The sequence below is a fragment of the Gallalistipes aquisgranensis genome (assembly GCF_014982715.1).
In the GTDB taxonomy this organism is placed as follows: Bacteria; Bacteroidota; Bacteroidia; order Bacteroidales; family Rikenellaceae; genus Gallalistipes; species Gallalistipes aquisgranensis.
The window spans coordinates 1,843,956-1,959,298 of the sequence record NZ_JADCJY010000001.1; the positions used below are offsets into that span (position 1 = coordinate 1,843,956).

A 115,343-nucleotide genomic window follows, 5' to 3' on the forward strand; every position below is an offset into this window, starting at 1 on the left:
CGTGCAGGATGCGCAGCTCCGTGGCCCCCACCATAACGGCATCGTCCACGAAATTCTGCACCGCCTCCAGCGCCTCGACGGCCCGCATGCCCCGCACGTCGATATTCTGCCTGAAATTGAGTTTGCGTTCCGACACCCCGGCGCTCACGGCGGCCATCGGCATCCGCTGCCGCTGCTGCTTCTTGTACTCGGCGTTCGACACGGCCACCAGCCGTTCCTTTTCCACCGTGGTCAGTATCTGTCCGAAAGCCACCGTCACCCGGCGCCCCTTCATGGCCACCACCTCGCCCAGCGTCTCCTGGTCGGCGATGCGCACCTTGCTGCCCACCCCGATCTCGCGCGGCTTCTGAGGCTGCGGCTCCTCCTCTCCGGCGACCTCCTCGCCCCGGCGCATCCGACGCTCGGCCCGCTGCTTCTGGCGTTGGAGCAGCTTTTCCATCTCCCGGTCGATACGGTCCTGCTGCGCCTTGTCCTCCTCGGGACGGGCAACGGATTCACGGAAAACCTCCAGCTCCCGGCGCACGAAACGGGTCTTCTCCTTGTCGGCCTGCGACTCGCGGATCGTGCGGATCGTATTCTCGATCTGCCGGTTCGCCTCTGCCGTGAGCCGTTCCGCCTCCTCGCGCGCCTGCTTCATGATCTGGGCCCGCTCCTGCTTGATCCGGATCAGTTGTTCGGCGTACTTCGCCTCCAGCTCCTCCACCTTGCGCTCGGCGATGCGGATACGGTCGCGCTTCTGCTCCCAGTACCGCTTGTCCCGGGCAATCTCCCTCAACTGCTTCTCGATGTTGACATGGTCGCTGCCCGCCTTCTCGGAGGCCGAACGGATGATCTCCTCCGGCAGTCCGATCTTGCGGGCGATCTCCACGGCGAACGAACTGCCCGGCTTGCCCATCTCGAGCCGGAACAGGGGCCGGATATTCTGCACGTCGAAGGTCATCGCCCCGTTGAGCACCCCGTCGGCCCCGCTGGCATAATATTTCAGATTGGAGTAGTGGGTCGTGATCACCCCGAAACAGCCCCGCGCCTCGAGCCTTTCGAGAATCGACTCGGCGATCGCCCCGCCGATGACCGGCTCCGTGCCGCCCCCGAACTCGTCGAAGAGCACCAGCGACCGGGAGTCGGCATGGGCCAGCACGTTCTTCATGTTGAGCAGATGCGAGGAGTAGGTACTCAGGTCGTTGTCGATGGACTGTTCGTCCCCGATATCAATGAACAGACTTCCGAACAGAGGGAGCTCCGAATTCTCGAGCACGGGAATCGGAAATCCGCACTGAAACATGTATTGCAACAGACCCACCGTCTTCAGACAGACGGACTTGCCGCCCGCGTTGGGCCCCGAAATGACCAGGATATGTTTTTCCCGCGTCAGCTGCAGGTCGAGCGGCACGACCTTCCCCCCCTCGCGGGCCAGCGCCTGGGCCAGCAGGGGATGGCGGGCCCCGCGCAGGTTGAGTTCGCCCTCTTCCGACAGAATCGGCTTCACACAGCCGTTCTCAAGCGCGAAACGGGCTTTGGCCCGGATCATGTCGATCGTCGTAAGATAGTCGCCCGACGCGCCGATGGCACCGATCTCCGGACGCAGCATCTCGGTGAAGGCCGTAAGGATGCGGATCACCTCGCGCCGCTCTTCATACTCCAGTTCGCGCAATTCGTTGGTGATCTCCACCACCTCGACCGGCTCGATGTAAAATGTCTTGCCCGTAGCCGACTCGTCGTGGATGAATCCCTTCAGTTTCTTCTTGTTGGCAGCCGAAACGGGAATCACGGGGCGCCCGTCGCGGATCGACACCGCAGCGTCGGCCTCCACCACACCCGCGCTCTGGGCCTGGGCCAGAATCTGCTGCAATCGCTTGGAAGCCTGCCCCTCCCGTTCCCGGATGGCCCGGCGCACGGCGAACAATTCAGGTGAGGCGCTGTCCTTCACCTTGCCGAAACGGTCGATCAGCGAATCAATATGGTTGATAATCTCAGGAAAACCGCTCACCCCCGCAGAAAAAGCCTTCAGCCGCGGATACTGTTCCTCACTCCGGTTGTCGAAAAACTGCACCAAATCGCGCACGGCCACCAGCGCACGGCGCAGGGCCACGATCTCCTCCACCTCGAGGAAAGCCCCCGCGATCTCCACCTTGTGCAGCAGCGAATCGGTATCGACATACTCCCCGCCGGGGAAGTCGCTCTCCATCATCAGCGCCGTACGCAACTCGTCGCACAGGGCCAGCCTTTCGGCCACCACCCCGGGCTGTGAGGAGAAGCCCTCTTCCGCCAGTTTGCGCACGGCCGCACGGGTCGTGCACAGGGCACCGATCTGCTCCCTTATCCGGTCGAACCCGATCTTCGATTCGTAATTGGCAGGGTAAATCACCGGTCTATTTCTCCTTTTTGCCGCCGAACACCGATATGTGTATATACCGTCCCGGATGAGCCTTCAGGTCCTCCAGCAGGCGGGCCAGATTGCCGCTCGCCGCGGTGAGCGAATCGTACAGGGCCGGATCGTTGACCAGCCGGCCCAGCGTGCCGTCGCCCTCGTTCACCTTCTTCAGCGTCTCGTCGAGCCGGGCCAGCGAACCGTTCAGGTTCTCCACCGCCGAGGGGATGTCCGACCGGCTGAGCGAATCGGTAAAGCCGTCCACGTTAGCGATGATGTGCTCGATTCTCGACGAATTGTTCTTCAGGCTTTCGGAAAGCGCGTTCATATTGGAAATGATCCCCCGCAAACTCTTGCTTTCGGAGCCGATCACCCCGTTGAGCGAACCGGAAATCTCCGCCAGATTGGCCATCGTGGCATTCACGTTGGCCGAATTCTCCGCCAGCAGGGTATTCAACGTACGGAGCGTGGCCGTGATCTCGTTCACCAGTTCGTTGGCCCTCTGCTTCAGGAACTCGAATTCGGAACCGGCCACCTCCAGAAAGTCCTTGTCCACGGCCGAACGGATCGTATCGCCGCTGCGCAGATAGTCCGCGGCGTTCCCCATCTCGATCTCGATGGCCTTGCCCCCCATGATCCCGTCGCTGTACACGCGGGCCTCGGAATTGACCGGAATTCTGTATTTCGATTTGATGGTCAGCTCCAGCACGATCTTGCTCGAACGGGCCGGATCGTAGGTGATCTTGCTCACAGCACCTACCTTAAACCCCTTGATCTTGATGGCCGAAGAGTTCTGTATGCCGTTCACCTGGTCGTAGGTGGCGTAATAAGTGCTGTTCATGTTGAACAGGTCGCGCCCCTTCAGAAAATTGACTCCCCAGTAGAGGCACACCAGCATCAGCACCGCGAACAGCCCGATCTTCACCTCACGTTTCATATTCAGTTTCATGCACAACAAATTTTATCCTATCCTGGTTTCACTGGCCGGCAAGCCGGCGGGCTTCGGCCATCGCAATGGGCTTCCCGTCCCGGAAGGCCACCATGAAAGCGTCCTTGACCGTCCGGCGCACCCGCTGCTGCGTGGCGGACACGTCGCGGTACGACCCGCTCTCCCCCACGAAATACTTGTAGTATTTTCCTATCTTCTTTTCAATAACCTTGCCCCGGAAAGGCCCGAACACCCGGTCGTTCGGGTCGAGCCGTTCGTAGGATATCTTCACCTGCACGGCGAAGGTGATCTTTCCCGACCCGTCCGCCGCGGAGGAAGATCCGGTTCCGGTCCGTTCCTGCATCCGTTCCGTCACGCTCTCCGTATTGCGCTCGGTCACCGTATCGTCCTGCTCGCCGCCCAACTGCACGGTTTTCGTCCGGCCTTCCACCCGGCTCTTGTACTCGCTGAAGGCATTGAACAGCGAACGGGCCACCTTGCGCTGCCCCGCCTCCGAAAGCAGGAAAGCCCGGTCGCGGGCATTGGAAAGAAAACCCAATTCGGTCAGCACGCTGGGCATAGCCGTCTTCCAGAGCACGAGGAACGGAGCCTGCCGCGCCCCGCGGTCCGTCGCCGTCTGGTTCCGGCGGTAATGCTTCTGCACGATCTCGGCGAAGGTCATGCTCTGGTCAATATAAGCGTGCTGCATCAGCGAAAAGATGATGAAACTCTCGGTCGAGCCGGGCTCGTACCCCTCGTATTTCACCCGGTAGTCCTCCTCGAAACTGACCACGTCGTTCTCCCGCATGGCCACGTCCAGGTTGGCCTTCACCTTGCTCATGCTCATCACGAAAGTCGAACAGCCCGCCGCGGAAGGCGACGTCGCCGCATCGACATGGATCGAAAGGAAAAGGTCCGCCCCCGCCTTGTTGGCGATGTCGCCCCGGCGGGCCAGCTCCACGTACACGTCCGTCTTGCGGGTATAGACCACCTTCACGTCCGGCAGATTCTTCTCGATCATCCCCCCCAGCAGCAGGGCTACCTTCAGGGTGATGTCCTTCTCCCGGTACTGCCGGTAGGTGGTGCCGGGGTCCTTCCCGCCATGACCCGCATCGAGCACGATCGTCCGCACGCTCGCCCGGTCTTTCGCAGGGGCCTGCGCAGAGGCTTCCGCCGCAGGCTGCGCAAGGAACAAAAGCGACAGGGCCGCCAAAAATCCGTTTGCCGAAACTTTCATGTGCGAAAAGTTAAGTATCTGCGTTTTTTTACCTATTTTTGTCCCCGTAAAACGGCGCGGATATGCGGTCGAGAGCCACTTCCGAGGGGTTTTTGCCGACTTTGTCGGCAAAGGTAGTAAAACTTCTCCAAAAGTCAACTTTCCCCGCGCGGCCATATACTTTTATTTTTTGTCCCTGCGTTATTTTTGCACATTGTCGCCGGGTCGGATAAACGGGAGAACTTGAACAAACGGGTAAAAAAATATCTCTTTACCACGCTGATTCTCGCCTTGTGCGGGCAGATGGTCTTCAGCGGTTCGCTGCGCGAAGTGCAGCGGCCGGAGCGACGGAAGGCGGCACGGGCCGCCCGTGCCGCGGCCGAACAGCAGCGGAAGGACACGCTCCGCACCGACTCCCTCCGCCTGAGCGCCGATTCGCTCCTTCTCTCGGCCGATTCCCTGCACGGGGCGGATTCGCTGGCCCACGATTCGCTGGCCCGGGACACCGCCGCATCGAAGCCCTTTCTGGATGACGTCATCAGCGGAAAGAACACCGACTCGCTGGTCTACGACCTGAAGAACAAGACCGTCTACATCTACAACGAGGGCGACGTGACCTACCAGGACATGAACCTGAAGGCGGACTTCATGCGGATCAACATGGACACCAAGCAGATCTACGCCTACGGCAAACCCGACTCCACGGGCAAGGGCACCCGTCCCGAATTCGTGCAGGGAGGGGCCAGCTACACCATGGACACGATCCGCTACAACATCGACTCCAAGAAGGCGAAGATCCGCAACGTGGCCACCCAGGAGGGCGAGGGCTACCTGATCGGGCAGAACATCAAGAAAATGCCCGACAACACGATCAACATCGCCAACGGCAAATACACCACCTGCGACAACGTGGAGCATCCACACTTCTACATGGCCCTGACCAAGGCGAAGGCCATTCCGGGCAAGAAGGTGATCGTGGGCCCCTCGTACTTCGTCATGGAAGACGTTCCGATCTACTTTCTCGGCGTTCCGTTCGGCTTTTTTCCGCTCTCGAGCGGCCGCCATTCGGGATTCATCATGCCGGAGTACGGCGAGGAGTACGTGAAGGGCTTTTTCCTGCGCAACGGAGGATACTATTTCGCCTTCAACGACTACATCGACGTGGCCGCCACGGGAGGTTTCTACACGCTGGGATCGTGGGAGGCGGCGCTGGCCTCGAACTACGTGAAGCGGTACAAGTACCGGGGCGCCTTCAACATGCGCTTCTCGAAAGACATCATCGGGGAGAAGGGAGCGGCCGACTACGTGAACCAGAACAACTTCAACGTGACATGGACCCACACGCAGGACCCCAAATTCCGTCCCAACTCGACCTTTTCGGCCAGCGTGAACTTCTCCACCAGCGGTTATTCGAAATACGGATCGACCAACCTGAACGACTACCTCAACACCCAGACCAACTCCTCGATCGCCTACTCCAAAACGTGGGCGGGCAAACCATTCTCCTTCTCGACCAACTTCCAGCACTCGCAGAACTCGGCCGACACCACCATCTCGCTCAGTTTTCCCAACATCGTCTTCAACATTTCGCGCATCTATCCCTTCCGCCGCAAGGAGGCCATCGGCAAACAGCGCTGGTACGAGAAGATATCCATGCAGTACACGGGAACCCTGGCCAACAACGTGACGGTCAAGGAGCGCGACCTGTTCACCGAAAAGATGTTCAAGGAGATGAAGAACGGCGTGCAGCACACCATTCCCATCCAGACTTCGATCAACCTGTTCAACTACATCAATATCAGTCCCAGCGCCAACTACACCGAACGGTGGTATTTCAAGAAGATCGACAAGGCCTGGGACCCCGAACAGAACCGGATTGTCAACGCCGACACGACCTACGGTTTCTACCGGCTCTACGACTACCGCTTCTCGGTGTCGGCCTCGACCAAGGTGTACGGAATGTTCACCTTCGGCAAGAAATCCCCCGTGCAGGCCATCCGGCACGTAATGACGCCCAGCATCAGTTTCTCCTACACGCCCGACTTCGGTGACCCGAAATACGGCTACTACAAACCGATCCAGAGCGACTCCACGGGTACCATATCCTACTATTCGCCCTTCGAGGGCGGCATGTACGGACTGCCCGGACGCTCCCGGTCGGCCTCCATCTCGTTCAGCCTGCAAAACACGCTGGAAATGAAGGTCAAGAGCAAAAAAGACACCTCGGGCGTCAAGAAGATCAAGCTGATCGACAACTTCAGCATCAGCAGTTCCTACAACCTGCTGGCCGATTCGCTCAACCTCTCGCCCTTCTCGCTGAACCTGCGCACCACCATCTACGGCAACTTCGGACTGAACCTCTCGGCCACGCTCGACCCCTACGAAGTGGACGAAAAGGGGCGGCGGATCAACCGCTTCATGATCAAGCGGGGCAAACTGGGCCGTATCACCAACACGGGCTGGTCGTTCGGCTACACGTTCAACTCGAAGAAGTCGAACCAGCCGGCCGCCAACGACATCAACAGCCAGGGTACCCTTCCGCCCGACGACCCCGAATTCTTCACCAACCCGGAGGTCCAGGAACTCGACCCCAACACGCGCCGGGCCCTGATGACCTCCCAGTACTACGATTTCAGCATCCCGTGGAACCTCGGGTTCAACTACTCGCTCAGCTACACCAACAACGGCATCCGGAAAAACGTCATCCAGACCCTCGGCTTCAACGGCAGCATCAACCTGACGCCCAAGTGGGGCATCACGTTCAACGGCGGTTACGACTTCGAATCGCGCCAGATCACCCCGGGCGTCATCACCATCGCCCGCGACCTGCACTGCTGGCAGATGAACTTCTCCTGGGTGCCGGTCGGCTTCCGCAAAAGCTGGAACTTCAACATCGCCGTCAAATCGGCCATGCTCAAAGACCTCAAATACGAAAAACAGAACAGTTTCTACGATAACCTCTACGACTAACCTTCACGCTGCGGCACCGTTCATGCAGCGGCTAACCCGGTATTCCACTATGAAACGAATTCTTTTCACGACCATGGTACTTTCGTCCCTCCTCGCCGGCTGCGGCGCCCCTTCCGGGGAAAATCCCCTGCTCACCGAGTACGACACGCCGTTCGGCACCCCTCCCTTCGACCGCATCCGGCCGGAACACTATCTGCCGGCCTTCGAGGCGGCCATCGCCGAAGCCCGGGCCGAAACGGACTCGATCCGCAACAACCCGGCCGCCCCCACCTTCGAGAATACGGTCGAAGCACTGGAGCGCAAGGGCGAACGGCTCGGCAACGTCTCCTCGATCTTCTTCAACCTGCTCGAAGCGGAGACTTCGGAACAGATGCAGGCGATCGCGGAGCAGGTGAAACCCATGCTTACGGAGTTCTCGAACGACCTGTCGCTCGACCCCGTCCTGTTCGAGCGGGTAAGGACGGTGTGGGAGAGCCGCGACAGCCTGTCGCTCGACCCCGACCAGCAGGTGCTGCTCGAAGACACCTATAAGTCGTTCACGCGTCGGGGAGCCGGGCTCAGCGACACAGACAAGGCCCGTTTCCGGGAGATCACCACGGAACTCTCGGGCCTTTCGCTCCGCTTCAGCCAGAACGTGCTGAAAGCCACGAACGGTTTCGTGCTCCACCTCACCGATCCCGAAGCCGTGGCCCCGATGCCCGATTTCGTGAAAGAGGGCATGGCCCAGGAGGCCCGCGACCGGGGACTGGAGGGGTGGTGCGTCACTCTGCAGGCCCCCAGCTACATGCCGTTCCTCACCTACTCGCCGTTCCGCGAACTGAAGGAACGGGTCTGGATGAAGTACAACACGCGCGGACTGGACGCCGATTCGACCGACAACCGCGAAATCGTGCGCAGGATCGCCTCCCTGCGGCTGGAAATGGCCAATCTGTTGGGCTACCCCACTTACGCCGATTACGTGCTGGAGGAGAAGATGGCCGGCAGCCGCGCCAACGTGGACGCCTTCCTGCACGACCTGCTCGACAAAAGCCTGCCCTACGCCCGCAAGGACTACGAAACGATCCGGAATTACGCGAAAGCATCGGGCATGTACTCCGATTTCGAACTGATGCCCTGGGACTGGGCCTATTTCGACGAAAAATACAAAAACGAACACTATGCCCTGAGCGACGAACAAATCAAACCCTACCTGCAGTTGGACAAGGTCCGCGAGGGAATCTTCCTGCTGGCGAACAAGCTCTACGGGCTCACTTTCAGGGAGAACCGTGACATTCCGGTTTTCCATCCCGACGTGACGGCCTACGAGGTGCACGACGAGAAGGGCCGGTTCATGGCCGTCCTTTACCTCGACTTCTTCCCCCGGGCCAGCAAGCGGGGAGGGGCCTGGATGACCTCGTTCCGGGAAACGTACGTCGACCGCGAAGGCCGCGAAGTGCGTCCGCTCGTCTCGGTCACCTGCAATTTCACCAAACCGACCGACAGCATTCCCTCGCTGCTCACGTTCGACGAATTCACCACCTTCCTGCACGAATTCGGACATGCCCTCCACGGCATGTTGGCCGAGGGACGCTACGCGTCGCTCACGGGCACCAACGTCCGCCACGACTTCGTGGAACTTCCCTCGCAGATCATGGAGAACTGGGCTACGGAGAAGGAGTTCCTCGACCTGTGGGCCGTCCACTACAAGACGGGGGAGAAGATTCCCGCAGAACTGATCGACAAGATCGTGGCCGCCCGCACCTACAACGCAGCCTATTTCAATGTCCGGCAGCTCTCCTACGGACTGAACGACATGGCATGGCACAGCATCACGGCCCCCGTCACCGGTTCCGTCGTGGATTTCGAACGGCGGGCCATGACCCCGGCACAACTTTTGCCCGTCATTCCCGAAACCGGCATGTCCACCGCCTTCAGCCATATCTTCTCGGGAGGATACGCGGCAGGCTACTACGGCTATAAATGGGCCGAAGTGCTCGAAGCCGACGCCTTCTCGCTCTTCAAGGAGAAAGGTATCTTCAACCGCGAAGTAGCCGACTCGTTCCGCCGCAACATCCTCTCGAAAGGAGGGTCGGAACATCCGATGACCCTCTACGAGCGGTTCCGCGGCCGCAAGCCCGACAACCGGGCCATGCTGGAGCGGATGGGGATCGGGAAATAAACGGACACCACCTCCCGGGCCGGATGCATACGAACCGAATGGCAACGGGCTCCGGCCCCCACGCACGACACCATGAAATATCTGTTCCTCCTCCTGTTTCTCTTCGCCTCCTGCCGCAGTGAGCAGGGCGCCCGCGGAGAGTTCCTCTCCGGCATGTTCGCCCGCCACGACGGCGGGGCCGTCCTCACCGACTGCGCCACGGGAGTGACGGTTCCCGTCAGCGACGGAAGCGCCTACCCCTCGCTGGAAGCGAAATATCTCCGTACCGCATCCGATCCCGGAGAAGCGGTCTATGTCGAACTGCAGGGACGTATAGGCTCCCGTCCCCGCCCCGAAGGCGAGGGAACGGAAAGTGTGGTGATCGTCGATTCGCTCGTCACCCTCGACCGCACCCGGCGCTGCGACCCGCAGCGCCTTCTGGCGGGCGTCTATGAAGCGAGAACGAATACCGGACGGCGACTGCTGCGGCTGAAACCCGACTACACGTTCAGCGAAACGCGGTTCACGGAGAGCGGGGAGGAGACCTCCGCCGGCCGCTGGTGGCGCAGCGCGGAACTCGAACTGGTGCTGGAAGAGACTTCGCCCGGCACTTCGGAACAATCCTTCCAGCTGATTCCCCCGCAGGAAGCGCTCACCCGCAACAGCGGAGGCGGGCCGCTGGTCTATAAAAAAGTCTATCTGTAACCCTGCCGGAACCGAGAAGGGCCCTCCGGCAAACCTTCGAAAAACTCATCTCCTGCCGCGGAGCAATCCGCCGCATCTCCGGAACACGGTCTCCGGCACGGCAACCGGGAGGGATTTCCGTCCGGGGGAAATCCCGCTACACATTATACAGGTAACGCTTGATACTCCGCTTGGGCGTCTTCTCGAATTCGTTGGGATAGAGCACGATGCCCGACACCCGTTCGTAGGGAGCCACCAGCGTGTTGAGCGTCTTCAGGTTCTCCTCCATCACTTCGGGGAGTTTGGCGTGCGAAATGCCGTCGGCATCGGCCTGCTCGTAGTCGGGACACACCAGTGCCACCAGTTTCCCTTCGCGCTCCACCACGAGCGATTCCATCACGCAATACAGGTTGTTGAGTTTGGCCTCGATCTCCTCGGGATAGATGTTCTGCCCGCTCGGCCCGAGAATCATCGTCTTGTTCCGTCCGCGGATATAGAGCGTACCGTCTTCGTCGAGCGTTCCCACGTCGCCCGTCCGCATCCACCCGTCGGACTCCATCACGTCGGAAGTGGCCTTCTCGTTCTTGTAATACCCGGCCATCACATGCTCTCCCCGCACCAGAATCTCTCCGGGCACATTCCGGGGGTCTTCCGACTCGATCCGTGCCTCCATCAGCCCCGGAAGCACCTTGCCGCAGGAAGTGGACTTATACTCCGTCCAATGGGTGTAGCTGACAAGCGGACCGCATTCGGTCATTCCGTACCCCACGGTGAACGGGAAGCGAATCCGCAACAGGAACTCCTCGACCTCGTGGTTGAACGGTGCACCGCCCACGATGATCTGTTCGAACTCGCCGCCGAAAGCGTCCATCAACTTCCGGCGGATACGGTTGTAGACCTTCTGGTCAAGCAGGGGAATCCGGAGCGCCATCTTCAGAATGCCGTTGCCCAGAATCGGGAGTATCTGCTTCTTATAGACCTTCTCCAGGATCAGCGGCACGCAACAGATCAGGTGAGGTTTCACCTCGCTCATCGCCTCCACGAGGATTTTCGGCGAGGGTATCCTTCCCAGCAGGGTGATATGGGTTCCCTGGGCCAGCGGCACCAGCAGGTCGAAGGCACACCCGTAGGCATGGGCCAGCGGCAGGAACGAAAGCACGCGGCTGCGGCGGAAATGGAGTTTCTGGCCGATGCCGAACACCACGTTGCCCGTGATATTGTTCACCGTGAGCATCACCCCTTTGCTGAAACCGGTGGTCCCCGACGTGTAGTTCAGCACGCAGAGCCTGTCGTTCGGTATCTCGGGATAGGCGATGTCCTCCGGGCGGAACCCGTTCCGGTAACGCTTGCGGTAATGTTTGACGATATTGCTCTGGAAGCGGGCGATCGACTGTCCCCGCCGTTCGAACAGGCAATGGTAGTCCGTGAGCGAGAAGACAGCCTTCACCTCCTCGATCTGACCGGTCTCGATCATGTCCCAGTAGACATCCCCCACGAACAGGAGCTGGCTGCCCGAATGATTGATGATGTGGTGTACGTCGTTGGCATTGAAATCCTGCAGGATGGGCACGATGACCGCCCCATAGGTGATCGTGGCGATATAGGCGATCACCCAGCGGGGATTGTTGCGTCCGATCAGGGCGATCCGGTCACCCTTTCTGATCCGGCACTCGGCGAACAGCAGGTGCAGTTTGGCGATCTCCTTGGCCATTTCGTAGTAGGAGAAGGTCTCCTTCTTGAAATAGTCCGTCAGGGCGGGAAGCTCCCGGTTCTCCCGGAAACTGTTCTCGTAAATCTTGATGACGTTCTCCTGTAACATGGTTGAAAGGAATTAGGCCCGGAACTCCGGGGCGGTACGGTTCGGAGAGGGAACCTGCAAAAACCGCCGCTTTATTTGCGGGGCCGCGGTTTCCACAGATAGATTTTCGATTCGGTGCCGGCAGCCAGGCGCCGGATATTCTTCCGATGCGTGAAGATCAGCAGCACGGCGATCACGCAGCCGAAGAGGATCAGCGGCAGATAGGTCTCGCGGAAAACCAGCACGATATAGACGGGAAACATCACCCCGGCGGTCATCGAACTGAGCGACACGTAGTGCGAAACCATCAGCACCACCAGAAAAGTCGCCACGCACAGCAGCACGGCCGGAGGATAGACTCCCAGCACGGCTCCCGCCAGCGTGGCCACACCCTTGCCGCCGCGGAATCCGGCGAAGACGGGGAAAATGTGACCGAGCACGGCTGCCGCGACCAGAGCGATCTTCAGATTGAACGTCTGGTCACTCCCGTGGGGATAGCCTGCCAGATGGGCCAGCGTCACGGCCACGAACCCCTTGAACACGTCGAGCGCGAAGACGGGCAGCGCCGCCCGGCGGCCCAGCACACGGAGCGTATTGGTCGCCCCGGCGTTCCTGCTGCCGTGTTCCCGCACATCCACGCCGTAATATTTCTTTCCGATCCACACCGCACTGGGAATCGACCCGAGCAGATAGGCGGCCACGACAAGCAAAATATCTACGAAGACCATCTCTTCATTCCGTTGGTTTATGCCCCAAAGGTACAAAAGAGTTCCCAAAAAGAAAAACCGGACGTTTCCCGGCCTCGGCAGCCTGTCCTCATACGGGCAGGGAAGCGCCGGAACAAAAAGAAATTTCGGGATTTACAGCCCCTGTCCGATGATTTTTTCACAAAATAAACTACTTTTGTTATTTATTCGGATGCCGTTATGAATGCATATAGTCTGAAAGAACAGCTCTTTTCCGCCAGCTGGTGGAAGTCGTGGCTGAATGTACTGATCGGTTGCACGATCCTCGCTTCGGGATTCGTCTTCTTCGTCAACCCCTACAAAATCGTACCGGGAGGTGTCTACGGTATGGGAATCGTACTGCACCAGCTGATCCCCCAGATCCAGGTGGGTACGTTCGGTCTGATGTTCGACATTCCGCTGCTGCTGATCGGCATCCGGGTCTTCGGAGGAATGTTCGGGGCACGCACCGTCGTGGCCGCCATCCTCACCCCGCTCATCATGAACGCGCTCACCTACCTCGTGGGCGAAAATCCGGCCACGATGCTCGGGGGCAAGATCGACCTTTCGAACGACATCATCATCTCCTGCATCTTCGGCGGCGTACTGATCGGCACGGGCACCGGACTGGTGGTCAAAACCCGGGCCACCACGGGAGGCACCGACATCGTGGCCATGCTGCTCAACCGGTTCGCCCACATGAGTTTTTCGCGCGGCATCCTGCTGGCCGACGCGACGGTCGTGGTGCTGGGTATCATCGTGTTGGGCGACTGGCGGCTTCCGCTCTACTCGCTGGTGACGATCTTCGTCTCCTCACGCGTGATCGACTACGTGATCGACGGCGCCAGCTATGACAAGCTGCTGTTCATCATCTCGAAAAAGAACGCGGAACTCACCCGGTTCATCCTCGACGAAATGGGACGCGGAGCCACCTACATCAAATCGTCCGGCACCTACACCCGGGAGGAACGCGACATGCTTTTCCTCGTGGTCAGCCGCCGGGAAATCTCCTCGGTGCAGAACAAGATCAAGGAGATCGACCCCGAGTCGTTCGTGGTGGTCGTCAATGCCTACGAGACGTTCGGCGACGGCTTCAAGGAGCTGCGCGACAGCAAATAGAGGAGATTGCGGCGACGTTTCCGCAACGGACTTTCCGGCCGGCCACAGCAGCAGCGATCTTTCCGATTTTTTTCGTACTTTTGCAGACCGGACGGAGGTAGGGTTCCGTCCGCCGAAAACAGACTCAGACATGGAACCGAACAACCTGCGCCCGCTCGTCGGAGGCGGCAAGAAACTCTATATCGAAACCTACGGCTGCCAGATGAACGTGGGCGACAGCGAGATCGTGGTCGCCCTGCTCCAGAAGGAAGGGTATTTCTACACGCAGCGGATCGAAGAAGCCGACGTGATCCTGGTCAACACCTGTTCGATCCGGGACAACGCCGAACAACGCATTCGGGGCCGGCTGAAGGAGTTCCGCCGCTACAAACGACTGAAACCGGGGCTCATGGTCGGCATCATCGGCTGCATGGCCGAACGGCTGAAAGACAAACTGCTGGAACAGGAGCGGATCGTGGACATCGTGGCCGGACCCGACGCCTACCGCGACCTGCCCCGCCTGTTGCAGGAGGCCGCGCACGGCGGACGCGGGGTGAACGTCCTGCTCTCGCGCGAGGAGACCTATGCCGACGTCTCGCCCGTGCGGCTCGACCCGAACGGCGTGAGTGCATTCATCGCCATCATGCGCGGCTGCAACAACATGTGCGCCTACTGCGTGGTACCCTACACCCGCGGCGCCGAACGCAGCCGCGACCCGGAGACGATCCTGCGCGAGGCACGCGAACTGCTCGCCGCCGGCTACAAGGAGATCACGCTGCTGGGCCAGAACGTCAACTCCTACCGTTGGGAAACACCGGCCGCAGAGGGCGGCGTCCCCGCTGTCACCGACTTTCCGGAACTGCTCGCCCGGGTGGCCGACCTCGACCCGTCGCTGCGGGTGCGTTTCGCCACCTCCCATCCCAAGGACATCAGCGACAAGCTGCTGGAGACGATCGCCTCCCGGCCCAACCTCTGCCGGGCGATCCATCTGCCCGCCCAGTCGGGCAGCACGCGGATGCTGGGCCTGATGAACCGCAAATACACCCGTGAATGGTACCTCGACCGGATCGCCGCCATCCGGCGCATCCTGCCCGAATGTGCCGTCTCGACCGACCTGATCGCAGGGTTCTGCACCGAAACCGAAGAGGACCACGCCCAGACCCTTTCGCTCATGCGCGAAGTGGGCTATGCCTCCGCCTTCATGTTCAAATATTCGGAACGGCCCGGCACCAAAGCGGCCCGCACGATGGAGGACGACGTGCCCGACGATGTGAAGACCGCCCGGCTGAACGAGATCATCGCCCTTCAGAACCGGCTGTCGCTGGAGAGTAACCGCCGCGATGTAGGCAAGCGCTTCGAAGTGCTCATCGAAGGCGAAAGCAAACGCAGCGGCGACCAGTTGTTCGGCCGCACCTCGCAGAACAAGGCGGTCATCTTCGACCGGGGCGGCTACCGGACCGGTGACTACGTGACGGTCGAGATCACCGGCTGTACCTCCGCCACGCTGATGGGTGTCCCCGTAGAGAAATAGGCGGCCGTCCCGTGTTCCCTCCCCCGTGCACGAGGAAAAAGGAACGAAACGTGATGTCCCCGCATAATTCCGACGGAATAAACCTCAATAAACACGGTAAATCCGGCGCCCCGACATGCCTCTGAAAGGAGACAAACGATTTTTCCATCCCCCACATATACGCCCTCCCCACGGCAGGGGAACGGCAGCACCGCCGGAAGGCAGAAGACCGGAGCGGAATCCTCAGCGGCACCCCGCCGCGCCGAAGCACGAAAAAGGATTGCGACCGAATCGCAATCCCTTTTTCCTCTGTCGGCGAACCGTCTACTTCTTGGGCTTGGGCGCGAGCATGATGCTCATACGCTTACCCTCCAGCTTCGGCATCATCTCTACCTTGGCCAGTTCTTCCAGATCGGTCGCAAAGCGCAACAACAGAATCTCTCCCTGCTCCTTGAATACGATCGAACGGCCCCGGAAAAAGACGTACGCCTTCACTTTGGCCCCCTCCTTGAGGAAGTTCTCCGCATGACGGAGCTTGAAATTGTAGTCGTGGTCGTCGGTCTGGGGCCCGAAACGGATCTCCTTCACCACCACCTTCACGGCCTTGGCCTTGATCTCCTTGGCCTTTTTCTTCTGCTGGTACAGGAATTTCTGGTAGTCCACGATCCGGCAGACGGGGGGATCGGCCTTCGGGGAAATTTCGACCAGATCGAGTTCCATCTCGTCGGCCAGCTTGATGGCCTCCCGGATAGGCAGTACGACCGGAGCTTCGATATTCTCACCCACGACCCGAACCTGCGGGGCGGTGATTTCTCCGTTGATACGGTGAGGATTCTCCTTTTCAACCCGGCGGCCCCTCATCGGACCCCTGGAGTTGCCGTTCGTCCTCGGCGGAAATGGTTTTGTTGTGTTTATAGCTTTGTCCTCCTATTTTGGTTAAACAATCTTCTTCCTAACGGATCGCCCTGGCAGCGTCGAGCTCCTGCTGCACCAGACCCTTCACGTAATCGGCGAACGCCTCCCGGGTCATGCTGCCCTTGTCGCCCTCGCCCTGCACGCGCAATGAAACCTGGTCCGCGGCCTCCTCCTTCTCGCCCACGATGAGCAGGAAGGGGATACGCTTGAGTTCGTTGTCACGTATCTTTCTGCCGATCTTCTCGTTGCGGTCGTCGACCTGCGCACGAATATCGTGATTATTCAGGAATTTTGAAACTTTTTCCGCATAATCGTTGAATTTTTCGCTGATCGGCAGCACGACCGCCTGGTCGGGAGCCAGCCACAACGGGAATTTCCCGCCCGTATGCTCCAGCAGCACGGCCACAAAACGCTCCAGCGAACCGAACGGCGCGCGGTGGATCATGATGGGCCGGTGCTCCTTGTCGTCGTTGCCCTTGTAGGTCAGGTCGAACCGCTCCGGCAGGTTGTAGTCCACCTGAATGGTACCCAACTGCCACTTGCGGCCGATGGCATCCTTCACCATAAAGTCCAACTTCGGCCCGTAGAAAGCGGCCTCGCCGTACTCTACCACGGTCTTGAGCCCCTTCTCCTCGGCGGCCTTGATGATCGCGCTTTCGGCCTTCTCCCAGTTCTCGTCCGAACCGATGTACTTCTCCCTGTTATTGGGGTCGCGCAGCGACACCTGGGCGGTATAGTTGTCGAACTTGAGCGTCTTGAAAATGTAAAGAACGATGTCGATCACCTTCTCGAACTCCTCGAGCAGCTGGTCGGGCCGCACGAAGAGGTGGGCGTCGTCCTGCGTGAACCCCCGCACGCGGGTCAGTCCGTGCAGCTCGCCGCTCTGCTCGTAGCGGTACACCGTGCCGAACTCGGCGAAACGCAGCGGCAGGTCGCGGTACGAACGCGGTTTGCTGCGGTAGATTTCGCAGTGGTGCGGGCAGTTCATCGGCTTGAGCAGGAACTCCTCGTTCGGGTCGGGCGTGTGGATCGGCTGGAACGAATCCTGGCCGTATTTGGCATAATGGCCCGAAGTAACATAGAGGTCCTTCATGCCGATGTGCGGCGTGATGACCTGCTGATAGCCGTAGTCCTTCTGCACGTCCTGCAGGAAACGCTGCAACCGTTCGCGGAGCGCGGCTCCCTTGGGCAGCCACAGCGGCAGCCCCTGCCCCACTCTCGGCGAGAAGGTGAACAGTTCAAGTTCCTTGCCAAGTTTGCGGTGGTCCCGCTTTTTGGCCTCCTCCATCATCGCCAGATATTCGTCGAGCATCGACTTCTTGGGGAAGGTGATACCGTAGATACGGGTCAGCATCTTGTTCTTCTCGTTGCCGCGCCAGTAGGCACCGGCCACCGACGTCAACTTGATCGCCTTGATGAGTCCCGTGTTGGGCAGGTGCGGCCCGCGGCACAGGTCGGTGAAGGAACCGTTCGTGTAGAAGGAGATCGTCCCGTCCTCCAGATCGGTGATGAGTTCCACCTTATATTGGTCTCCCTTTTCGGTAAAGGTCTTCAGGGCCTCGGCCTTGGGTACCTCGCGGCGCACCAGAGGCTCCTTGTTGCGGGCCAGTTCGAGCATCTTCTGCTCGATGCGGGGCAGGTCGGCCTCGGTGATGGCCGTGGGAGAGTCTACGTCGTAGTAAAATCCGTTCTCGATGCTGGGGCCGATACCGAACTTGATGCCCGGATAGAGCGACTCGAGCGCTTCGGCCAGCAGGTGCGACGAAGTGTGCCAGAATGTGCGCTTGCCCTCGTCGTCGTCCCATTTGAAAAGTTTGATTTCGGCATCCGTGTCGATCGGCAGGTTCAGGTCCTGCACCTTGCCGTTCACGCCTACCGCCAGCACCTCCTGTGCCAGCCGGGGACTGATGCTCTCGGCGATCTGCATCCCCGTCGTTCCCCCGGCATACTCACGAACGCTGCCGTCGGGAAATGTGATTCTAATCATATCGTTTTGTTTTTATCGTTTTGCTCCCGGGCTTCCACAATTACGAGACGGAATACCCCGGAGACTCGGTTGCATCTAATCGGCCTCCTCGGTCTGCGGCAGGTCGCTCACCGAGACGTCCCGCCCGCCCTTCTCGCGTTCGTAGCGACGCAGCGGGTTCTTCGTAATCCGGGCATAGAGCTGCCGGCTGCGGAAAATGTCCTGCGCCAGATAGATCGCCTCCCGCATCGAGGCGGGATCGGCCGTCCCCTGCCCCGCGATGTCGTACGCCACCCCGTGATCGGGGCTCGTGCGCACGAACGGCAGCGAAGCCGTGAAATTCACTCCCTGCGGCGTGAGCGCCTTGAACGGAGCAAGCCCCTGGTCGTGGTACATGGCCAGCACGGCGTCGTACCGGCGGAACGCACCCGAAGCGAAGAGACCGTCGGCCGCAAAGGGCCCGAAAGCCAGTACGCCCCGGCGGGCCGCCTCCCGGATGGCCGGCCGGATAACGGCCTCCTCCTCGCCGCCCAGCAGACCGCCGTCCCCGGCATGGGGATTGAGCGCCAGCACGGCGATACGCGGTTCGTTGAGCGAGAAATCGGCGATCAGCGAACGCCGCAGCTGCTCCAGCCGGGCCACGATCTTCTCCCCGGTCACTCCTGCACTCACCTCGCTCACGGGGACATGGATGGTCACCAGCCCCACCTTGAGCAGGTCGCTGCACATCATCATGAGCGGTTCGCCGCCCCATGCGGCGGCGAGGAACTCGGTGTGGCCCGTATGGTGGAAATCGTCCCCCTGTACGTTCTCCTTGTTGATCGGTGCCGTCACCAGCACGTCCACCGCACCCTCCTTCACGTCGGCAGCGGCAGCCCGGAGAGCGGCCACGGCAGCCCGTCCGGCTCCGGGTGAGGAAACGCCCGGTTCGATCTTCAGCTCCGGATCGCCGCACTCCACCAGATTCACCCGGCGGGGACGCGTCTCGCGGGCCGAGGAGACCACGGCATAGGCGAAATTCTCCGCCCCTTCGATTCCCTTCCGGTAGTAGGAGAGCGCCTTCGCAGGTCCGTACAGCACGGGGGTGCACATTTCGCACATCAGGGGATTCGACAACGCCTTGATCACGACTTCCGGCCCCACGCCGTTCACGTCGCCCAGCGTAATGCCCACTCTTATTTTCTGTTCGCTCATACTCGTTTCTTCACGTTACAATTTACAAAGATAGCAAAAGATTTCGTTTTACCGCCCGAGCCGACCCGTCTTCCCGGAAAAATATCCCGCAGTGCATCCCGTCCCGCCGTTTTTTGGATACTTCGCGCCGATTCGCTATGTTTGCGGAAAGATCGTCCGCCGCACATGAAACTCTCCAACCTCCGGCCCCAGCGGGGCGTGCTGACCACGGGATTCGTCCTGCTGGCCGCTTTCGGCGTAGCCATCTTCCTGGTGGGACGGACGATCAACCGCATCGCCCTGAAGATGAACCGCACGATCGTGCGCGAGGTGTGCGACAACCATTACGCGGCCCTGCGGGCCGAATTCGAGAAAAGCGCCCGGCCGACCGACATCGTGGCCGGATTTCTCTCCGCCCACCCGCAGTTCACCCGCGAGGAGGCGGCCATCCTGGCCGACGCCCTCCGCCAGTCCGACCCCAAGATCAGCCGTATCTGGCTGCAGGAACTCCCCTCCGGCCGCACCGAAACCTTCGCCCGGGACGAAACCGCCCCGGAGACGGACACCCTTCTCCCCCGGAGCGGAAACGACCTCCGCGACGCTCCGGCCGGGAGCATTTACCGCAGCCGGCCGATTCCGCACCTCTCGTTCGTCCGCACGTTCCGCACGGAAGACGGACGCGCCTACCGATGCGGCACGGACATCGCCCTGTGCGACCTCTACGCCTACCTGACGGTCGAGAGCCTCGCCACCAAAAGTTACGCCGTCGTCTACGAGACCGGCGGCCGGATCGTCTCGCACCCCGACAGCCTGCTGATCGGGACTCCCGCCTCCGGAGAGGCCCTCGGCTTCATCGCCCGGGTGAAGGAGACCCGGGCCGCAGTACGTACCGCGGCCGTCTCCGGCTATCTCGGAATACCCGTGCAGCGGGTCTACTTTCCGCTGGAGATCGAGGGTGAACGGTGGGTCGTGGCGGTGAGCGTTCCCGAAATCAGCGTCAGCGGGGAGATCGACGAATTCCACCGCTACACGGCGGTACTCTCCCTGCTCGCCGTCCTGCTGTTCAGCATCCTGCTCACCCTCTACCAGCGGCGCTGGAAACGGGAGTACGAACTGCGCCGACAGGCGGAAAAAGAGTCGGCCCAGCTTCACCTGCAACAGGTGATCGAACAGATCAACCCCCACTTCCTGTTCAACTCGCTCACCTCGCTCTACGCCCTGATCGCCGACGACGCCCGGCTGGCCCGGGAATTCGTGCTCAAACTCTCGGGCGTGTACCGCTACGTGCTCGAAAAGGGCAGGTCCACCCTCTCGCGCGTGGGCGACGAGCTGGACTTCACCCTCCAGTACTATTTCCTGCAGAAGATACGTTTCGAAAACCAGATCGAGATGACGATCGGGACGGACACCGCCTCCGACGACCTGCTGATCCCCTCGATGAGCCTCCAGACGCTGGTGGAAAATGCCATCAAACACAACAAGATCACTCCGGACAACCCGCTCCGCATCCGGATATACACCCGGGACGACCGGCTGGTGATCGAGAACAACTACACTCCGCGGCGCGACAGCGACCGCAGTTCGCTGGGAATCGGGCTGGAGCGCATCCGCACCATCTACCGTTTCTACTCCGACCAGGAGATCACGGTCAGCACCGAAGGCTCCGTCTTCCGCTGTACGCTCCCCCTCCTCCCCCCGGAAAAGGAGCACAGAAAGTCCGATTCATCCTTCGAATAGAGGCATTCACTCCTTTTCTTTTCGGAAAGAACTTCCGTCCGGCTATTATTGCATTTTGAGAGATAATAGGCTCGAAAAAGATGAAAAGAGGCAATATCATAATCCTGCTGGCGACCGCACTCCTTTTCGGACCGTTCCGGTCGGAGGCCCAGCTGCTGCGACGGACGAAAAAACAGGCGGAAACCTCCGCCGCGGATACCGCGAAGAAAAAGAAAGACGCTTACGCCGACCTGCTCGAAGGGGCGGCGACCGACCGGGGCATGTTCGACGTGCACCGCAAGGGCAACGATTTCTATTTCGAGATTCCCGATTCACTGATGGGCCGCGACATCCTGCTCGTCAACAAGATATCGGGCGTTCCCTACGCCCTGAACGACGCCGGGCTGAACAAAGGCATGGAATATTCCGACAGGATCATCCGTTTCCGCAAGGACACCACTTATAAAAAGGTATGGGTGCTCACGTTCGACCCGCGCATCACCTCGCCCGCCGGCGACTCGATCACCCGTTCGGTACGCGACAACTACCGGGAGTCGGTCATCGAATACTTCCCGATCGAAGCCTACGGGCCCGATTCGGCCTCGGTGGTGGTGAAGGTGAACAAGATCTTCGACGGAAGCGAAAAGAGTTTCAACGACTTCTTCGGGCTGGTGCTCCGCAGCTCCACCCGCAAGGAACTTTCGAAAATCGAATCCATCAGGTCCTTCCCGGCCAACATCATGGTCAAGGCGCTCTACACCACGCTCCACACCGAGGAAGGAGGCAGCATTCCCCTTTCGGTGGACGTGACGACCAACCTCGTCCTGCTGGACAAGGAGCCCATGAAGCCCCGCTTCGCCGACGAACGGGTGGGATTCTTCACCGTGGGACACCTCTATTACAACGACCGCCAGCAGAAAGCCGAGGAACGCGAACTGGTCACCCGCTGGCGGCTCGAACCGCGCCCGGAGGACGTGGAACGCTACAAACGCGGGGAACTGGTCGAACCGGCCAAACCGATCGTGTTCTACATCGACCCGGCCACGCCCCCTGTCTGGGTAGACTACATCAAAAAAGGCGTAGAGGAGTGGCAGGAGGCATTCGAGGCGGCCGGCTTCAGAAACGCCATCGTCGCCCGTGAGGTCGATCCCGAGAGGGACCGGGAGTTCGACATCGACGACATACGCTATTCGGTCATCACCTACGCCGCTTCGGAACTGGCCAACGCCATGGGCCCCTCGGTGGTGGACCCGCGCAGCGGCGAGATCATCGAGGCAGACATCATCTGGTGGCACAACGTGATGAGCGTGCTCCACTCCTGGATTCGGGTGCAGACCGGAGCGGTCGATCCCGACGCCCGGGGCAACGTACTCCCTACGGAACTGATGGGCAACGCCGTCCGTTTCGTCTCGTCCCACGAACTAGGCCACAGCCTCGGCATGAAGCACAACATGGGGGCATCGTACTGCGTGCCCGTCGATTCGCTGCGGTCGAAAAGCTACACCGACACGCACGGCACGGCCAGTTCGATCATGGACTACGCCCGTTTCAACTACGTGGCCCAGCCCGGCGACGGCGTCACCCAGCTGACACCCCGGATCGGAGCCTACGACCGCCACGCCATCCGCTGGGCCTACCGCTGGCTCGACACGGCCACCCCGCACGAGGAACTGCCCACGCTGAACGCATGGCTGCGCGAAGCGGAAGGCGATCCGGAACGGTGGTATGGCGAGCAGTCGCGCGAGGGTATCGACCCCCGCTCCCAGAGCGAGGACCTGAGCGACGACGCCGTGCGGGCCAGCCTGTACGGCATCGCCAACCTCAAGCGGATCGTGCCCCATATCGCGGACTGGACAGCGGAAGAGGGTCGCCTGCATTTCGATGCGGGACGCCTGCTGATGGCCACCGTCTTCCAATGGAGGATGTACGCCGACCATGTCATGACCAATGTGGGCGGCTTCCATATCAACAACGTGGAGACGGAGGACAGCACGGACCGTTACGTACCCGTTCCGGCCGGCTACCAGCAGCGGTGCGTCCGTTATCTGATCGACGAGGTCTTCACCCTGCCCGGATGGCTTTTCAGCGCGAAGATATGGGACAAGAGTTATCCCTACCGCAACTCCCCGCTGGGGCTGATCGAACAGGCTCCCTACAACTTCGCCCGGGAACTCCAGTACGGCGTCTACTACGAGCTGCTGCGCGACGAACGTTTCGTGAGAATGTACGAGGTGGAGGCACGCCGGGGACGCAAAGAGAGCTACACGCCCGAACAGATGCTGTCGGAGATCACCCGCTCCGTATTCGGCAAGCCGGGAACGCTGACCCTTTACGAGCGGATGAGCCAGAAGAACTATGTGGATGCCCTGATCGTCAGCTCGAATATCACGATGGTCAAGACGACCAAGATGGGCAGTACGCTGACCGGAGACGAAAGCGTCTGCGGGCTGATGCACGAATTCCCCGAGATCGGGCCGGAGAGAATGCCGAGACCCGAAGACCTCGCCCTGCCCGTGCCGGAAGAACGGGGCGTGCGCACCTCCCGCTACTACGACGCCATGCTCCGCACCACGGAGACCGCCTCGGCCAAGCGGGGAGAGATGCGGACGCTGCTCGAAACCGTCCGCAGCCGCCTCGGCAGCGGCGACCGGGCCACGCAGAACCACTACAAAGACCTGGAACTGCGATTGAAAGAAGCGCTCAGAATGCTGTAAGAAAACAAGATACCCCGAAGCCGTCGTCCGAAAAAGCGACGGCTTCGCTGCCCCGGAGGGGGCCCTCCGAAAGGTTTCGAATCATAACCGAAACATTATTTTCGACGACGATGCAAAACATATTGAAGTAAAATAGTAATAAATCGACAAAAGAGACATTTCACTAACTAATTACAACGACAATGAGAAGAATACTAACCATTTTGGTTCTGCTCTGCCCGTTGCTGGTTCTCGGCCAGGCCAAAACCCGGGAGCTGACGGGGCAGATTCTCGACAGAACGGACGGCACGCCGCTGGTCGGCGCCACGGTCTTCATCGCCCCGAGCGAAACGCAGGCCCGCGACTACAATCCGCAGGGTACGATCTCGGGAACCGACGGACGGTTCACCTTCACGCTGCCCGAAAGCGTCAGATTCGTCATGGTCAGCTTCATCGGCTATGAAAGCCTGAAGGTGGAGATTACCGGGCAGAAAACGATTACCGTGCGTCTGGCTCCGGAAGAGACCAACATCGACGCCGTGGTGGTGACAGGATACCAGAAAATAGAGAAACGGAAACTCACCTCGTCCATCTCCACGGTGGACATGAGCCAAGTGAAGCAGATCGGCGTCGCCAGCGTGGACCAGCTGCTGGAGGGACAGCTGGCGGGCGTCTTCTCCGCCCCGACTACGGGAGCTCCCGGAGCGGGCAGCGCGGTGAAAATCCGCAGCACCGTCACCCTGAACGGCACCACCGCCCCCCTGTGGGTGCTGGACGGCATGCCGCTGGAAGGGAACGAAATCCCGTCGGACTGGAGTGCGAAGGAGAACATCGACAATCTCTACAACATGTCGATCGCCGGGCTGAACCCCGACGACATCAAGGACATCACCGTGCTGAAAGACGCCGCCGCCACCGCCATCTACGGGGCACGGGCCGCCAACGGCGTCATCATCATCACCACCAAAAAGGGCGAGAAGGGCCAGCGGCTGCGTGTCAACGCCTCGGCCGCCGTATTCGTCTCCACCAAGCCCAACCTCGACAAGCTGGAACTGATGAACGCCTCGGAGAAGGTCGATTTCGAACTGCAACTGGCGACCAACGGCCGGCTCAACTACCGCAAGGCATACGGCGGCGTATCGCGCATCCTCGATGCGACGAAAGGCGAACGCGAAGCACTCGTATCGGGCGGATTCGGCGCGCTGAAACCCGAGACGCAGGCCGCGATCAACGCCCTGCGGGCCGACGGGGCCAACTGGGCGGACGAAATCTACCGGCCGGCCGTGAACCAGCAGTACAGCCTCAACGTGTCGGGCGGAGGAGAGAAGGCCACCTACTATTTCTCCACCGGCTACTACAACGAACAGGGCACCACACGCGGCACGGGCTTCGAACGGTTCAACCTGACCATGAAGACCGACTACGACCTGCTCAAGAACCTTCGTTTCGGCGCCTCGCTCTTCTACGGACAGAACCGCAACAGCTCCTACGTGACCGACGCCGACGCCTTCATCAACCCGGCCCGCTACACCCGGAAAGTGAACCCCTATCTGAACATCTACAATGCGGACGGCACCTACCTCTACGACCCCGACATGACGCTCAGCCAGGGAGACACGGACGACCGGCTCAACTTCAACTACCTGGAGGAGATGGCCAACACCGCCTACGAAATGAAGGTGAAATCGTTCAAATCGGTCTTCGACCTGGAATACAAACCGATCGAAGGGCTGAAGCTCTACACCCAGCTGGGGCTCCAGATCGAAGATTCGGGAACCGAGAAAAGCGCCGACAAGAACTCCTACTACGTGCGCAAATACGCCCAGAACTCCGTGATCGACCATGTGGTTTACCTGCCCGAGGGCGGCGTGATCCAGAACTGGGACACCGACCTGAACCAGTATAACTGGAAGCTCCAGGCCGAGTATTCGAAAACCTTCGCCCGGAAACACGAAATGGACCTGATGGCCGGTCTCGAGATGCGCGGCACGAAAAACACCGCCGTGCACACCAAAGGCTTCGGCTACGATTCCCGTACGCTGGTCACCACCCCGATCGTCTTCCCCGATACGGATGCGGGAAAGGACAAGGCCGAAAACGCCCTGTTCCGCCCCTACCAGAAAACGTTCTACGAGAACCGCTACCTCTCCTATTTCGTGACCGGATCGTACACCTACGACAACCGCTACACCTTCTTCGGAAGCATGCGCTACGACGGCACGAACCTCTTCGGCGTCGATCCCAAGTACAAGTTCAACCCGATGTGGTCGGTGTCCGGCGCATGGAACATGCACAGGGAGTCCTTCATGCGGGGCGTGAAATGGATCGACAACCTCCGTCTGAGGGCCTCCTACGGAGCGCAGGGCAACATCGACCGCACCACGTCGCCCTATATCATCGGCACGTGGAATACGGGTTCGATCCTCGGCACCACCGAAGACCGCATCAACGTCACCGCGCCCCCCAACCAATACCTGCGCTGGGAGACCACCTACTCGTGGAACGCCGCCCTCGATCTGGGCGTGCTGGGCAACCGGCTGAACATGACCTTCGAGGTGTACGGCCGCCGGAGCAAGGACCTCATCACCACCCGGGCCATTCCGCACGAGACGGGCTTCACCACCACCTCCAGCAACTTCGGGGAGATATCGAGCCGGGGCGTGGAGTTCTCGCTCAACAGCGTCAACATCACCAACAAGAATTTCCGCTGGGAGACCCAGCTCAACCTCGCCCACAACACGGACAAGGTGGAGAAGGTATTCTACGACAACCAGAGCTGGACACCCTCCCTGCAGGGACATTCGTCGAGCGCGATTTTCGGGTTCAAAACCGCCGGTCTCGACGAAAACGGCATTCCCATGTTCTGGAAAAACGGACAGAAAGTGAGCCTGCAGGAGTTCGTCGGATTCAAGGTCGATGCCACGGCCGACGTATTCGGAGACGTCTCCTACAACCCCTCCATGAACAATACGCAGGCCGACGTCATATCGGCCCTGAGCTATCTGGGCAACCGGAATCCGAAAATCACGGGCGGTTTCAACAACAAATTCTACTACAAGAATTTCGACCTGTCCGTCTCCTGCAACTTCGTCATCAAGCAGATGGTGACCGAAACCCCCTTCTACGACCCGACCCAGACCAGCCCCGGAGAGAACTATCCCCGAAAGGTGAATCAGATATGGTCGGCCTCGAACCCATCGGGCATCTATCCGGCGCTGACCGGTTCGCTGATGGCCGACGGAAGCAGTTGGAGCAGTTGGGAGAATTACGACGACTACCGGGCCATGTACTACATTCTGGACAACTACCCGATCGCCTTCTTCAGCAACCTCGACATCTGGAACCGGGAGATCAGCTACCTGCGGGTGAACAGCATCCGTCTGGGGTACACGCTGCCCGAATCCGCAGCGAAAAAACTGCATCTCGCCTCGGTGCGTTTCAGCTTCGAAGCCCGCAATCCGCTGGTGATCGCCTCGAACTACTCGGGCTATTTCGATCCGGAGACCTACGGCAACATCTACGCACAGCCGATTCCCCGCATCTACTCGTTCGGAATCAACATTTCGTTCTAACATGCAAACAGAGAGAAACATGAAAAAGACCGTATATACATTGCTGGCGGCCCTTGCGCTGAGCTCCTGCAACTATCTGGACATCGAGCCCGTGGGACAGGTCATTCCCGGCTCGGTGAGCGAATACCGCGCCCTGCTGACCGAAGCCTACGGCACGGCCTATCCCGCCGCCAACTCCCATTCGTACACCTGCCTGCTTTCGGACGAAGTAGGCTCGCTGGACCGCAACTCCTACACGGGTTTCATCACTCCGAGCGACGGAGAGGAAGCCAGTTACAACTTCCGATGGGAATACAGCTCGGGCAACATGCGGGAATATCCGTGGCTCTACTATTACCGCACCATTTTCCTGGCCAACGCCGTGATCGAAGGCATCGGGGATGCGGCCCAGGATACGAACAGCGAGAACAAGGACCAACTGCTCGGCGAGGCCTACGCCCTTCGGGCCTACTGTCATTTCGAGTTGGTCAACCTCTACGGGAAATGGTACGACCCGGCCACGGCCGACACCGACCGGGGCGTTCCCCTCGCCCTGTACAACGACATCGAACAGAGTTACAAACCCGTCTCCGTGGCCCGGGTCTACCGGCAGATTCTGGACGACCTGGAAACGGCCGCAGACCATATGCAAGTCGAAGTGCAGCCCTCCACCGACTACTCCTACCGTTTCTCGAAGAAGGTGCTCACCGCTTTCGAGGCCCGCGTAAGGCTCTACATGGGCCAGTGGCAGGAGGCCTACGACAAGGCCACTTCGCTGCTCGCCTCCTGCCCCCTGCAGGACATGAACGAAACGGAAGCGCAGGAATATGCCGAAGACGAGCGCCTGCCGTGGCTGCCCACCTCGCCCGAAAACATCCTGGCCCTCGACCGTCCTTTCGGCGGGTTCGGCGGAGACATCACCTACGGAGCCGTACTCTCCGACCCGATCCTGGAGAAGTTCGACCGGGACAACGACCGCCGGTGGAAATTCATTTCGGAGAGCTTCGATCTGGAGACTTTCCTGACCGTCTACAAAATCAAACGAAGCATGAATACCCGCACCTCGATCCGTTCGGCCGAAATGTATCTGATTGCCGCCGAGGCGGCCGCCCATCTCGACGGGAAGCTGGACGAAGCCAAAGGCTATCTCTCCTCGCTGCAGGCCAAACGGTTCACGCCGGACGGCGCCGCAGCCAAAGCGGCCGAGGTGGAGGGTCTCGACCAGACCCGCCTGCTGGCCGAGATCGCCGACGAGCGGGCCCGGGAATTCCTGATGGAAGGACACCGCTGGCTCGACCTGCGCCGCACCACCCGTCCGCAGATCACCAAAGAGTACGAGGGGCAGACCTATGTACTGCAAGCCAACGATCCGCGATACACGCTGCCCTACCCGCAGTCGGCCATCGAGAACAATCCCGACCTGAACAACTGATCCCCGGCCGGACAAATCCTGCGGCCACGTTTTTCACCCTTGCACGAATGATTCCGTGCAAGGGTGATTTCATTTCCGCGAACCCGCACGACAGTCCCTCCGCCACTTTTTCCCCACAGGGAAAGCCTGCCGGAGGCTCCGCTCCCCTTTGCAGCAAAACCTCTTACGGGCACCCCGACACCGCTCCCTGCCTTCTCCGCCCGCCCTCTGCCGGAGGGGGGCCGGAATGGCTTGTTTTTCCGGAACGGGAACCGTCCGAACGATTTTTTTCTTACCTTGCGAAGACTAAAGCGGACACAGCATGAAAGCCATCATCGTCGAAGACGAACGACTCTCGATCATCGAACTGCGCAATGCGCTGGCAGAGGTCACGCCCCGCATCGAAGTGGCGGCGGTGGCCCGCAGCGTGGACGAGGCGGCGACCGTGATCCGGGAGACGCCCCACGACCTGATCTTCATGGACGTGCATCTGGGCGACGGCAACAGTTTCGACTTGTTCAAAACCATCGAGATCGACGTGCCGGTCATCTTCATCACGGCCTACGACGACTATGCCCTGAAAGCGTTCCGCAACAAGGGAATCGACTACCTGCTCAAGCCTTTCTGCCGGGAAGACCTCCAGCGGGCGGTGGACAAACTGGGCCTGCTGGCCCCGATTCCCAGCCCGGCACCGGAACCGCCCGCCTACCGGGAACGGTTCATGGTCAGCATCGGATCGAAAATCCGTTCGGTCTCCGTGGGCGAGATCGCCTATTTCATGGCCGACGGCAAATATGTCCACCTGCGGACGACGGACGGCGGCGACTACATCGTGGACCAGACCCTCTCCGCACTGGCCGGAAGCCTCTCCCCCGTCCGGTTTTTCCAGATCAACCGCAAATTCATCGTCAATTTCGACGCCATCCGCGAAATGGTGCGCTACTCCAACAACCGCATCAAAGTGACCCTCTCGCCCGCCCCGCCCGAGGAGGGAGAGTCGATCGTGAGCGCCGACCGCGTACAGGAGTTCCGCCGGTGGCTCAACCGGTGACCCTCCCCTTGCGGACCCGGAGGAATTTCCGTATCTTCGCGGCCTGAAACGACACGTATGGAAAAAGATTACCGCTGGCTCTTCTTCGACCTGGACGGCACGCTGACCGATCCGGGCGAGGGCATCACCCGCTCCGTACAGTACGCCCTGCGCAGTTTCGGCATCGAAGTCGAAGACCGCACCGCGCTCTACCCCTTCATCGGGCCGCCGCTGGCCGATTCGTTCCGGGAATTCTACGGGTTCGGCCGGGAGGATTCGCTGCGGGCCGTGGAGAAATACCACGAATATTTCCGCCGGCAGGGCATCTTCGAAAACAGACTCTACCCCGGCATGGACCGCCTGCTGGAAAACGTATCGGCCCGGGGATACGGAATCGCCATGGCCACTTCGAAACCTGCCGTATTCGCCCGGCGCATCGCGGAACATTTCGGCATCGCCCGCCATTTCGATTTCATCTCCGGAAGCGGACTGGACGGCACCCGCACCCGGAAGGCGGAGGTGATCGGGGAGGCCCTGCGCCGCCTGAAGATCGACGATCCGGCCCGGGCGCTGATGATCGGCGACCGCCGCTTCGACATGGAGGGGGCCGCCGCCCTGGGGCTCGATTCGGCGGCCGTGCTCTACGGCTACGGTACCCCGGAAGAGATCGCCGCCGCACACCCCACCTACACGGCAGGAAGCGTCGCGGAACTGGAACGCCTTCTGTTGGAATGACCCCGCCCTATGCGGGAGAACGGCTCCGGATTACATCCTCCGCCGGAATTCGGAACAGACTATGGCCGTAGCGACCGCCACGTTGAGCGATTCGCTCGAAGGACGTCCGGGCGGATAGGGCGGGATATAGAGCCGCCGGGTCACGGCGGCCGCCACGCCGGGCGTGATGCCGTTGCCCTCGTTGCCCATCGCCACGATTCCGGAAGGGCCCAGACCGGCCCCGTAGATATTCTCCCCGTCGAGGAACGTGCCGTACACCGGTACGCCGGCGCCGGAGAGCACCCGGGGCAGATCGCAGTAGTGCACCCGCACGCGCAGGATGGCCCCCATTGTGGCCTGCACCACCTTCGGATTGAAACAGTCGGCCGTCTGGGGCGAACAAAGCACGTCCCGGATGCCGAACCAGTCGGCCAGCCGCAGAATCGTCCCCAGATTGCCGGGGTCCTGCACGCCGTCCAGCGCCAGCGTCAGCTCCCGCCCCGGAGCATCGGGAAGCCTCCGGCGGGGAATCTCCACCAGCGCCAGCGCCCCCTGGGGCGTTTTCAAATGGCTGATCCGCTCCATTTCGCGGGCCGTCACCCGTTCCGCCTCCACGCCGAACCCTCCGGCCACGGCGGAATCATCCCGCACCAGCAGCCGCCGCACCCGGAAACCCGAACCCGGCAGCTCCGACACCAACTTCTCGCCCTCGGCCACGAACAGGCCCAGTTCCGTCCGCGCCCGCTTGTCGCCCAGCGAGCGAATCATCGCCGCATCCGCTTTCGTTATCATAGTCGTCTTCCGTTTCGGCCCGCGCTCCGCCCCCCCCTCCTGCCGCCGGCCCGGGGCCCGGGGAAATGTTCCCCGGCGGGAGGCATCCGCAGCCCTCTTTATCCGCCGCAAAAATAACATTTTATCTCAAATTCGGGCCGGGGCAGTTGTAAAATCGGAGAGTTATCCGTAACTTTGCAACTCAGATAATCTTCTGAATAATGCCTGACAAAAAAACAGCTGCGCTCATCCTCGAAGATGGGACAACATTCCACGGCTTTTCGTTCGGGGCATCCACATCCGTTTCCGGTGAAGTAGTGTTCAACACTTCGATGATGGGGTATCCCGAAAGCCTGACCGACCCCTCGTACAGCGGTCAAATCCTGGTTCTCACATTTCCCCTGATCGGCAATTACGGCGTCCCCGGCGACCAGATGCAGGACGGGCTGCTCCGGTTTTTCGAGTCGGACCGCATCCACATCAAGGCGCTGGTCGTGTCGGACTATTCGTTCGAATACAGCCATTGGAACGCGGTCAAAAGCCTCGCCCAATGGCTCAAGGAGAACGACATTCCGGGAATTTTCGGCGTGGACACCCGGCAGATCACAAAAATCATCCGTGAAAAGGGCGTCATGCTCGGCAAAGTCGCCGTGGAGGGCACTCCCGTTCCCGAACGGTTCGAAGACCCCAACAAGGAGAACCTCGTGGCCAAAGTGAGCTGCAGGGAGGTGACCACCTACGGAAACGGCAAACGCCGGATCGTGCTGGTGGACTGCGGCTGCAAATACAACATCATCCGCAGCCTGCTCGTCCGCGACGCCACGGTGATCCGCGTACCCTGGGACTACGACTTCACTACGATCGACTACGACGGGGTGATGCTCAGCAACGGTCCCGGCGACCCGCAGATGTGCGGGGCCACGATCGCCAACATCAAAAAGGCGATGAAGATCGGCAAGCCCATCTTCGGCATCTGCCTGGGCAACCAGCTGCTTTCGATCGCGGCGGGAGCCTCGACGTTCAAACTGAAATACGGCCACCGCAGCCATAACCAGCCGGCCCTGATGGTCGGCACGGACAAGGCGGTCATCACCTCCCAGAACCACGGTTTCGCCGTCGACACCGCGAAACTCGACGAGGGCTGGGAACCCTACTTCATCAACCTGAACGACGGCACGAGCGAGGGCATCCGCCACCGGAGCGCGCCGTTCTTCTCGGTCCAGTTCCACCCCGAGGCCACGAGCGGCCCGGTGGACACCTCGTTCCTTTTCGATTACTTCATCCAAAACATCGACGACGCATGCAAAGCGCAGAAAAAATAGAGAAAGTCATCCTGCTGGGCTCCGGAGCCCTCAAGATCGGCGAGGCGGGCGAGTTCGACTACTCGGGCTCCCAGGCCCTCAAAGCCCTCAAGGAGGAGGGTATCTATACGGTGCTGATCAATCCCAATATCGCCACGATCCAGACCTCTGAAAACATCGCCGACCGGGTCTATTTCCTGCCCGTGACGCCCGAATACGTCGAGGAGGTGATCGTCAAGGAGCGTCCGCAGGGCATCCTGCTCGCATTCGGAGGCCAGACGGCCCTCAACTGCGGCGTGAAGCTCTACCGCAGCGGCGTGCTGGAGAAATACGGTGTCCGCGTGCTGGGTACGCCCGTGCAGGCGATCATCGACACGGAAGACCGGGAAAAATTCGTCGAGAAACTCGACCAGATCCATGTCAAGACCATCCAGAGCCACGCCGTGACCACGGTGGAAGACGCCCGCAAAACGGCCAACGAACTGGGTTATCCGGTGATCCTCCGCGCAGCCTACACGCTGGGCGGCCTGGGTTCCGGTTTCTGCGACAACGACCAGGAGCTGGAAGCACTCGCTTCGAAAGCATTCACCTACTCCCCCCAGATATTGGTAGAGAAATCGCTCAAGGGCTGGAAAGAGATCGAATTCGAGGTGATGCGCGACCGGTACGACAACTGCATCACGGTCTGCAACATGGAGAATTTCGATCCGCTGGGCATCCACACGGGCGAGAGCATCGTGGTGGCTCCCTCCCAGACGCTGACCAATGCAGAATACCACAAGCTGCGCCACCTGGCCATCACGATCATCCGCCACATCGGCATCGTGGGCGAGTGCAACGTGCAGTATGCCCTCGACCCCTACTCGGAGGACTACCGCGTGATCGAGGTGAACGCCCGCCTGAGCCGCTCCTCGGCCCTCGCGTCCAAAGCCACCGGGTACCCGCTGGCCTTCGTGGCCGCCAAACTGGGACTGGGATACGGCCTGCACGAGCTGAAAAACTCCGTGACGAAATCGACCACCGCCTGCTTCGAACCGGCCATCGACTACATCGTCTGCAAGATTCCGCGCTGGGACCTCGGCAAATTCAAGGGCGTAAGCCGCGAGTTGGGTTCGAGCATGAAGTCCGTGGGCGAGGTGATGGCCATCGGCCGCAACTTCGAGGAGGCGATCCAGAAGGGCCTGCGCATGATCGGACAGGGCATGCACGGTTTCGTGGCCAACAAGGAGCTGGCCGTGGAAAATATCGACGAGGCGCTCAGCCACCCCACCGACAAACGTATCTTCGTGATCGCGGACGCCCTGAAACACGGCTACACGGTGGACCGCATCTACGAGCTGACGCGCATCGACAAATGGTTCCTCTACAAACTGGAGAACATCATCCGGCTGGAACACGAAATCGAACAGTACCACACGATCGACAGCGTACCCGACGCCCTCCTGCTGGAGGCCAAGAAGAGGGGATTTTCCGACTTCCAGCTGGCCCGCACCGTCACCAAGTGCGCCCCGGCCGAGATCGAGCAGAAGATCATCGAGGTGCGCAACCGGCGCAAGAGCCGCGGAATAACGCCCTATATCAAACAGATCGACACGCTGGCCGCCGAATATCCGGCACAGACCAACTACCTGTACGTCACCTACGACGCTTCGGCCCACGACATCGACTTCCCGCAGGACGGCAAATCGGTGATCGTGCTCGGTTCGGGAGCCTACCGCATCGGCAGTTCCGTGGAGTTCGACTGGTGTTCGGTGAATGCCGCCGACACGATCCGCAAGAGCGGTCTGCGTTCGGTCATGATCAACTACAATCCGGAGACCGTCTCCACGGACTACGACATGTGCGACCGGCTCTATTTCGACGAGCTGACGCTGGAGAGGGTGCTGGACATCGCCGACCTGGAGGCCCCGAAAGGGGTGATCGTCTCGGTGGGCGGCCAGATTCCCAACAACCTGGCCCTGCGGCTTAAGGACCAGCACGTGCCGATCCTGGGCACCTCGGCCGACGACATCGACCGGGCCGAAGACCGCCACAAGTTTTCGCAGATGTGCGACGAAATGGGGATCGACCAGCCCCGCTGGCGGGAGCTGACCACGATCGACGACATCTACCGTTTCGCCGACGAAGTGGGCTTTCCCCTGCTGATACGCCCCTCCTACGTGCTGTCGGGTGCCGCGATGAACGTGGTCTCCAACAAGCGCGAGCTGGAACATTTCCTCACGCTGGCCACCAACGTGTCGAAACAGCATCCGGTGGTGGTGACCGAATTCATCGAGAACGCCAAGGAGATCGAGATCGACGCCGTGGCCAAGGACGGCGAGGTGCTGATCTACGCCATTTCCGAGCACGTGGAGTTCGCCGGCGTCCACTCGGGCGACGCCACGATGGTCTTCCCGCCCCAGAAAATGTACGTGGAGACCATGCGCCGTATCAAGAAGATATCGAAACTGGTGGCCCAGGGACTGCACATCACCGGTCCGTTCAACATGCAGGTGATGGCCAAGAACAACGAGATCAAGGTGATCGAGTGCAACCTGCGTGCTTCGCGCAGTTTCCCCTTCGTATCGAAGGTACTGAAGGTGAACTTCATCGAGATCGCCACCAAAGTGATGCTGGGTCTGCCCGTCGAGATTCCCCACAAATCGGCTTTCGATCTGGACTACGTGGGTATCAAGGCCCCGCAGTTCTCCTTCTCCCGTCTGCAGAAGGCCGACCCCGTGCTGGGCGTCGAGATGGCCTCCACGGGCGAAGTGGGGTGTATCGGCGAGGATTTCCACGAAGCCATCCTCAAGGCGATGATCTCGGTGGGCTACTACATCCCGCAGAAAAACATCCTGCTCTCCACGGGCGACGCCCGCTCCAAGACCGACATGCTGAGCGCCGCCCAGGCTCTCCAGCAGAAGGGGTACAATCTCTACGCCACGCAGGGCACGGCCGACTATCTGGCCCAGAACGGCGTGCGTGCCGAAGTGCTCCACTGGCCCGATTCGGAGCTGAAGCCCAACACGCTGGACTACATCAAGGAAAAGAAGATCGACCTGGTGGTCAACATCCCGAAAAACCTGTCGGAGACGGAACTCAACAACGACTACACCATCCGTCGCAGCGCCATCGACTTCAATATCCCGCTGATCACCAACGCCCGGCTGGCCAGCGCCTTCATCCAGGCCTTCTGCCGGCTCGACAAAAAGGACATCAAGATCAAGAGCTGGAACGAATACTAACGGAAACTTTCCCCGGAGAAGAGGCGATTTTCCATATATGGAAAATCGCCTCTTCTTTTGTCTCAGCAATTCTTCCGGTGCAATCCGGGAAGTATTTCACCGCACGGACAGGGTCCGTTGTCGCAAACCGCTTTCCCCCGTTTTCCTATTATCCGGCAAGAGGCTGGACAGCCCCGCAAAAATGAAAATCCCCTCTGCCGATATGACTTCGGCAGAGGTGAAACCGTAACTCCTTGTCCGAGGGCTTCCCGTTCCTTGTCCGACACTACTCGCCGGCAATCAGCAGCATGGCATCGGCCACGACCCGTCCCGCCGAAGGATCGCCCGACACCTCCACATAGGATTCCGTACCCGGTGCAAGACGGAAGGTCCCCAGCGGAATCCACTCCCCGTGCGTCTGTCCTTCGATCACGACATCTGCCCTGTCAACCGACACGGCATGCGGCTCCTTTCCGTCGAATACGACATATTCCGTCACGGGAACCGTCCCGTCCGTCAGTTGATAATAAGTATAGAGCCGATACTCCCCCTCCTCGGGCACCGAAAGAGGAAAACGGATACTCTTCCCGCCCTCGTTGCACACGTAAAAGGTCGGCCCGTATCCGCCGTTCCGGCGCAGCTGTTCCCAGCCCCCATCCGGAACGACCGCCTCGGAATCGTCCGCCAGCACGTCGGGCAGCGATCCGTCGAGCAGCGGATTCTCCCGCAGCAGGGTCTGCACCCGGGCCACGTCCACCTTGTGCACGTCACCCGTCTCCAATGCCAGACAGGCCGCCACGGCCGCCGACTGCGCCAGCACCATGAAGACCGGTTCCATGCGGATGGAGCCGTAGGCGATATGGCTGGCCGACATGCAGACCGGAACCAGAAGGTTGTCGCACTCACCCCTTCGCGGAATGATCGAACGGTAGGAAATCGGATAGGGCCGTCCTCCGCCGATCTCCACGTTTCCTTCGTTCTTCACCATCTTCACCCCGTCCTTTTCGACCACGATCCGCTGGCAGTTGTGCGAATCCATCGTATAGGCCGCCATGCCGATCCCGTCTTCGACCACCTCCCGGTTCTCGCAGTTGGCCTGCGTCATCACGTACTCGCCCACCATGCGGCGCACCTCGCGCACGTAGAGCTGGGGCGTCCAGTGGCCGTATTCCTCGTACTCGTCTTTAGGATACCCCCACCGGAGCATCTGACGGCGCAGCGTATCCGGCACCCGGGAATCGTGACCGTAGAAATAGAGCAGCCCCTGCGTATACTCCCTGTGGTTGCGGATGATCCGCTCCCGCTCCTCGTAACCGGCCTCGGGATAGTTGTGGTTCATTCCGATCGCATCGGTCGAAAAGCCGCCCCGGTTGTTGACATCGGTCTTACGGTTGGGCATCCTGCTCCAGATGAAATAATCGTTCAGCCGCCTCTTGTCGGGCTGGGCCTCAAAGAGACGCAAGAGCAGTTCGTAGCGCGTGGAATCGTAGTTGTCGGGACGGGTGATCGGGATCATGTTGTCGGGATCGTCCGTAAGGCATATCCGGTAGTTGTAGGCCTGCACCAGCGTATCCCCGCTGCCGTCGGGCAGCAGTTCGGCGTCGCTGATCCCCCAGAGCAGTCCGCTGGTGGAGTCGCCCGGCACCACATAGGGATCGACCCCGTCCGGAAACTGGTGCCGCGTCATCAGCTGCACGCCGTTGTAGGTTTCGTCATAGAGGCTGTTCGGCTCGCGGCCCACCCCATAGGTCACGCCGCTGTGGGCCATCAGGTCGCCTTCATAGGAGCAGTCGATGAACATGGATGCCGTCACCGTCCGGGCCTCTCCCTCTCCGTCCGAAGGTTCCACCCGGATGGAGACGATCTTTCCCCCGCCGACTTCCGCTCCGACGATCCGGCGTTTTTTCCATACCTTCACACCGGCCGAGGAGACATAATCCTCGAAAATGCCTTCAGCCACGCCCGGCTCGAAAATCCACTGCTCCAGTTTTCCGTAATGCCGGCCCAGACGACGGTAGAAATCTTTGGAAAGCCCGGTCACCACCTGCTTGTTGCCGATATCGGTGTAACCCAGGCCGCCGGAGGTGAGCCCGCCCAGCCGGCCGCCGGGCTCGATCAGCAGCACCTTTTTGTCCATCATCCGGGCCGAATAGGCCGCAATCACGCCGGCCGACGTTCCGCCGTACACACAGATATCGTACTCCGGACCCCGCTTCGAACACGAAACGGCCAGCAATGCCGCTACGCAGCATGCGATCAGAATCTTTTTCATAAGGTTTTCATCGGGTTTCAATCATTCGGGAATCCCCGCGCTGCCGCCGTTCCGGTCCGTCTCCGGCACCGCAACGGCCCGCCGGCCGCAACACCGCGGCCGCGGAGATTCCCCTGCGTCCAAAGATAGGACTTTTTCACGATTTTCCATGCCGGGTGCCGGACGGGGTGCGACATTTCCCGGATTTTCCCGCCAGACGGCTACAACAGCAGGTCCCGCTCCCCGTTCCGGATACGTTCCAGCAGGCGGCCGACCTCCTCCCGGCGGCCGGGATCGAGTTCGGCCGTCCTGCGGCCGATCAGCTCGCGCCCCCGGACCCGCAGTCCCTCCGGAGCGTAATCCTCCAGCCACTCGGCAAAGGTGAGCAGGGCGTTGGGCGTGCAGAAACTCTTGATGAACCCTTTGGTCGAGAACTCCATGAAGTGCTCGCCCGTGCGCCCTTTCCGGTAACAGGCCGTGCAGAACGAGGGAATCTGCCCCGCCTCGACCAACTGTCCGATCGTCTCCGCCAGCGAACGGGTGTCCATCAGCTCGAACTGTTCCCGGTGCAGGTTCTGTTCCCCGGACTCTCCGGCCTTTTCCGCCGCACGGAGCTGCGCCAGCCGCCGGGCATGCTCCGTGTAACCGCCGATTTCGAGCTGGGTGCCGGCGTCGATCTGCGACACGCCGAAACCGATCAGCCGGTCGCGCAGGTTCCGGGGCTCGCGGGCCGTGAGGATCAGCCCCGTATAGGGTACCGCCAGCCGCAACACGGCCACCAGGCGGATGAAATCGTCGTCCGCCACCGGGCTGAGCGCCGTGCGGTCGAGGTTCGAGGCGTTCTGGATACGCGGGAAGGAGATCGTGTGCGGCCCCACCCCGAAGCATGCCTCCAGATGATTCACGTGACGCACCAGAGCCAGCACCTCGAAGCGCCAGTCGCCCAACCCGAAGAGCACGCCCAGCCCCACGTCGTCGATTCCCGCCTCCATGGCCCGGTCCATCGCCGTGAGACGCCACTCGTAGTCGGCCTTACGCCCCCCGAGGTGAAAGCGTTTGTAGGTCCCGGGATGGTAGGTCTCCTGGAAAATCTGGTAGGTGCCGATCCCGGCTTCCTTCACCGTACGGAACCCCTCGATGTCGAAAGGCGCCGCGTTGATATTGACCCTGTTGATCCGGCCGTTGTCCTGCCGCACGCCGTAGACCACCCTCGCCGTGCGGGCGATGTACTCCGCACTGTAATCCGGGTGTTCGCCGTAGACCAGGATCAGCCGCTTCTGCCCGGCCTCCTCCAGCCCCCTCACCTCCGATTCGATCTCCGCATCGGTAAGCGTGCGGCGCAGGGCGTCGCGGTTGCCCGCACGGAACCCGCAGTAGGCACAGTTGTTGATACAGCGGTTGCCGATATAGAGCGGAGCGAAGAGGACGATCCGGTCGCCGTACACCCTGCGTTTGAGCGTGCGGGCTCCCTCGAGGATGATCCGCTCGGCCTCCTCCCCGCGGGCGTTGAGCAGCACGGCCGTCTCCTCCATCGAGAGGCGGGCGAGCCCCAGCGAACGGTCCACGACGGCCTGCACACGCTCCGGCGAGGGATTCCGCGTGTTACGAAGTATCGCTTCTATCTCCTCCACGCTTATAAACGGGCGGAATTTTTCGTCTTTCAGATTACAGATTTGCGGATTGAACAACATGTCGAAAAAATTTCGGGCAAAGTTAACGCTAAAAATATAATTTTGTCCCCGTACAAACAGGCAGTCTATGAGAAAAAGAGGTACGTTCGCCAGCGGATTCGGCACGGTGGCCGCCGTGGGCGGTTCAGTGATCGGGCTGGGCAACATCTGGCGTTTCCCGTATATCGCGGGCGAAAACGGCGGAGCCGCATTCATCCTGGTCTACGTACTGGTCAGCCTGCTGCTCTCCGTCCCGCTGATGCTCTCCGAATTCTCGATCGGCCGCCACAGCCGCCGCAACGCCATGCGGGCCTTCCGCAAGGTGGCGCCCGGACGTCCCGCCTGGCAGGGCGTGGGCCTGCTGGGCATCGCCACGGCCCTGCTGATCCTCGGATTCTATTCGGTCATCGCGGGCTGGGCGCTCGAATTCCTCCGGGAGGCCGCCGCAGGAAGTTTCCGGGCCCAGACTCCGGCCGGACTGAAGGAGAACTTCGATACGTTCGTCGACAGCGGTTGGCGTCCCGTGCTGTGGACGCTCCTGTTCGTGGCCATGAACGGCGTGATCGTCTCGCGCGGCATCCAGAAGGGAATCGAGAAGTTCAACAAGGTGGTCACTCCGCTCATGTTCCTCATCCTCTTGGGTATGGCCGTCAACTCCTTCACCCTCGGCGGACTGCGCGAGGCGGTGGATTTCGTCTTCCGGCCCGATTTCAGCAAAATATCCGGAGCGGTCGTCATGCAGGCCGTGGGACAGTCCTTCTTCTCGATGAGCCTGGGCATGGGCATCATGATCACCTACGGCTCCTACCTGCGGCCGGGCGACAGCATGTTCCGCGTGGCGGGCACCGTGGCCGTGTCGGACGTCTGCATCGCCATCCTCTCCGGGCTGGCCATCTTCCCGGCCGTCTTCACCTTCGGGATCAGCCCCACGTCCGGACCCGAACTGGTCTTTCTCACCCTGCCCAACATCTTCGCCCAGATGACGGGCGGCTACCTGATCGGCATCCTCTTCTTCTTCCTGCTTTTCGCCGCCGCCATCACCTCCTCCGTATCGCTCACGGAAGTGGTCGTGGCCTACGTGTCGGAAGAGTTCCGCCTCTCGCGCCGGAAAGCCTCCCTGCTCACGGTACTGGCAGTGGGCGTGCTGGCCACCCTGTGCGCCCTTTCCCAGATGAGCGGTTCGCCCCTCACAGTGGCCGGGAAAGACCTGTTCGACCTCTTCGACAGCCTCACCTCCACCTATATGATGCCCGTAGGCGGGCTCCTGATCGTGATTTTCGCCGGATGGGTGATGAAGAAAGAACTGCTCCGCCGCGAAATCACGAGCGACGGACGCTACGGTACGGGAATCTATCCTTTCGTGCGGGCCCTCATCCGGTTCTTCGTTCCGGCCGTGATCGCCCTGCTTTTTCTCACCCAGCTCGGCCTTCTGAAATAGGAGTCATTTTACGATGATCTGACGGACGACCGGCACCCCCACGGCCCGGTTCACGGCCTCCGTGAGTTGGGCCCGCCGCATGAACACCTCGTGGCGCACCACCGACGAGGAGAGATGGACATACATGGTTCCCCGTTCGAAACGGATCGACGTGGTGTAGGAGGCCACCGTCCCGCCCACCAGCTGCGGCCACACGTCCGGCACCTTGGCCTCGGCCAGTTTCCTGGCGATATTGGGACACGAGCGTATCCAGTCGCCCATGATGTCGCCCAGTCGCATCGGCACGGTCCGTCTCATCGCCCTTCCTCCCCGTTTTCCGGGGAAACCTCCCCGGGTTTCCGCCCTCCGGCCTCCGCCGGACAGGGCTCACCCCCTTCCACCCGCATCAGCGTGTAGGGTTCGCCGCTGCGTTCGAGAATGGACTCCAGACGCACCTTGTTGCAGTCGGTGATGAATATCTGCCCGAACTCGGGGCCCGACACCAGGCGGATCAGCTGCTCCACCCGCTGCATGTCGAGCTTGTCGAACAGGTCGTCGAGCAGGAGGATCGGCTTTTCGCCCGCAGCGGCGGCGGCCAACCGGTACTGCGCCAGTTTGAGCGCCACGAGGAACGACTTCTGCTGCCCCTGCGAACCGTACTTTTTCAAGGGATATCCCCCGATCCGCATCCGCAGGTCGTCTCGGTGCACGCCCGTGGTCGAGAACTGGCTGATCCGGTCCTTTTCCCGGGCCGCCGCCAGCAGCTCCGCGAAGGGCCTGTCGTTGAGTTCCGAATGATACGACAGTTCGATCCGCTCCCGGTCGTCCGAAAGGATGCGGTAATATTCGGCCACCTGCGGCGCCAGCCGTTCCACCAGCTCCCGCCGTTTGCGGCTCACCGTCTCGCCCCAGTGCACCAGCTGCTGGTCCAGCACGTCGAGCAGCTCCTCCCCGCCCGGCCAGTCGGGCCGCTTGAGCAACCGGTTCCGCTCGCCGAGCACATGGTTGTACTTCACGATGGCGGTCAGATAGTCGCGGTCGAGCTGCGAAAGAAAGGCGTTCAGATACCGGCGCCGCTCGTCGGCCGCATCGCTTACCAGAAAGGCGTCGGCCGGGGAGACGATCACCACGGGAACCAGTCCGATATGGTCGGCCAGTTTTTCGTACTCCTTGCCGTTGCGCTTCACGGTCTTGCCTCCGGAGCGGCGGAATCCGCACACCACGCGTTCGATCTTTCCCCCGTCCGAGAGGTATTCGCCCTCCAGCAGGAAGGCGTCGCAGCCGTGCCGCACGCTCTGCCCGTCGGTCATCGTGAGCGAGCTCTTGCACATGGAGAGATAGTGGACGGCGTCCACCAGGTTGGTCTTCCCTGCGCCATTGTCGCCCACGAAACAGTTCACCCGCGAGGAAAATTCGAGATTCGCCCCGGGAATGTTCTTGAAATTGATGACGGAGAGCCTTTTAAGAAACATGACCGCACGTGATTGCGTCTCAAAGGTAGGGAAAAAGCGCAAAAAAATAAAATAATCGCCTCCCTCTATACCTTTTTCTCCAAAAAGATGTATTTTTGTGCTTTGATAATTCCAAAACCAACGAAATTTATGGCAGCAAAGAACACCCAGACGGAGAAAGACCCCGAAGTAGTCATCGAATCGGCCCTCAACCGCACGGAAGAGTTCTTCCAGAAGAACGGAGGAAACCTCATCATCGCGCTGGTGGTCGTGCTGGTGGTGGTCGGAGGATATTTCGGTTACAAATACCTCTACGCGGCTCCCCGCGCCGAAAAGGCTTCCGACATGATGTTCGTGGCCCAGCAGCAGTTCGCGGTGGACTCCTTCAAGCTGGCGCTGGAGGGCGACGGCAACAACGCGGGTTTTCTGGATGTGATCGAGAAATACGGCGCCACCCCTGCCGGGAATCTGGCGCGGCACTACGCAGGCATCTGCTACCTGCGCACCGGCGACCTGACGCAGGCCATGGAGCAACTCCGTTCCTACAAGGCCACCAAAGGGGCTCCCAACACGCTCGTCAATGCCCAGAATTACGGGCTGCAGGGCGACATCCTCGTGCAGGAAGGCAAATTCCAGGAGGCTGTGGACCCCTATAAAAAGGCGGTGGAAGCCGGAGACAACAGCCTCACCGCTCCCTGTTATCTGAAAAAACTGGGTCTGGTCTATGAGAAGATCGGCGACTATGCTGCCGCCAAAGCCGCCTTCGAGCGCATCGGCGACGAATTTCCCGCCAGCCTCGAGGCCCGCGATATCGAAAAGTACATCGGCCGCGTAGACCAGCAGTAAACATCGTAACCGGATAAAAGGTCGCCCGGAACGGCGGCCTTTTTTATCGCCCGACTAAATCTGTTACGGAATCTTCACCCGCAAAAAACAAACGACAATGGCAACGAAACATAAGAATCTCTCCGTATTCGAATCCAAGCTCCCCTCCGCAGAGGACATGCGGTTCGGCATCGTCGTATCCGAATGGAACAGCGAAGTGACCGAAGCCCTGCTGCAGGGTGCCGTACGGACGCTGCGCAGTTGCGGCTGCGCCGAACACAACATCCTGATAAAATACGTCCCCGGTACGTTCGAACTCGCGCTGGGCGCCCAGTATTTCGCCGAGTACACCGACGTGGACGGCGTGATCGCGCTGGGATGCGTCATTCAGGGCGAAACCCGCCACTTCGACTTCGTATGCCAGGGCGTCACGCAAGGCATCACCCAACTGATGATCAACTGGAACATGCCCATCGCCTTCGGCGTGCTGACCACCGAAAACATGCAGCAGGCCATCGACCGGGCCGGCGGCAAGTACGGCAACAAGGGCGACGAGGCGGCCGCCGCCGCGGTCAAGATGGTGAAGCTCCAGATCGACATGGAGGCAGCCAGCGAACCCAAGCCTTCGGAAGTGAACTGATCCCGGCCTCTCTCCGGAAGGCCGCTACGCAGGTATCCCCGCCGCCGTTCCACACATTCCCCGAAGAGACATGACAAGCAAATGGATTTCGGCCACCCGCCCCTGGTCCTTACCGGCTTCGGTAATGCCGGCGGTCACGGCCCTCGCATACATTTTCCTCCGGCAGGACCGTTTTCCGGAAACGGACTGGTTCGCGGGAGTCGTCGCACTGGCCGGAGCGGCCGTTTTCCACCTGGCCGGCAACCTGATCAGCGACTATTTCGATTTCCGGCACGGGGTCGATTCCCGGGACAATATCGGCCGGACGAACCTCACGATCGTGGACGGTATCCTGAAACCGGAGACCGTGCTGGCCTACGGGTTCGGACTGCTCGCCCTCGGATGTGCGATCGGTCTGCTGCTCGCGGTGCGGTGCGGCCTTCCCATCCTCTACATCGGTCTGGCAGGCGTACCGCTCACGGTGTTCTATTTCCGGATGAAATTCTCCGCCCTCGGCGACGCGGACATCTTCGTCACGTTCGGGCTGCTGATCGCGCTGGGCGTGGTCTACGCCGCCACCGGCGTCGTTTATCCCGGCATATTCGCGGTCAGCGCGGCCGTCGGGCTGCTGATCGTGGCCATTCTGCATGCCAACAACACCCGGGACAGGGTCAACGACGCCCGGGCCGGTATCACGACACTGGCGATGAAAATAGGCCTGAAACGATCCAAATTCTTCTATATTTTCCTCGTGGCCGGGGCCTACCTGCTGGTCCTGGCGGACATCTGTCTGGGCATCCTGCCACCGGCTTCGGCCCTCGTACTGCTCTCCGCACCCGCGGCCCGCGCCAACATACGGGCCATGCTCGGCGCCCGGAGCATGGAAGAGATCGCCGCCCTCGACGGACTCACCGCCCGGCTCGTGCTGCTCTTCTCCCTGCTGCTGACGCTCTCCTGCCTCGTCCCGCCCCTGCTCAAGTCTCTCGCATGAAACGCACGATACTCTCCCTTTCCGTTGCAGCCCTTCTGTGGTTCGTGATGTTTTCGCCGTGGACGGCACCGCACATCGACTTCTGGGCGACGATGTCCTTCTCGGCCGCCGTCCTCTGCATCCTCTCGTTCCGCTTCGGGAATGTCGGACACAGGTTCCGCGGAGCCGCTCCTCAGGACCTCCTGACGGGAATCGTCTCGGCCGCCGTTCTGTGGGGCATCTTCTGGATCGGAAACTACCTATCCACGCGGTGGTTCGGATTCGCCCAGGCACAGGTCGGGGCGATCTATTCGATGAAAGAGGGGCACGATCCGGCACTCGTCGCCCTGCTCCTGCTGGTCCTGATCGGACCGGCCGAAGAGATATTCTGGCGGGGATATATCCAGAACCGGATGCGGGACTTCGTACGGTCGCACCGGCCCGGGCTCGGTTCCACCGCCGTCACGCTGACGTCGGTAGCCCTGACGGCGGCGATCTACTCCCTCGTGCACGTATGGTCGTTCAATTTCATGCTGGTGATGGCCTCCCTCGTCTGCGGGGTCTTCTGGGGCCTTCTGTATGCATTCGGACGGAGCCTTCCCGCAACGGTCCTGTCGCACGCCCTGTGGGATGCGGCCGTATTCATCGTCTTTCCCATCCATTAGCCGGCCGGGCAGCAATCCCCTCTTCCGGGTCACTCCGCATCCGGCAAATCCTTCCGGACCGCCGGAAGGCCCAGTATCTCCAGTGCCAGCGCCGACAGCACGGCCACGCCGTAACAGAGCGCCTTCTCGTCCGGATTGAACGCAGACGTATGGAGTCGGCCGGCCGAATGGCCGTCGGCATACCCCACACCCAGACGGAAAAAGAGCGAGGGATAGCGCTGCGTATAGTAGCCGAAATCCTCGGCCGTAGGTCTCAGTCCCAGTTTCACGACGGCCTCCCGACCCAACAGTCCGGTGCACACGCTGCGCCCAAGCGCCACCAAGGAGGCGTCGTTCACTACGCAGGGATAGCCCACCGAAATATCCACCCCGGCCTCCACGCCATAGGCGGCTGCCGTACCGGCGGCGATCGCCCGGATGCGGTCGCAGGCATCGGAACGCCAACGCTCCTCGAACGTACGGAGCGTTCCCTCCATCTCCACCGTGTCGGGAATCACGTTGGTCGCCCCGTCCGCGATCACCCGCCCGATGGAAAAGACCGTCGGGACCCGCGGGTCGGCATTGCGCCCGGCGATCTGCTGGAAAGCGGAAATCATGGCGGCGGCGGCCACCACAGGGTCCTTCAGTCTGTGCGGCAGGGCGGCGTGTCCGCCCTGTCCCCGCACCGTGATGCGCACCTCGTCGCTCGAAGCCATGTATTTTCCGGCCCGGAAACCCACCGTTCCCGTGGGCAGCTCCGGCTCGACATGCTCCCCGATCACGGCAGCAACGTCGAACTCCGCGAAAGGCTCCTCCTTCAGCACCAGCGAAGCCCCTCCCGGATTGACCTCCTCTCCGGGTTGGAACAATCCCAGCACGGTCCCCTCGAAACGATCCCTTCGGTCACGCAGCAACAACAGAGCCCCCAGCAGGGCCGCCGCATGCATGTCGTGTCCGCAGGCGTGCATCACCCCCTCGTTGACCGACGCGAACGGAAGCCCGGTCCGCTCGGAGACGGGCAGCGCGTCGATGTCGGCCCGCAACACCACCGTGCGTTTCGAAGAGGTGTAGCCGTCGATCCGGGCCAGAATTCCCGTCCCGGCTATCCGGCTGAAACGGATGCCCTCGCGCTCCAGCACCCGGGCGATATAGTCCGCCGTCTCCCGCTCCCCGAAGGAAAGTTCCGCATGGGAGTGGAGGTAGCGGCGATACTCCAGCACCGTACCGAACAGGTCCAGCGCCGCCCCGAGTATCATCTTCCTTTCCATATCTACAATGCCTCCCGAATGATTTTCACGACGTTGTCCGTCTTGCCCATCGTGTAGAAGTGCACCACCGGAATCCCCGCCTCCCGCAGCTCCCTCACCTGGCGGACCGCCCAGCGGACACCCACCTCGCGCACGGCGGCATTGTCGGGACAGCCACTCGCCTCGGCCACCAGCTCCTGCGGCAGATCGACGTGGAATACCTGCGGAAGCACCGTAAGATGCGCCTTGGTCGAAAGGGGTTTGATACCCGGAATTACGGGCACCGTGATTCCCGCTTCGCGGCAGCGGCGGATGAAATCGAAAATGCGGGCATTGTCGAAACTCATCTGCGTGACGATATACGACGCCCCCGCATCGACCTTCCTTTTCAGGTAAAGCATGTCCGACTCGGGATTCGGCGACTCGGCATGTTTCTCCGGATAGCCCGCCACCCCGATACAGAACCGCGAATGGTGGCAGGGCTGCACCTCCCCGTCCACGAAAATGCCCGCATTCATATCGGCGATCTGGGCCACCAGGTCGCAGGCATGGGCATGTCCCTGCGGGTGAGGTGCAAAGGAGTGCTCCCCCCGCAGGTTGTCTCCCCTCAGGGCCAGCACGTTGTTCACCCCGAGAAAGTCGAGGTCGATCAGCGCGTCCTCGATGTCGTAGCGCGAAAGGCCGCCGCAGATCAGGTGAGGCACCGCCTCCACGCCGTAGCGCTTCATGATGGCGGCCGAGATACCCACCGTACCGGGCCGGCGGCGGACGATCCGCTTTTCGAGCAGACCGTTCCCGCGCTCCACGTACTTGACGTCTTCGCGGTGGTAGGTCACGTTGATATAGGCCGGTCCGAACTCCATCAGCGGGTCGATGGCCGAGAAGACGCCCGCCGTACCGTCCCCCTTGAGCGGAGGCAGCAGTTCGAAAGCGAAACGCGTGCGGCCCTCCCGGCGGGCCTGTTCGATAATTTCCGTTATCTGCATATTCGTTCGTTTCGGGCCTCTGAGGCCCCTTCATTCAAAAATTTCCCCGTCCGGAAGTCCCCGCCTCCGGAATCGGGTCAGAGATTCTGCGGAATGATCCGCCTCAACTCCTCCTCGTTCAACCCCCGCCGGGCCGCATAGTCGGCCGTCTGTTCGCCGTCGATCTGTCCCACCGCGAAATAGCGGGCCTCCTCGTCCGCGAAGATCAGCCCGCACAAGGCCTCGCCGGGCGAGATCATCCAGTTTTCGGTGAGGGTCATCGGCACCGACTCCTCCACCCTCAGCAGGGAGAACACCTCCCGCTTGAGCGAATGGTCCGGGCAGGCAGGATAGCCGAAGGCCGTGCGGATACCCCGGTATTCCCCGCGGATCACCGCCTCGGGCGGAAGCTCCGGCCCCGTCTCGTACCTCCACAGGGTGCGCCGCACGAAAGCATGCACCGCTTCGGCGAACGCCTCGGTGAGCCGGTCGGCCAGCAGCTTGCTCATGATGGCGTTATAGTCGTCGCCCGCCTCGCGGAAAGAGGCCGCCAGACGGTCGAGCCCCACACCGCCCGTGACGGCGAAAACCCCGGCGTAGTCGGTCGCACCCGCCGCACCGTCCACGGCATAATCGGCCAGCGAAAGGTTGCACGGTTCGTCCCGCTGCTGGGAACGCAGCTGGGCCATGCGCACTTCCCTGCCGTCCCCGGCCGTAAAGACGAGGTCGTCGCCCTCGCTCCGCACGGGGAAGATGCCCGCCACACCGTGCAGGCCGAGCAGCCCCTCGTCCCGGATGCGCCCGAGAAGCTGCCGGGCATCGGCCAGCAGGCGCCGCGCCTCCTCCCCCTTTTCGGGCGAAGAGAGCAGGTCCGGATAGCGGCCCTTCAATCCCCATGCAGGGAAAAAGAAGTTCCAGTCGATATAACGTTCCGCCTCGGAAATCGGGAAATCGCGGAAGACCACGCGCCCCGTCTGCCGGGGCACGACGATCCGGTCGGCCGGCTTCACGTACCGGCGGGCACGCGCCTCGCCCAACGGCAGCAGCTCCTTCTCCCGCTGCCGGCGTTCGAACCGCTCCCGCAACTGCCGCTGTTCCTCCTTCACCCCGGCGATGTAGGTCTCACGGTCGGGGCCGAACAGCCGGGAGAGAATCCGCACGTTGTCCGAAGCGTCGCCGCTGTGGACCACCACTCCGCCGTAATGCGGGGCGATCTTCACCGCCGTGTGCACTTTCGAAGTGGTCGCCCCGCCGATGATTACCGGCACGGTCATCCCCCTGCGCTCCAGCTCCTTCACCACACGGATCATCTCCTCCAGCGAGGGAGTGATGAGCCCGCTCAGACCGATGGCCTGCGCACCCCACCGTTCGGCCTCGTCCACGATCCTGCCGCACTCGACCATCACCCCCAGGTCGAGGATTTCGTATCCGTTGCAGGTCATCACGACCGACACGATATTCTTGCCGATGTCATGCACGTCGCCCTTGACCGTGGCGATCAGGACACGTCCCGCCGAAGCGCCCGCCACCGGATCGCCCGCCCCGATATAAGGAGTGAGCACCTCCACGGCCTTCTTCATCACCCGGGCGCTCTTGACCACCTGGGGAAGAAACATCTTGCCCGCCCCGAACAACTCGCCCACCCGGCCCATAGCCGGCATCAGCAGGCGGTCGATCACCGCCAGCGGCGACCCTTCGGCCCGGAAAGCCTCCATCGCATCCTCGGCGATGTGGTCGGCGATTCCCTTCACCATCGCATGCGCGATCCGCCCGGGCAGGGGCAGCTCCCGCCAACTTTCCACGACGGCGGTACCCGACGGGGCCGTCTCGTCCACCGTCTCGGCATACCGCATCAGCCGCTCCGTAGCGTCGGGACGCCGGTTGAGCACCACGTCCTCGGCCAGCTCCAGCAGCTGCGGGGGAATCTCCTCGTAGACCTGCAGCATGGCCGGATTCACGATGCCCATGTCCATACCCGCGGCCACCGCATGATACAGGAAGACGGAGTGCATCGCCTCGCGGATCGTGTTGTGTCCCCGGAACGAAAACGACAGGTTGCTCACCCCGCCGCTCACTTTCACCCCGGGCAGGTTCGCCTTGATCCAGCGTACCGCCTCGATGAAATCCACGCCGTAGTTGTCGTGTTCCGCGATCCCCGTGGCCACGGCCAGTACGTTGGGATCGAATATGATATTCTCCGCCGGGAAACCGGCTCCGGTCAGCAGGCCGTACGCCCGCCGGGCCACCTCGATCTTGCGGGCGCAGGTGTCGGCCTGGCCCCGTTCGTCGAAGAGCATCACCACGGCTGCCGCCCCGTAGCGGCGCACCAGTTCCGCCCGTCTCAGGAACTCCGCCTCGCCCTCCTTGAGCGAAATGGAGTTGACCACGCTCTTCCCCTGCGTACACTTGAGACCGGCTTCGAGCACTTCCCACTTCGAGGAGTCGATCATGAAGGGCACCCGCGCGATCTCGGGCTCCGACATGGCCAGGTTCAGGAACCGGGTCATGGCCGCCGCCCCGTCGATCAGCCCGTCGTCCATGCAGACATCCACCACCTGCGCACCGGCCTCCACCTGCGAACGGGCCACGGCCACGGCCTCCTCCCAGCGCTCCTCGCGGATCATCTTCCTGAACTTCGCCGAACCGGCCACATTGGTGCGTTCGCCCACGTTCACGAAATTGGCCTCGGGAACGATCCGCAACGGCTCCAGTCCGCTGAGCACCGTCTCCCTGCGGGGTTCGGGCAGGGGACGGGGCGCATACCGGGCAGCAGCCCGGGCCACGGCGGCGATATGCGCGGGCGTGGTGCCGCAGCACCCTCCCACGATGTTCACCAGCCCCTCCCGCATATATCGCTCCACCTCGTCGGCGAACATCTGCGGCGTCTCGTCGTAACCGCCCATCACGTTGGGCAGTCCGGCGTTGGGGTGGGCCGAAATGCGGCACTCGGCCACCCGGGACAGACGCTCCACGTAGGGCATCAGCTGCCGGGCGCCGAAGGCGCAGTTGAGCCCGATTGAGAAAGGACGGGCATGGGCCAGCGAAATCCAGAACGCCTCCACCGTCTGTCCCGACAGGGTGCGCCCGCTGGCATCGGTCAGCGTACCGGAGAGCATCAACGGCCGCTGCACGCCCCGTTCGCGGCACACCTGTTCGACGGCGAACACGGCGGCCTTGGCGTTGAGCACGTCGAAAATCGTCTCCACGAGGAAGATATCCACCCCGCCGTCCAGCAGGCCGCGCACCTGCTCGGCATAGGCGGCCGCAAGGTCGTCGAAGGTGACTTCGCGCGCCGCCGGATTGTTCACGTCGGCCGACATCGAGGCCGTCCGGTTGGTCGGTCCGATCGAACCCGCCACGAAACGGGGTTTCGACGGATTCTCCAGCGTAAAGCGGTCGGCCGTCCGCCGGGCCAGGGCAGCCGCCTCGCGGTTGAGCCGGCGCACCTCGCCTTCCAGCCCGTAGTCGGCCAGCGACACGGCGTTGGCATTGAACGTATCGGTCGAAATAATGTCGGCACCCGCCGCCAGGTAGGCTTCATGAATCCGCCCGATCACCTGCGGCGCCGTCACCGGCAGCACGTCGTTGCATCCCTTCAGGGGCACCGCCCAGTCGCGGAACGCCTCGCCCCGGTAATCCTCTTCGCCCAGGCCGAAACTCTGCACCATCGTACCGAGCCCCCCGTCGAGCACCAGAATCCGGCGCCCGGCTTCGTCGTATATCGAAAATTTCATCATAAATCGTCGTTTACCGCCCGACCGGTTCGATCTCGAACAGTTTGCTCCATCTCTTCCCGGTCACGAAAATCCGGCCCGTCTCCCGGTCCCACGCGATGCCGTTGAGCACGTCCGTCTCCGGCGTACGGTCGGCTTCGGGCAACAGGCCCGTCAGGTCGATCACACCCGTCACCTCGCCCGTGGCGGGGTCGATCCGCACGATCAAATCGGTCATGTAGACATTGGCCCACAGTTCGCCACCGATCCACTCCAGTTCGTTCAGATATTCCTGCGCCCGGCCCTCGGCGGTCACGAAAATCTCCCGTTTCACGCTGAAATCGCGCGGGTCGAGCACCCGGATGCGGGAGGTTCCGTCGCTGGCGTAGAGCACGGAACCGTCCGTGGTCAGCCCCCATCCCTCGCCGGGATAGCGGAACTCGCCGATGCGCCGGAAGGTGGTGGCATCGTAAAGCAGCGCCCGGCCTTCCTGCCACGTCAACTGGTAGATGGTGTCTCCCAGCCGGGCAATCCCCTCGCCGAAAAGTTCGGCCGGCAGGGATTCCCTCCGGAGCACCTTTCCCGTCGCAGGGTCGGTCTCCAGCAGAGCCGACTCGCCGTAGAGCCCCGTACCCTCGTAGAGGCGGCCCCGGTCCCAGTAGAGCCCCTGCGTGTAGGACGAGGGATCGTGGGGATGGACGGCGGCGATCCGGTAGCTGTACCGCTCGGGCACGCGCACCGAAGCCTGCCTGGGGCGCTCCGCCGTGAGGCTTTTCCCTCCTCCCCGGCCCAGACAGGCGCCCAGGCCGAGACAGCAGAGGATCGTGACGAGGATGTATTTCATAATTTTCGGGTATGATACGGGGCAAAAGTACAAAAAAAACAGTACCTTTGCGAATCGTAAGAAGCAACAAGGACAAATTAACGAATTCAGAACAGGATGTTAACGCTAAAACAGATCCGGGACGACGAAGCCCATGCCATCGAGCGTCTGGCCGTCAAGGGCGTGGATGCGGCCCCGGTGATCCGGCGCATCGTCGCGCTGGACGACCGCCGCAAGGAGATACAGAAGGAACTCGACACCAAACTGGCCGAACAGAACACCATAGCCAAGGAGATCGGCCGGCTTTTCGCGCAGGGCAAGCGCGAGGAAGCCGACGCGGCCAAAGAGAAGACCGCCCAGCTCAAGGCCGACACGAAAGTGCTGGACGAGGAGCTGAAGAAGACCGAAGAGGAACTCCGCACCCAGATCGTCACCCTGCCCAACTTCCCGGCCCGAATCGTGCCGGAAGGGAAAACGGCCGCCGACAACCTCGTGGTGAAGATCGTGGAGGAGATTCCCAAGCTGCCCGAAGGCGCCCTGCCCCACTGGGAGCTGGCCAAGAAATACGACATCATCGACTTCGAACTGGGCGTGAAGCTCACCGGGGCCGGATTCCCCGTCTACAAGGGACAGGGAGCCGCCCTGCAGCGGGCGCTGATCACCTTTTTCCTCGACCGCAACACGGCGGCCGGCTACACGGAGGTGATGCCCCCGATCATGGTCAACGAGGCATCGGGGTTCGGCACAGGCCAGCTGCCCGACAAGGAGGGCCAGATGTACCACGCCGAGGTGGACAACTTCTACATGATCCCCACGGCCGAGGTGCCCGTTACCAACATCTACCGCGACGTGATCGTCAACGAGAGCGACTTCCCGATCAAACTGACCGCCTACACCCCCTGTTTCCGCCGCGAGGCCGGAAGCTACGGCAAGGACGTGCGCGGCCTGAACCGCCTGCACCAGTTCGACAAGGTGGAGATCGTGCGCATCGAGCACCCCGACCGTTCCTACCAGGCGCTGGACGAGATGGTGGCTCACGTGGAGAGTCTCGTGAAGGATCTGGGGCTGCCCTACCGCATCCTGCGGCTGTGCGGCGGGGACATGAGTTTCACGTCGGCCCTCACCTACGACTTCGAGGTCTATTCCGAAGCGCAGGGACGGTGGCTGGAGGTGTCGTCCGTCTCCAACTTCGAGTCGTTCCAGGCCAACCGGCTGAAGCTGCGCTACCGCGGCGCCGACAAGAAGACGCACCTGGCCCACACCCTCAACGGCAGTTCGCTGGCCCTGCCCCGCATCGTGGCCGCCCTGCTGGAGAACAACCAGACGCCGGAAGGCATCCGCATCCCCGAAGTGCTGGTTCCCTACACACGGTTCGATATGATCAAATAGCAACTTTTAGGTAATTTTTATTGAAAATTACAAAAAGTAGTGATATATTTGCCCCGAATAATCATTCACTACCATTTTAAAAACGACGAATCATGGCTTACAAGATCAAAGCAGATACCTGCACCGCCTGCGGTACTTGTATCGACGAGTGCCCCGTAGAGGCTATCTCCGCTGGTGACGTTTACGTAATCGACCCCTCGGTCTGCACCGAGTGCGGAACCTGCGCCGGCGTTTGCCCCGTAGAGGCTATCGAACTGGAATAAGACATCGCGGCATCCGCCGCGCGAAGAGCGGCCGGTCCCATGAGGACCGGCCGCTCTTGTTTTGCGTTTCTATTCATTCCGCACAGAGAGACCCGCACCGGCACCTCCGCCTGGCATCGCCCGACAACCGCTGCCTCCCCGTCGCCGGCGAACAAGATGCCCGCCCGGCAAAAAGCCATGCGATCCGACAGGCCATCCCCGACCGGACCGATCGCCCCGCGCATATAACACTACGAAAACACGGGCCATTCCTGCCGTGCGGCTCCGTACCGCCACGCGGCAGGTCATCACTCCTTGTCCGTCATGATTTCGAGCACCAGACGGTCAGTCTCCTGCATCCCGCGCGAACCGATCAGCGTCAGATTGCGGATACAGCGGTCGACATCCTCGTCGATGATTCCCTCGGCCGGAGTGACGCACTTGCCTTCGATCGCCAGCATGGCCGACAGCACCGCGGTCGAAACCCCGCTGGTGAGTTTCAGCGCACAGCTGGGCTTGGCCCCGTCGCAGATCATACCCGTGAGGTTGGCGATCATGTTCTTTACCGCCCGCACCACTTCGGGATAACCGCCACCCATCAGATAGGTGATTCCGCAACTGGAACCGGTGGCGGCCACCACACAGCCGCACAGGGCCGAAAGCCTGCCCAGGCTCTGCTTGATGTAGATCACCGTGAGATGGCTCAGCACCAGTGCCCGGATCAGTTCCTCTTCCGCGGCCCCGCACTCGCGGGCATAGACCACCACGGGCACGGTGGCCGCAATCCCCTGGTTGCCGCTGCCCGAATTGCTCATCACGGGAATCGGCGCTCCGGCCATCCGCGCATCGCAGGCGGCGGACGTGTAGGAGAGGATATGCGAAAAGATGCTCTCGCCCATCACCCTCTCCTCCACCCGGCTGCGGAGGACCCGTCCCAGCTCATGGCCGTAATGCCCCTCGAACGAACGCTCGGCCGCGGCCATGTTGAGGCGGCCGCTCTCCAGGATGAACCGTATCTCGTCCAGCGGGGCAGAGAGGGCGAAGTCGTACACCCGGCGCAGGTCGAGTTCAGGCGCCTGTGCGTCCTCTTCCCCGCCGGTTCCCGTCTCCAGATCGAGCAACACCTTCTCCCCGCAGGAGAGGTGGACGAACCGGGTATGCCCGCCGGCAATCACCGCCCGGGACTGCCCGTCCCTTCCCGTACAGAGCACCTCCACGTAGAGTTTCTCCGCGATCCCCTCCTTGAGGGCGATCCGGATCGCCCGGGCGTCGATCATCTCCCGCGCCCGCTCCACGGCCTGCGGCGTGGTATCCTTCAGCACCTCCAGCCCGTAGCCGGACTTTCCGACCAGCGCCCCGAGAGCGACGGCCACCGGCAGCCCGATCATCCCCGTTCCGGGAATCCCCACCCCCATGGCATTTTTAAGCATGTTGGCACTCAGCAACACTTCGATCCGCGAAGGCACCTCCCCCAACACCTCCCTCGCCCGTGCCACGCACAGGGCCACGGCGGCGGGCTCGGTACATCCTATCGCAGGAACCACTTCGCGCTTCATCAGGGCCACGATCCCGGCCCGCTCCCGGGCTGTCATATCCGATCCATTCATATTCAGGCGGTAAAGTAACGGAAAATTGGAAAATATATACTTCTTTTTTAAACAAACATCGTTTATTTTGTTATTTTCACTGGAAATCGGTTTCGGCCCCTCTGCAAATCGTCACCCCGGCACGACGATCCGGTGAAAATCCGTAAGCAAAATACCTACAATCGGTTAAATTTCAAAACAACGTCCCCAAAACAAGGTAAATGCGGTTGGAAAGATAGAAATTAGTCTATATAATTGCAAAATAAAATTTTTTCGATTAACGCCAAAAGGCAGTGCGGAGAAAACGGATAAACGGATCGGGAAGAAGGCGTTACCGAACAAATGTCCCTCTTCTCTGCAGTCGAAACCAAACGAACACTAATACAAACAGACGTATGAGGAGAATCTTTACCAAAATCATCTCTTTGTCTCTGGCCCTGGTCGCATGTACCCTCTGGGATGCAGGTGCACAGAACAAAACGACGGTCTCCATTTCCGGTTCCGTCGTGACGAAAGAGTCGGGGAAGACGAAGACCCCGATACCCTATGCGGTCGTTTCGCTGCCCGAGATCGGCGTGGCCACCACGACCAACCTGCAGGGCGAATTCGAAATCAAGTCGCTCGCCCCCGGCACCTATAAGATTGAAATATCCTCGCTGGGATACGAAAAGATCAGCACGACGGTCGATGCCAAGGCAACCGTGACCAATCTGTCGTACGCCATGGTAGAAACCTCGTTCCGGCTGGACAACATCGTGGTATCGGCCCAGGAAAGCAAGGCGGGGGCCGCCACGGCCACCAAAATCTCGCGGGCGGCGATGGACCACCTGATGACCACGTCGCTGGCCGACATCATGTCGCTGCTGCCGGGCGAGGCCGTCACGAGGCCCGACCTGACCTACAACCAAGCCACCGGCATCCGGGGCGGACAGAGTTTCGGCACGGCGATCATCATGGACGGTTCGCCGCTCTCGAACAACGCCAACCTGCAGGTGCTGACCATGACCACGGGTTCCCAGCAGAACACGGCCCTCCCGGGAAGCACCGAGGACGAATACGGAACCACCGTCTACCGGCAGAATACGCCCACTTCGGGATTCGACCTGCGGAACATCACCACGGACAACATCGAATCGGTCGAGGTGATCCGGGGCATCGCCTCCGTGGAATACGGCGACATCACCTCGGGCGCCGTGATCGTCAACACCAAAGCGGGCCATTCGCCGCTGGCCATCAAGTTCAACACCAATCCGAACGTCTACATGTTCTCGGCCACGCAGGGCTTCAACCTTTCGCCCAAAGCGGGAGGGGGCAGCATCAACTACGGAGCCGACTACACCTATAACGTGGCCGACCCCACCCAGGGGTACGACTTCTACCAGCGGGTGACGGGCCGCGTGGGCTACACCAACACGCTGTTCGACGGCAAGTTCTACACCAATTCGGTGGTGAACTTCATCTACTCCAAGGACAAGGGCGAGCCCAACCCGGACGACGCCGACGATCTGGAGACCTTCAACGAACGCGACCTGGGCATCCGCTTCAACACGAACGGAACGCTGAACTTCAACAAGGGTTGGTTCAAGAACATCAAATACAACGCCTCGGTCAGCTACACCAACAAGAGGACCTACTACGAGGACGAACTCACCAACGCCGACTATCCCTACTCCACGGCCATGACGGACGGAGCCACGATCTCCAGCATCCCCGGCCGGCACATCTACGACGAAGACGGTTCGGAGGTGACGAACTTCACGGATGCGGAAGCCGGCAAGAAGGCATGGGTTCTGCCCGGAAGCTACAAATCGCAGTACAACGTCTACGGCAAGGAGCTCAATACCTACGCCAAACTGCTGGCCACCTTCGCCGGCAAACTCGGCCCCACGAACCACCGCATCCTCATCGGCGGCGATTTCCGCAACTCGGGCAACCTGGGACAGGGACGGGTTTTCGATCCCGAATACCCGCCCTACCGCAACGTATCGTACCAGTTCGCCGGACACCGCGAACGCTCCTACAAGGACATTCCGTTCCTGAACCATCTGGGCGCCTTCGCGGAGGAGAGCTTCCGCTGGACGTTCGCCCGCCGGGAACTGAACATCGTGGCCGGCGTACGGTACGACCACGTAGTCGATTTCAAGGGGGGATGGTCTCCGCGTCTGAACGCATCGCTGGACATTCTGCCCGAACAGCACCTGAGCGTCCGGGGCGGTTACGGCATCACGATGAAGGCACCCTCGGTGGCCCTTCTCTCGCCCGACAATGCCTATTTCGACATGCTGAACTTCGACAACAGCAGCAGCTACTACGCCGAAGAGGCCCAGATGTACCAGCTCGTCACCACCCGCGTGTTCAACACCCACAATCCCGACCTGCAGATGGCGAAAGCCAAGAAATGGGAAGTGGGCCTCGACTTCCGGATCGGACAGGTGCGGGGCTATCTGACCTGGTACCGCGACAAGTGCCTGAACGGCTACACGTTCGGCAGCACGCCGTCGAGTTTCAGGAGCGTGAAGTACGTGCAGTACGAAGAGGGCGACGTACCCGATGACGGGACGACGCTGCCCCAGCCGGTGCTGGAGGCCAGCAACGACATCCTCGTGGAATACACCATGCCGACCAACAACTACGCCTACCAGACCGAGGGCATCGAGGCGGAGATCGACTTCGGCCGGATCGACGCCATCCGCACCTCCTTCTCGCTCAACGGAGCCTGGACACGCCATAAATCGTGGACGAACAACTATACGTTCTGGAACCGCACGACCGGCACCGACTACGCCACCTATCCCCACATGGGCGTCTTCGAACCGGGCAACGACGTGTCGCACCACGAGTCGATCATCACCAACCTGCGCATCACGCACAACATTCCGAAGATCGGCTTCATCGTCACCCTGACCGCCAACGTGATCTGGAAGGACAACCTGTGGCACACCTACGGAAACGACTCGATTCCAGTCAAATACATCTCCAAATACGACGGACAGATGTATGACCTCGATCCTTCGAAACTGGGAGGGGCCGATCCCGAATTCAACGGGCTCGACCGGTACAACTACCTCAACGAACGCCGCCATCTGCGCGAACGGAACCGGCCGCCCCTGCTCTGCATGAACATCAACCTGACCAAGGAGATCGGGCAGTACCTGCGCGTGTCGTTCTTCGCCAACAACATGTTCCGCAACATGCCCTACTTCAAAAGCAACGTGGACATCGGCACCCGCGTACGGCGCAACCGGGACAAATTCTTCTTCGGCGTCGAACTGTCCGCATTAATCAAGTAAATCGCAGAAACCTATGAAAAAAGCATATATCGCATTGCTCAGTCTCGCGCTTCCCGTTTCGGGTCTGGTGTCCTGTTCCGAAATGATGACCGAAGCCGGCGACGCGGAAATCGTGGAACCCATCACCGTCTCCTACAAAGTGAATGCCGTGACCGGATTCGTGGACGCGGACGGCAAGGGCGAACCCGACCCGAACTTCCCGACCGAAGGGCTGAAAGCCACCTTCGTCAACTACGAGGAGAGCAGTTTCACCTCCGCCACGGTGGATGCCGACGGAATCGCCACGGCGACGCTCACCCCGGGCGTCTACACGATCAACGTGGCCGGTTCCGTGGAGAATGAAGGGGAAACCTATTACCTGAACGGGGCCGCCCAGAACATCTCGCTGACGAAAAACGTCTCGCGGGAAGAGGCCGCCGCCGGATCGACACTCAACCTGCGTCCGGCCAAAGTAGGCCCCCTCTGCATCAAGGAGGTCTACTACTGCGGCATTTCCCCCTACTACTTCCGCGACCAGACCTACGAAATCTACAACAACGGAGACGAAGTCTATTACCTCGACCACCTCTGTTTCACGCAGCTCTATCCCGATCAGGCGACGGCCGTACTGCCGGCCTGGCCCGCATCGGAGGGAAAGGACAATTTCGTGTACGGCATCACGCTGTGGCAGTTCCCGGGCAACGGAACCGACTATCCGCTGGCGCCGGGCGAATCGGTGATCATCGTACAGGAATCCCGCGACCACAGGGAAAACAATCCCAACTCGTTCGACAACTCGATGGCCGAATGGGAGATGTGGGCCGGAGGAAAACCCGAACGGGACAATCCCAACGTACCCAACCTGCAATACGTATTCTGGGGAGGCTACATCAACACGTGGCAGTGGCTGACCTCCGTATCCGGAGCCGCATTCTGCCTCTACCAGCCCGGGCAGGCGCTGACGTTCGGGGACACCAACTACTGGAAGCTCGGGGAGACCACCCAGAAAGAGGTGAACGGCACTTACGAATGGGCCAAGATTCCGGCCGAAACGGTCATGGACGGCGTGGAGTTCCTTCCCTCGATGTCCGACCTGAACATGAAGCGCATTCCCGGATTCGTGGATGCGGGCGGTTTCTCCGTGGGTGAGATCTACGTCGGGAAATCCGTCAGCCGGAAAAAGATCGGAGAGCGGCCCGACGGCACCCCCCTGTATCAGGACACGAACAACTCCACCGACGATTTCCAGATCAACGACCGGCCGGCCATCCGCCGCAACGGCGAGAAAGTTCCGAGCTGGAGTCCCAGCAATCACTAATCCCATTCAAGTTTGAACATTATGACAAAACATATAAACCTCATGATCATCAGCTGCCTGCTGCTCGTATCGGGCGCGGTTCCGGCACGGGCGCAGGAGACGGGCAGAACCCCCAACACAGCCGCTTCGATCGAACGGATCAAGACCCAGAACCTGTGGCTGTCCCACACCGGCAACGCCGCGGGAGCCTACATCGACGATGCCGCCTACTACGCCGATGCAGACCTCTACTTCACCCGCACGGACGGAACGTTCAAGCGGCCCCAGAGCGGCAAAATGAACACCGGATTCGGATTCAGCACCGACGGAGGGGGATTTCTCGGAAAGGACAAACGGTTCTACGCCTGGGGAGAATTCAACTACTCCCGCGACAAAATCCGAAACGCACAGTACAACGCCTCGCTGATCGACCCGTTCCGCGGAACGCCCTACTATATTGCGGACAAGGGGCTCAGCAACTGGATCAACCAGAGTTTCGACATGAAGGTGAAAGCGGCGACCCCTCTCTACTGCGACGTGCTGTACCTCGGCTTCGAAGGGTCGTATGCCGTGGCCGACGGTGCCAAGCAGAAAGACCCCCGGCCCGAAATAGAAATGTCGCGGGTGGAGGTGAAACCGAGCCTGCTGCTGAAAATGAACCGCCACTCGATCGGCGCCGACTTCGATTATTACAGCCGCCGGGAATACGGATACGCACGGACGGTAAACTCCCGTGTCAGCCAGACGATCTGGGTGATGGTGGCGCCCGGTTTCTTCCGTGAAATGGTGACCGGACTGGGTTCCAACGCCCTGACCATGCGCGACTACAACGCCAACAACCTGGGCGGAGGCCTTCAGTACGGATTCTCGGGCCGCCAGGTGAAAATCGTCGTTTCGGGCAACTACGCCTACGAGGTGGAAGACGCGAAGACGGCCGAAAGCGCGGAGAGCAGCGACGAACGGCCGAAACTGATCGGCACCACCCGCCAGGACCGGTGGGATGCACAGGTCAACGCCCGGTTCGACAACGGCACGGGCCGCGACTCGTGGTACCTGAACCTGTCGTGGAGCCGGCAGGATATGGACGGCATCGAATACCTCACCGAATTCGACAACAACCCCGACATCATGGATTACGTGGTGACGTTCAAGAACGTGCGGTCGAACTTCAAAGTCACCGACCTGAAAGGCGAACTGTCCTTCATGCGCAACGAAGAGGGCAACAGTTACAGTTGGACGGTGGGAGCCGGCGCCGCCTACCGGAAAATAGCCAATATCTACTACCTGCCGCGCAGCACGCAGGACGTGGAGAGCCTGACGCTGGAGGCCTATGCCCGGAAAAATTTCCGGACCGGGCAGAAAAGCCGGCTGCTGGCCGACCTGCACGGAGGGGCGAGCAAGAACCTCTCCTCGAAAATGGACTACAACGGCTACCAGGCCGACAACGAATGTTACAAGGATTTCACGCTGAAAGATTTCCGTTACCTGAGCACCAGCTACCTCAACGGCGGGGTGGCGGTGACCTACTCGCACACGGGTATCCTGAAAAACACGGCCTGCTACGCCGGGGCCGCATTCGACCTGTACCGGGCACACGGCAACCGAAGTCTGTTCAACAACCGGAGCTACCTTACCTTCAGGCTGGGCATGGCATTCTGACGCCCTCCGGGAGCGAACACCGGACAATCCCACAGGAAACAGTGAGAGACGAACCCATCGTCTCTCACTTTCCGCTTGTTAAGGAACATACTTCGCAACTATTTGTATGTTAAATATTTAACCAAACATATCTAAAAACAGACACATGAGACTACCGAATCATTGCAAAGCCGCCGCCTCGCTGCTGGTCCTCCTGTCGATAGGGGGAACAGGCCGTGCACAGACGGTCGTGCCTCCCGCCCAAAAGGGGAATACCTCTTTCGTGGTGGTGATCGACAGCGCCTCCTACGTGCACTGCACTCCGCAGGTGGAGAGCTATAAGGCCACACTCGAAGCGGAAGGCCTGCCCACGTTCGTGGCCTACAAGAACTGGCGTTCGCCCGAAGAGGTGAAGCAGTTGCTGGAGAAGCTCTACCGACAGGAAAAACTGGAAGGAGCCGTCTTCATCGGCGAAATTCCCGTTCCGATGATCACCAAGGCACAACACCTCACGTCGGCTTTCAAAATGGACGAACGGAGCTATCCGCTGCGCGACGTGTCGGTACCCTCCGACCGTTTCTACGAGGATTTCGACCTGAAATTCACTCCGCTGGCCGACTCCACGCAGGGGATGCTCTTCTTCTACCGCATGGCGCCCGATTCGCCCCAGGCCATCACCTGCGACATATACAGCGGCCGCATCCGTCCCCAGGCTTCGAACGGCGACCCCTACCGGCAGATTGCAGCCTATCTGGAAAAAGCGGTCAGAGCCCACAGGGAACGGAACGAGTTCGACCGGTTCGTCTCCTACACGGGGCACGGTTCGTACTCCAACTCGCTGGTGGCCTGGCGGTCCGAACAGCAACTGATGAACGAACAGTTTCCCGGCATCTTCACCCGCCAACGGGGCATGAAGCTGATGCGCTACTCGATGGCCCCCTACATGAAAGACAACGTCATCAAGGAGCTGCGGCGCCCGGACCTGGACATGATGGTCTTCCACGAACACGGGATGCCCGAGCGGCAGTACTTGACCGGAGACCAGGACACCTACGAACTGGAAGACAACATGGCGCTCGTCAAGGAGACTCTCCGCTCGACGGTGCGCCGGGATGCGGCCCGGGGCGAGAAGGACCCCTTCGCACGGGCCAAAGCCGAAGCCGACAGGCTCGGAGTCGATTCGTCGTGGTTCCGCGACGCGCTCGACCCGGCGGTGAGGGCGCAGGATTCGCTGACCGACCTGAAACGGGGCATCGTGCTGGAGGACGTGAACGGTATCCGGCCCAATGCCCGTTTCGTGATCTTCGACGCCTGCTACAACGGGGATTTCCGTGAAAAGGACTATATCGCCGGAAAATACATCTTCTCCGACGGAATGTGCGTGGCGGCTTTCGCCAACAGCGTGAACGTCCTCCAGGACAAATCGGCGTTCGACCTGCTGGGACTTCTGGCCTGCGGCACACGGCTGGGCGTATGGGCACGCCACATCAACATCCTCGAATCGCACATCCACGGCGACCCGACCTTCCGGTTCGCCCCCTCGTTCGACGAGGACATGAATGCGGCATCGCTGCGGACGGACAACGAATTCTGGAAGGAAAAACTCTCCTCCCCGATTCCTGACGTGCAGAACTATGCCTTGATCCGGCTCTATCTGAACGGCTGTCCGGGCATCTCCGACCTGCTGTACGACACCTTCTGCCGGTCGCCCCACGCCGTGGTCCGCTACAACTGCATGCACCTGCTGGAGGCCGTCAACGACGACAATTTCCGCAAGGCGCTGATGAAAGCGCCCTCGGACAGTTTCGAATTCATCCGGCGCATCGGATGCCACCGCATGGGGCTGTGCGGCGACGAACAGTTCATCCCTGTGCTGATCGAAGCCTATATCAACGACCAGAATTCGGCCCGGGTGATCTTCAACATCGAACAGTCACTGCTCTGTTTCGACAAGGACAAGGTACTGAAAGCCATCGACGAACGCTTCGAAAAGGCCGATTTCTGCGACGCGCCCAAATACCGGGCCGCACTGACGAAACTCGTCAGTGCGAATCCCTCGCAGAGCAGTCTGGAGACGATCACCGACCACAGCCAGAAAGACCGCTGGCGGAAGTTCTACATCACGTTCCTCAAGAACCGCCCCTACCACCAGATCATTCCGCAGGTGCTGGCCGAGCTCGAAGACGAATCGAACAGCGACTTCATCCGCGTGCACCTGGCCGAGGCGCTGGCATGGTTCACCCTCTCCAACCAGCGGGAGGAGATCGCCGCCGCCTGCCGCCGGGTACTCGACAGCGGCAAATGTTCGCCCGAACTGAAACAGGAGCTGACCCGGGCCTGCTCCCGGCTCCAACCGGTCAAATAATCCCCAGAAACGAAGATGCACATGAAAAACATACTGCGAATCGCGCTGGCCGCCGCACTCCCGCTGGCCGTATACGCGCAAGAGGTGAAGATCGAGAAACCGGCCTCCAGACAGGCCACCTCGTTCGCCATCGTGATCGACGACAAAACCTATGAAAAATGCGCCGAAGAGGTGAACCTCTACCGCCGGGCACTGGAAAAGGACGGGCTCTCGACCTGGGTGCTGAGCGCCCGGTGGGAAAATCCCGGACAACTGCGCGGAGAGCTGGAGAAACTGTACGGGAAGCAGCCGAACCTAGAGGGGATCGTGCTGATCGGCGACATTCCGGTGGTGCTCGTGCGTAATGCCCAGCACATGACCACCGCCTTCAAGATGGACGAAGAGCGGTTTCCGAAAGAGGACGCCTCGGTCACATCCGACCGTTTCTACGACGACCTGCACCTGAAATTCGACTATCTGGAGCAGGACACGGTGAATCCGCGCCACTTCTATTACAAGCTCGCGGACGACAGTCCCCAGCGGCTGAACCCGACCTACTATTCGGGCCGGATCATGTATCCGCCCAAGAAAGGAGGCGACCCCTACGCAGCGATCGGCAAGTTCCTGCGCAAGGCCGTGGCGGAAAAGGAGCGGACGAAACAGATCGACCACATCGTGACCTTCGCCGGAGACGCCTACAATTCGGACTGTCTGAACGTATGGCTCGACGAGAAGCTGGCGGTCAACGAGAATTTCCCGCTGACGGGCAGGGATCACCTGTCGGCCATGCACCTCAATTTCCGGATGGACGAATTCATGAAATTCCGCCTCTTCGACCAGTTGCAGCGGGACGAACTGGACGTGATGCTTTTCAACGAGCACGGGTCGATCCATCTGCAGCACATCAACGGGAACACTCCGGGCAACTCGACGGAGAACCGCATGAAACTGATCAAATCGGAAGTGGACTACTACGTGGGCCGGGAAGCCGATAAGGAGGAGGGCGATCCGGAAGGAGCTAAACAGCACTTCATGAAAGAGCTGGGACTGCTGCCCTCGTTCTTCGAAGAGCCGAAGAAGGAAGATGCGGGGAAAGCCGCCGAAGCACCGGTCGAAACGGTTCCCGGACTGAGCGCCAACCACCGGGACAACATCACCATCACGCTGGACGACCTGGAGAAGGTGAAGACGATGCCCCGTTTCGTCATGTTCAACGCCTGCTACAACGGATCGTTCCAACGGCCGGGCTGCATAGCGGCCTACTACATTTTCAACGACGGGCGCACGGTGGCCACACAGGGCAACACGGTAAACGTTCTGCAGGACCGCTGGACCTACGAAATGGTGGGGCTGCTCTCGCACGGAGTGCGTGTAGGACAGTACAACCGGCTGATCGCCACGTTGGAAGGGCACATCGTGGGAGACCCGACCTTCCGGTTCAAGCCCGTGGAACCGAACACGCTGAGTTCCGACATGACGGCTCTCCGCGGCAAAACGAAGGTATGGGAGCGTTACCTGGGTTCGGACTATGCCGACATCCGTTCGGTGGCGCTTCGCACGATGGCGGACGGCAAAAAACCGATGCCGTCGGCCCGCCTGCTGGAGATCATGAAAGAGTGTCCGTTTGCCACCACGCGCATGGAGTGTCTGAAACTGCTGAGCCGGTACGACAATGCCGACTTCATCGAAGCCATCCGGCTGGGACTGCGCGATCCTTACGAACTGATCCGGCGCAATGCGGCCAACTATGCCTGGATGACGGGCGATCCGTCGCTGATTCCAGATATCGTGGACGTGTACCTGAACGACCCCGAATCGCAGCGGGTGGCCTACACGCTCGAAAAAGCGATGGCCCTGCTGCCTTCGGACCAGGTGACGGAGGCCATGAACCGCGCGGTGGACCGCTCGCTGTGGCCCGACAAGGAGGCCAAACGCAAGGAGATGGCCGACATGATCGCCTCGTCGGCCGGCGTGAAGGAGAAATGCGTGGCCCGGATCATGGACCGCAAGGCAAAGGAGGAGGCCCGGAAAATGGCGATCCGCACGGTACGCAACTACACCTACCACGAATATGCGGACGACTTTCTGAAGTTCGTAGCCGACCGGGAGAACAGCACCCGGCTGCGGGTCATCATGGCCGAGGCTCTGGGCTGGTTCACCCATTCGAGGAAAGCACCCGACATCGTCGAGGGCTGCCGCAGAATACTCGCCGAGGAGAAGGACATGGCCCCCGAACTGCGGGGCGAACTGACGCAGACGATCATCCGCCTGCAATAAACCGATGACGGACGGCCGGCGGTTCCTTCCGGAATTCCGGCCGCCCTCTTTCACTCAAACGAACAGGAACCATGAAGAGAAGAAATCTGTTGCCCGCCCTGCTGCTCGTCCCGCTGCTGACGAGAGCCGAAATCCGGGAAATCGCCCCCACGGTGAAGACGCCCACCTCGTTCGCCATCGTGGTGGACCGCACCAGCTACGAAAAGAGCCGGGAGGCGGTGGAAGCCTACCGCGACGCGGTGGAACGCGACCGGCTGGCCACCTGGATACTCGTCACGGACGGCGATGCCCCGGAAGCCATACGGGAGAGGATCATCGCACTCGCCGGGGGAAAAATGCCGCTGGAAGGCATCGTTCTGGTGGGCGACATTCCGATCCCCATGCTGAGGGACGCCCAGCATCTCACCTCGGCTTTCAAAATGGACCAGAGCCGGGACTGGCAGGAGTCGTCCGTCCCTTCGGACCGTTATTACGACGACTTCGACCTGAAATTCGACTTCATCAGACGGGATTCGGTAAAGCCCCTCTACTACTATTACACCATGAACCCCTCCTCGGCCCAGCATATCGACTCGGACATCTACTCGGCCCGTATCAAGGCGCCCGAACGGGAAGGAACGGACAAGTACGCGCTGCTGGACCGTTTCCTGCGCAAGGTGGTGGCCGAGAAGGGCGAAAACAATCCGGTGGACAGCCTCTTCATGTTCCGGGGCCACGGCTACAATTCGGACGATCCCAATGCGTGGGCCGACGAACAGCGGGCGCTGCGGGAACAGTTTCCGGCCCTGTTCGGTTACGGGGGCCGGGCACGGTTCACCGACTACGACGTCTTCTTTCCGATGAAAGAGCGCATCCTGGAGGAGATCCAGCGGCCGGGCACGGACATCGTGCTGGGGCATCACCACGGCGGAGAGCAGACGCAGTACATCAGCGGCAGCGAACCCGCCTTATGGATCGACGACCACGTGGAACAGATACGGAGAGGCCTGCGGGCCATCATGAAACGCTCGAAGGACAAAGCGAAGACCCGGGCCGAATGGCAGGAGAAATGGGGTTTTCCCGATGCGTGGTTCGCCACGAACGACTCTCTGAGCCGGGCCGATTCGCTCCGGGCCCTCACGCTCAATATCGAGACGGAAGACATCTACCGCTGCCGTCCGGCCACACGGTTCATCATGCACGATGCGTGCAGCAACGGTTCGTTCCACTGGGACGACTACGTGGCCGGAGCCTATCTCTTCACGGAAGGGAGGACGGTGGCCGCCCAGGGATGCTCGGTCAACTCCCTCCAGGACAAATGGCCGGATGAATTTCTCGGGCTCTTCGCGGCCGGTATCCGGATCGGACAATGGGGCCGCCATGTCCACTATCTGGAGACCCATCTGTTCGGCGACCCGACCTACCGTTTCGCCAATACGGCGGCTCCTTCGGTAGACATCAACGAAGCCCTCACGGTCAGGCGGGGCGACAACCGCCTATGGCGGAAACTGGCCGACCACACCTCGGCCGACGTGCAGGCCATGGCGCTCCGCCGCCTCAGCGAGAACGGATACACGGGCGTGAGGGAGCTGCTGAAGGAACGGCTCGCCGCCTCGCCCTACGGCGTGGTGCGCATGGAAGCCTTCCGGCTGTTGCAGCGGCGGGGCGGAACGGATGTACGGGATGCCGTGGAAGCGGGACTGAACGACAACTACGAACTGGTACGCCGTTTCAGCATGAAGGAAATCGGCGAATGCGGCGACGACGCACTGATTCCGCTGCTGGTGCGTGCCATGCAGGAGGAGATGCTCTCTCCCCGCACGGAGTTTTACAGCCGGGACGCGCTCACCCTGTTCGACCCGGCAAAGGTGAAGGCCGAAATCGAACGGCAGTTCGACGGCAAGGAGCGGATATGGCCTGCGACGACGGCCAGGAAGCAGGAACTGCTGGATTGGATCGACCGGACGGAAGAGTACGTCAGAGAGAACCTCACGACGCTCGAAGACACCACGAAATCCGACAAGAAACGGTCCTGGAGCGTCTTCATGCTGCGGAACAACCACTACCACCGCTACGTTCCCCGCTACGTGGCCTTCGCGCTGGACGGCACCCAGCCGGAAACGCTGCGCAGGGACATGGTCGAAGCGCTCGGCTGGTTCACCGATTCGTACCGCAAGGGGATGATCGTGGAGATGTGCGACAGGCTGATCGCCGCAGGACAGCCGTCGTCCGTCGCGGACGAAGCCCGCAAGACGAAAGCGCGGCTGACAGGCAAGTAGATTTCCCTCCCGCACGACGACACAAGGAAGGCGGCCCGGATTCGGGCCGCCTTCCGGCATTACTGCCAATATTCACCTAACTATTTCGAAACTGTCATTACTCGGCCGGTTTGGAGGCATAGGCGGTGAGCATCCACACCAGTTTCTCCTGTTCGCGGAGGTAGTCGCTCATCTGTGCCACCGTACCTTCGTCTTCGGCCTCGGAAGCCAGCGCCAGCAGCTTGCGTTCCTCGGCAATCAGATAAGCGTAGGTCTCGAGCACGTTTTTCAGCGCCTCCGGACCGCAGTTCACACCGGCCACCTCCTTCAGTCCGGCTTCGCCGAGGTATTTGCTGTACCGGTTTTCGGGCACGCCGCCCAGAGTGAGAATCCGCTCGGCGATCTCGTCCACCTTTTCGGCGGCATCGTTATAGAGCTCTTCGAATTTGGCGTGCAGGACGAAGAAATCGGGGCCCTGTATGTTCCAGTGGAAACCGCGCAGGTTGCCGTAAAAAATCTGATAGTCGGCCAACAGCCTCTTGAGGGAAGATACCACGCTTCTTGTTTTCGGTTCGTTCAGTCCGATAAAATCCAGTGTTTTCATAATCGTAATTTTTTATTGTTATTGTTTTTCATTTCCTTTCGATGAGACAAAGATAGGGCAAGGAAATTCATAAATCAAATAAATATACTATATACGCAAATAGACATAAACTATATACATTCCGGCAACGGCGCTTCTCTGCCGGATGGGGACTACCGTCCCGTCACACGCATATATCGGGCCAGAGACATGCGGTAGGCGGCACAGGCCGACGTGAGGTTGTCACGGCTTTGGGTATAGAGCGTCTCGGCATCGAGCAGGTCGGTGAGCGAAACCGTACCGGCTTCGTAAAAACGCCGGTTCTGCCGCAGGTTTTCGGTGGCCGAAGCGACCGAACGCCGCATGAGCAGAATTTGGGCATAGGCTTCCTGCACGCCGCTCCAGGTCTGTTCGATCTCGACCGCAAGCATTTCGCGGGCCTCCTCCCGATCGTTTTCGGCCTGCCGTTCCTCGATCCGGGCCTTTTTCAGGGCATGGGAACCGCCCCACCAGTCGGAAATGGGAACCGATACCGAAGCGAACACCATCCCGTCGTCGACCCCCTTGTTCATCACGTTGTAATAGAGGTACCCGGCCCCGATCCCGACCGTAGGCAGCAACTTGCCGCGCTCCATCCGCGTACGGTATCTCTGCGCTTCGACCCCCTTCTCCGCCAACCGGTACTCGGCCCGGCGGTCGAGGGCCTCTTCGAGGGAGACATAATGGACCGAGGGCTCCTCGGGACGGTCGAACCCCGAAGCGGAGAGATCGAGCGTATGCCAGTCCGCACCGATATACTGGGCCAGCAGCATCTTCGACACCTTCAGCCCGTTCTCGACCTTCAGCCGGTTGGAAGCCACCTCCTGACGGCGGAGTTCGACACGCAGCAGGTCGTTGACCGTCACGAGACCCGCCCGGACCGACAGTTCCACCTGACGGTGTATCTCGTCCAGCTGGCGTTCCACGGCCGCGATGGTGGTAAGGTTCTCACGGAGCGAAACGATCTGCCAGAAATAGGCTTCGGTCTGCTCGCGCACCTCCGCTTCGGTACGCTGCACCTGCAGACGGCCGACCTCCTCGCCCAGGCGGGCGAGTTTATGTCCGTTCACGATCTTCAGCCCAGCGAAAAGGGGCTGTACGGCGGTCACCGAACCCAATATGCCGCGTTTCACCAGCGACAGCGGCATGGGAATCGTACCCATTTGCGGAAGGGTCACGCTGAAATCGGCCTGCACGAGTCCCCGCTGGGCCTGGAACACGCCTCCCGAAGCGGAAACCTGCGGGAAATAGCGGGTGAAGGCCCCGCGCCGCGTCCGGACCGCGGCCTCGAGATCGAGACGGCTGTTGCGGAGCGTGCGGTTGTGTTCCAGCGCGGCTTCGCGGCACTCCTCGAGGGTAAGCGTCTGGGCTCCGGCCGAAAGGACGGTCCCGCACAGGAAAAGGGAGATAAGAAGGTTCGTTTTCATCACTTGTAGATTTTGGAGTAAAGCACCGGCAGGATCGTCACCACGAGGATCAGCGAACCGATGCCGCCGGCGAAGATCGTCACCCCGACGGGAGCCCAGAAGGTGCTGCCTCCCAACATCATCGGGACCACACCCACGGCCGTGGTAGCCGTGGTGAGGAAGATGGGCACCATCCGGCGACGCCCGGCGTCATAGGCCGCTTCGGCCGCGGACATGTGCCCGCCGATCCGTTTGTCCTCGGCGTGCTGGTACATCAGGATCACGTTGCGCACGATCATTCCCAGCAGGGTGATGAAGCCCAGCACGGAGGTCAGGCCGATGGTGAAACCGGCTATCCACAGCCCGATCATGGCACCGAAGAGACAGAGCGACATCGAAGCCATGACCACCAGCGTGATACCGAATTTGCGGAAATTGATCAGAATGAAAAAGAAGATGATGATCAGCGAGATGCCCAACCCGGCGGCGATGGGGGGAATCGTCTCCGCATCGAACTCGTGGGCTCCGCCCAGTTCGGTGGTGATGCCGGCGGGCAGGACGATTTCGTTCTTCAACATTTTGTCGATGCGGGAAGTCATCCGCATGGCGTTGACGCCCCGTTTCAGATCGGCCGAAACCGTGATGCAGCGCATGCCGTTGCGGTGTACGATTTTGCTCTGGCTCCAGGCAGGTTCCACTTCGGCCACCTGCCTCAGCGGAACGCTGAGCGAAGGAACCGCCGAGGAGACATAGGTATTTCCGACATCGGAAAGCGAGCGCTCACCTCTCCGTTCATCGTTTTTCAGCACGACGGGAAGCCGGTAGTCGCCCTCCCAGACGGAACCCACCGCCACGTCGCCCGCGGCAAGGGCCAGGTTGGCCGCAGCCAGCGTGCGCGTGATCCCCAGCTGGGGCGCCGTCACGGGATCGAGGCGCACGTCGATTACCGAACGGGGATCTTCATAGTCGGAGTGCACCCAGAGCAGTCCGGGCATGCGGCGCATCCGCTCCATCAGCCGGTCGGCCGCCGTGCGCAGCGAATCGAGGTCGCTGCCGTAGAAGCGGAACTCCAGCGAAGGGACGTTCTGGTAATCGAGTTGCTTGAACTTGACGTAGGCTTCGGGAAAACGGTCGGCCCATGCATCGGCATACTCGTCGAGAATCGCTTCCGTATCGTCGACCGAAGTGGTGTTGACGATGAACTGGGCATAGTTTTTACCCGCCATCTGGGGCGCATAGCTCATCTGGAACCGGGGCGAGGAACACCCCACAAAAGAGGTGACGGAAAGGACCCTCGGATCGGCCCGGAGCACCCCGTAGACCGAATCCGCCACCGCGGCCGTCCGCTCCAGAGGGGCGTCGGGCTGCAGGTAGATCTCCACGGCGAACTGGTCCCGGTCGGCGAAAGGCACCATCCGGAACTTCAGCTGGGTGGCGATCAGGAACGAGACGGCCACCGAGACGACGCCCAGCCCGATGGTGAGCCAGCCGTGACGGAATGTCCATGCGAGCACACGTTCGTATTTTTCGTGCACGCGATCGGTCAGGGATTTGCGGTCGCTGCGGCGCGGGTTCACCACGGGAATGATCAGGATTTCGAGGAACGGGATCACCAGCACGGCCAACAGCAGGGAGACCAGCAGGTTGATCGAGATGGTCCACGGGAAGTAGGTCAGGAAATCGCCCATCATGCCTGTCATGGTGAACAGCAGCGGATAGAATATCATGCAGATGCAGACGGTGGCCAGCAGCAGCGAGGGGAAGAAGGCCCGGGCGCTCTCGACGGCCGCGAACCAGCGCGAATAGCCCCGGCCCAGGTAATCGAGGTAACCGTCGATCACGACGATCGAATTGTCGACGATCATCCCCAGTACGACCACCAGCGCAGCCAGCGTGACCGTATTGAGCGGGATACCGCACATGTACATGATACCCACCGATATGAAAGTCGAGAGGGGGATGGTGATGGCCGCCACGATGGCCGAACGCAGGGGGAAAAGCACCATCATCACCAGGATGATGATGGCCATGGCCACGAACAGGTCGCGCAGGAACGAGGAGACGGAATCTCCCACGACCTTGGCCTGGTCGGCGATGCGCTGCACCTGCACGTCGGAGGGAAGCTCCTCCCGGATGAAGGCGTGCAGCACCTCGTCCACCTCGCGGCCGTACTCCACGATATTGAATCCGGCACGCATCTCCATCGACAGCATCACACAGCGGTGCCCGTTGTTACGGATATAGCTGTCCGGATCGTCGTACTCGCGTACCACACGGGCGACGTCCTTCACCCGGAGCACATGCCCTTCGGGATCGCTCCAGATGATCTGGTCGGCCACCTCCCGTTCGCCGGCCAGCGACGGAGCGATGTGGATGGGCGTTTCGGTCTCCCGGTTACCGACCGAACCGCCCATCGGGGTCAGACCCTGCGAGGCAAGCGCGGCCGAAAGCACCTGTTCACCGATACCGTAGGCCGCCAGACGCTCCCGGTCGATGTAGACCGAAATCTGCTCCTGCTGTACGCCGTAAGGGCGCAGGTTCGACACCGACTCGATCCGGCGCAGACGGTCGCTCAGGTCGTCCAGGTATCCTTTCAGCTCCCGGTAGGAACGGGTATCCGACTCGATGGTGATCAGCAGGGCCGAAGTGTCACCGAAATCGTCGTTGGTAACCACGGCGGCCACCCCGGAAGGCAGTTGGGCCTTGAAGGCAGCCAGGCCGTGCTTGATCTTCGACCACACCTCGTCCTTGTCGTTCACGTCGTCGTTCAGCTCGACCATCACGTAACACAATCCGTTCTGGGAAGTGGAAGTGGTCTTCGAACGCTTCACCTCCTTATAGGTCATCAGGAACTGTTCGAGGGGTTTGGCCAGCTGCTGCTCCACCTCCTCGGCCGTAGCACCGGGATAGACGCCGACCACGACGCCCTGACGGATCGTGTACTCGGGAAACTCCTGCTTCGGAATATGCACCAGGGCGTAAATACCGAACACGAAGAGGCAGCCGACCAGCAGGAAGGTGATGCGGAAATTGCGCATCGACCAGGATATGACATTGTTATCGGACCCTTTCATCGCCACACGACTTTACTCCCTTCCCCGATCTTCTGCATGCCGTCGGTCACGATGCGGTCGCCGGCCTCCAGGCCCCCGGCGATTACGATGCCGTTCCCCGACAGGGACCCCGTCACCACCGGCATGCGAACGGCCGAATCACCCCTCACCGCCCACACGAAGCGGCTGCCGTCGCCCGCCTGCCGCACGGCACGCACCGGCAGGACGATCTCCTCCGCTGCCTCGGCAGGCGACACCGTCACCCGGCAGACCATGCCAGGCAACAACTCCCCGCCGGCATTGGCTACGGAGGCCGTCACATCGTAGGTATGTGCGGCGGGATTCGCCACGGCCCCCTTTTCGATCCCGCCGGCCGTAAAGACACGGTCGCCGAGCGCCGCGACGCCGACCCGCACCCGGCTGTCGGCACCGATCCGGGCAATCTCCTGCTCCGGCACCGAGAAGCGGACCTTGACGGTGCCGACCCCGAGCAGCGTCATCACGGGAGCACCGGGCAGCGCGGTCTCTCCCACCGAGACCGTCCGCCTGCCGATCACACCGGAAAACGGGGCGAGAAGCCGGCAGTCGTCCAGATTTTTCCGGGCGATTTCACAGGCCGATTCGGCCTGGCTGAGCCGGGTACGGGCTTCGACCCACTTGATTTCGGGAAGGCTCCGGGCATCGTACAGTTGTTTCAGCCGCTCACAGGCGTCCTTCGCCTGGTCGAGCGTCGCCCGGGCGGCATCGTATGCCTGACGGGCCGATGAGGAATCGAGCTCGGCCAGCAGATCGCCCTGCCGCACATGTTTTCCTTCGTCGGTCGTCACGCGGGCCACGGTCCCCGCTACGGGGAAACTCAGCGCCGCCTCCGTCCCGCCCTCGACCGTTCCCACATAGACCGCCGCTCCGGCATCGGCAGAGGGAGCGACGACTACGGTTTCCACCCGCACCGGATCGGGCATCCGGAGCGGTTCGCGGGATGCACAGCCTGCCACGGTCAACAGCACGGCCCAAAGAATCGTTCGTTTCATTCGTTTCGAAATTTTATCCGTCACAAAGTTGACGTTTTACGGACCGGAAGAAAAGGCCACTGCGTCGGATATATTCGCAATATCGTTCGATTTCTTACTTTTCGACCACCGATATTGGGCAATTGGTTATCTTTGCGCAAAAACCGGCTCCCGAAAATGAACCAAAAGATAATTCAGAGCATTTCTCTCGCCAAACTGCTCGAAATATACGGGCACCGTCCGGACGACCTCCTGCTCGACGGCTGCGTCATCGCCTCCCGCGTACGGGTGAAAGACAACGCGAGCAACGACCTGTTCCGTTACCCCACGCGGCTCAACGCCTTCGCCGTGGTATTCTGTTCGCAGGGTACGATCACGCTCACCTCGAACATCACCCACTACACGATCGGCGAAAAGACCCTCTTCGTGAATCTGCCCGGCACCATCATACAGGGCGAACCCTCGCCGGACAGCGTGGTGTTCGCCCTGATCTGCGAAGAGGAGTTCTTCCGGCGGATCAACATAGACGTCAAACTGGTGGCCGGGCTTTTCCTCAACGTGGAAAAACATCCCTGCATCCCGCTCGACAGAGAGGAATGGGAGGGGGTCGGCCGATCGTTCGATGAGATACGGGCGGAAGGTTCGATCCCCCGCTCCGACCGCTACTCCCCGGAAATCATGCGCTCGATGATCCGGACGCTCGCCTACAAGATATGCCGCATCATCGAACACCGCATACAGACCGACACGACGCTCCGGAGTTCGCCCCGAAGCCGCAATGAAGAGTATTTCAACGAATTCATGAGCGTGCTCACCAAACACTACACCCGGCACCGCTCCGTCGGATTCTATGCCGAACAGCTGCACCTGACCCCAAAATACCTGACGACGCTCATCCGCAGGATCAGCGGCCGGACGGCGATCCAATGGATCGACGACTACGTCATGGTCGAAGCCAAGAACCTGCTGAAATACTCCACGATGAGCATCCAGGAGATCGCCTACTACCTGAACTTCCCCAACCAGTCCTCTTTCGGGAAGTATTTCCGGAACCACACGGACATGACCCCTTCGGCATACAGGCAGACCCAGTGACACGGTCCGCCCCGGCCCTACTCGCTCTCCCGGCCTCCCGGCTCTCCGTATCCGAAATCTTCCAGCAGTTTCATGATACGCGCATAGGAGTCGTCGATCTTATCCGCACCGATCTCCCCGGAGGCGACACCGGATTTTATGATCCCGTGGCAACGTACCGCAAGGTTCTTTTCGTACACCGCAGCGTTATTGCCCACGACGATGAGGTTCACTCCTCCGTTGATCGCCAGCGCCAGGGCCTTTTCCAGGGAGTAGTTGTCGACGATCGCCCCCATGTTCATGTCGTCCGTGGCGATCACGCCCCCGAATCCGAGCCGTTCCCGGAGCAGGCCGGTCAGTGTCTTGTGCGACAGCGAAGCGGGATACAGGGGGTCGATCCTGCGGTTCACCAGGTGGCCGACCATGACGATCCCCTCATAACCGTTTTCCACGAACCGCCGGTAAGGGACCAACTCATCCGGCCGCCACGTATCGGTTATGTCGACCAATCCCAGATGGCTGTCGCTGCGGGAACTGCCGTGTCCGGGGAAATGCTTCAGCGAAGTTACGATCCCCCGCCTGTGGTGCTCTTCCACCCATCGGCCGGCGAACAGGCAGACGGAGTCGGGATCGGACGAGAAAGAGCGCCCGTACCTGGCGATGATCGGATTCGAGGGATTGAGGTTGAGATCGACACAGGGAGCGAAATTCACATTGATTCCGCACCCGGCCAGGACGGAAGCCGTCTGTGCGGCCCGAAGCGAAGCGCTGTCGGGCGACCCGGAGGCTCCCTGTGCGGCGGCCGTCACCGTCGGAGGGAATCCATACCGGGATTTCAGTCTGTTGACCATGCCCCCCTCCTGATCCACCGCTATCAGCAACGGCCCGTCCGAAAGAGAGCGCAGCGCGGCCGTCAGCGCTTTCAGCTGCCGGGGCGACCGTATGTTGCGTTCGCCCATTCCGCCCGGCACATCGACGTCGAACAGGATCACTCCGCCCACATGATACCGAACGATGGCCTCTTCGATCTCCTCCGAGGGGACGGTTCCCCTGAATCCGGACACGATCATCCGTCCGATCTTCACGTCCATGCAACTGTCGCAACGACAGGTATCGGCGAGGTGGCCGCGGGCGGTCGCGGCAGCGGTCGCGGCGGCGAACAGGAATGACAGCAGGAACTTTCTCATAATGCACTACGGATCAACAGACATCGCCGCCGGACGTCACCCTCCCGGCACGATATTCCGGGTAAAGTTATTCAAAACAAACGTTATTTCCGACGAATTGACTAAATTTACGTGCCGTGCATCCGGCAGCAGCATGCCGGAATGCCGCGCCACACGGAAACGGAGGACATCCTATGGTTCGGATAGAGGGAAATATAGTGGATATCGTCGGGAAGGAGATTTTCGAAGGTTCGGTCGAAGCGGAGAAGGGGATTATCTCCGCCGTACGCAGGCACCCGACCAAGAGCCGGAGCTACATCACGCCGGGATTCGTAGACGCCCACGTGCATATCGAGAGTTCGATGCTGACACCCGAGAATTTCGGTCGGGCGGCCATACGCCAGGGAACCGTGGCTGTGGTTACGGACCCGCACGAAATAGCGAACGTCATGGGGGCGGAGGGAATCGAATTCATGATGGAAAACAGCAGACGGTCGCCCCTGAAGACCTTTTTCACGATTCCCTCCTGTGTGCCGGCCACCTCCTTCGACCGGGCCGGCGGCACCGTATCGTCGGAAGAGGTGGCGAGACTCGCCGCTTCGGGACGGTTCGTGGGGCTGTCCGAGATGATGGACGTGCCGGGAGTCCTGTCGGGCGACAGGGAAGTGACGGCCAAACTCGACGCCGCCCGGCGGTTCGGCCTCCCCGTGGACGGACATGCCCCGCTGTTGTCGGGCGCACGCCTCGCCGGCTATGCCGGCCGGGGTATCTCCACCGACCACGAGTGCGTATCGCTCGCGGAGGCCGAGGAGAAGATCGCACTCGGGATGAAGATACTCATCCGCGAAGGAAGCGCAGCCTGCAATTACGAGGCCCTGAAACCGCTGATCCGCACCCACCCCGACCGGGTGATGTTCTGCACCGACGATTCCCACCCGCGGGAAATCCTGTCCGGAGGACACCTGCGCAGGCACGTAGCCCGCTCCGTGGCGGACGGTTGCGACCTGTTCGACGTACTCAGGATCGCATCACTCAACCCCGTGCGGCATTACGGGCTCGACGTCGGACTGTTGCAGGCGGGAGACAAGGCCGACTTCATCGTCGTGGACGATCTGGAGACGTTCGAAGTGCAGCAGGTCTACATCGGCGGAGCAGCGCGGCCGGAGAGTGCCATGTCTCCCGTCCGTCCAGTAATGCCGAACCGTTTTGCGCATGAAGGGGTTACCCCCTCGTCGCTGCGGAAAGCGGTGGACGGACCAGTGCAGGTAATTTCGCTCATCGACGGGGAGATATTGACCCGTTCGGTCACCTATTCGCCCGGACGCCCCCACACGAACCTGGAATGCGACCCGGCGGAGGACATCGCCAAAATAGTCTATGTCAACCGTTACGACAACGGGATTCCGCAAGTGGCGTTCTGCAAAGGTTCCGGCCTACGCACGGGAGCTCTCGCCAGTTCCGTCTCGCACGATTCGCACAATATCATCGCCGTCGGGTGTTCGGACGAGGAACTCGCCGGAGCGATCAACGCGGTGGTCGAACGCAAAGGAGGTATCGCCGTCTGCCGGGCAGGCAAAACCGAAATACTGCCCCTGCCCATCGGAGGCATCATGAGCGACCGTTCTGCCGAGGAAGTCGACACCGCATACCGTAAACTCGAACGAATGGCCGCAGAGATGGGCTGCACGCTCGGCGCTCCGTTCATGACCCTGTCGTTCCTTTCGCTGGTCGTCATACCGGAACTCCGAATCGGGGAGCGCGGCCTGTTCAGTTATTCCCGTTTCAACTGGATATAGGTGCCCGACAAGAATTCGGATATTTCGGAGGTCATCCGGGATCGTCATTTCTGCATCACAAACGACGATTTCAAGGTATCCGTGTTACGCAAAAAAGGCTGACAATCATCAGATTGCCAGCCTTCACTATGAGCGGAAAACGAGACTCGAACTCGCGACCCCAACCTTGGCAAGGTTGTGCTCTACCAACTGAGCTATTTCCGCAATCTGCTTCAGAACTTCCGTCCTTTCGGGAGTGCAAATGTAAAATGATAAATTTTAATTTGCAAATGTTTGCCTGAAAAAAAATCAGAACTTATTTCTTTCTGTCAACAACGGCAACCCGTTTTTGCTTTTCAAGCGGGACAAAAGTAGCAGTAAAATTTCATATTTACAAATCCGGCCCCGATTTTTTTGCTACTTTTCTGCCACACGGGTCAGAACCAGGTCCGAAAGACCGAGCAGAACGACCGTAGCGCTCTCCTCCGACTCCTTGACGACGACCGAAGGATAATAGGTCCTGCCCGCCGCCTCGAAAGCCTTCACAACGATCCGGTTCCGATCGTCGGATATCTCCGTCCGGAACGGCTCGCTGAATACGGCCGTCTCCCCGTCGCAGCCGGCCAGACAGTTCGAAGCAAGATTCGTCTCGTAACGGAACAGGGGCGGCGCGTCATCGGCAGCGGGAACGATCACCCGCTCCGTCTCTTCCTCCAGGCTTTCCACCGTCGGTCCGTCGGTCTCCTCCCTGACAAATTCCAGGAACCATTTGGGACCGTAATCATTGGAGGCGTCACCCAGACCACCGTTCCAGTAGTTTCCGAAACGGCCGTCCTTATTGCTCCGCAGATCGGCCGGGCTGTAATAGGTTATATCGCCGAATCCCAGACAGGCAATCCGGCCTTTCGACAGATAGGTCGCCTCGGTGGCATCGTCCACCCCCTGCACGATCTCCACGGGGAAGGCGATCGTCTCCCCCTCTTCATTGTCCCCGCGCTTCACCTGCATGGTCGCCGTCCATTTTCCCAGCAAAGCGATGAAGATTTCGGGCGGTTTCACTCTCGTGACGACAGCCCGGGCCATCGTCTCCACGGCACCGTCGGCATACTCGGCATAAGCGATCACCGTATAGGACGTTTCCGGCTCTTTCCCGGCAGAGAACAAACCCGAAAGGCCATCCAGTTCGTTGCACACGCTCAACTGCCCTTCGTCGAGCGGAACACCCTCTTGACCGATCTGCTCGTAAGTCTCACCCGCCTCGATCCGGGCTTCCGCTTCCGAAGAGGGAAGCACGAGTGTCAGCACCCGGGTCGCATGGCGCGTACGGACATCGTAAAATACGGTATTGTAACTGTAATATCCCTCATCGCTGCGGGTACTCGACAAATAGGCCGACACCTCCAGCGGCGACATTCCCTCCCCGTCGTACTCCTTATCCTCGGCACAGGAAACGTACCCCAGCACCGAGCAGGCAAACGACAGTTTCAGCAAACAAGCGAGAAATTTCATACGGCATCACATTAAAGCGGCTTCGCCACCCCGACAAAAATAGGCATTTATTTCCCGAAAACGAAATCTCCCGGTCCGTGTTCACGAGCCATGGAGGGATTCGGCATATTTTTCACCGGGCCCGGCAGTCGGGCGACATCTCCGCCCCCCAACATGGCGGTTCGGTATCTTTTCCAATCGCAAAAACGACCTTCAAACGAGGTCGTCTTTGCTCTGAAATTTCAAGAAAATTATCGTCTTCCGTCGGATATCAGTTTCCGAAGCCGTCCCCGTCGTTTTTCAGATAGAACTCCGAAATCTGGGTCTGCCCGAACCTGTCGGTCCACGTGACCCGGTATTTACCCTTGAAACCCCGGAAACGCACGATCCCGCTTTCCGGCAGAAGAATGGTCTTCCGGGTTTTCCACTCCTCGTTGACCAATTCGTTCAGCGCATAATAAGCCGTTTTAGGCTCCATGTTCCGGGTAAACAGACCCGAGGTGGAGGACTCCCCGGCCGCGCCACAGTCATCCACCACGTTCCACCACGTAATGCCCATCACGGGTTCGACGCTGAACCACAGGCGGAACATATTCCGTGTCAGCACGGCTTGAATGGCCCAGTCGCGTTTCCCGTTCCCCGGAGACGCTATCGTAACTTCGCTCATGTGGATCGGCACCCCCGTCTCACCGAACGAACCTAATCGGTCCCACACGATCTGCGGGGTCTCGATCTCCGCCCCTTCCGAAGCAGACCGGCTTCCCTTGGCACCGAGCTGGTGCATCTGCGAACCCATGATGTCGATCCTGCACCCCCGGGCCAACAGACCTTTCACCTGGTCGGCATAGGCCTTGCCCTTGCCGTCCCGGTAATAGTCGTTGATGTTCAGCGCCACGCTTTCCGGGAAAACCTCCTCGGCCGTCTTCAGCGCTTTGTAGTCGTACTCGCCCGGCATCAGCCCGTACCAGCTTTTGCACAACTCCTCGCCTTCGGCCAGATTGCCCAGGGCATAGTCCTTGGCACTCTCGTTCACCACGTCCCAGCTATGGATGCGGCCCTGGTAATACTCCGCGATCTCGACGATACGCCTGCGCTGCACGTCCGCGATCTTCTTCGTGAAATCGGGCAGCATGCCGGCCAGTTTTTTGGGACTGAGCCGCTCATAAGCCTCCGTGAACTCGTCCGCCCGCAGCGTATTGTTTTTCGAGGCGTATTCTTTGACCAGAGGAGCCATCTTCGCCTTCTCCTCCCCGGTCATCAGTTCATCGGCAATCCAGTTGGGATACTGCCACCGGCGGTTGCCCCACACCAGCGTATGACCGTGCAGACGGATTCCCCTGCTCTCGCAGAACTCGACCACCGGGTCGGAGGCCGGACGGCGCCAGTGGGGCTGCATCTTGGGCTCCTCCACCTTATTCCAATACTCCTCGGTGTCCCAATACTCGCCCTTGAAACGCAGACGCCCGGGCTGCATCTCGAACGCATTCCAGTAGAAGGCGATCGTAGCCGAATTGAACAGCGTACCGTAGAGACTCTTGTACCTGTCGTTCCGCTCCTTCGTACCCAGCTGGTCGAAATTGAAGATATGGGCCCCGAAGATGAAGTCGTGGGAAACCTGTTCGATCCGCACCTCCGTACCGGGCCTGCCGTCGGCAAACGACAGGACGGCATCGGCTTTCCGGTTCTTTTCGATGTCCCGGTCGATCTTCTCCTGCACGTCCCGGTTCCAGATTTTCCAATAGGCCTCGCTCATGATTCCTTCCCGGTCCTCCTCTCCGCTCTTCGGGAAAGAGGGCTGCGCCGAGGCCTGCAAGCAGGAAAACAGCAGGAGAGAACCGATCAATACGTTCGTTTTCATCGTTATCGTTTTTTCAGGGTTTTTCGGGTCACAAACACACAAAAAAGCTTCCGAATCATGAACTCAGAAGCTTTTTCCTGTCCGTCCGGCACATCCGGACTTCACCGAGCTGTTGACGAGGATTGAACTCGTGACCTCTTCCTTACCAAGGAAGTGCTCTACCACTGAGCTACAACAGCATTGCATAAAAATCAGAGCGGAAGACGAGGCTCAAACTCGCGACCCTTAGCTTGGAAGGCTAATGCTCTATCAACTGAGCTACTTCCGCAAAAGTATTGCTTTTTTCTTAAATTTCCGTCTGAAAAGAACTTTTTTTCACCTTTCCGTGGGAGAAGATGGATTCGAACCACCGAAGGCGTACGCCAGCAGATTTACAGTCTGCCCCATTTGGCCACTCTGGTATTCTCCCTTTTCAATGAACGCCGCCGGTCTCTCGTCCACAAACAGGGAGCACGCCCGGGATTTCAGCGGGACAAAAGTAAAGATCATTTTTGAATTCTGCAAACCAAAGTTGCACTTCCGTGAAAAATAACTACCTTTATCGGTCGAAAACGGCATGACGAACTACTATGGAACGATCCAAACAACTGCGCAGGGTGATCCTGCTGCTGGCGGCCATCCTGGCCTTCGAGTTGCTCTTTCTCGGATACCTGATCCGGCCGGGCAGCATTTTCGTCTGGATATCGGTCGGCGTTATCGCCGTCGTATGCCTCTACCTCGTCGTCATATCGCTGGCTCTGACCAGAGAACTCAATAAAACGGAGAAACCATGAAAAAAATCCTGATTATCGGCGCCGGAGGCCAGATCGGCTCGGAGCTCACCGTCCACCTCAGAAAACTGTACGGCAACGCCAATGTCGTCGCCACCGATGTCCGCGAATGCAAGGCACTCGGGGAAACGGGCCCTTTCGCCGTGCTCAACGCCCTGGACGCCCACTCGTTCGCCTATACGGTCAACAAATATAAAATCGACACGATCTTCAACCTGGTGGCCCTGCTCTCGGCCGTAGGGGAGAAAGACCCCCAGCTGGCGTGGAACATCAACATGGGCGCCCTGATGAACTCGCTCGACGTGGCCCGCCAGTACCAGTGCGCGGTCTTCACCCCCAGTTCGATCGGGGCGTTCGGCCCCTCGTCGCCCAAAGACCACACCCCGCAGGACACGCTGATGCAACCCACCACGATCTACGGCGTCTGCAAGGTGACGGGCGAACTGCTCAGCAACTACTATTACCTGAAATACGGTGTCGATACGCGCAGCGTGCGCTTCCCGGGCATCATCTCCAACGTCACCCTGCCGGGCGGCGGCACCACGGACTATGCCGTGGAGATTTTCTACGAAGCCGTCAAACACGGCCGTTTCACCTGTCCCATCCCGCAGGACGTCTTCATGGACATGATCTACATGCCCGACGCACTGAACGCCTGCGTCGAACTGATGGAAGCCGACCCGGCCCGCCTGGTCCACCGCAACGGATTCAACATCACGGCGATGAGTTTCTCCCCGGAGATCATCTGCAAGGAGATCAAAAAGCACCTGCCCGACTTCAAGATGGATTACAAGATCGACCCCGTGAAAGAGGCGATCGCCCGCAGCTGGCCCAACAGCCTGGACGACACCTGTGCCCGCGACGAATGGGGCTGGAAACCTACCTGGCAGCTTCCGGAAATGGCGACCGACATGCTGGAATCGATCCGACGCAAACAAGCAGAAGGAAAATTGTGAATACGATACAAAGAAACGACTGCATACACTTATACTAATGCGACAACAAACCTTTAATATCGGATGCCTATGAATTAAAACAAACTGATTTCTATCCAAACAATACATAAAAGGCGTTAGCTTTTTCTTGCTTTCTGAAACTTCGACATTTCAAAAATAACACAAGAATAAAGCGTAAACGTCCATGCTTCCGCGTGGGCTTTACTTATTATTCGTGTTATTAGGTTGTCGAAGGCCTCAGAAAGCGAATGAAAGTATTGGCCCACGTTTTTTATGTAATCTTTATTTAAGTTCATTCTCTTTGGGCCAAGGAGCAAAACAACAAAATAACCAAAACATGAAAAGAATTATCATCTTTCTCTTGTTATCGACTTTTACCATAAGCTTTACATCCTGCGCAACCATTTTTACTAAAAGTAGTTACCCTATAACTTTCACATCGAACCCGACGGATGCGAACATAACAATCGTAAATAGCTCTGGAAAAACGCTTTACACAGGATCAACCCCTACCTGCGTCAGACTCAAAGCGGCCGCTGGATATATGAAAAAAGAAGAATACTCAGTAACATTCTCCAAAGAGGGATGTACCTCCCAAACGATTCCCTTAATATGCAATATGGATGGCTGGTATTTCGGGAACATTCTGATAGGATGGTTAATAGGATTTTTGATTATTGATCCGGCATCTGGTGCTATGTACAAATTTCCGGAAACCAATATCAATGTCGTTCTCAAACAAACGGATAAAGATACAAAAAAAGAACTCAGGATCATAGACATCGGTCAAATACCCGAGGACGCTGAACTGACTCGCATTTATTAGTATCTAAATAATACTGCATAAATTAAAAACTGACTTTTTGGTAATTCCGCGAAATATTGTTATTTTTGCAGGCTGTTTAACTATTAAAACGATTATCGCAATGCCGAAAATGAAAACGAACTCCGGTGCGAAGAAACGCTTCGACTTCACCGGAACAGGACGGATCAAGAGAAAGCACGCTTTCAAGAGCCACATCCTGACCAAGAAAACAACCAAACAGAAACGGAATCTGACCTACTCGGGTCTGGTTTCTCCGGCCGACGAGGCCAATGTAAAACTGCTTCTCGTCAAGTAGTTCTTTGTTAAACTAAGAGTGTGCCAGCCCCGAAGAGTCTGAGAGAAACAGGCCGCTGAACATTCGTAAAACTTATCACTATGCCAAGGTCAGTAAATGCAGTAGCATCCAGAGCCAGAAGAAAAAAAGTTTTAAAGCTTGCCAAAGGCAACTTTGGTTCAAGGGGAAATGTATGGACCGTCGCCAAAAACACGGTCGAAAAAGGTTTGACTTACGCCTACCGGGATCGTAAGAACAAAAAACGGACATTCCGCAGCCTGTGGATTCAGCGTATCAACGCCGCAGCCCGCAGCAACGGCATGACCTACTCGGAATTCATGGGCAAACTCGCCGCCAAGGGTATCGCGCTCAACCGCAAGGTATTGGCCGATCTGGCGATGAACAACCCCAAGGCATTCGAAAAAATCGTTAAGACAGTTAAATAGCGGCCGGCAGGCCGTGACGGACAGCCGCCTCTTTCGGGGCGGCTGTCTCTTTTTCATAGAAAAAAACTATCGTGGCATAAAATTTTCCGATTTGCACGGACGACGGGAAAAAAGTATCTTCGTCACAACAAAACAAAAACAGCGAAACCATGGAAGAGAAAATTCTGAAAGCAATGGCCGCCGGCACGCCGATGCGTCCGGGCGACATCGCGGCAGCAGCCGGAGTGGACAAGGACGAAGCCGCGAAAATCATCAAGAAACTGGCCGCCGAAGGCAAAATCTACTCGCCGAAGCGGTGCTTCTACGAGATCAAGAAATAGCATAACGCTTTTTATCCGGAAGAGTTCCGCAGGTTGCGCCTGCGGAACTTTTTTTACGCCCACCTTTTATTATCTTTGCATACGATGAAAGGGAACCTGCTGGACATACTCGAACGCTACTGGGGATACACCTCTTTCCGGCCCATGCAGTCCGAAGTGATCGAATCGGTGCTGGAAGGCACGGACACCCTGGCCCTCATGCCCACGGGCGCGGGCAAGTCGCTTCTCTACCAGGTCCCGGCGATGGCCTCGCAAGGGGTCTGCATCGTAGTGACTCCGCTGATCGCCCTGATGAAGGACCAGGTGGACCGGCTCCGCCGCATGGGCATTCCGGCCTGTGCCGTCCATTCGGGGCTCTCGACCCGCCAGATCGACATCCTGCTCGACAACTGCGTCTATGGCGACGTGAAATTCCTCTATGTCGCCCCCGAAAGGATCGCCAGCGAGACCTTCCGGATGCGCCTCACCCGGATGAACGTCTGCCTGCTGGCCGTAGACGAGGCGCACTGCATCTCGCAATGGGGCTACGATTTCCGGCCGGCCTACCTGCGGATCGCCGAGATACGCCGGCTGATCCCCGACACTCCCGTGCTGGCCCTCACCGCCTCGGCCACGGGCGACGTGGTGACGGACATCATGCGCCACCTGAAATTCCGCGACGGCACCGTACTCCGCTCCAGTTTCGCCCGGCCCAACCTCTCGTACAGCGTGCGGCGCACGGAAGACAAACCCCAGCAGCTACTGCGCATCGTCCGGGGCGTACCGGGCACGGGCATCGTCTATGTCCGGCTGAGGGAGAGCACGGAAGAGGTCGCCTCCCTGCTCCGTTCGGAAGGGGTCACGGCAGAAGCGTATCACGGCGGCCTGCCGCACACCGAACGGGCCGCACGGCAGGAACGCTGGATGAACGGGGAGAGCCGGGTGATGGTCGCCACCAACGCCTTCGGGATGGGCATCGACAAGGCCGACGTGCGGTTCGTCGTGCATTACGACTTGTGCGATTCGCCGGAGGCCTACTACCAGGAGGCCGGACGAGCCGGACGCGACGGACGGCGTTCCTACGCCGTGCTGCTTTTCAGTCCGGACGAACCGAGCCGGGCCACGCGCCGGTTCAACACCGAATTCCCCTCCGTCGAGACCATCCGTTCCTGCTACGAAGCCGTCTTCAACTACCTGCAGATCGGCATCGGCGAAGGCAAGGAGAGCGCCTTCGATTTCGACCTGCGGGATTTCGCTGCCCGGAGCCGGCTGTTTCCGGCCACGGCCCTCAGCGCCATCAAGATATTGGAGCAGAACGGCTATTGGGAACTCAGCGACGAAAACGACCGGCCGCCCCGCATCATGTTCACCGTCAGCCGGGACGACCTCTACAAGATACGGATCGACCGGCAGGAGCTGGACCACTTCCTGCGCACGATCCTGCGGCTCTACGACGGCGTCTTCAGCCACTTCGTCCGGGTAGACGAACAGCAGATCGCCGACTGTTCGGGTTATACGGTGCCCCGTGTCCGGGAACTGTTCGAGAACCTGTGGAAACTGAGGGTCATCCGCTACATTCCGGGCAAACGCTCGGCCCTCCTCTACCTGAGCGAGGAGCGGCTTCCCACGGGCGACGTGATCATCTCACCCGAAAGCTACCGCATCCGCAAACGGCTCAGCGGCGAACGCATGGTCAGCCTGTTCCGCTATGCGGAGAACGAATCGGAATGTCGCAGCGTCCTGCTCCGGCGCTATTTCGGTGAGGAAAACCCCGAACCCTGCGGCATCTGCGACATCTGCCTGCGGCATAAAAAAGCGAAACCGGCTCCGTCGCAAAACGGACCCGCCGGAGAGGGAAGCGGCAGCGCTTCCGGCCTGCGGGCCGAACCGGGAGGCCCTCCGCCCACGGAGGGCGCCCTGCTGGAGACGCTCGCCGCCGGTCCTCTCCCGGTGAAAGAAGTGTTCGCCCGTTTCACGGCTCCGCCCGAAGAGGTCGCCTCCGTCGTGGACAGACTTCTGGCCGAAGGCAAAATTTCGCTCGACGCAGGGGGCAGAATCGGAATAAAATGAGTACCTTTGCACGAAGATGAATACCCCGTTTCAGGCGAACATATCCAACGAAGAACTGGCAGCCCTTCCGCTGGCACAATTCCCGGGCCGGATCACGGTCGTGGACCGGGAGGAGATGCTGGCCGAAGCCTGCGCGGAGCTGATGGGCCGGCGGGCGATCGGGTTCGACACGGAGACCCGCCCTTCGTTCACCAGCGGCATTTCGAACAAGGTGGCCCTGCTGCAACTCTCCACGCCCGACCACTGTTTCCTGTTCCGTCTCTGCAAACTGCGTCTGGACAAGGCCCTCATCCGGGTGCTGGAGAGCCCCGACGTACTCAAGATCGGAGCCGCCGTGCGCGACGACATCAAAGGCATGCAGAAACTGAGACATTACAGGCCGGCCGGATTCATCGACCTGCAAAGCATCGTGGAAAACTACGGCATCGCCGAAAAGAGCGTCCGCAAGATGGCCGCCGTCACCCTCGGCATCCGCATATCGAAGGCCCAGCGGCTCAGCAACTGGGAAGCCTCCACCCTCACCCCCGCCCAGCAACTCTATGCCGCCACGGACGCATGGGTGTCGTTGGAAATCTATCGCAAATTACTTTCTTTCAAATGATCCCGAAAATCATCCTGCGACGCGGCAAGGAGGAATCCCTGCGGCGGTACCATCCCTGGGTCTTCTCCGGAGCCATCGAGCGAAGCGAAGGCGATCCCCGGGAAGGTGATCTCGTCGACGTATACGGCCGGAACGGCGAATTTCTCGGCCGGGGCCACTGCCAGATCGGCTCGATCGCCGTGCGCATCCTCTCCTTCCGGCAGGAAGAGATCGACCAGTCGTGGTGGAACGGCCGCATAGCGGGCGCCTATGCCCTGCGCAAGGCTCTCGGCCTGGCGGAAAGCGCCGACACCACCTGCTACCGGCTCGTCCACGGCGAAGGGGACGGACTGCCGGGCCTCGTAGTAGACATTTACGGACGCACGGCGGTCATACAGTGCCACAGCGTCGGGATGTACGTGGTCCGGGAACAGATCGCCGAAGCCCTCCGCACGCTGTACGGAGAGCGGCTTGGAGCCATCTACGACAAAAGCAGCCAGACCCTTCCCTTCAATGCGGGGCTCGATGCCTCCGACGAATACCTTTACGGAACCGACCCGGGCGAAGAACCCGTACTGGAACACGGCAACCGCTTCCTGGTCAGCTGGGAGAGCGGGCAGAAAACGGGATTCTTCATCGACCAGCGGGAAAACCGTGCATTGGTGGGCCGCTACGCCGCCGGGCGCACCGTACTCAACACATTCTGCTATACGGGGGGCTTCTCCGTCTACGCCCTGCGGGGCGGAGCCCTGAGCGTCGATTCGGTGGACAGTTCGGAGCGGGCCGTCGCACTGGCCGCCCGCAACGCGGAACTCAATTTCGGGACCGGAGCATCCCACCGGGCCATCGCCCGCGACACGTTCGATTTCCTGCGGGAGACCCCGAAGGACGCCTACGACCTCATCATCCTCGACCCGCCCGCTTTCGCCAAGCACCACAAAGTGCTGGGCAACGCGACCCAGGGGTACAAACGCCTCAACGCTGCGGCACTGAACAAAATCCGGCCCGGGGGCATTCTCTTCACGTTCAGCTGTTCGCAGGCCGTAAGCCGGGAGCTGTTCCGAACCACGGTCTTCTCCGCCGCCGCCATTTCGGGCCGCAGCGTGCGCATCCTGCACCAGCTCACCCAGCCGGCCGACCACCCGATCAACATCTACCACCCCGAGGGGGAATACCTCAAGGGACTGGTGCTCTACGTGGAATAGACCCGCCCCGTCACTCCATGCGGCGGACCAGCACCTGCGTTTCAGGCTGGTCCGAAAGCAGTTCCGCAATCCGGCCGACAGGGGTGACATCGGGGACCTCTCCGTAATGGCAGGGATACAGAACGGCCGGCCGCAGCCACCGGGCGGCCTCAACCGCCTGTGCCACCGTCATCGTATAGGGCTGATTGACCGGAAGGAAGGCAATGTCCACATCCTTCAACGCCTTCATTTCCGGCGTAGGTTCGGTATCCCCGGCGACATAGACGTGCGTACCGCCCAACGTCAGCACATAACCGTTGTCCCGTCCGCGGGGATGGAAACGATCCCTCCCCGCCGTGGTATTGTACGCCGCCACCGCCCGGGCGGAGAGCCACGGAGCCGCATCGAACACACCCCCTTCGCTGAGCGCTACCACCCGCACCGGATGCCCTCCGGAATCGGTCACGTCACCCAAAAGCCGTTCCACCTCCCGGTTGCAGACGATCGCCGTATCCGCTTTCAACAAGGCCCGGACGGCTGCCGGATCGAAATGGTCCGAATGTTCGTGCGTAACGAAGACGACGTCCGCCGCAGGAAAGGCCCCGTAATCCGCATAAGCCGAAACCGGATCGACATAGACCGCATATTGTGCCTCTCCCGTCCGGTAACCGACGGCCAGCGAAGCATGGGCGAAAAAAACGAACGTAAGCGTACCGCCTTCCGGCGTCTTGTAGGAATCCGTTTCATAGCCGAGCGTACCGGCTACCTCTTTCAATACAGACGACATAGATTTCCGTTTTTTACGAATATACTTCATTAAACGGTACAAAAAAAGGGCCCGAAGGCCCTTTTTTCATTATGTACCGGAATTATTTGCTCTTAAGCGAAACGATGACCACCAGATCGGGAGTCTCTGCAGAGGCATCGGACATACGCACCTCTATATTGAGCAACAGATCCATCACAGCCGATTTAACAGTACCGCTCAACGAACCGGAAATATGTCCCAATGCAGCCAAAGCGTCCGAAGTAATCACTCCGTTATACGCCATCGTAACATTTCCCTCGCTACCGGAAACCGTAATTCCGTTGAGGCTGATAGGCACTTCGTTCTCCCCGTCCATCGAAAAACCTTTCAACTCGAGGTTCACCGTATTATCCCCGGCAGCTTTAACAATCACGGAAGCGTCAATCGCTTCGGAAGAGGGATCAGGAGCGGAACCAAGTCCTACCCGTATATCAACCGGATAGGTTCCTTCTACTGTCTGAGCCAGAGTTTTCGACTCGTCATCATCGTTGCAGGCAGTAAACAGAAGACATGCGGGCAGAGCCAGCGCACAGCACATGAATAAAAATTTTTTCATCGTCAACACATTTAATCAGATTAAAAATAGAACAATTTCTATTTTACAAATATATGCATAAAGCGGACAATAGAATCAAAGTCCTTTCTTTTCGACCACAAAAACACATAATGAACCAAAAACCCGCGGAAACTCCGCCCCCCTCCGCGAACCGGAAAACAAACCGGATTCCGCCGCCTCCCGGCCGTCACTTCCGGAGCCGCACCCCGCTCCGGACAAAGAAAAAGCCCCGGCGGAAACCGGGGCTTCGACTGAGTATGCAGAGGTTACTACTCCGAAACGGGTGTAACGCTGACGTACGATTTCCCGGAGGCCTTCTTGCAGAAGTCCACCTTGCCGTCCACCAGGGCGAAGAGGGTGTGGTCCTTGCCCATACCCACGTTCTCGCCGGGATTGTGCACCGTGCCCCGCTGACGTACGATGATATTGCCCGCTTTGGCGAACTGGCCGCCAAAGAGTTTCACGCCCAGCCGCTTGCTTTCCGACTCACGGCCGTTCTTCGAGCTACCTACTCCTTTCTTGTGTGCCATTTCTTTTCAGTGTTAAGCGTTAAGCGATTACAATGTCGTCGATAAGGATCTGGGTGAGCAACTGACGGTGTCCGTTTTTCACCTTGTACCCTTTTCTGCGGCGTTTCTTGAAGACGATCACCTTGTCGTCCTTCAGATGCCGGAGAATGGTGGCATTGACCGTGGCCCCTTTCACTACAGGTGTGCCCACATTGACCTGACCGTCGTCTTCCGTAAGCAGGATTTTGTCGAAACTCAGCGAGGAACCTTCCTCCCCCGCAAGACGGTGAACATAGAGTTTCCGACCTTTTTCAACCTTGAACTGTTGACCTGCAATTTCTGCAATAGCGTACATTAATTCTGTTTTTTGTACAATTCGGACTGCAAAGATAGGGCTTTCCTCCGAGAAAACAAAAAGTTCCACGCTTTTTTACCCGGGCGAGGCCCTAAAATCATCCGCCCACCTCCCCGCCGCGCAGGAAAAACCGGAATTATCCGTTATCTTTGCCTACCCAAAAGAACGAAACGCATGAAAAAATCCCTGTTACCGCTCCTGCTCCTGTGGCTGCCCGCACTGCTCGGCGCCCGGGGAATCGACCACGCCGACCTGTTCGTCGCCACGGCCGGAGACCACGGCCAGAACGACCCTTCGGCCACCGTACCTTACGGCATGGTGCGCGTAGGCCCCGACACCGATCCCCGGAGCCATTCCGGCTACAACTACGAAAAGAACACCCTGCTCGGTTTCTCGGTCAACCGGTATGCGGGCGTGGGGTGCAACGGCACGGGCGGCAACCTGCGCATCCGGCCCCTCACGGCCGGGGAAACCGCGGTCCTGATCGACAAGACGACGGAACACGCCGTGCCGGGTTATTACGAAGCGACCCTCACCAACGGAATCCGGGTCACGCTCACCGCCACCCGCAACATGGCCATCGAACGGTTCCACTTCGGCCCGAACCGCGAGATCGAACTCGAAGTCGATCCCCGCTCCTCGCTGGCGAAACTGACGGGAGCCGGATGGGAAGTCCTCTCCTCCACGGCCCTCTCCGGCTGGTACCAGGCACGGAACGTCTGCGACCGGGGCCTGTACAAACAATATTTCCATCTGAAGGCCGGCCAGCCGTTCGAGCTCGTGCGCGGCGAGAAACCGCTGCTGCGTTTCTCGAAGGAGGAGACACCCTACGTGGAGATACGGATCGCGCTCTCCCCGCTGAGCGAAGCGGCGGCCCTGCTGGAATCGGCCGTGCAGGAGGACGTCTCCTTCGAACAGGCGCAGCGGACGGCCTACGACACGTGGGCCGCCAAACTCGGCAAGATCGAAGTCGAGGGGGACGAATCCGACTTGAAGATGTTTTACAGTTCGCTCTACCGGGTGTTCCTCTCCCCTTCCGACGTCACCTCGTCCCGGGGTCTCTACCTCGACAGCGGCGGCCGCGTACGGCAGGCCGAGGGATTCACCTATTACAGCGGATGGTCGCTCTGGGACACCTACCGCACCAAATTCCCGCTGCTTTCCCTGCTGGAAGGCGAACTGTACGGCCAGTTCTGCCGTTCGCTCGCCGAACTCTACCGCAGCGGCAAAGACGCCTGGGCCACACCGCACGAGAGCACCCCGACCTGCCGGACGGAGCATGCGGGCATCATCCTGCTCGACGCCCTGCGCAAGGGAATCGGAGGCTTCGACCTGAACACCTGCTACGAACAGATGAAAAAAGAGGCGGAAACGCTGTCCATGGCTTCGCCCGACAACTTTCTCGAATCGGCCTACGACCTCTGGGCGCTGGCCGGCATCGCCGGGGAACTGGGACACGAGGAGGACCGCAGGAAATACGCAAGGATGTCGGAAGAGACCTGGGAGGAAATCTGGAAGGAGAAATTCATGCGCATAGACGACAGCACGTTCGACATCATGCACGGCGACGGTCTTTACGAAGGCACCCTGTGGCAATACCGCTGGGCCGTTCCCTTCGCCACGGAGACACTCGCCGAAATCGCCGGAGGCAGGAAGACCCTGGCGAAAGAGCTGGAATACTTCTTCTCGCACGACCTGTACAACCACGGCAACCAGCCCGACATCCACGCGGCCTACCTGTTCAACCGCTTCGGACGGCCCGACCTGACCCAAAAATGGGTGACCCGTATCCTGGCGGGAGAAATGACGCAGCGGTACGGCACCCACAAACAGTTCAAAACGCCCTACCGGGGCAAAATATACAGGCCCGAACCGCGGGGATTCATTCCCGAGATGGACGACGACGACGCCACCATGTCCTCGTGGTATGTCTTCTCCTCGATGGGTCTCTTCCCGCTTGTGGTCGGGGAACCCTACTATGAAATCACGGCTCCCCTTTTCCGGAAAATCACCCTGCGGCTCGACAACGGCCGGACGTTCGTCATCGAAAACCGGCGGACGCCCGGCTCCGCCAAACCGATCGAACGGCTGACCCTGAACGGGAACCGGATCGAAGAGTGGAGGATCGGACACGCCGACATCCTGCGCGGCGGCGTGCTCGTGATCGAGTGACGACGAACCGCGAAACGACGCACGACCGGAGGGAAAACAATCGGTTTTCCCTCCGTTTTTCACATCCGGACACGATTCGGGTGCGGTTTTTGATTCCTTTTTCCCTGTTACCGCGTTCATTAAAAAGAGGATGCCTATGGATACCGTTTTGCTGGCCGGCCCCGACCCCGCCCTGCTGGCCCTGCTCCGTTCGGCCCTGCGGCCGCAACGGATCGAGGCGCATCTGTGCGGCACGGAAGAGGATTTCGCCGCCCGTTGCGAGAAAGGCCGCTACCGACTGATCGTCACCCAGTTCGTCCACCCGTTCCTCAACGGCACCGACCTGGGCGTCCGTATCAAATCCGCGGAAAGGGCCCCGGTCCGCCCCGCGATCTGGGTGCTCACCCCTGTCCAGCAGGAACAGCTGTTGCTGGGACTGTACGAGAACGGAGTGGACCGCTGCCTCTCCCTGCCCGTCAGCCTGTCGCGCCTGTGCCGGCAGATCGAAGCGCAACTCACCGGAGCGGCCCTATGATACATGCGCTGTTTCTGCTCGCCGCGGGCAGTATCACCCTCATTTTCGGCGCCTGGGGCGCGGCGGGCCTGCGCGCCCTGCACCGCAGGCGCCGGCTGACGCTGGAACATGCATTGGCCCGCCCCTATACAGACATCCTCGGCACCGCCATGCGGCCCCGCGAAAACCTCTCCCACATCCGCTTTCCCCGGCTCCGGGAATCCGGCGCCCGCCGCCTGCTGGCGGAAATCGCAGGAGAACTCTCCTCCGTCCTCTACGGCCGGGAACGCGACCGCATCGCACGGCTCGTACGCAGGGAAGGCATCGACCGCTTCCTGCTCGCCCGGGCCGCACGGAGCTGCGGGTCGAACCGGGCACGGTGGCTGCGGACACTCTCGGCCCTGCCCCTGGGCGAACGGACACAGCGGCTGGTGGAACGGTACGAATACGACGCCGACCGCGAGGTCCGCTTTTCCGCACTCGTCTGCCGGATCGCCCACCACCCCGACACGGTGAAACACGCAGTCGAAACGTATGCCTTTCCCCTCGACACACTCGAAGTGACGGAGATCGCCCTGCTGCTGCGCGACCGGTTCGTCCCGGAGAATACGGCCCTCGGATTGCTGGACTCTGCCGCCCGCCCGGGACGCCTGCTCGGCCTGGCCGTCGTCCGACTGCTCGGGATGCGGGAAGCGGTTCCGGCAGTGTACCAGCTCTGCACCGGCCCCGACCCCGCCGTCCGGTTCCCGGCACTCTCCACCCTGTCCGACCTGCACGCTTCCCTGGACGATCCGCGGGTCGTCCGGGCCGTATCCGACCTGTCCGAGCCCCTGCGCCGGAGATTCTACCGGAGAGTGGTGGCCGAAGGCTACTCCCTTCATGCCCTGCGGAAATTCCTCGAACTGGAACGGGACGGGTTCCTGTGCGAATATCTCCGGCGGCTGGTGATCTCCCGCAAACGAATGCTCCGCCAGCGGACCGCCCGAACCTGAAAACCACCCCCATCACATGCAGTCCCTCGTCGACATACTGGCCCTGTCCTCCCTTCTCCTGCTGGCTGTCTGCACGGCGGTCACCTTCGCCGGCATCCGGAGCATCCGGCGGACACGGCGCAGGGACGCCCTTCGGGGTAATGTGCCGGTACGGGAAACGCCGCCCGAAGCGGGCGTCTCGGTGATCGTACTGGGATACCGCGAACTCGGGGACGTCGAACGGTGGCTGTCGCTCGACTATCCCCGCTACGAAGTGGTCCTGCTCACCGATTTCGGGCACGACACCCACACCGGAGAACTGCTCGAACGGTACGCCATGTTCCGCACCGAATTCATGCCCCTGCGCGAACTGCCGTGCCGTCAGGTGCGGGCCGTCTACCGCTCCCGGGAACGGCGCTACCGCCGGCTGATCGTAGCCGACACGGTTTTCACCGCCCCGGCCGCCGACTTCAACTGCGGAGTCTGCCTCGGAAGTTACGAGTGGACGATCGCTTTCGACCGCTGGAGCGTTCCCCGGCCCGACCTGCTGCGGTGCATGGTTTCGGAGTATCTCCGGCACGACACTCTTCCCGTCTTCGCCGTGGGAGCTTTCCGCAGCGGCACGCTGCCCCGCCGGACGGTCCGTGTGGCGGACATCGTGAGCCGCATGGTCTTCCAGGGAGCAGGGCTGGGAGCCGTCGCCGCCTGGAGCGACCTGTCCGACCCGGCCCCACACACCCGACATTCCGCCGCGCTCCGCCCCGAAGTGGCCGCCTCGGGGTTCCGGATGGGCAACGCCGCCGAGACCCTCTGCTCGATCGGCCGCTTCACGGGAACCGCCATACTCTTCGACCGGGAGAGTGTCGTGGCCGCCGGCGGCTATCAGGACAACCTCCATCCCGACATGGAACTCTATTACAGGATACGCTCCGCCCGGCGCCGCTACGACAGTCCCGGCATTTCGCTCTTCACGCCACGGGTCGTCGCCGTAGAACGGGGATCGGACCGGCTCTCCGGGAGCTTCCTGCCCGATGCCTGCACCCCGGGAAACCGGCACCTGCATCTCAGAACCCTGTTCGCCCTGCTGTCGGGCCTCACGCTCCTTTCGCTGGCGGCCGCCCTGCTGACGGGAGAACTGAAAGCCGCCGCGACCGCCGCCATGATCCTCGCGGCCGCTTACGCGACCGTCGCCGCGCTGGCCACCCTTTGCATGGGCGTGGCAGAAAATTTGCTGCCGGAATATTCCGGCCGGCACTCCGTTCTCCGCCTCTATACCGCAGCCCTCGTCCTCCCCCTCTTTCTGGCCGGGAGCCTGCTGAAGCCGAAAAATTTCACCGACTCATAATTTAGTATTATCTTAGAGCAAATTTTCAAAACGACCATGTACATCGTCAACACCACTTTCGTCGTAGCCCCCGAAGCCCAGCAAATGTGGCTCGACATACTAAAAAACAAATACGTTCCGTTCCTTCGGGAGAGAGGATACACTTCACTGGTCTTCAGCCGAATCATCTCGGAGGGAGCGGTCGACGAATTCACCTACTCGCTGCAGGCGGAAGCGGAGGACATCCCCGCCTACCGGACCCTTACGGGCGAGATATTCGAAGAGTACCGCCGCATCGCCGACCCGATCTTCGGAGACAAAGTGCTCTGGTTCACCTCGCTGATGAAAAAAATGGAATTATGACGACGCTGCGCAACCCGACTTTCCCGTTTCTGCTCCTGCTCTTTTTCTCGCTGACGGCCGCGGCCGCCCCGCGTCACACCACGAAGATCGAATCCCAGCGGAACGAAAAGTGGTGGGGCATTTTCGTAAGCAGCGCCCCGGCCGAACCCTTCCAGCAGCCTTTTTCGATCAACACCGCCCGCTACATGCAGGACGGGCTGCTGAGCCCCATGCTCATCTCCAGCAACGGACGCTACATCTGGAGCAGCCGACCGATGCAGATCGAATTCGACGGCCGCGACTTCACGATCGGTTCCGACTACGAAAAGGTCTCCGCCGCCAAGGGAGGACGCAACCTCCGGGAAGCCTACCTCGTCTGCTGTCACAAGAACTTTCCGCCGGACGGCACCGTCCCTTCGGTCGAGCTTTTCACCCGTCCCGTCTACAACACGCGCATGGAGTTCGGTTACGGCCTCACCCAGCAGAAACTGCTGGACTACGCCGACCGTATCCTCGGCGCCGGGCTCCCCGCCGGAACGCTGCTCGTGTCGGACGGATGGCGCTCCTACAACGGCACCTATGATTTCGACAAGGATTTCTTCCCCGATCCCCGGGCGATGGTGGACCGCCTGCACGAAAAAGGATTCAAAGTGATGCTGACTGTCACCCCGTTCGGCGGGGCTTTCGGACGCTCCTATATCACGGGGCTCCGGAATGGCTTTTTCCTGCGGAAAGCCGACGGGACCCCGCTGATCGTGGAGGCCGAAGGGGGGTACAGCACCTGCATCCACGCGGGGAATCCCGAAGAGGCCGAACTGCTCGGCCGGCGGCTCGACCGGCTGCGCGACGAATACGGGATAGACGGTTTCCGGTTCGACTGCCGGGCCGTCCTGCCCCATCTGGCCGAGTCGGGCGGGCAGGCCGCCGACTTCATGTCGGGGTGGATGAAACTGGGCCGGGGGCTCTCCCTGTGCGAATACCTGCCCGGCCTCAACACGCCCCTCACCCCCTACATCAACTGCATCGAAAACGACAATGGCACCGGATGGGAGTCGCTCCAGCCCCGCATCAACGACATGCTGACGGCCGGACTGACCGGATTTCCCTACTGCCACATCTCGGCCCACCATGCCGACACCGCCGCACTTTTCTCCGACCCTCTGCTGATGGCCCGCACACTCCAGCTGGCCGTGATGATGCCCATTCCCAACGTGGCGTTCGCCCCGTGGAGGATCGCCGATCCCGACCTGCAGGAACAGGTGAAGCGCACCCTCGCCCTGCGCGAACGGATGGCCGGTTACGTGGAGGAGCTGGTCCGGGAGTCGTCGCGCACGGCGGAACCCCTGATCCGACACATGGAGTACCAGTATCCGCGCAACGGATTCGCCGACTGCAACGACCAGTTCATGCTGGGCGCCAGATACCTGATCGCTCCCGCACTGAACGACGCCGCCACCCGCACCGTACGGCTTCCGCGCGGTGTCTGGCTCGACCGGGAGGGACGCCGGTTCAAGGGACCGCTGGTGATCGAAGTGAACGTGGCCGACGGCGGACTGGCCTGGTTCGAATCGGCCTCGAAACAGTGAAGCAAAAAAGTATAACGCCATAAGAAAAAAGCCATGCTGAGTATCGAACAGAGAGAATATCTGCTGCCCAAAGCCTACAATGCCGCCCTGAGAGCAGGCGCCGTCATCCTCGAGACCTATTCCCATGCGGAGGACTACGCCATCGACATCAAACAGGACCTGACCCCCATCACGCTGGCCGACCGCCAGTCGCACAACCTGATCAAAGAGTACCTCGGACAGACACGGATTCCCATTCTGAGCGAAGAGGGACGCGAAATGCTCTACGAGGAGCGGCGCGGATGGGACCTGTTCTGGATGGTCGATCCGCTCGACGGCACCAAGGAATTCATCAAGGGCAACGGGGAGTTCACGGTCAACATCGCCCTGATGGCCGACAACGAACCTGTCCTGGCCGTCATCTACGTCCCCTATATCCGGAAAATCTACTTCTGCGACAAGTGTACGGGCGCTTTCCGCAAGGAAGAGGTGGCCCCCGATCCGAAGGCGGAACTCACCCAGCGGCAGATCATGGAACAGGCCCAGCCGCTTCCGGTGGCCAAAGCCTGCAACGATCCGATCCGCATCGCCGTAAGCCGCTCGCACAACACCGAAGAGACCTTCGAACACATAGACCGGATGAAAGAGAAGTTCCCGAAGGCCGAAGTGATCGAACAAGGCAGCTCCTACAAATTCTGCCTGCTGGCAGAGGGAAGCATCGAGTACTACATCCGCACCTCCAACACCTACGAGTGGGACACCGCGGCCGGGGAACTGATCCTGTCGGCGGCCGGCGGAGAGGTGGTATCCCACCCCGACCGGCAGAAGCTGCGCTACAACAAGGAGTCGCTGCTCAACCCGCACTTCGTCTGCCGGAGCAAATTCATGCCCAATTAAATATTTTTAATAACACCCCCTTTTCATTTGCACCGGATTTCGTATCTTTGCGCCGAAATCAAACGGATGACAAAACCGAACGTCCACACGGGACGTTCAAAATGACGAAACAAATGGAAAAGAAACTGAAAGTAGCCCTGGTCGCCCACGACAACATGAAACTCGACCTGGCCGAATGGGTGGACTGGAACTGGGAAATCCTGCTCAAGCACCACCTGATCTGCACCGGGACCACGGGCAAGATGGTCGCAAAGACCCTGATGGACCGCCGGGGCGACAGCCAGCATGCACGCTTCGACATCACCCTGCTCAAGAGCGGTCCGCTGGGCGGCGACCAGCAGTTGGGATCGCTGATCGCCGAACGCTCGATCGACATGCTGATCTTTTTCTGGGACCCGATGCAGGCCCAGCCCCACGACGTAGACGTCAAGGCTCTCCTGCGGCTAGCCACCCTGTACAACGTGCCGACGGCCATCAACCGCTCCTCGGCCGATTTCCTGATCTCCTCGCCGCTTCTGGGAAGCGACTACGAACCCGTAGTGAAGGATTACAAAAGCTATATCGAACGGACGCTGGCGACCAAATAGACGGAACCCGCCGACCCATAAAGGGAATCGCCTGTCGAACCACACGCGTTCCACAACAAACCGTCCCTGCTTGTTAAGCAGGGACGGTTTGTTTTTATCCCGGCAGGCAAACCGCAGGAGTCTCTTCTCTCCCGCCCGACGCGGTATGCCCGCACCCGGACCTTCCTTTCAGAACGACCCGCCCCACGAATTTTCCGGACGACCGTTAGGAAGCAGCTTCGTCCGGGGATAAGCCGATTTATAATTGATTTTGAACTGGACGGGCAGCGTATATCTTACACGAACCGCCTCGCCCCGCTGTACTCCGGGCGACCAGCATTCCGACCGGCTGAGCACCCGTATCACCTCATCAGACAACGCAATATCCGGAGTGGACAACACCCGTATGGTCCCCAATGTTCCGTCCCTTTCTATAACAAACGACACTATCACATTCCCTTGTATTCCTTTCCTGGCCGATGCCACCGGATAACGGATACGTTCCATGACCCATCGGCGAAACACCTGAAGATCGCCCCCGTCATAGGAGGGCATACGCTCGGTGACGATAAACGGTTCGTTATCCTCCCGATAACGGAACAATTTTCCTCTCCGTAGAGACAAGGGAAGCGAATCACGGAACGTCACGGGCTCGCGCATCCACGTCCGGGCAGGCCTCAGCCGGGGCAGGGAATCCATCGCATGCAGTAAGACGCTCCGTGCTTCCTGCGACAACGCCGGATCGACTTCCACGTCCTTTACCTCACCTTTGTCCGTCACCGTATAGGCCACCCACGTAGAGCCGTCGGGCGTTCCTCCGGGCAAAACCACATGCCTTCCGAGCCACGAGGTCAGCGAAGGAATCTCTTTCGTCTTCAAGACCGGTCGTGCAAGCATCTTCACCCGACCTTCCGGCGTCTCCATGTAAAAAGGTTGGGGAACATTACGCCCCTCTCCCGGCACATAACACTGCGGATAGTCCCATACCACCCGTAACGTATCGGCGAAATCCACATAGGAATCGGCGTCGATAGCCGGCACCAATTTGGGCGGCAACCCTTCGAGCAGGCGCTGCAACGGTGCAATCAATCCGGCGGGCGCCTTATCCGGCAAAATCGAACAAGTCAGTTTTCCCGCACGGTCGACGGCATAAGCCACCCGTGCTTCACAGGCAACGGTATCGGAATAATCCTGCGGAAACGAAACTTTCTTGTTCAGCCACTCACCCAAGGTCACTGCGCGGACCTTATTTTTCAACGGCTGCGTCAATACGGGCGGGCGGAGAACGACAGACTGTTCGACCCATTGTACCGCCTTTTTCGGGCGGGCGACGGACGACAAAGGGAGTGTGAGCAAAAGCAAAAACACAAGAAAACTCGAGGTACGATACGGTTTCATAGGCAGCAGAATTTAGGTATTGGTCATCCAAGTTACACAAATTTTCCCGAAACCCATACGAAAACAGCAAAAAAACAACGCCGGTCTCTTTCGAAACCGGCGCCGCCTTCCACTAATTAATTACTTACTATAAAATATTGAATGATGAAATGTGTGTGTGTGCTTCCTTAAATCACGCCCTGCTCGACCATGCTGCGGGCCACTTTCATGAATCCTGCGATGTTGGCCCCCTTCATGTAGTTGATGTATCCGTCGGGCTCCGTGCCGAACTCCAGGCAGGCATGGTGGATCGACGACATGATCTGGTGCAGGCGGGCATCCACCTCTTCGCGGCTCCAGCTGATCTTCATCGAATTCTGGCTCATCTCCAGCCCGGACGTGGCCACGCCTCCCGCGTTGACCGCCTTGCCGGGCCCGTAGACGATCCGCTTCTCGATGAAGAGGTCGATCGCCTCGGGACGGCAGCCCATGTTCGAGACTTCGGCCACATACTTCACGCCGTTGGCCGCCAGCCTCTTCGCATCCTCGCCGTCCAGTTCGTTCTGCGTGGCGCACGGCATGGCGATATCCACCTTCACCTCCCACGGCTTGCGTCCGGGATAGAACGTCGAACCGGGGAACTTGTCCGCATAGGGAGCCACCACGTCGTTGTTCGACGCACGCAACTCCAGCATGTAGTCTATCTTTTCGGCATCGAGGCCGGCCGGATCGTGGATATAACCGTCGGGGCCCGAAATGGTCACCACGCGGGCGCCCAGTTCGGTCGCCTTGAGCGCGGCACCCCACGCCACATTGCCGAAACCGGAGATCGCGATCACCTTTCCCTCGAGTTTGTCCCCGGCCGTTTCGAGCATCTGCCGCACGAAATAGACCGCACCGAAGCCGGTCGCCTCGGGACGCACCAGCGAACCGCCGTAGGTCATTCCCTTGCCGGTCAGCACGCCCGTATTCTCCCGCGCCAGCTTCCGGTACATTCCGTACAGGTATCCGATCTCGCGGCCACCCACACCGATGTCGCCGGCAGGCACGTCGGTCTCCGGACCGATGTAACGCCACAGTTCGGTCATGAACGCCTGGCAGAAACGCATCACTTCCCGGTCGGACTTTCCTTTCGGGTTGAAATCCGAACCGCCCTTGGCCCCGCCCATCGGAAGGGTCGTAAGCGCATTCTTGAAAATCTGTTCGAATCCGAGGAACTTCAGAATACTGAGGTTCACGCTGGGATGGAACCTCAGACCGCCCTTGTAGGGCCCGATTGCATTGTTGAACTGAACGCGATAACCCAGGTTGACCTGAATCTGCCCCTTGTCGTCCACCCAGGGCACCTTGAAGGTGAAGATACGGTCGGGCTCCACGATCCGTTCGGCGATCTTGTTCGCCTCCAACTCGGGATGCTCGTTATAGGTCTTCTCCACGGTAACCAAAACCTCACGCACTGCCTGTAAATACTCGCTTTCGCCGGGATGCTTCCGCTCCAGTTCGGCCATCAGATTATTCACGTTCATAGCAAAACGGTTTTAAATTGTTATCAAAAGTAGTGATTTCTACTTTAAATCGTAAACATTTTTCATTATTTTTTTATCATTCGGTGCATTTTTATCCCGACAGATTCCGGAAAGCCTCATTCTGAACGACTTTCCGGTGCCGGCAGGACACGGCGAATCCTGCCGGCACCGGAAAGCGCAGGGAAAACGGATGAAAAAGACGCTAAGTTACCGGTATTTCACGACCGCCCGGTTCTTCCGGCCGTCCACGAAAATCCACAGGGGCTTGTCGAACCGCACGTGTCGGACGAACTCACCCTCCTCGACCGCCTCCATGGCATCCAAAGCCGCGATATCGAAACGGCCGTCGCCCATGAAGGGGTTGATCGTGAGATAGCCCACCCCGAACGAAGTGAGATTCTGGAAGAAATGGGTCCCCTGACTGGGCTCGACCCGGAAATTCTCCAGCCCGCACTCCACGATCACCTTCGCCTCGGAAATATGGGGCCACTTGACCGGAATGCCCAGCCACGGATCACTCGATCCCCAGCGGCCGGGCCCGACCAGCACATATCCCGTCTGCGAGGCCCGGAACGAACGGTTGAACCGCTCCACCTCCTCGGCCATCCGCTCGGTGTGCTTCGTATCGAACACGGACTCCTTTATATATACGATGTCGGACACTCCCTCCACGGCCCCGGCCCCCAGCGCGCTCTCGGCATAGATCAGCGCATCGTCCGTGTCGACTTCACTCCAGTCGAGGGTCGTCGTGTTCTGGGTGTCCACGATGGGACGTATCTGCAAGAAGTTGAACACTTTCTGCTCGCCGTGGGGGACATCCATGTTGAAGGCGAATTCCAGCTCCACCGGACAACGCATCTCCCGCTGCCCCATCTCCAGCAGGTCGGCGACGATCTCAGCCAGCGGAAAGGTATCGTACTTGAGCACCCGCGCGAAGGTGACGATCTTGCGCCCCTCGGTAAAACTGCTGTCCGAAATCGACTGGTTCTGCATGTCCCAGGTCGAGGCGACGTACTTCATGTTGCGGAACGAACGGGCCATCGGCGAATTGATCTCGAACCGGGCGAGGTTCACCGCATCGTCGATCGAGGTCTTGAACTCCTCGGGTTTCAGGCTCAGGGCGTACATCTCCCGCTGGGTGTCCCGCAGGGCCAGCTCGGGAGTCGAAAGCTGGAGCACGTTCTTCGGATATTTCGGAGAGAAGCGCAGGGTCTGCCCCCCCTCCACCACCAGTTTTCCGAGCCCGAGCGCCATGTTGACCACGCCGTCCTCCGGACGTTCGTCCCCGATGGGATAGAAGTTGATCGAACGGGCCACGCCCGAGGCCGTCGGAAAGAAATAGCCGTTGTCCTCCGTTCCGCACACCTCCTGGATGATGACCGCCATCTTCTCCTCACTCAGTACGTTGCCCGTAGCGGTGATATAGGCGCGGCTCGCGGCGAAGAAGACCGAAGCGTAGACGCTCTTGATCGCCTTGCCCAACAGCCGCAGCATCTGGTCGGTGTTGTCCGTCAGCGGAATCATGTAGGTGGAGTAGATTCCGGCGAAGGGCTGGTAGTGCGAATCCTCCAGTTTGGAGCTGGAGCGGATCGCCAGCGGCCCCCGGGCATAGCGGATATAGGCCCTCAACTCGGCGACCAACCGTTCGGGCAGACGTGAGGAGACGAATTCGGAAAGAATCTCGTCGTCGGAAATATCAGAGTTGATGACGTATTGCAGGCCGTTCTCCCGGATGAAACGGTCGAAGTAATCGGTGGCCACCACCACCGTGCGGGGCAGCATCACCCGCACCTCGGAATATTTGTCGTAGAAGTTGTACTTCTGCAACATGCTGTTCATGAAGGCCAGCCCGCGAGCCTTGCCGCCCAGCGACCCCTCGCCGATCCGGGCGAACCAGATGTAGTCGCTGTACGAATCGGCCTCGAAGCGCGCCACCACGCCCTGTCCCTGAAGAATGCGGTAGTCCCTGATCCGGTTCACGATCCAGGCCCTCAGCTCGGCCGTCGAGGGGAAGCTGTCGCTGGAAATGGAGCGGAAAGCCGCCGCCAGCGAGAAGAGCCCCCGGGCATACATCCACCGCGAGAGATGGTTCTGCCCGGCATGGTAACAGAGCACGTCGTCGGGAATCTCCTGCACCAGCTGCTGCATCTGGGTGAGGTCCTTGGCCTGGCCGATCACGACACCCGTCTTCAGATCGCGGAACACGAAATCGCCGAATGCGAACTCATGGCTGATATAGTCGCTCAGCTCCAGCAGCAGGGTCTTCGAATATTTGACGATGAACCCTACACCCAGCTCCCTGGCCACGCTCCGCATGCTCTCCTGCGAAGATTGCAGCAGGAAGGGCATCTTCGGATTATCCTTCTTGATCAGGCGGCAGAGGTCGATCCCCGCGTCGAGTTTCTCGTCCTCGCTGCGGTCGTTCTTGTGGATCACGAAGCCGACGTCCGAAATCACCCCGAGCAGGTTGTGCTTGTAGCGTTCGTAAAGCTCCACCGCCTCGGTGTAGTTCGTCGCCAAGAGGATTTTCGGACGGGCCCGCTTGCGGAGGGTCATCTGCTGCTCGTTGAGCGCCTCCTTCAGGAACTCGTTGCTCTGCTGGAGCACGATCTTATAGACGGCCGGCAGATAGGTCGAATAGTAGCGCACCGAATCCTCCACCAGCAGGATCGACTGCACGCCCACTCCCAGAATGTCGTTGTCGGCATTCATGCGGTCCTCGATGATCTTGATGATGGCGATGATCAGGTCGGCGTTTCCGTGCCAACTGAACATGTAGTCGATGCCCGAACGGTCCTCGTTCTCGATGCGTCGGTAGAGGTCCTTCGAATAGTTGGTCAGCAGCACCACCGGAATCTGCGGAAAATCGCGCTTGACGCGCTTGGCGAAAGTGAAAACGTCCATTTCCCCCACGTTGAACATGCTGATGACCAGATCGAACCCCCCGTCCCGGGCCAACGCTTCCAGCGCCTCGGCCGTCGAACTGACCCGCGTGAAGGAGGGAGGATTGCTCAGGTTCAGGTCGAGGTACTCGCGGTTGATCTGCGACTCGATCCGCCCGTCCTCCTCCAGCGTGTAGGCGTCGTAGCTGCTGCCGATGAGCATGATCTTGCGGATGCGCCGCTGCATCAGATTGTGGTAGTCGGTGGTGCCCAGCGCAGGCACGCCCCCTGTTCGAACCTCTTCCATAATTTTCCGGATAATCGGAACAAAAATAGCGGTTTTTCGCAAATTTCTCACCCGCCGGTCCCCTCCCGCACGGCATTTCCATTAATTTACTATCTTTGTACCACTCCAAACCGATCATCCGCATGAATACCTATACGCTCGAAGAGGTTTCGACCCCGCAACAGAAAAAAGAGTTCCTGAACCTGCCCAAACGGCTCTACCGTAACAACCGCGCCTGGGTCTGTCCGCTGGACGACGACATCGAATCACGGTTCGACCCCGCCCGCAACGAACTGTTCGCCGACGGGGAGGCGATCCGCTGGATCGCACGCGACGGCAAGAGCGAAGTGGTGGGCCGCATCGCGGCATTCTACAACACGGAGCTGGCCAACGCCGGCAACGAACAGCCCACGGGCGGCTGCGGATTCTTCGAGGCGATCGACTCGCAGGAGCTGGCCGACCTGCTCTTCGACGCGGCCCGGGAGTGGCTCGCCGCCCGCGGCATGGAGGCGATGGACGGCCCGATCAACTTCGGAGACCGCGACCAGTGGTGGGGCCTGCTCGTCGAAGGCTACGAACTGCAGCCCCTCTACGCCAATCCCTACAATCCGCCTTATTACAAGGCTCTTTTCGAGAATTACGGTTTCAAGAACTATTTCAACCAGCACACCTACCTGCGCAACCTGAAGGTAGGCGAGTTCAACCAGTCGGTCTACGAGCGTGTCAAGCGGCTCGAGGAGACTCCCGGATACCGGTTCGAACACATCAGCAAGCAGAACCTGGAGCAGGTGGCCGACGACTTCCGGCTGATCTACAACAAGGCGTGGGCCCTGTTCACGGGTGTCAAGGCGATCGACCGCGAACATGCGCAGGGACTGATGCAGTCGCTCAAGCCGATCATCGACGAGAAGCTCATCTACTTCGCCTTCTTCAACGACGAACCGATCGGATTCTTCATCATGGTGCCCGACCTGAACCGCGTGATCGGACGCTTCGGAGGCAAACTGAACCTCTGGAACAAGCTGCGGCTCGTCTTCATGCTCAAATGCACGCGGAAGGCCGACCGCGTCTTCGGCGTCATCTTCGGTGTGGTGCCCGAATTCCACGGCAAAGGGATCGAATCGGGCATGATGCACGCCTTCGAACAGGCGCTGGCCCGCGGAGAGGTCCACTACAAAACGCTGGAACTGGCCTGGATCGGCGATTTCAACCCCGTGATGATGCGCATGGTGGAAAACTACGTCTGCGCCACCAAGCACAAGATGCACACCACCTACCGCTATCTGTTCGACCGCACCAAGGAGTTCAGGCGCTGCCCTCGCATGGGCGTCCGCCGTCCCCAGTAATAGTAATCCCCCCGTATCCTTCGCCGACGACCGCCCTTTCGGAGTTGGCCCGGGAATTGCACCTGTTCCCGGAGAACCGAAAAACCGAAAGAGTATGGGAAACATGTTCTGTTACCAATGCCAGGAGACCGCCTTCGGCACGGGCTGCACGATCCGCGGCGTCTGCGGCAAACACCCCGATACGGCCGCGCTGATGGACCTGCTGGTCTACGCCGTGCAGGGTATCTCCGCCATAAACCACGCCCTGCACCGGCAGGGCCTCTCCTCCTCCGAAGCCGACCGCTTCGTGGCGGAAGCGCTTTTCGCCACCGTCACCAACACCAATTTCGACGACGCGGCCCTCACGTCCCTGCTGGAGAGGGCCTTCGCCCTCAAGGACGGACTGACCGGAACCGCCCGGCAGCACGGAATCGACCTGCCCGCCTACCGCCAGGTCACCCTTCATGTCACACCGGAAAACTATGCGGAAGAGGCGCTCTCGGCCGGCATACTCCGGGAGGCGGACGAAGACGTCCGGGCGCTGAAACAACTGGCGATCTACGGCATGAAGGGGGCTGCGGCCTATGCCTGCCACGCCCTGCGGCTGGGGATGGAAGACCCGGAGGTGTACGATGCCATGCAGACGGTTCTGGCCGAAACGTGCCGGACCGACGTCCAGGCGCCCGACCTGGTCGATCTGGTGGTCATTACGGGCGAATGCGGCGTGCGGGCCATGGCCCTGCTCGACAAGGCCAACACATCCGCCTACGGACACCCCGCGATGACCCGGGTGGAAATCGGTACGCGGACGAATCCCGGCATTCTCGTCTCGGGCCACGACCTGCACGACCTGGAGGAGCTGCTGCGGCAGAGCGAAGGGACGGGCGTGGACATCTACACCCACGGAGAGATGCTCCCGGCCCATTTCTATCCGAAACTGCGCAGGTATTCCCACCTGGCGGGCAATTACGGCAATGCCTGGTGGAAACAGACATGGGAATTCGAGAGTTTCAACGGACCTGTCCTGCTCACCTCCAACTGTCTGGTGCCGCCCCTGTCGAAAGCGGGTTACAAAGAGCGCGTCTACACGACCGGGCCGGCGGGTTTCCCGGGATTCACCCACATTCCGGAAGGACGGGACGGCAAACCGAAAGATTTCTCAGCCCTGATCGAACACGCGAAACGGTGTCCTCCCCCGATCCGTATCGAACAGGGATACGTCACCGGAGGGTTCGCCCACAACCAGCTGGCCGAACTGTCGGACCGGGTGGCGGAGGCGCTCCGCGACGGCCGTATCCGAAAATTCGTCGTCATGGCCGGATGCGACGGACGGATGCCCTCGCGCGAATACTACACGGAGTTCGCCCTCCAACTGCCCGAGGACACGGTGATCCTCACGGCCGGATGTGCCAAATACCGCTATCTGAAACTCAACCTGGGCGAAATCGACGGCCTGCCCCGCGTCTGGGACGCCGGCCAGTGCAACGACAGCTACTCGCTGGCCATCATGGCCCTGCGGCTGAAGGAGGCGCTCGGGGCGGAACACCTGAGCGACCTGCCGATCGTCTACAACATCGCATGGTACGAACAGAAGGCCGTGATCGTCGTACTCGCGCTCCTCAGCCTCGGAATCAAGGATATCCACCTGGGCCCCACCCTGCCCGCCTTCTTCTCGACGAACGTACGCCGCGTACTGCGCGAGGTGTTCGGCCTGAACTCGGTCTCCACCCCCGAAGACGACCTGAAAAAGTGGGTGAACGACGACCGCAGCACAAAAAAGGCACGGCACGTCCCGACCGTCTGAACCGTCCGGACGAAACGGTCCCGTCCGTCCCGGAAAACGATCGTCACCCCCGGCGGAAGAGATTCCGCCGGGGGTGAACCGATTAGACGGATATGCTCCGGACTTCCCCGCATTCCCCGCCGGAACGCGGCCGTTCCGCAAAGGAGATGCGCCTTCCGGCACCGTCACACGGCCGGAGCCAGGTATTTCACCAGCAGGTACCCGCCTCCGAGCAGCCACAGATAGAGCAGCGCCGCCAACAGGAAGGGTTTCGCCCCCGCCTTCCTGAACTTTTCGATACTCGTTTCGGTTCCCAGCGCCGTCATGGCCATCGTCAGCAGGAAAGTGTCCAGTTCATTGATTCCCTTCACCACGGCGTGCGGAAGCAGATCGAACGAATTGAACCCGATCACGGCCAGAAAGCCGAACGCGAACCACGGAATCGTGATTTTCCCGGGTTTCGCCCCTTTCTCCCCGCCGCGTCTGCCGCTCGAACGTGCCAGAACCAGCCCCATCACCACCAGCACGGGAGCCAGCAGCATCACCCGGATCATCTTGACGATCACGGCCGGGTCGGAGATTTCGGTTCCCATCGCATTGCCCGCCCCCACCACATGGGCGACCTCGTGAAGCGTGGACCCGGTATAGATGCCCATCTGGGAGGGGGTGAGATCCAGCATGCCCGTCCGGTACAGGATCGGATAAAGAAACATGGAGAGCGTTCCGAAAATCACCACTGTCGAAACGGCCACCGCCGTCTTGTGGGGTTCGCTCTTCACGACGGGTTCGGCCCCCAGCACGGCCGCCGCCCCGCAGATGGCGCTCCCGGTAGCGGTCAGCAGGGAGAGGTCGCGGTCCATCTTCAGCAGGCGCCCCAGGAGAATACCCAGTCCGATCGTCGCCCCCACGACGATCACGTCGATCAGGATCGCGGGCAGCCCTACGGCCACGACGCTCTGGAACGTCAGCCGGAACCCGTACAGCACGATTCCCAGACGCAACACCTGTTTCGTGCAGAAGAGGATGCCCGGACCCCAGGTCTGGGGCAGCCGGTTTCGCAGGCTGTTGGCGTAGAGCATACCGAGGATGATCCCGACGATCAGCGGACTGAACGACAGGCGCTGCACGAAGGGAAATTCGGCGATATAAAACGCGGAAAAGGAGAAAAGGGCGATGAGCAGAATACCGTGGAGGGTGTTGCCTTTCTTTTCGCTGAGCATGGCTGATTCGATTTTGTCCGTTTTTTTCACGGGCAAAGATACATATGCCGCCCCAGATTTCCCGCTTCCGTTTCGTTATCCGGCATAACCGCAGGTTATCGGATTTTCCTCCTGCCGAAAGGCTTCGATCTCCAGCGCCGCCGACGGTCAGCCGTACAGGGGCACCAGCGAGGCGAACCGCATGAAGTGCTCCGCCAGTTCGTGACCTCCCCCCTGGGGATGGACGAAAGCGAATTCCCGTTTCAGTTCCAGCCCGTTCACCTCCACGACCCTCAGGCGTCCCTCGGCCAGTTCCCGGGCCACGGCCACCACCGACACGATGGCATAGGCATCGCTTCCGGCCAGGAAGGACTTGATGCCCTCGGTCGTTCCCATCTGCAACAGAATCCGCAGTTGCGATAACCGGACGTGATGCGCAGCCAGGGCCTGTTCGATCACCTCGAGCGTTCCGGACCCCGTCTCGCGCAACACCAGCGGCAGCGAAAGCAGCTCTTCCAACGAAATCTCCTCCCGGGCCGCCGCATTGCGCGCACCGGTTACAAGCACCAGTTCGTCGTCGGCGAACCGCGTGTACTTCAATCCCGGCTGGTGACTGCATCCCTCCACCAGACCCAGGTCGATCCTCCGGTCGGACAACGCCTCCTCCACCTGCCGGGAATTGCCGGTCATCAGGGAGAGTTTCACGTCGGGATACCGCGCGATGTAACGGGCCATCACTTCCGGCAGCAGGTACTGGGCGATCGTAGTGCTCGCCCCGAGCCTCAGCTCCCCGTCGAAACTGTCCGTCAGCAGGTTCATCTCCAGTTTCAGCCGGCGGTATCCCTCCAGGATCGTCTCGGCACGGGCGAGCAGAAGCCGTCCCGCCCCGGTCAGGGCGATCCGGCCCCCCGACCGTTCGAACAGCTGCACCCGGAATAGGCTTTCCAGCTCCTGGATATGTTTGGTCACCGCAGGCTGGGAGATAAAAAGCTCCTGTGCCGCCTTCGTGAAATTCAACCGGCGGGCCACCTCCACGAACACCCGCAACCGAAAGTCGTCCATAGCCGAATCAAATAAAAGACCATATGAAAAAACCGCCTCGGACAACCCGGGCCCGCGGCGGCAAACGATTACTCCGTCCGGAGAGAAACCGGCCTACTCCAGATCCTTCAGCCAGCGGGCCAGCGAGGTCTGGAACTCTTTCTCGTACCTGAACCGAGTGTCGAAACCTCCCCAGCCATGTCCCCCCGTGGGATAGACATGCAGTTCGCCCGGTACGCCGTGTTCCCGGAGCGCCAGATAATACCGCACGCCGTTGGCGGGAGGCACTCCCCGGTCGTCGTCGCTCAGGGCGATGAAAGAGGTCGGGGTCTCCGCCGTCACCTGTTTTTCGTTCGAAAAAAGCTCCACCAGATCGGCTCCAGCATCTTTCCCGATCAAACGCTCCCGCGACCCGCCGTGAGTTGCACCGCCCATCGTGATCACGGGATAGACCAGCACGGCGAAAGCGGGCCGGTTCGCCTCCGAGGTAAAATGGGTGGCGGCCGTCGAGGCCAGGTGCCCCCCGGCCGAAAAACCCATGATCCCCACCTTCTCCGGCTCGACGTTCCACTCCGCAGCCCGGCGTCTCACCGTCTCCAGCGCCGTCTGAGCATCCTTGAGCGGAATATCGTAATGACCGTTGGGCATGCGGTACTTCAGCACCACCGCAGCGATCCCCTGCCCGGTCATCCAGCGGGCCACGGCGTGTCCCTCCTTCTCGATGGCCAGCCGCGCATAGCCGCCGCCCGGGCAGATCACCACGGCCCGGCCGGTCGCCGCCGCCCTTTCGGGCAGGTAGACATACAGCATCGGGGTCTGCACGTCCGCCACCCGTCCGCTGTCCACCCAGTATTCTCCGCTTTCGAATCCGGCACTTTCGGCCGGGCCGTCGGGATAGAGCGGCAACTCCAACGGCTGCTGCGCATGGAGCGCCAGCATACCCAACCATGCCATTCCGGTCAGCAACAGATTTTTCATACCGATCCCGTTCCGTTCTCCGTCAGAAAGGCAGGTCGTCCACCGTGTCCTCCTTGTAGGTTCCTCCGTCGGAGGCGCTCTCCAGCGGTGGCAGGTCACGCACGGGAGCGGCGGCAGGCGCATCCGCCGCAGCCCACGGAGCGGGCGAACCCGCCGGGGCGGCCGGCTCGGCGCCTTTGCGCATCACCTTCCATGCCTGCAGCGAAGTGTACCACTTGTTGTTGAACTCGCGCGACTCCACGTTCACCGAGAGCGTGTAGGCATCGCCCGGTTTCATCGAAGCCACCTCCTGAGCCCGGTCGCCCCAGAAGGTGATGCAGACCTTGCGGTTGAAATCGTTGGGTTGGTCGAAAACGACCTCCTGACGCACCCACTCTCCTTTGGCGCTCACGCCGCGGACGGGCTCCAGCACTTTGAAAACAACGACATCCAGTTCCATATCTTCCGTTCTTTTTTCCGTTTTCGTTACTACTCTTCCACGATTTTGATACTCAGGATCAGATCGCCTTGGCGGATCGCGTCGATCACGTCGAGCCCCTCCACCACCTTGCCGAACGCCGTGTGCACGCCGTCCAGATGGGCCGTATTCTGACGGTTGTGGCAGATGAAGAACTGCGACCCGCCCGTGTCCTTGCCCCGGTGGGCCATCGACAGCACGCCCCGGTCGTGGTACTGGCGGGGAGCCGACGTCTCGCACTTGATCGTATAGCCGGGACCGCCGGCACCGGTACCCAGCGGGCAACCGCCCTGGATCACGAAATCCGGAATGACCCGGTGGAAAGTCAGTCCGTCGTAAAAACCGCTTTCGGCCAGTTTCACGAAATTGGCCACGGTGCCGGGCGTCTCCTTCTCGTAGAGCTCGGCCTTCATGTCACCCTTCTCGGTGCTTATCAACGCATATTTCATAGTTCGGATTCAAAAAAATTCATACAATCGGTTACAATACACAAAGGTAACAAAAAAACGCACAAAAAAGACGGCGACCCCGAAAGATCGCCGTCCGTTTTTCCGGTTCAGGGCTCCGACTACTTCTTGTCGGCCTTTTTCTCCTCTGCAGGACCGGGCATCACGTCGAAGAGCTCCACTTCGAACACCAGCGCCTGGTTCGGGCCGATGCTCTGGGGTGCCTGTTCGCCATAGGCCAGGTCGGCGGGAATCCACAGTTTGATCTTACCGCCCTTGCCGACGAGCTTCAGACCCTCGCCCCATCCCTTGATCACGCGGTTCAGCGCGAACTCGGCCGTGTCGCCGCGGTCGTAGGAAGAGTCGAACACCTTGCCGTCCTTCAACTCGCCCTTGTACATCACGCGCACGGTATCGCTGTCGCCGGTAGCCTTCACGTCGCTTCCCGGGGTGATGATCTCATAAAGCAGACCGCTCTCGGTCTTCTGGATGTTCTTGTTCTCCTTCTCTACCTTGGCCAGGAACTCTTCGGACTCCTTCTTGGCCTTGGCGGGCTTACGCACGGTGAAATACTCGCGCAGGAACGCGTAGGAAGCCTCCTGGTCCAGTTTGGACTTATTTTTCAGCACGTCCTTGATGGCGGCCGACACCACGTCGATGTTCAGCGTGCTGTCCACGTTCTTGATGTAGGAACCCAGGTCCACGCCGATCGCATAGGCCAGCGAATCCTGCTCCGATTTCAGCGAACCGGAACCCGAGTTGCAAGCGCTGAAAATCACAGCCGTTGCCCCCAGAAGAATAAAGATCTTTTTCATTTGGAATGGTTTATTTTAATTAATAATCGGTTTTCCCCGCATAATAGGTGCAAACATAATCATTTATGACGAATTTCGCTCCATTTTCCGCCATTTATTTTGCGACCGGGCCCGTTTTGCCGCCGGGCCGGTCCTTTTTCGCCAGCAGGCCTATCACGACCGCTCCCAGCAGCGCGGCGCAAAGCGAAGCCGCCAGCACGGCGATCTTGCCCGGAGCCACGAACGGCGTCCCACCGAAAGCCAGGTTGTCGATGAAAATCGACATCGTGAACCCGATGCCTCCCAGACAGGCCACGCCCCAGAGCACCCGCCAGCCCGACTCCTTCGGCATCACGGCCACCCCGGTCCGGATGGCGATCCAGCTGGCCAGCACGATCCCCAGCGGCTTGCCGGCCACCAGCCCCCAGAAAATACCCGCCCCCATCGTCGTCCCGAAAATCTGCAGGTCGGAGAACGATTCGAGCGACACGCCCGCATTGGCCAGCGCGAACACGGGCATGATGAGGAAATTGACCACGGGCGTCAACGCATGTTCGAGCCGCTGCATGGGGCTGATCGCCTCACCCGCGATGCGGCGCAGGGCATACAGGTCGTGGAACTGCCGGTGGTTGGAGAGCACCTCCACCCCTTCGCGGTCGTTATGCCGGAAATTCTCCAGCAGGAAGCGCGACTTGTAGAGGAAATATTTCCGGCCGTAGCGGGGATCGGACGGAAGCGTCATGGCGATCAGCACCCCCGCGATCGTGGCATGGATGCCCGAATGAAGGAAAAGCACCCATAGCAACAGGCTGGGAATCATATAATAGCGCATCCGGTAGACCCGGAAACGGTTGAGCAGCACCAGCAGCAGGAATACGCAGGCGGCCGCAGCCAGCGCGGCGAAATTGATCTCCGCCGTGTAAAAAAGGGCGATCACCAGAATAGCCCCCAGGTCGTCCACGATCGCCAGCGCCGTCAGGAATATCTTCATCGAGACGGGCACCCGGCTGCCCAGCAGCGACAGCACGCCGATGGCGAAGGCGATGTCCGTCGCCATCGGGACACCCCATCCGGCGACATAG

General features: G+C 60.3%; 86 protein-coding genes and 4 tRNA genes (2 of these 90 cut by a window edge). 47 read left to right on the forward strand and 43 right to left on the reverse strand.

What is annotated here, in order from left to right; all coding sequences use genetic code 11:
• The 3 genes in view from INF32_RS07445 to INF32_RS07455 are tightly spaced (at most 28 nt apart) and all read right to left on the reverse strand, a layout consistent with a single transcriptional unit that may run on beyond the window.
• Window positions 1-2,365, reverse strand: the 5' portion of a protein-coding gene (locus INF32_RS07445; protein ID WP_226387717.1) for an endonuclease MutS2. 131 nt of this gene lie to the left of the window's left edge; only the first 2,365 of its 2,496 coding nucleotides appear in the window; its start codon is at window positions 2,363-2,365; its stop codon lies beyond the left edge, outside the window.
• 4 nt (window positions 2,366-2,369) lie between these two features.
• Window positions 2,370-3,317, reverse strand: coding sequence for an MlaD family protein (locus tag INF32_RS07450; protein WP_226387718.1), 948 nt, complete (start codon window positions 3,315-3,317; stop codon window positions 2,370-2,372).
• Window positions 3,318-3,345: 28 nt separating this feature from the next.
• Window positions 3,346-4,533 (reverse strand): N-acetylmuramoyl-L-alanine amidase family protein, encoded by a 1,188-nt coding sequence (locus INF32_RS07455; RefSeq protein WP_226387719.1) that lies wholly within the window; start codon window positions 4,531-4,533, stop codon window positions 3,346-3,348.
• Between the two features lie 222 nt (window positions 4,534-4,755).
• Here INF32_RS07455 and INF32_RS07460 point away from each other — a divergent pair, with 222 nt between their 5' ends.
• From INF32_RS07460 to INF32_RS07470, 3 genes are all read left to right on the forward strand, one after another.
• Window positions 4,756-7,482, forward strand: coding sequence for a putative LPS assembly protein LptD (locus INF32_RS07460; protein ID WP_226387720.1), 2,727 nt, complete (start codon window positions 4,756-4,758; stop codon window positions 7,480-7,482).
• Between the two features lie 49 nt (window positions 7,483-7,531).
• Window positions 7,532-9,640 carry a M3 family metallopeptidase gene (locus INF32_RS07465; protein WP_226387721.1) on the forward strand — a complete coding sequence of 703 codons (2,109 nt, stop codon included), beginning with the start codon at window positions 7,532-7,534 and terminating at the stop codon, window positions 9,638-9,640.
• Between the two features lie 72 nt (window positions 9,641-9,712).
• A complete protein-coding gene (locus tag INF32_RS07470) occupies window positions 9,713-10,324 on the forward strand; it encodes a hypothetical protein (RefSeq protein WP_226387722.1) in 612 nt (203 codons plus the stop codon).
• A gap of 136 nt (window positions 10,325-10,460) precedes the next feature.
• Here the strand turns inward: INF32_RS07470 and INF32_RS07475 are convergent, their stop codons facing one another.
• Both INF32_RS07475 and plsY read right to left on the reverse strand, forming a co-directional pair.
• Window positions 10,461-12,122: an AMP-binding protein gene (locus INF32_RS07475; RefSeq protein WP_226387723.1), complete on the reverse strand. Its 1,662-nt coding sequence runs from the start codon at window positions 12,120-12,122 to the stop codon at window positions 10,461-10,463.
• 71 nt (window positions 12,123-12,193) lie between these two features.
• Window positions 12,194-12,829, reverse strand: a complete 636-nt coding sequence (gene plsY / locus INF32_RS07480) for a glycerol-3-phosphate 1-O-acyltransferase PlsY (RefSeq protein WP_226387724.1) — start codon at window positions 12,827-12,829, stop codon at window positions 12,194-12,196.
• A 198-nt stretch (window positions 12,830-13,027) separates the two neighbouring features.
• On the opposite strand from plsY, the gene INF32_RS07485 reads away from it, so the two are divergent.
• Window positions 13,028-13,945, forward strand: coding sequence for a YitT family protein (locus INF32_RS07485; RefSeq protein WP_226387725.1), 918 nt, complete (start codon window positions 13,028-13,030; stop codon window positions 13,943-13,945).
• Window positions 13,946-14,075: 130 nt separating this feature from the next.
• Window positions 14,076-15,455: a tRNA (N6-isopentenyl adenosine(37)-C2)-methylthiotransferase MiaB gene (gene miaB / locus INF32_RS07490; RefSeq protein ID WP_226387726.1), complete on the forward strand. Its 1,380-nt coding sequence runs from the start codon at window positions 14,076-14,078 to the stop codon at window positions 15,453-15,455.
• Window positions 15,456-15,758: 303 nt separating this feature from the next.
• Here the strand turns inward: miaB and infC are convergent, their stop codons facing one another.
• The 3 genes from infC to pdxA form a co-directional block, all read right to left on the reverse strand.
• Window positions 15,759-16,295 (reverse strand): translation initiation factor IF-3, encoded by a 537-nt coding sequence (gene infC / locus INF32_RS07495; RefSeq protein WP_226387727.1) that lies wholly within the window; start codon window positions 16,293-16,295, stop codon window positions 15,759-15,761.
• A 91-nt stretch (window positions 16,296-16,386) separates the two neighbouring features.
• Window positions 16,387-18,336, reverse strand: coding sequence for a threonine--tRNA ligase (thrS, locus tag INF32_RS07500; RefSeq protein ID WP_226387728.1), 1,950 nt, complete (start codon window positions 18,334-18,336; stop codon window positions 16,387-16,389).
• A gap of 75 nt (window positions 18,337-18,411) precedes the next feature.
• Entirely contained in the window at window positions 18,412-19,509 is a 1,098-nt protein-coding gene (gene pdxA / locus INF32_RS07505; protein ID WP_226387729.1) for a 4-hydroxythreonine-4-phosphate dehydrogenase PdxA, read from the reverse strand.
• 165 nt (window positions 19,510-19,674) lie between these two features.
• Between pdxA and INF32_RS07510 the strand changes: the two genes are divergently transcribed.
• From INF32_RS07510 to INF32_RS07535, 6 genes are all read left to right on the forward strand, one after another.
• Window positions 19,675-21,225: a sensor histidine kinase gene (locus INF32_RS07510; protein ID WP_226387730.1), complete on the forward strand. Its 1,551-nt coding sequence runs from the start codon at window positions 19,675-19,677 to the stop codon at window positions 21,223-21,225.
• An 80-nt stretch (window positions 21,226-21,305) separates the two neighbouring features.
• On the forward strand, window positions 21,306-23,918 hold the full coding sequence (locus INF32_RS07515; protein WP_226387731.1) for a zinc-dependent metalloprotease: 2,613 nt from the start codon (window positions 21,306-21,308) through the stop codon (window positions 23,916-23,918).
• 182 nt (window positions 23,919-24,100) lie between these two features.
• Complete coding sequence (locus INF32_RS07520; RefSeq protein WP_226387732.1) at window positions 24,101-27,469, forward strand: SusC/RagA family TonB-linked outer membrane protein; 3,369 nt, start codon at window positions 24,101-24,103, stop codon at window positions 27,467-27,469.
• Window positions 27,470-27,488: 19 nt separating this feature from the next.
• A complete protein-coding gene (locus tag INF32_RS07525; RefSeq protein WP_226387733.1) occupies window positions 27,489-28,880 on the forward strand; it encodes a RagB/SusD family nutrient uptake outer membrane protein in 1,392 nt (463 codons plus the stop codon).
• Window positions 28,881-29,181: 301 nt separating this feature from the next.
• Complete coding sequence (locus INF32_RS07530; protein ID WP_226387734.1) at window positions 29,182-29,910, forward strand: LytR/AlgR family response regulator transcription factor; 729 nt, start codon at window positions 29,182-29,184, stop codon at window positions 29,908-29,910.
• A 57-nt stretch (window positions 29,911-29,967) separates the two neighbouring features.
• Window positions 29,968-30,624: an HAD hydrolase-like protein gene (locus tag INF32_RS07535; protein ID WP_226387735.1), complete on the forward strand. Its 657-nt coding sequence runs from the start codon at window positions 29,968-29,970 to the stop codon at window positions 30,622-30,624.
• A gap of 30 nt (window positions 30,625-30,654) precedes the next feature.
• Here INF32_RS07535 and INF32_RS07540 read toward each other — a convergent pair whose 3' ends face one another.
• The gene (locus INF32_RS07540; protein ID WP_226388125.1) at window positions 30,655-31,392 is read right to left on the reverse strand and encodes an RNA methyltransferase; all 738 of its coding nucleotides are present in this window, start codon (window positions 31,390-31,392) and stop codon (window positions 30,655-30,657) included.
• Between the two features lie 203 nt (window positions 31,393-31,595).
• Here INF32_RS07540 and carA point away from each other — a divergent pair, with 203 nt between their 5' ends.
• Window positions 31,596-32,696, forward strand: coding sequence for a glutamine-hydrolyzing carbamoyl-phosphate synthase small subunit (carA, locus tag INF32_RS07545; RefSeq protein WP_226387736.1), 1,101 nt, complete (start codon window positions 31,596-31,598; stop codon window positions 32,694-32,696).
• On the forward strand, window positions 32,675-35,899 hold the full coding sequence (carB, locus tag INF32_RS07550) for a carbamoyl-phosphate synthase (glutamine-hydrolyzing) large subunit (protein WP_226387737.1): 3,225 nt from the start codon (window positions 32,675-32,677) through the stop codon (window positions 35,897-35,899). The genes carA and carB overlap by 22 nt, the downstream gene beginning before the upstream one ends.
• A 265-nt stretch (window positions 35,900-36,164) precedes the next feature.
• Here the strand turns inward: carB and INF32_RS07555 are convergent, their stop codons facing one another.
• On the reverse strand, window positions 36,165-38,150 hold the full coding sequence (locus INF32_RS07555; protein WP_226387738.1) for an FAD-dependent oxidoreductase: 1,986 nt from the start codon (window positions 38,148-38,150) through the stop codon (window positions 36,165-36,167).
• 200 nt (window positions 38,151-38,350) lie between these two features.
• On the reverse strand, window positions 38,351-39,820 hold the full coding sequence (hydG, locus tag INF32_RS07560; protein ID WP_226387739.1) for a [FeFe] hydrogenase H-cluster radical SAM maturase HydG: 1,470 nt from the start codon (window positions 39,818-39,820) through the stop codon (window positions 38,351-38,353).
• A 67-nt stretch (window positions 39,821-39,887) separates the two neighbouring features.
• Here hydG and INF32_RS07565 point away from each other — a divergent pair, with 67 nt between their 5' ends.
• A complete protein-coding gene (locus INF32_RS07565) occupies window positions 39,888-41,237 on the forward strand; it encodes a sodium-dependent transporter (protein ID WP_226387740.1) in 1,350 nt (449 codons plus the stop codon).
• Between the two features lie 3 nt (window positions 41,238-41,240).
• Here the strand turns inward: INF32_RS07565 and INF32_RS07570 are convergent, their stop codons facing one another.
• Together INF32_RS07570 and recF are read right to left on the reverse strand one after the other, a co-directional pair.
• On the reverse strand, window positions 41,241-41,534 hold the full coding sequence (locus INF32_RS07570) for a DUF721 domain-containing protein (RefSeq protein ID WP_226387741.1): 294 nt from the start codon (window positions 41,532-41,534) through the stop codon (window positions 41,241-41,243).
• The gene (gene recF, locus INF32_RS07575) at window positions 41,531-42,688 is read right to left on the reverse strand and encodes a DNA replication/repair protein RecF (RefSeq protein ID WP_226387742.1); all 1,158 of its coding nucleotides are present in this window, start codon (window positions 42,686-42,688) and stop codon (window positions 41,531-41,533) included. The genes INF32_RS07570 and recF overlap by 4 nt, the downstream gene beginning before the upstream one ends.
• Before the next feature lie 129 nt (window positions 42,689-42,817).
• Between recF and INF32_RS07580 the strand changes: the two genes are divergently transcribed.
• From INF32_RS07580 to INF32_RS07595, 4 genes are all read left to right on the forward strand, one after another.
• The gene (locus INF32_RS07580; protein ID WP_226387743.1) at window positions 42,818-43,513 is read left to right on the forward strand and encodes a tetratricopeptide repeat protein; all 696 of its coding nucleotides are present in this window, start codon (window positions 42,818-42,820) and stop codon (window positions 43,511-43,513) included.
• Window positions 43,514-43,610: 97 nt separating this feature from the next.
• Window positions 43,611-44,132 (forward strand): 6,7-dimethyl-8-ribityllumazine synthase, encoded by a 522-nt coding sequence (ribH, locus tag INF32_RS07585; protein ID WP_226387744.1) that lies wholly within the window; start codon window positions 43,611-43,613, stop codon window positions 44,130-44,132.
• A gap of 70 nt (window positions 44,133-44,202) precedes the next feature.
• Window positions 44,203-45,102 carry a prenyltransferase gene (locus INF32_RS07590; protein ID WP_226387745.1) on the forward strand — a complete coding sequence of 300 codons (900 nt, stop codon included), beginning with the start codon at window positions 44,203-44,205 and terminating at the stop codon, window positions 45,100-45,102.
• Window positions 45,099-45,746: a CPBP family intramembrane glutamic endopeptidase gene (locus INF32_RS07595; RefSeq protein ID WP_226387746.1), complete on the forward strand. Its 648-nt coding sequence runs from the start codon at window positions 45,099-45,101 to the stop codon at window positions 45,744-45,746. The genes INF32_RS07590 and INF32_RS07595 overlap by 4 nt, the downstream gene beginning before the upstream one ends.
• A gap of 29 nt (window positions 45,747-45,775) precedes the next feature.
• On the opposite strand, the gene INF32_RS07600 is transcribed toward INF32_RS07595, so the two are convergent.
• From INF32_RS07600 to INF32_RS07615, 4 genes are all read right to left on the reverse strand, one after another.
• On the reverse strand, window positions 45,776-46,993 hold the full coding sequence (locus INF32_RS07600; RefSeq protein ID WP_226387747.1) for a M20 metallopeptidase family protein: 1,218 nt from the start codon (window positions 46,991-46,993) through the stop codon (window positions 45,776-45,778).
• Between the two features lie 2 nt (window positions 46,994-46,995).
• A complete protein-coding gene (locus tag INF32_RS07605; protein ID WP_226387748.1) occupies window positions 46,996-47,958 on the reverse strand; it encodes a methylenetetrahydrofolate reductase in 963 nt (320 codons plus the stop codon).
• A 77-nt stretch (window positions 47,959-48,035) separates the two neighbouring features.
• Complete coding sequence (gene metH, locus INF32_RS07610; RefSeq protein WP_226388126.1) at window positions 48,036-51,671, reverse strand: methionine synthase; 3,636 nt, start codon at window positions 51,669-51,671, stop codon at window positions 48,036-48,038.
• A 13-nt stretch (window positions 51,672-51,684) separates the two neighbouring features.
• Window positions 51,685-52,494 (reverse strand): glutaminyl-peptide cyclotransferase, encoded by an 810-nt coding sequence (locus tag INF32_RS07615; RefSeq protein ID WP_226387749.1) that lies wholly within the window; start codon window positions 52,492-52,494, stop codon window positions 51,685-51,687.
• 96 nt (window positions 52,495-52,590) lie between these two features.
• Between INF32_RS07615 and serS the strand changes: the two genes are divergently transcribed.
• Together serS and INF32_RS07625 are read left to right on the forward strand one after the other, a co-directional pair.
• Complete coding sequence (gene serS / locus INF32_RS07620; protein WP_226387750.1) at window positions 52,591-53,862, forward strand: serine--tRNA ligase; 1,272 nt, start codon at window positions 52,591-52,593, stop codon at window positions 53,860-53,862.
• 92 nt (window positions 53,863-53,954) lie between these two features.
• Window positions 53,955-54,125, forward strand: a complete 171-nt coding sequence (locus INF32_RS07625) for an indolepyruvate ferredoxin oxidoreductase subunit alpha (RefSeq protein WP_226387751.1) — start codon at window positions 53,955-53,957, stop codon at window positions 54,123-54,125.
• 287 nt (window positions 54,126-54,412) lie between these two features.
• Here INF32_RS07625 and INF32_RS07630 read toward each other — a convergent pair whose 3' ends face one another.
• Window positions 54,413-55,696, reverse strand: a complete 1,284-nt coding sequence (locus tag INF32_RS07630; protein WP_226388127.1) for an L-cysteine desulfidase family protein — start codon at window positions 55,694-55,696, stop codon at window positions 54,413-54,415.
• A gap of 389 nt (window positions 55,697-56,085) precedes the next feature.
• On the opposite strand from INF32_RS07630, the gene INF32_RS07635 reads away from it, so the two are divergent.
• The 6 genes from INF32_RS07635 to INF32_RS07660 all read left to right on the forward strand — a co-directional run bounded on the left by INF32_RS07635 (window position 56,086) and on the right by INF32_RS07660 (window position 68,773).
• Entirely contained in the window at window positions 56,086-58,980 is a 2,895-nt protein-coding gene (locus INF32_RS07635; RefSeq protein ID WP_226387752.1) for a TonB-dependent receptor, read from the forward strand.
• Between the two features lie 13 nt (window positions 58,981-58,993).
• Entirely contained in the window at window positions 58,994-60,277 is a 1,284-nt protein-coding gene (locus tag INF32_RS07640; protein ID WP_226387753.1) for a DUF4876 domain-containing protein, read from the forward strand.
• Window positions 60,278-60,319: 42 nt separating this feature from the next.
• Entirely contained in the window at window positions 60,320-61,915 is a 1,596-nt protein-coding gene (locus INF32_RS07645) for a DUF6850 family outer membrane beta-barrel protein (protein WP_226387754.1), read from the forward strand.
• Between the two features lie 145 nt (window positions 61,916-62,060).
• Window positions 62,061-64,259, forward strand: coding sequence for a HEAT repeat domain-containing protein (locus INF32_RS07650; RefSeq protein WP_226387755.1), 2,199 nt, complete (start codon window positions 62,061-62,063; stop codon window positions 64,257-64,259).
• Window positions 64,260-64,280: 21 nt separating this feature from the next.
• Window positions 64,281-66,515, forward strand: a complete 2,235-nt coding sequence (locus tag INF32_RS07655; protein ID WP_226387756.1) for a HEAT repeat domain-containing protein — start codon at window positions 64,281-64,283, stop codon at window positions 66,513-66,515.
• 71 nt (window positions 66,516-66,586) lie between these two features.
• Window positions 66,587-68,773 (forward strand): HEAT repeat domain-containing protein, encoded by a 2,187-nt coding sequence (locus INF32_RS07660; RefSeq protein ID WP_226387757.1) that lies wholly within the window; start codon window positions 66,587-66,589, stop codon window positions 68,771-68,773.
• 97 nt (window positions 68,774-68,870) lie between these two features.
• On the opposite strand, the gene INF32_RS07665 is transcribed toward INF32_RS07660, so the two are convergent.
• The 4 genes from INF32_RS07665 to INF32_RS07680 form a co-directional block, all read right to left on the reverse strand.
• Window positions 68,871-69,356: a Dps family protein gene (locus INF32_RS07665; RefSeq protein WP_226387758.1), complete on the reverse strand. Its 486-nt coding sequence runs from the start codon at window positions 69,354-69,356 to the stop codon at window positions 68,871-68,873.
• A 152-nt stretch (window positions 69,357-69,508) separates the two neighbouring features.
• Window positions 69,509-70,801 (reverse strand): TolC family protein, encoded by a 1,293-nt coding sequence (locus INF32_RS07670; protein ID WP_226387759.1) that lies wholly within the window; start codon window positions 70,799-70,801, stop codon window positions 69,509-69,511.
• Window positions 70,801-73,854: an efflux RND transporter permease subunit gene (locus INF32_RS07675; protein WP_226387760.1), complete on the reverse strand. Its 3,054-nt coding sequence runs from the start codon at window positions 73,852-73,854 to the stop codon at window positions 70,801-70,803. Before INF32_RS07675 ends, INF32_RS07670 begins: the two co-directional genes overlap by 1 nt.
• A complete protein-coding gene (locus INF32_RS07680; protein ID WP_226387761.1) occupies window positions 73,851-74,864 on the reverse strand; it encodes an efflux RND transporter periplasmic adaptor subunit in 1,014 nt (337 codons plus the stop codon). Before INF32_RS07680 ends, INF32_RS07675 begins: the two co-directional genes overlap by 4 nt.
• A 156-nt stretch (window positions 74,865-75,020) precedes the next feature.
• On the opposite strand from INF32_RS07680, the gene INF32_RS07685 reads away from it, so the two are divergent.
• Complete coding sequence (locus INF32_RS07685) at window positions 75,021-75,938, forward strand: helix-turn-helix domain-containing protein (protein WP_226387762.1); 918 nt, start codon at window positions 75,021-75,023, stop codon at window positions 75,936-75,938.
• 17 nt (window positions 75,939-75,955) lie between these two features.
• Here the strand turns inward: INF32_RS07685 and INF32_RS07690 are convergent, their stop codons facing one another.
• Window positions 75,956-77,104 carry a glycoside hydrolase family 3 N-terminal domain-containing protein gene (locus INF32_RS07690; protein WP_226387763.1) on the reverse strand — a complete coding sequence of 383 codons (1,149 nt, stop codon included), beginning with the start codon at window positions 77,102-77,104 and terminating at the stop codon, window positions 75,956-75,958.
• A 173-nt stretch (window positions 77,105-77,277) separates the two neighbouring features.
• Between INF32_RS07690 and ade the strand changes: the two genes are divergently transcribed.
• The gene (gene ade, locus INF32_RS07695; RefSeq protein ID WP_226387764.1) at window positions 77,278-78,879 is read left to right on the forward strand and encodes an adenine deaminase; all 1,602 of its coding nucleotides are present in this window, start codon (window positions 77,278-77,280) and stop codon (window positions 78,877-78,879) included.
• Window positions 78,880-79,010: 131 nt separating this feature from the next.
• Here ade and INF32_RS07700 read toward each other — a convergent pair.
• The 6 genes from INF32_RS07700 to INF32_RS07725 all read right to left on the reverse strand — a co-directional run bounded on the left by INF32_RS07700 (window position 79,011) and on the right by INF32_RS07725 (window position 82,613).
• Window positions 79,011-79,083, reverse strand: a tRNA-Gly gene (locus tag INF32_RS07700).
• A gap of 192 nt (window positions 79,084-79,275) precedes the next feature.
• Complete coding sequence (locus INF32_RS07705) at window positions 79,276-80,367, reverse strand: hypothetical protein (RefSeq protein WP_226387765.1); 1,092 nt, start codon at window positions 80,365-80,367, stop codon at window positions 79,276-79,278.
• 250 nt (window positions 80,368-80,617) lie between these two features.
• Window positions 80,618-82,204 (reverse strand): endo-1,4-beta-xylanase, encoded by a 1,587-nt coding sequence (locus tag INF32_RS07710; RefSeq protein WP_226387766.1) that lies wholly within the window; start codon window positions 82,202-82,204, stop codon window positions 80,618-80,620.
• Between the two features lie 107 nt (window positions 82,205-82,311).
• Window positions 82,312-82,383 (reverse strand) — tRNA-Thr (locus tag INF32_RS07715).
• Between the two features lie 16 nt (window positions 82,384-82,399).
• A tRNA-Gly gene (locus INF32_RS07720) sits at window positions 82,400-82,472 on the reverse strand.
• A gap of 58 nt (window positions 82,473-82,530) precedes the next feature.
• A tRNA-Tyr gene (locus INF32_RS07725) sits at window positions 82,531-82,613 on the reverse strand.
• A gap of 160 nt (window positions 82,614-82,773) precedes the next feature.
• Between INF32_RS07725 and INF32_RS07730 the strand changes: the two genes are divergently transcribed.
• From INF32_RS07730 to INF32_RS07770, 9 genes are all read left to right on the forward strand, one after another.
• Window positions 82,774-82,977: a hypothetical protein gene (locus INF32_RS07730; protein WP_226387767.1), complete on the forward strand. Its 204-nt coding sequence runs from the start codon at window positions 82,774-82,776 to the stop codon at window positions 82,975-82,977.
• Window positions 82,974-83,930, forward strand: coding sequence for an NAD-dependent epimerase/dehydratase family protein (locus tag INF32_RS07735; RefSeq protein ID WP_226387768.1), 957 nt, complete (start codon window positions 82,974-82,976; stop codon window positions 83,928-83,930). The genes INF32_RS07730 and INF32_RS07735 overlap by 4 nt, the downstream gene beginning before the upstream one ends.
• A gap of 337 nt (window positions 83,931-84,267) precedes the next feature.
• A complete protein-coding gene (locus tag INF32_RS07740; protein ID WP_226387769.1) occupies window positions 84,268-84,756 on the forward strand; it encodes a hypothetical protein in 489 nt (162 codons plus the stop codon).
• A 100-nt stretch (window positions 84,757-84,856) separates the two neighbouring features.
• On the forward strand, window positions 84,857-85,051 hold the full coding sequence (gene rpmI, locus INF32_RS07745) for a 50S ribosomal protein L35 (RefSeq protein ID WP_226387770.1): 195 nt from the start codon (window positions 84,857-84,859) through the stop codon (window positions 85,049-85,051).
• Window positions 85,052-85,131: 80 nt separating this feature from the next.
• The gene (gene rplT / locus INF32_RS07750; RefSeq protein ID WP_226387771.1) at window positions 85,132-85,476 is read left to right on the forward strand and encodes a 50S ribosomal protein L20; all 345 of its coding nucleotides are present in this window, start codon (window positions 85,132-85,134) and stop codon (window positions 85,474-85,476) included.
• 149 nt (window positions 85,477-85,625) lie between these two features.
• Window positions 85,626-85,796, forward strand: coding sequence for a helix-turn-helix domain-containing protein (locus INF32_RS07755; protein ID WP_226387772.1), 171 nt, complete (start codon window positions 85,626-85,628; stop codon window positions 85,794-85,796).
• Between the two features lie 84 nt (window positions 85,797-85,880).
• On the forward strand, window positions 85,881-87,845 hold the full coding sequence (locus INF32_RS07760) for a RecQ family ATP-dependent DNA helicase (protein ID WP_226387773.1): 1,965 nt from the start codon (window positions 85,881-85,883) through the stop codon (window positions 87,843-87,845).
• 16 nt (window positions 87,846-87,861) lie between these two features.
• The gene (locus INF32_RS07765) at window positions 87,862-88,446 is read left to right on the forward strand and encodes a 3'-5' exonuclease (RefSeq protein ID WP_226387774.1); all 585 of its coding nucleotides are present in this window, start codon (window positions 87,862-87,864) and stop codon (window positions 88,444-88,446) included.
• A complete protein-coding gene (locus tag INF32_RS07770) occupies window positions 88,443-89,630 on the forward strand; it encodes a class I SAM-dependent rRNA methyltransferase (RefSeq protein WP_226387775.1) in 1,188 nt (395 codons plus the stop codon). The genes INF32_RS07765 and INF32_RS07770 overlap by 4 nt, the downstream gene beginning before the upstream one ends.
• Window positions 89,631-89,640: 10 nt before the next feature.
• Here INF32_RS07770 and INF32_RS07775 read toward each other — a convergent pair whose 3' ends face one another.
• From INF32_RS07775 to rplU, 4 genes are all read right to left on the reverse strand, one after another.
• Window positions 89,641-90,396: an MBL fold metallo-hydrolase gene (locus tag INF32_RS07775; RefSeq protein ID WP_226387776.1), complete on the reverse strand. Its 756-nt coding sequence runs from the start codon at window positions 90,394-90,396 to the stop codon at window positions 89,641-89,643.
• Between the two features lie 82 nt (window positions 90,397-90,478).
• Window positions 90,479-90,973 carry a calycin-like domain-containing protein gene (locus INF32_RS07780; RefSeq protein ID WP_226387777.1) on the reverse strand — a complete coding sequence of 165 codons (495 nt, stop codon included), beginning with the start codon at window positions 90,971-90,973 and terminating at the stop codon, window positions 90,479-90,481.
• A 269-nt stretch (window positions 90,974-91,242) separates the two neighbouring features.
• Entirely contained in the window at window positions 91,243-91,503 is a 261-nt protein-coding gene (gene rpmA / locus INF32_RS07785; protein ID WP_226387778.1) for a 50S ribosomal protein L27, read from the reverse strand.
• A 19-nt stretch (window positions 91,504-91,522) separates the two neighbouring features.
• Window positions 91,523-91,837 carry a 50S ribosomal protein L21 gene (gene rplU / locus INF32_RS07790; RefSeq protein WP_226387779.1) on the reverse strand — a complete coding sequence of 105 codons (315 nt, stop codon included), beginning with the start codon at window positions 91,835-91,837 and terminating at the stop codon, window positions 91,523-91,525.
• A gap of 174 nt (window positions 91,838-92,011) precedes the next feature.
• Between rplU and INF32_RS07795 the strand changes: the two genes are divergently transcribed.
• From INF32_RS07795 to INF32_RS07830, 8 genes are all read left to right on the forward strand, one after another.
• Window positions 92,012-94,009, forward strand: coding sequence for a glycoside hydrolase domain-containing protein (locus INF32_RS07795; RefSeq protein ID WP_226387780.1), 1,998 nt, complete (start codon window positions 92,012-92,014; stop codon window positions 94,007-94,009).
• Window positions 94,010-94,145: 136 nt separating this feature from the next.
• A complete protein-coding gene (locus INF32_RS07800; protein WP_226387781.1) occupies window positions 94,146-94,523 on the forward strand; it encodes a response regulator in 378 nt (125 codons plus the stop codon).
• Complete coding sequence (locus tag INF32_RS07805; protein WP_226387782.1) at window positions 94,520-95,494, forward strand: hypothetical protein; 975 nt, start codon at window positions 94,520-94,522, stop codon at window positions 95,492-95,494. Before INF32_RS07800 ends, INF32_RS07805 begins: the two co-directional genes overlap by 4 nt.
• A 16-nt stretch (window positions 95,495-95,510) precedes the next feature.
• Window positions 95,511-96,818: a hypothetical protein gene (locus INF32_RS07810; RefSeq protein ID WP_226387783.1), complete on the forward strand. Its 1,308-nt coding sequence runs from the start codon at window positions 95,511-95,513 to the stop codon at window positions 96,816-96,818.
• Window positions 96,819-96,854: 36 nt separating this feature from the next.
• Window positions 96,855-97,160: a DUF4286 family protein gene (locus INF32_RS07815; protein WP_226387784.1), complete on the forward strand. Its 306-nt coding sequence runs from the start codon at window positions 96,855-96,857 to the stop codon at window positions 97,158-97,160.
• Complete coding sequence (locus INF32_RS07820; RefSeq protein ID WP_226387785.1) at window positions 97,157-98,725, forward strand: TIM-barrel domain-containing protein; 1,569 nt, start codon at window positions 97,157-97,159, stop codon at window positions 98,723-98,725. Before INF32_RS07815 ends, INF32_RS07820 begins: the two co-directional genes overlap by 4 nt.
• Before the next feature lie 33 nt (window positions 98,726-98,758).
• Window positions 98,759-99,601, forward strand: coding sequence for a 3'(2'),5'-bisphosphate nucleotidase CysQ (gene cysQ / locus INF32_RS07825; protein WP_226387786.1), 843 nt, complete (start codon window positions 98,759-98,761; stop codon window positions 99,599-99,601).
• A 113-nt stretch (window positions 99,602-99,714) separates the two neighbouring features.
• Entirely contained in the window at window positions 99,715-100,188 is a 474-nt protein-coding gene (locus tag INF32_RS07830) for a methylglyoxal synthase (protein ID WP_226387787.1), read from the forward strand.
• A 168-nt stretch (window positions 100,189-100,356) separates the two neighbouring features.
• Here the strand turns inward: INF32_RS07830 and INF32_RS07835 are convergent, their stop codons facing one another.
• The 3 genes from INF32_RS07835 to INF32_RS07845 all read right to left on the reverse strand — a co-directional run bounded on the left by INF32_RS07835 (window position 100,357) and on the right by INF32_RS07845 (window position 106,259).
• The gene (locus INF32_RS07835; protein WP_226387788.1) at window positions 100,357-101,403 is read right to left on the reverse strand and encodes an energy transducer TonB; all 1,047 of its coding nucleotides are present in this window, start codon (window positions 101,401-101,403) and stop codon (window positions 100,357-100,359) included.
• Window positions 101,404-101,732: 329 nt separating this feature from the next.
• Window positions 101,733-103,070: an NADP-specific glutamate dehydrogenase gene (gene gdhA / locus INF32_RS07840; RefSeq protein WP_226387789.1), complete on the reverse strand. Its 1,338-nt coding sequence runs from the start codon at window positions 103,068-103,070 to the stop codon at window positions 101,733-101,735.
• Between the two features lie 207 nt (window positions 103,071-103,277).
• The gene (locus INF32_RS07845; RefSeq protein ID WP_226387790.1) at window positions 103,278-106,259 is read right to left on the reverse strand and encodes a PEP/pyruvate-binding domain-containing protein; all 2,982 of its coding nucleotides are present in this window, start codon (window positions 106,257-106,259) and stop codon (window positions 103,278-103,280) included.
• A 122-nt stretch (window positions 106,260-106,381) separates the two neighbouring features.
• Between INF32_RS07845 and INF32_RS07850 the strand changes: the two genes are divergently transcribed.
• Both INF32_RS07850 and hcp read left to right on the forward strand, forming a co-directional pair.
• Window positions 106,382-107,584 (forward strand): hypothetical protein, encoded by a 1,203-nt coding sequence (locus INF32_RS07850; RefSeq protein WP_226387791.1) that lies wholly within the window; start codon window positions 106,382-106,384, stop codon window positions 107,582-107,584.
• A 103-nt stretch (window positions 107,585-107,687) separates the two neighbouring features.
• Complete coding sequence (gene hcp / locus INF32_RS07855) at window positions 107,688-109,367, forward strand: hydroxylamine reductase (RefSeq protein WP_226388128.1); 1,680 nt, start codon at window positions 107,688-107,690, stop codon at window positions 109,365-109,367.
• A gap of 164 nt (window positions 109,368-109,531) precedes the next feature.
• Here the strand turns inward: hcp and INF32_RS07860 are convergent, their stop codons facing one another.
• The 7 genes from INF32_RS07860 to nhaA all read right to left on the reverse strand — a co-directional run.
• Window positions 109,532-110,566: a YeiH family protein gene (locus tag INF32_RS07860; RefSeq protein WP_226387792.1), complete on the reverse strand. Its 1,035-nt coding sequence runs from the start codon at window positions 110,564-110,566 to the stop codon at window positions 109,532-109,534.
• A 147-nt stretch (window positions 110,567-110,713) separates the two neighbouring features.
• Window positions 110,714-111,607 (reverse strand): LysR substrate-binding domain-containing protein, encoded by an 894-nt coding sequence (locus INF32_RS07865; RefSeq protein WP_226387793.1) that lies wholly within the window; start codon window positions 111,605-111,607, stop codon window positions 110,714-110,716.
• A gap of 93 nt (window positions 111,608-111,700) precedes the next feature.
• Complete coding sequence (locus tag INF32_RS07870) at window positions 111,701-112,564, reverse strand: alpha/beta hydrolase (protein WP_226387794.1); 864 nt, start codon at window positions 112,562-112,564, stop codon at window positions 111,701-111,703.
• 22 nt (window positions 112,565-112,586) lie between these two features.
• Window positions 112,587-113,003, reverse strand: a complete 417-nt coding sequence (locus tag INF32_RS07875; protein WP_226387795.1) for a DUF3127 domain-containing protein — start codon at window positions 113,001-113,003, stop codon at window positions 112,587-112,589.
• A gap of 29 nt (window positions 113,004-113,032) precedes the next feature.
• The gene (locus tag INF32_RS07880; RefSeq protein ID WP_226387796.1) at window positions 113,033-113,470 is read right to left on the reverse strand and encodes a peptidylprolyl isomerase; all 438 of its coding nucleotides are present in this window, start codon (window positions 113,468-113,470) and stop codon (window positions 113,033-113,035) included.
• Window positions 113,471-113,589: 119 nt separating this feature from the next.
• Window positions 113,590-114,282 carry an FKBP-type peptidyl-prolyl cis-trans isomerase gene (locus INF32_RS07885; RefSeq protein WP_226387797.1) on the reverse strand — a complete coding sequence of 231 codons (693 nt, stop codon included), beginning with the start codon at window positions 114,280-114,282 and terminating at the stop codon, window positions 113,590-113,592.
• A 94-nt stretch (window positions 114,283-114,376) separates the two neighbouring features.
• On the reverse strand, window positions 114,377-115,343 hold the 3' portion of the coding sequence (gene nhaA, locus INF32_RS07890; protein ID WP_226387798.1) for a Na+/H+ antiporter NhaA. Its footprint extends 407 nt past the window's final position; only the last 967 of its 1,374 coding nucleotides appear in the window; the start codon falls outside the window, past its right edge; it ends in the stop codon at window positions 114,377-114,379.

Coding starts and splice junctions, on each gene's coding strand:
- rpmA (WP_226387778.1), bottom strand. CDS start 91,503: ATGGCACACAAGAAAGGAGTAGGTAGCTCGAAGAACGGCCGTGAGTCG.
- carA (WP_226387736.1), top strand. CDS start 31,596: ATGCCTGACAAAAAAACAGCTGCGCTCATCCTCGAAGATGGGACAACA.
- INF32_RS07710 (WP_226387766.1), bottom strand. CDS start 82,204: ATGAAAACGAACGTATTGATCGGTTCTCTCCTGCTGTTTTCCTGCTTG.
- INF32_RS07845 (WP_226387790.1), bottom strand. CDS start 106,259: ATGGAAGAGGTTCGAACAGGGGGCGTGCCTGCGCTGGGCACCACCGAC.
- INF32_RS07615 (WP_226387749.1), bottom strand. CDS start 52,494: ATGAAATACATCCTCGTCACGATCCTCTGCTGTCTCGGCCTGGGCGCC.
- INF32_RS07555 (WP_226387738.1), bottom strand. CDS start 38,150: ATGAAAAAGATTCTGATCGCATGCTGCGTAGCGGCATTGCTGGCCGTT.
- INF32_RS07580 (WP_226387743.1), top strand. CDS start 42,818: ATGGCAGCAAAGAACACCCAGACGGAGAAAGACCCCGAAGTAGTCATC.
- INF32_RS07775 (WP_226387776.1), bottom strand. CDS start 90,396: ATGTCGTCTGTATTGAAAGAGGTAGCCGGTACGCTCGGCTATGAAACG.
- INF32_RS07535 (WP_226387735.1), top strand. CDS start 29,968: ATGGAAAAAGATTACCGCTGGCTCTTCTTCGACCTGGACGGCACGCTG.
- recF (WP_226387742.1), bottom strand. CDS start 42,688: ATGTTTCTTAAAAGGCTCTCCGTCATCAATTTCAAGAACATTCCCGGG.
- ade (WP_226387764.1), top strand. CDS start 77,278: ATGGTTCGGATAGAGGGAAATATAGTGGATATCGTCGGGAAGGAGATT.
- INF32_RS07795 (WP_226387780.1), top strand. CDS start 92,012: ATGAAAAAATCCCTGTTACCGCTCCTGCTCCTGTGGCTGCCCGCACTG.
- INF32_RS07450 (WP_226387718.1), bottom strand. CDS start 3,317: ATGAAACTGAATATGAAACGTGAGGTGAAGATCGGGCTGTTCGCGGTG.
- INF32_RS07655 (WP_226387756.1), top strand. CDS start 64,281: ATGAAAAACATACTGCGAATCGCGCTGGCCGCCGCACTCCCGCTGGCC.
- INF32_RS07625 (WP_226387751.1), top strand. CDS start 53,955: ATGGCTTACAAGATCAAAGCAGATACCTGCACCGCCTGCGGTACTTGT.
- INF32_RS07680 (WP_226387761.1), bottom strand. CDS start 74,864: ATGAAACGAACGATTCTTTGGGCCGTGCTGTTGACCGTGGCAGGCTGT.
- INF32_RS07675 (WP_226387760.1), bottom strand. CDS start 73,854: ATGAAAGGGTCCGATAACAATGTCATATCCTGGTCGATGCGCAATTTC.
- serS (WP_226387750.1), top strand. CDS start 52,591: ATGTTAACGCTAAAACAGATCCGGGACGACGAAGCCCATGCCATCGAG.
- INF32_RS07470 (WP_226387722.1), top strand. CDS start 9,713: ATGAAATATCTGTTCCTCCTCCTGTTTCTCTTCGCCTCCTGCCGCAGT.
- INF32_RS07565 (WP_226387740.1), top strand. CDS start 39,888: ATGAGAAAAAGAGGTACGTTCGCCAGCGGATTCGGCACGGTGGCCGCC.
- INF32_RS07820 (WP_226387785.1), top strand. CDS start 97,157: ATGACGACGCTGCGCAACCCGACTTTCCCGTTTCTGCTCCTGCTCTTT.
- INF32_RS07670 (WP_226387759.1), bottom strand. CDS start 70,801: ATGAAAACGAACCTTCTTATCTCCCTTTTCCTGTGCGGGACCGTCCTT.
- INF32_RS07570 (WP_226387741.1), bottom strand. CDS start 41,534: ATGAGACGGACCGTGCCGATGCGACTGGGCGACATCATGGGCGACTGG.
- INF32_RS07685 (WP_226387762.1), top strand. CDS start 75,021: ATGAACCAAAAGATAATTCAGAGCATTTCTCTCGCCAAACTGCTCGAA.
- INF32_RS07520 (WP_226387732.1), top strand. CDS start 24,101: ATGAGAAGAATACTAACCATTTTGGTTCTGCTCTGCCCGTTGCTGGTT.
- INF32_RS07465 (WP_226387721.1), top strand. CDS start 7,532: ATGAAACGAATTCTTTTCACGACCATGGTACTTTCGTCCCTCCTCGCC.
- INF32_RS07875 (WP_226387795.1), bottom strand. CDS start 113,003: ATGGAACTGGATGTCGTTGTTTTCAAAGTGCTGGAGCCCGTCCGCGGC.
- INF32_RS07455 (WP_226387719.1), bottom strand. CDS start 4,533: ATGAAAGTTTCGGCAAACGGATTTTTGGCGGCCCTGTCGCTTTTGTTC.
- INF32_RS07755 (WP_226387772.1), top strand. CDS start 85,626: ATGGAAGAGAAAATTCTGAAAGCAATGGCCGCCGGCACGCCGATGCGT.
- INF32_RS07885 (WP_226387797.1), bottom strand. CDS start 114,282: ATGAAAAAGATCTTTATTCTTCTGGGGGCAACGGCTGTGATTTTCAGC.
- INF32_RS07800 (WP_226387781.1), top strand. CDS start 94,146: ATGGATACCGTTTTGCTGGCCGGCCCCGACCCCGCCCTGCTGGCCCTG.
- INF32_RS07735 (WP_226387768.1), top strand. CDS start 82,974: ATGAAAAAAATCCTGATTATCGGCGCCGGAGGCCAGATCGGCTCGGAG.
- INF32_RS07860 (WP_226387792.1), bottom strand. CDS start 110,566: ATGCTCAGCGAAAAGAAAGGCAACACCCTCCACGGTATTCTGCTCATC.
- INF32_RS07870 (WP_226387794.1), bottom strand. CDS start 112,564: ATGAAAAATCTGTTGCTGACCGGAATGGCATGGTTGGGTATGCTGGCG.
- ribH (WP_226387744.1), top strand. CDS start 43,611: ATGGCAACGAAACATAAGAATCTCTCCGTATTCGAATCCAAGCTCCCC.
- INF32_RS07865 (WP_226387793.1), bottom strand. CDS start 111,607: ATGGACGACTTTCGGTTGCGGGTGTTCGTGGAGGTGGCCCGCCGGTTG.
- INF32_RS07665 (WP_226387758.1), bottom strand. CDS start 69,356: ATGAAAACACTGGATTTTATCGGACTGAACGAACCGAAAACAAGAAGC.
- INF32_RS07650 (WP_226387755.1), top strand. CDS start 62,061: ATGAGACTACCGAATCATTGCAAAGCCGCCGCCTCGCTGCTGGTCCTC.
- INF32_RS07815 (WP_226387784.1), top strand. CDS start 96,855: ATGTACATCGTCAACACCACTTTCGTCGTAGCCCCCGAAGCCCAGCAA.
- INF32_RS07590 (WP_226387745.1), top strand. CDS start 44,203: ATGACAAGCAAATGGATTTCGGCCACCCGCCCCTGGTCCTTACCGGCT.
- INF32_RS07730 (WP_226387767.1), top strand. CDS start 82,774: ATGGAACGATCCAAACAACTGCGCAGGGTGATCCTGCTGCTGGCGGCC.
- INF32_RS07475 (WP_226387723.1), bottom strand. CDS start 12,122: ATGTTACAGGAGAACGTCATCAAGATTTACGAGAACAGTTTCCGGGAG.
- miaB (WP_226387726.1), top strand. CDS start 14,076: ATGGAACCGAACAACCTGCGCCCGCTCGTCGGAGGCGGCAAGAAACTC.
- rplT (WP_226387771.1), top strand. CDS start 85,132: ATGCCAAGGTCAGTAAATGCAGTAGCATCCAGAGCCAGAAGAAAAAAA.
- INF32_RS07660 (WP_226387757.1), top strand. CDS start 66,587: ATGAAGAGAAGAAATCTGTTGCCCGCCCTGCTGCTCGTCCCGCTGCTG.
- INF32_RS07850 (WP_226387791.1), top strand. CDS start 106,382: ATGAATACCTATACGCTCGAAGAGGTTTCGACCCCGCAACAGAAAAAA.
- INF32_RS07765 (WP_226387774.1), top strand. CDS start 87,862: ATGAATACCCCGTTTCAGGCGAACATATCCAACGAAGAACTGGCAGCC.
- INF32_RS07770 (WP_226387775.1), top strand. CDS start 88,443: ATGATCCCGAAAATCATCCTGCGACGCGGCAAGGAGGAATCCCTGCGG.
- INF32_RS07530 (WP_226387734.1), top strand. CDS start 29,182: ATGAAAGCCATCATCGTCGAAGACGAACGACTCTCGATCATCGAACTG.
- INF32_RS07605 (WP_226387748.1), bottom strand. CDS start 47,958: ATGCAGATAACGGAAATTATCGAACAGGCCCGCCGGGAGGGCCGCACG.
- cysQ (WP_226387786.1), top strand. CDS start 98,759: ATGCTGAGTATCGAACAGAGAGAATATCTGCTGCCCAAAGCCTACAAT.
- rplU (WP_226387779.1), bottom strand. CDS start 91,837: ATGTACGCTATTGCAGAAATTGCAGGTCAACAGTTCAAGGTTGAAAAA.
- INF32_RS07485 (WP_226387725.1), top strand. CDS start 13,028: ATGAATGCATATAGTCTGAAAGAACAGCTCTTTTCCGCCAGCTGGTGG.
- plsY (WP_226387724.1), bottom strand. CDS start 12,829: ATGGTCTTCGTAGATATTTTGCTTGTCGTGGCCGCCTATCTGCTCGGG.
- INF32_RS07595 (WP_226387746.1), top strand. CDS start 45,099: ATGAAACGCACGATACTCTCCCTTTCCGTTGCAGCCCTTCTGTGGTTC.
- INF32_RS07630 (WP_226388127.1), bottom strand. CDS start 55,696: ATGACAGCCCGGGAGCGGGCCGGGATCGTGGCCCTGATGAAGCGCGAA.
- INF32_RS07780 (WP_226387777.1), bottom strand. CDS start 90,973: ATGAAAAAATTTTTATTCATGTGCTGTGCGCTGGCTCTGCCCGCATGT.
- INF32_RS07600 (WP_226387747.1), bottom strand. CDS start 46,993: ATGGAAAGGAAGATGATACTCGGGGCGGCGCTGGACCTGTTCGGTACG.
- pdxA (WP_226387729.1), bottom strand. CDS start 19,509: ATGAGCGAACAGAAAATAAGAGTGGGCATTACGCTGGGCGACGTGAAC.
- INF32_RS07525 (WP_226387733.1), top strand. CDS start 27,489: ATGAAAAAGACCGTATATACATTGCTGGCGGCCCTTGCGCTGAGCTCC.
- INF32_RS07705 (WP_226387765.1), bottom strand. CDS start 80,367: ATGAAATTTCTCGCTTGTTTGCTGAAACTGTCGTTTGCCTGCTCGGTG.
- INF32_RS07880 (WP_226387796.1), bottom strand. CDS start 113,470: ATGAAATATGCGTTGATAAGCACCGAGAAGGGTGACATGAAGGCCGAG.
- INF32_RS07760 (WP_226387773.1), top strand. CDS start 85,881: ATGAAAGGGAACCTGCTGGACATACTCGAACGCTACTGGGGATACACC.
- INF32_RS07740 (WP_226387769.1), top strand. CDS start 84,268: ATGAAAAGAATTATCATCTTTCTCTTGTTATCGACTTTTACCATAAGC.
- INF32_RS07690 (WP_226387763.1), bottom strand. CDS start 77,104: ATGAGAAAGTTCCTGCTGTCATTCCTGTTCGCCGCCGCGACCGCTGCC.
- INF32_RS07640 (WP_226387753.1), top strand. CDS start 58,994: ATGAAAAAAGCATATATCGCATTGCTCAGTCTCGCGCTTCCCGTTTCG.
- infC (WP_226387727.1), bottom strand. CDS start 16,295: ATGAGGGGCCGCCGGGTTGAAAAGGAGAATCCTCACCGTATCAACGGA.
- INF32_RS07510 (WP_226387730.1), top strand. CDS start 19,675: ATGAAACTCTCCAACCTCCGGCCCCAGCGGGGCGTGCTGACCACGGGA.
- INF32_RS07645 (WP_226387754.1), top strand. CDS start 60,320: ATGATCATCAGCTGCCTGCTGCTCGTATCGGGCGCGGTTCCGGCACGG.
- hcp (WP_226388128.1), top strand. CDS start 107,688: ATGTTCTGTTACCAATGCCAGGAGACCGCCTTCGGCACGGGCTGCACG.
- INF32_RS07635 (WP_226387752.1), top strand. CDS start 56,086: ATGAGGAGAATCTTTACCAAAATCATCTCTTTGTCTCTGGCCCTGGTC.
- thrS (WP_226387728.1), bottom strand. CDS start 18,336: ATGATTAGAATCACATTTCCCGACGGCAGCGTTCGTGAGTATGCCGGG.
- carB (WP_226387737.1), top strand. CDS start 32,675: ATGCAAAGCGCAGAAAAAATAGAGAAAGTCATCCTGCTGGGCTCCGGA.
- gdhA (WP_226387789.1), bottom strand. CDS start 103,070: ATGAACGTGAATAATCTGATGGCCGAACTGGAGCGGAAGCATCCCGGC.
- metH (WP_226388126.1), bottom strand. CDS start 51,671: ATGAAATTTTCGATATACGACGAAGCCGGGCGCCGGATTCTGGTGCTC.
- hydG (WP_226387739.1), bottom strand. CDS start 39,820: ATGTTGTTCAATCCGCAAATCTGTAATCTGAAAGACGAAAAATTCCGC.
- INF32_RS07810 (WP_226387783.1), top strand. CDS start 95,511: ATGCAGTCCCTCGTCGACATACTGGCCCTGTCCTCCCTTCTCCTGCTG.
- INF32_RS07805 (WP_226387782.1), top strand. CDS start 94,520: ATGATACATGCGCTGTTTCTGCTCGCCGCGGGCAGTATCACCCTCATT.
- rpmI (WP_226387770.1), top strand. CDS start 84,857: ATGCCGAAAATGAAAACGAACTCCGGTGCGAAGAAACGCTTCGACTTC.
- INF32_RS07515 (WP_226387731.1), top strand. CDS start 21,306: ATGAAAAGAGGCAATATCATAATCCTGCTGGCGACCGCACTCCTTTTC.
- INF32_RS07830 (WP_226387787.1), top strand. CDS start 99,715: ATGGAAAAGAAACTGAAAGTAGCCCTGGTCGCCCACGACAACATGAAA.